Source organism: Amycolatopsis sp. NPDC039088, assembly GCF_055598845.1.
Window position 1 is genome coordinate 57672 of record NZ_JBVKAE010000020.1, and the last position, 113479, is coordinate 171150.

Genomic DNA, 113479 nt, shown 5'->3' on the forward strand with positions numbered 1-113479 from the left:
GGCTTGGGCTTCGAGTCGCCTTCTCGAGTATTCGCTCCTGCTCACGTACGGTCCGTTCCTTTGGTGATGGTCAAGGTGCGGGGAATTCGACGGCGATCTCGACGGCCGTCTCCAGCGTCGCTTCGCTCGGCCGCCCGGCGACGCGAGCCGACTCGGCGATCACGACCAGTTTCCGGTCGAGGCGCGAGTCGTAGTCTTCGCCGGTGAAGCGCTCTCCGTGCTGTCCCTCGCCGAGGAGGGCGACATTGCCGGTGCCGTCCTTGTCGACGAGCCGTTTCAGATCGGCTGCTTCGTTCGCCTTGGGCATCTTCACCCACGCGACGGACACGGCGATCTTGTTGCCGGACCCGTCATCGACGGTGACGACCAGGCGGTCGAGATCGACGCAGGGGTGGCGCAGGAAGAAACGCTGGACTTCGCCGAAGGAATGCGGGCCGCATTTCAGCTCGCGTTTCGCGATCTTCTTGAGCTGACGCCAGCCGAGGCGCTGCCATGCTTCGGAATGGCGACCCTTCTGCGCGGATTTCTTGCTGGCGGTTTTGCCTTTGACGGCTTGGCTCGCGGCGGAATCGAGGGAGGCGGCGGTGCCGCCGCTCAAGCCGCTCCCGGCGGCCACGGCGACTCCGACCGCCGCCGCGCCGACGCCGTACTTGTATTTGATCCAGCGGCCATCCGGGCCACGTGGCTGATTCACCATGAGGCGTTCCGTCCCCTCCCAAGTCCGGAACGGACGATCCTGCACCGGGCACCGACACGACGTGGAGATCTTCGTGTCGAATACGCCCGAATAGCCCAGCCGATCTCCGGGCTACCGCCGCTACCGAACAGTTCTTAAGCCTGTGGGCATGCCGAAGGGCCCGTCGCCGGTGTGGCTGGCGGGCTCTGCGGCTCATACAGGGGTCAAGCGGCGCGGTGGAGGGTGTTGCGCCGGGGTCTTCGTAGCGGATCCAGATACTGCGGCGGAATGAACTCCGGTATCCCGTCGCCCGCCATGCGGACCTGCCAGTCGCCGTGGTGGATCAGGCGGTGATGGAAACCGCAGAGCAGGGTGAGGTTGCGGAGGTCGGTGGGGCCACCGTCTGCCCAGTGATGAATATGGTGGGCGTGGCAGTTCTTGGGCCTGCGATGGCAGCCGGGGAACGCGCATCCGCCGTCCCGGATGTTCAGTGCGCGTCGTTGGCCTGGGGTGACGAACCGCCTTAGCCGTCCCACATCCAGGGGCTCGCCCGCGGCGTTCATCACGACCGGAAGCATGAGGCAGTCGCAGGCCGCGAGGCGGGCTTCGCGAGCGGTCATGGTCCCGACGAAGTCCAAGCACGCGGTGCCGAGACCCGACTTCAACTCTTCAAGGCCGATGGTGACGTGCACCAGGGTGCGATATCCGCTGGTGCCGGGCTGATCCGGGCACGCGATCGCGAGATCGAGTAGCTCGACCCACGCGTCACCTTGACGTTCGGCTTTGGTCCGCGGATCCGCTTGGCCGAATTCGTCGATCGGGCGAGGCCGGGCGTAGGCCTCGAGAGCGGCCGCCGTACGAGCCCCCGACTCGTCATCGAGCAGGCCATTGAGTTTCCAGAACCCGTCCTTGCGACGTTCCAGGGTGATTTCCCCGCGGGGTTCGGCCGGTTCGGGGTCCTTCGGTTCATTTCCGTCCGGGTCCAGCCATGCCAGCAGGTTCCCCTCGGCTTCGGCGAGCTGCCGCGGGCCGGCGTGCCGGGCGAGCTCGGCGAGGATCTTTTCCGCACTGTCGCGGTCTTCGGCGGATGTGTCGGCGGGAATCTTCTTCAGAATCCCCAAGATCTGCTCGATCCGTTCGTCCGCGACCAGACCCTCGGCGGCCACGGCGGCCGTCGCGGAGGCGACAGGGGGAACTTCCGTGCCGTCCAGGGCGCGGGTCGGGTTCAACGCGATCGCCCGGTTCACCACCGGACGCGCCTCGCCGAAGGAAAGCCCCGCCACGTCGGCGAACCACGTCACGGTACTGCCGTAGCCATACAAGTCTTTCGCGCCCCGGGAATCGATCTCGGCGAGATACCGCCCCAGCGCCGCGGAAGCCAGCCGTATCACCTGCAGGAAATGTTGCACGCCATGGGCAAGCTCCAGCTTGCCGGCGCGCCACAGCTCCTGCGGCAACTCGGGAAAAAAGGTCTCGGACACCTCTCGATAATACCAAATTGAGTCGAACATGTGTTCGTAATTTTAAGCGACAATGAACTCCTCGCATTGACCACTGAAGGGTGATATCGCCAGGTGAGGCGGCTACTGTGCGGCGCCGCAATTAGTCGACTAAGTGCGGTCCAGCGGCGGCGTCTGGGGCGACCAAGGCAAAGGAAGCGTAGCGACCGCCCTCGCCTAGCATCGGCACCATGACGACAGTGGAACTGACCCGTTTCAAGGTCCCGGCCGACCGCGCGGACGAACTGCTCCAGGCACGGACCGCGATGCTCGCCGACTTTCGGGCCGACAGGGAGGGCTTCCTCGACGCCCAGCTGATCCGGGTCGACGACGAAACCTGGCTCGACATCGTGTGGTGGCGTTCCTCCGAGGACTTCGCCGCGTCGCGGGAGAAGGGCGCGAACCTTCCGGGCATCAAGGCGTTCTTCGCGCCCATCACCGAATTGATCTCCGCCGAGGAAGGCACCACCGAGGACTACCGCCGCTAGGAACGCCCACATGCCGGGACGGGAAATATCGCCGTCCGCAAGCCGTTGACCTGGAAGAACGAACAAGGTCACGGAAGGGATCGGCGATGAGCACAAGCCTGGACACGTTCACGCGGGACTGGCAGGACTGGAAGACCCAGCGCGAGCGCGATCTCGCCGACCCGCTCGGCTGGCTCGCCCTGGTCTCTCTCGACTGGCTCGAGGACAAGCCGCGCGCGTACGAGGGGCTGCCCGGCTTGTGGTGGCAGGACGCCGACGCGGCCTACCTCGACCCGCAGGGCGCGGAGCTCTCCCACGTGGGCGAGCGGGTCACCGGCGTCCACCGCTTCGAGCTGGTCAACAGTGGCGCGACCACCCGCGTCGTCGCCGGGGACATCGAGATCGAGGTGGCGCGCCGCGGTGGGTACCTGATCCGCGCGCACGACCCGAAAGCCCCTGTGCTGAACGCTTTCCGCGGCGTCCCGGCGTACGAGCCCGACGAGGCGTGGGTGCTTTCCGGCACCTTCGAGGCTTTCGACGAGCCGCGGCCGACCACGGTCGGCGCGGTCGTCGAAGGCCTCAGTCACGTCTACGTCTCGCCGGGCATCGTGCGTTTCGAACACGACGGCGTGGAGCACACGCTCACCGCGTTCAACGGCAAGAAGGACGGCCTGCTCATCCTGTTCACCGACGCCACGAGCGGCGTCACCACCTACGCGGCGAACCGCTCGCTCGCGGTGGCGGCTCCCGCCGAGGACGGGTCCGTCGTCCTCGACTTCACACGCGCGACGAATCTGCCGTGCGCGTTCACCGACTTCGCCACCTGCCCGTTGCCGCCTGCCGGTAACCGGTTGCCGTTCGCGGTGGAAGCGGGGGAGAAGCTGCCCTACGAGCGACAGAGCTGAACCGTCGCCAGTGCCGTCATCGCCTCCTGTTCGCGCTGAGCCAGCTCGGACAGGACGGCGGACGCTCCGGCCAGGTGCCGGACATCGCCGGTTTCGCCCGCCCGCGTGAACGACTGTGCCACTTCTGTCCATAGTGGAGTGATCTCGCGGTATTTCTCGGCGGCGGTACGGAGACCGGCGTCGTCGACGAGGGCCGCGCTTTCTTCGAGGAAGTCGCGGTAGAATCGGCGGAAGAGCGCGCCGCCGGTCCCCGCCTGTTCCATCAGGGTGGCGGCCTGCGGGAGGTCGCGGGCCGGATCGCTGCTACGGTCCAGCCATTTCCGTACCTGGACGGCGGCTTTGCCGATCCCGCGGTATCCGAGGTTGGCGATGGGCGGGTTGAGGAACTCCGCCGCGTTGGCCCGCACGGCGGAGCGGACGGCGTCGGAAATCGGCGTGAGAGGCCCATTCGCGGTGATGGTGAACGAGAGGTTCTTCGCCGTCATGGGCCCCTTCTCGGCCCGGGCGCGTTCCAGGCTCTCCCGTGACGTCGTCACCTCCCCGCCCTGCTGCGCCGTGTCGACCAGGAACGCCTTTTCGTCGTCATAGCCGTACAAAGCGGCGACGTGCCCACCGAAGTGGACTTTCGAGGTGAAGTATTCGAGGTGGTAGGAGTCGAGCTGCAGGCCGACCGGGAGACCGGCGTCGATCCGCTCGGCGACGTTCCGCCACGCCGTGCGCGTCGACGTGGTCTCCTTGACCGTCAAGGAGAGCCCGAGCCGCTCGGTCAGTCTCCGCGTGATCTCGAGGGGTTTGCTGCGTCCGCCGAGGAACGGGAACGGCAGGTTCTTCCCGTCCCAGTAGATGAAGCCCAGGCCCTCTCCGAGCCCGAACAGCATCGGCTCGGTCAGCTCGATCCCGGCGTGCCGCAGGAGGACGTCGAGGGTGCTGGTCTCGCAGTGCTCGCCACCCGTGGTCTTGATGCCGTCGAGGATCACGGGCGCACCGGCCAGGCGATTTCGGTGCGATAGGCCTCGGGCGTGACCGACGGGCCGGGAGCCACGAGGTACAACTCCTCCGCGGGTCCGGCCGGGACGCGATCGCGTTCGGCGATCCAGCGGCCCAGTGACCGGTAAGCGGTTTCGACGTCGTCGTAGTCACCCTCGTGGATCGTCGCGACCAGCAAGCCACCGGGAAGCTCGCCGGAGCCGATCCCGTCCTCGTCTCGCACCGGCCCGTCCACCGGGACGAACACCTCGACGGTCAACTCATCGGGATCATCGGTGAGATACCGGGCCCCGGACGGCCCGGCCGGTGCGACGCCTTGCGCTCCGAGTGCGGCGAACAGGCGGGCGTACGCCGGCCCGATCAGCTCGGCCAAACCGCCCAGCGGGGTCCGGATCGTCAGGCGGGCGATCGGTTGCGGCGCGCGCGTGCGCTCGTAGACATGCAGCCACCGCGTCGGCTCGGCGAGTACGGAATCGAGTTCGCCGCTGATCGCCGCGAGTTCCGCGGCCCGCGCGGCCACCCGGTCATGGTGTCGTTTGATCGCGGCCTTCACGTCGTCCGAGGTGCCCGCGTGGAGGATCTCGGCGATCTCCGCGAGCGGTACCTCCAGTTCCCGCAGCCGCCGGATCAGGCTCGCGCGGGCGAACTGTTCGAGCGAGTACCGGCGGTACCCGGTATCGGGGTCGATCAGGGCGGGCACCAGCAGCCCGAGCCGGTCGTAGTTCCGCAGCGCGCGGACCGACAGCCGGGTGGCGTGCGCGAACACGCCGATCGGCATCAAGGTCGTCATGGGACAAGCCTGAACCCTCTCCCCGGGAGAGGGTCAAGCCGGTACCTCAGCCCAGTGACAGCCGATCGAGATCCGGGGCGGAAGCGTGGTCGTTGTGGAGTTTGATCGTGTTCGCCCCCGCCCGCAGCTCGACCGGCACCGAGGTCGTGTACTGGGTGTTGTTCCCCGAGCCGTCGACCTTCACCTCCACCGGAGCCCCGCCGTTGACCGTGACGAAGTACGAGCGCGGCCCGTTGACGGTGAAGTCGATGTAGAGGGTGTACCGCCTGGCCTCGGTCACCGTGACGTTCTCGAACAGCACGAACGAGTCCGGATCACCGCCGATGTTGCGGACCTTCTGACCGCCGGAGCACACCCCGCAGCCCGTGACACCCGCGGCGCCGACGTCGTTCGCCGAGTCTTCGGCCTCACGCATGAAGATCCGGTCGGCGGGCCGGGGGCTCACCCGCACCGGCTTGCTCACCGATTTCGCCCGCCCGAGCAGATCGAACGACGCGGTGACCGGGATGTCGGCCGAGGTGACGCCTTCGGGGGAGTCCAGGGTCCAGGAGGCTTCGAGCTCTTGCCCGACGCGCATCGACGCCGCCGTCGCCGGGGCTCCCCGCAGTGCCCAGCCCTCCGGCACGACCGGTGCGAGGGAGACCTTGCCGATGGTGTCGTCGGCGTCGAGCCGCAGCTTCGCGGTCACCTTCATGGACTGCCGTCCGGGGGAAAGCCATTGGAGGCCACCGGGTTCGACGGTCAGAGTCGTTTTCGGTGTGTAGGTCGAGGGTGGCAGGGGAGCGACCGCGATCCGGTCCAGGCCCGGGCCCGCGGCGGCATCGCTGAACACCTTGACGGTGTTGGCACCGGCGTTCAGCGTGACCGGGATAGCCGTCGAGGCCACGACTCCGGGCGGGCCGGCGTCGATCGTGGTCTCCACGGGCGCGGCGCCGTTGACGCTCACCGCCACCGACGTCGCGGGCCCACCCGTGGTGTCGAGCTGGAGCCGGTAGGTCCCGGCCTCCGCGACCGTCGCCCCGGGAAAGCCGACCGCGTTGCGAGCGCCGCGGCCGAGCCCGGTGACCTGGAACGATCCGGAGCAGGACGCGCACCGGTCGAGGCGGGCGCGGCCGTCGAGGTCGTTACGGAAGGACTCGGCCTCCAGCGGAACCGGTGTGCCGGCGAACGAACTCGGATAACCGTACGCCACCTTGACCTCATCGATCGCCAACTGCTTGTAGAACGGCTTCGCCTGCGGACCGGCCCAGGTGTCGAGCACTTCGAGTTTGACGAACCGGGTCCGCTGTTCGCCGAGATCGATGAACTGGACACCGCGAGCACTCGGCATCGCCCCGGTGCGGATCGGTTTACCCCAGTTCCTGCCGTCGTCGCTGACATAGACGCGGTAGTCCTTGATCCTGGACGAGTCCTCGGGCCTGCCGAACGATTCCCGTGCGTGCGTCGGCGACATTTCACGCTGATTCACCGCGAGGTAGGTCGCCGTCCGCCGCTTGCCGAGATCCAAGGTCAGCGAGACCGGCTGCTTGCCGTCGGCGTCCCAGTAGTTCTCGAAGTTCCCATCGACGAGATTCGACGCCGGATGTCCCGCAGGCGAAGACGAAGCGGTGGCCTTGATCGTGCGAGAGTCGTGGAAGTACCGCTGCCCGGCCGTTTCCACCTTGAACACCGTGTCGTAGGTGTCCCAGTCCTTGATATCCACAATGGTCAGATACCCGGCGGACTGGCTGAACCGCAGGGGTTTGCCCGAGCGCAGGTCGGATACCTTGGTGACCTGGTAGCCGTTGTCACGCAGCCGCAGCAGATCGGTTCGCGGCCGGGTGACCACGTGGACGTACTGCGTTCCGGCACCGGGCTCGACGGTGACGACACCGTGCGCGCCGTCGTTCCAGAACCCGGGCTGCATCCCGCCGTACATGTATCCGCCACCCTCTTTGCCCTGAAGCGAGGACTTGATCGGTGGCACCCAGCTCGCCATGAAGTTGTTGTACGCCTCCTGCTGTGGCGGGAACTTGCCGTTCACCATCGGGGTTTCGGCCATCAGCGACTTCATCGACGAACCGGCGTTGGTGATGTAGCGCCCGGTGGACAGCCGGAAGTCGACGGCCTGATCGGTGCCGTCGTACCACCAGCCGCCGTTGGTGGGCAGTTTGTAGTCGGCTTCGGTGAGCCGCGGCATCGGGGTGAACGCGGCCTGCGGGTAGTCGTAGGCCGGTGTGATGCCGGTCTTCTGCTCGTTGCTGACGGTGTCCATGATCGGCGTGTCCTCGTTGTTGTTGCTCAGCAACCAGGAGGGCCGTTTCTCGCGGATCTGTTCGTAGAGCTTGTTCTTTTCCCAGTACTCGTTGTCGTTGTCGATCCAGAACCCGGCGAGATCGGCGTAGCGGTCCATGACCTCGTGGAAGAGGTCGTAGCTGTACTCGCCGAATCCGGGCCGCGTGGTCAGGTCCACCTGCTTGCCCTTGTAGGCGGAGTACGCCGCGGAATCCAGCGACTCGACGCCGGTTTCCTTGTGCCACTGGGGGTCGTCGGTCATGTAAAGGATCGTCCGGACGCCCTTGGCGTTGCCGGCTTTGACCAGTTCGCCGAGCAGATCACGCTGCGTCGCGCAGCTTCCCGGGATCTTCGACGGCCACGGCCGCGCGTAACCCAGCCTGCTGTGGAAGGTCGCGAGCACGATGTAGGAGGCGCCGAGTTTGCGTGCTTCGTCCACCCAGTAGTCGGCGCTCCAGCCGCCGTCGGTGACGGCGCGTTCCCAGGCTGCGCAGTCGGTGTGGCGCGGTGCGGTGAACATGCCCCAGTGCAGGAAAAGTCCCGCGGTCGCCTCGCGCAGCCACTTCTGGCGGGGGTGGTGCACCTCCGCACTCGCGGTTGTCGTGGTGAACAGGCCCGCCAGCAGGGCGAGGACGACGGCGAGCCAGGCGGTGCGGTGCGCTCGAACTCTCATGACCATCCGCTCTCATTCAGGGCGTGGTTGCCGAGAGATCCGATGATTGCGGCTGATATCTGCGTGGTCAAGCCCCGTTGAGCGGGACACTCCCTTAGTCATCGGAGGTATAAGCGCGACGAAGCCCCCTCGCGGTGGGCGAGAGGGCCTTGTCGGTCCTGCTTCAGATGTTGAAGCCCGGGTGGGTCGCGAAAGCGTTGTCGATCACGAGGTTGCCGCGCTGGCGGGCCCGCTCACGCAGCGCCGACGTCGTGCGTGCGCCCTGGGCGTAGAACCACCACAGGTACAGCGCGCCGTACATCCACGCGCCTTCGTAGCCCCACGTCGAGTCGGCCCCGCTCTTGCCGGCGCCGAACACCGAACCGGCCGGGAAATTCGCGTTGTGGGGCTTCCCGCCTTGGTGCCGGGACTCGTGGATCAGCGTCTCGGCACGGCCTGGCACGTCCTTGGAATACCAGAAACCCAGGTACACCTCGATCCGGTCGTCGACGAACACACCGCTGAAGGACCGGGCGATGGCGCTGCCGTCGCCGCACAGCGAACGCAGGTCGTCACAGTTGTCCCGGACGTAGCGGCGTGCCCAGTTCAGCATCGCCCCGGAATAGGCGTCGTTCTCGTAGTCCTGTGCCGAATAGGTCAGCAGGTAGCACGCGTTGAACGTCCTGGCGAGCGGCTTGTCGGTATTGCACGGCTCTTCCCAGCCGAAGCCGTCGTCCCAGTAGTCCTTGTTGCCCGAGAAGCCGTAGGTGTTCCAGAAATAGTCGATGTAGGTCTGATTGCAGATCGAGGCACCGTAGAAATTGTCCCCGGTCACGTTCTTGTCCGGCACGGTGTAGCTGCAAGTGGCCATCGGAGATCACCTGTCTGTAGAAGGAATTCGTTCGATTCAGGAGCGCGGGGGCTCCGGCGGTGGCACGTCGTCGGTCCGCGTGTCCTTCACGTGGCGGCCGCCGACGGCCTGCGGGACACCGCGGACGTCGACCCGCCGGATGTTCAGCAGCCGTTCGTCCTCGGTGCCGCTGAGTGCCTCGCGCACCTGGGCGGTGAGGTCGGTGTCGCCGGTCTCAGCGATGGCCTGGACGGCCGCGCGCCGCACCGTGAACACCTCGTGCCGCACCTGTCGCAGCAGGAGGTCCTTGGCCGCGCGGTCCCCGGCGGATGCCAGTCGACCCAACGCTTCCACGGCGGTGGTGCGGATGATCACCTCTTCGCCGACGGTACTGATCCCGTGCGCCGGGTCGTCGGACCGCTCCGGCGGGATCGGCTGGCGCAGCACGTTCTCGAGCACGGAAACGGCCGCCGTATGCCGCAAGTCGGTGAGCAGTTGGACCACGCCCCAGCGTTCGAGGTACTGGTCCTCGGACAGGGCGCCGTACTGCTCGCCGAGCGCCGGGACGACTTCATCCGCACGCTCGCGAAGCCGGTCGAGGCTCCGCTGGTAATTGCGTTCGGCGTCCTCGCCGGACGCGGCCATCGTTTCGGCGGCCTGGGTGACCAGCTCGCCGATTTCGCTGTCCGAGAAGCTTCCGAGACCCGAACTGCTCGGGCCAGCTTCGAGGTTGTCGCCACCCGGGCCCAAAGACGGGGTGTCGGGATTGCGTGGGGTCGGCATGAGGTTCTCCTTCGCAGCGGCATTGATGCTGACGGAAGGAAGGAACGCCACGCCGGACGGCAGATACCTGTTTTCCCGAAAAATCGCCCCATGGGGTGCGCCGGGATTTTCACCGCGGGAATCCGAAAAGGATTTTTATCACCGAAAACCGGATGGTCGGGAAAAAAGCCTTCACGGATTCCCGGTCGTGATCAATGACCGACGTCGATGACCACGCGGTTCGGAGCGGTCAGCGTGAACACGGTGACCGGGGTCCTTGACCGGACGCCGAGACCGATGGACAAGGTGCCTTCGTAGTCCCCGGTGACCGCGACGGCCATGACGTTCCGCAGATCGCGGGTCCGGAACTTCTGCGGCCCGGGGTAGGTGGGAGTCCCGGCCTCGTTGTGCGCGGCGGCCGGAGTCGCGGTGATCGCGATGAAATACTCACCGGTCAGCCAAACGATTTCGCCCGATCCGTCGGCGATCAGTTCGTCGACGAGGTCGTATCGGACCGCCGGGGCCGGGCCCGCGGTCAGGTCGAGCACGATCCGATCGAAGCCGGGGTTCTGGCCAGTGCGGATCCCCGTCATCGCGGGGATCTGTTGCGTCGCTGCGGAAACCGGTGCGACCGCGGCGAGTGCGCCGGTCAACATCAGTGCGGTGGCGGCGAGTGCGCGTCGTAGGTTGATGGTCATTGCGATGACCTCCTGCCGGAGAGTTGATGCCGGAAAGACGCACCACTCACAGGAGAGGTTGTACTCTTCGTCCTATTCGTTACTGATCGCCGAAGAGACGTTGAACGATTTCGAAGTCGGCCGGGAAATGGTTTCTCACTCGCTCCGCGAGCCACCGCATGTAGCGGAGATCGCTTTTCGCCGACGCGATGAGATGCGTGAATCGCTGAGCGACGGCGATCTCTTCACTGAAGGTGTCGTGCTGCGAGCCGAAAACACATTGCACGTCAACGGTGCCGCCGCCCCAGCACACCGCGCCGAGTAGATACTGCTCGACGACCAGGTTGAAGTCCTCGAGCGGGGCGAGCCGCCGCCACGCCGCTTGATTGCCTGCCGACTCGACCAGCCGGATGGCGAGATCCGCGTAGTGGCGAAGCAGCGGAACGGCCGTGCCGCCCACGATCCCGGTGCAGAGCGCGGCCTCTCCGGTGTAGTCGCGGAGTTCCTTCGGCAGGAACCCGCCGGTATCCCGGAGCGCAGTGATGGCGGCTTCCGTCCGGTAGTAGCCCGCGTCGGAAGCCGGTGCGTGCTCCGGATTCTGCGCGACGATCTCGCCGTCGAGGCCCGCCGCCGGGAAGCCGGGCCAGAGGAACACGTCGTTGTCGATGTGCAGGAACGGTTCGGTCTGCGCGCGGTAGGCGTGCAGCTTCCCGAGCGCCCACCAGGACGGATCCTGTTCCGTGAGTTCGTTCAGCGAGAGCGATACGTCGTCGAAAGGCAGACGCAGTCGCTTCACGAGCAGTTCGTAACCCCAGTCGTCGGTCACCAGCGCGGTCGTCGCGAACAGGCGTGACGCGAGGCGGAACGACAGGATCCAGGAGAGCGCGTGGAAGAAGTCGCTGGGCCAGTGCCTTCCGTGCCGGTGACGAGACGGTTTGCTCCAGAAGGACCAGACCGCGCGCCGGATCGGCTGCCCGGCCGTGTCGCCGGAGCGGACGACCCTGACCCGCGGCGGAACCCAGTCCGGCTCGCCGGTCGCGCCGTACTCGCCGGGCGCCGGCGTTTCGGGTGCCAGGAGATGGCCGCCGATGGCGACCGCGAGGCAGGAGCCATATCCGTAGTACGGCATCGCCGTGATGTTCGGGTCGCGGAGCGGGAACGTTACGCCGGACCGGAGCTACGGAATCCGCTCAGGTAGAGCACGACGACCGCGGTCGTCGTGCCGAGTGCCGTCACCACAAGGGATCCGGTGAGCAGATAGAGGCCTCCGACGCCGGCCAAGGAGGTCTTGATCAATTTCACGATTCCGTCGTGCTGTCCGCCGGACACTTCTTTGGCCATTGTCGAACCCCTCGTGAGTGGTGTACTAGTACACCGTAGGAGGAAGTGGCCGGTGAGCGGGTTCGCCGGTTCTGATCTTTCGCGGTCAGGAGGAGTTTCTTGTCGTCGAGGGCGGGTTCTCCGGTTGCCGGCTGTTGTCGTCTCGCGCCGCGAATTGTCGATCATCACCGCGAATCGGATCGAGGTGGAGGGCATCGTGACAATTCAGCTGGAGAGGGAGCGCCTTGACGGTGTGTATTCCATCGCCGCGGTCGAGGCCGCGCTGCGCTGGCTCGCGGTCCGCAAGGACGGCGAGCCGCTCAGGTTCCTGCGCTACGCGCTCGAAGACCCGGCGAGCGAATCGGCCGCGGTGCTCGCTTGCCTGGTCCGGCCGACGGCGTCGATGACCACGGCGACTCCCGAGGTGCGGGCGCTCGCGGTCTGGGGGGTGATCCTCGACGAGATCGGGAAGATCGGCTCGACGACCGAATCCCGGCGCCGGAATGCCTTGAACGCCGCGTTCCGGCTGGGCAGGGTGAAGTGGAGATCGACTCTCGACGAACGCTTCTGGCAGCTGAAGAGCCTGCCTCGCGTATTCGGCGACCCGCCGCCGAGTACGACCACGCCGATGCACAAGGCTTGGCGGCGGGCGGTCAGAGACAAACTTTCCCCTTGTCTGGCAAGGAACCTGCGGCTGCTGGCACACGATGGCGAGGCGTGGCGGCGTTACGTGGAGATCGCCAGGGCCTCGGCCGAAGCCGAAGAGCCGACTCGGCTGCCCTGTCGTCGTGCGCCGTCGTCCGGGGCTCAGCCGGTGTACCTGGAACGCCTGCTGGTGGCCGTGGAAATGCGGCGTAGAACGGTTTATCGCCGCCTGACGGTACGCGATGTCGTCGCCTGTGAGGACGGCGTCGACCGGTACAGGGCGCACGCCTTGACCGGCTGGACGGGGGAGCTGGCGCCGATCCCCGTCAAAGCGATCTTCGGGTGCCGTGTCGGGACTTCGCCCGGAGCGCAACCGGGGGACCCGCTCGTCGTGAACCTGCTGTTCCCGAAACCACTGGGCGAGGGAGAACGTCACGAGTTCATTTCCCTTGCCTGCGACGACGATCTCGAAGAGGTGCGGCAGTGGATCAACGTCGACGTCGACCATCACGGGATCGCGCCGGGCGTGGTCGACGGCGAGGGCAGGGTGACCGGGGGTTTGAGCATCAGCGTCACGTTCGACGACTGTGTCCCCGAGGCTTGCTGGTGGTATGCGGAGCAGACCGAGTATGAGCGCTTGGTGCGGCCGCCTGCCGGTGACCGGCATCTGCTGGAGATCCGGAGTGGCATCGTGGAGCACACCTTCCTGGCGCCCTGTCAGCCGAGGGAGGGGTACGGCATCGCCTTCCGGTGGCCGCGATCTTGACGAAGCGAAGCCACATCCGAGTTTTCGATGTGGCTTCGCTTCGGTGGTTTCGCCGGCTAGTTGCCGGTGTTGCCGCCGCCCTTGCCGTCGTCGCCGTGAACCATCAAAACCTCCCTGGTGTCGTGTTCGGTCGCGCCGAAACTACACAGGGTAAGAATTACTCTTGGTGACGGGGTCTGTCTGTCCGTAGTTCTCGGCCGCTAGCGGAGCGTCCAGAACACCGCGTGCGTCTTTCCGGTGGAGGTGTCGGCGGTGCCGACGACCCGGCCACTGTCGGTGATCCGATAGGCCTGGCCGCGGCTGCCGCCGGGCAGCTGGCCGAGTTTCATGCGTTGCCCGTCCCGATACCAGACGGTCGCGTGCCGCTGGAAACTGCCCGCCGCGGTGCCATAAGCGTCGACCGCTTCGACTTCGGCGCCGAGGTTGTCGTCGGCGAGGACGGTCAGCTCGCCGTCGGGATTCCAGAGCGCCGCCGATCGGCGAGGAGCGTTGAGGTAGCCGGTTCCGACGACGTAGCCGGTGGAGCCGATGTGGTAGAGCCAGACCGAATGAGGGCTGGGCCAATCCAGGCGATGGATCGTGCCGTCCCGGTCCCAGGTGGCCGGGATCGGTGGCCCGCTCTTGGTCTCGACCATCGAGCCGGTGGCCACCCCGGCTTTGTTGATTCTGCCTGCGCCGCTGCTCCAGCTCTGTGGCGCCAGCTCGGTGATCGGCCCGCCGTTCACCCACCGCACGGCGTGGTTCGCCCCGGCGCGCATGGCACTGCCCGCGATGATCTCGCCGTCACCGGAGATTCCCTCGGCCATGCTCCAGGTCTCCCCGGGCAGCACGCCCAGGTCGGTGGCCTGACCGTCCGGGTCCCAGCGGAAGCCGTGGAACTGGTTGGCCGGTGTCAGCCAGTTTCCGATGGTCACACCGGTGTCGCTGATCGCCGACGCGGTGGCGTTGTGATAGCCGGGCGGGACCTGCAGCGTGGTGGCCAGTCCGTCGGCGTCCCAGCGGGCAGGCACGGCGTCGGTCGCTGTCAGCACGTAACCCACGGAAACCCCGTGATTGTTGATGTCACGAACCTGGCCCTCGGTACCGCCTGGCGTGGGCAGTGCCATGATCTGGCCGTCGGCGTCCCAGCGGACCGGGCGTTTGCGCTGCGGAGTGGGGCCAGACATCGACAACCCCACCATCACCCCCGCCTCGTTGACCGCGAGGACCGTACTGCTGTCGTCGCCGGGCAACGTGCCGAGATCGACCGGCCCGACCGGCGTGGCCTGCGCGGTCCCGGTCAGCGCGCCGGTGACAACGACGAACGCCGCCGCCAGCGACCAAGCCTGTCTTCGGCCGCTGCCCACACGATTCCTCATCATGATGCCTCCCCAATCATGCTCGGGCGGAGTTCCGCCCTCCTCGTCGAACAGTAATGGAACCGCTTCGCTAATTGCTCCCGCGATGATGGCGGTCCACACGAATAGCCGACTGATTCCAGCTGTGCCATTAGTCCTTGTGGCTTAAATGGAAATGCCGAAATCGGCAAGCGGCCTAGTCATGGGTGGTTGGCCATTTTCTTCCTTGGTTTTCAAGGAAGTCGGGCCGGTCGCAGAACCGGTCCGCTGGAACAGGGTGGCAAATACAAGAAAAGACCAGGCGGTGGAGAGTTCGAGGCAATCGAAGACCCGCTGTCAGTGCTGGATCGACCACGGCCTTTCGGTGCCGAAGCAAACGGCGCTGTCTGCTGGCTAGAGGCGGCCCCGTTCGGAAACGCTGTCAATTCACCAGTCGCGTTCGCGCCACCCAGCCAGGTGTAGCTCGGCGAGCTGCACCTGGCTACGCTCGTTCTCATGAAGGTGATCACCCAGCGCGAGTTTCGTAACAACTCTGCTGCCGTCATGGACGCCGTCGAGGTCGGCGAGATCTACCACGTCACTCGCAACGGTGTCGAAGTGGCTGAGCTGCGGTCGATACCACGTAGGCGGCGTCTGAGCGCCGAGGAGCTGGTCGAGAGGCATCGAGGATTGCCGAGGGGCGAGGCGTCCCAGATGCGGTAACAAGTGACGAGTTGATTCTGACGATGTGTGGGAGAAGAGGCGTCGCTGAGAGTCACGAGACCGGTGTGCTCGACACATGCACCTACATCGACCTCGGTCTGCTTGACCCTGCGACGCTCCCGGAACTCGCCGCTGTCACACCATGGCTGAGCTCCATCAACGGGTGGCGATGGCGAAGGATCCTGCGGTCCGCGAGGCGCGCACCGAGAAGCTCGGTGGTGCGATCGTCGACTTCGCGCCGCTTTCATTCGACGGTGATGTCGCTGCCCGGTATGGGACGCGACGCCAAGTCCGGACCACCACGAGCGGCGCTGACCAGCTATGCGGCTTTGACGGAACCCGCTGTCAGCCTCTTGGTGAAGCCCCGTCCGTTCCAGGGCAAACGAACGGGGCTGCCTACTGGGTAGAGGCAGCCCCGTCCTGAAACGCTGTCAGCTCACCAGCCGCGTTCGCGCCACTCCGCCAGATGCGGCCGCTGCTCGCCCAGCGTCGAGTCGTCCCCATGCCCGGGGTAGAACCACGTCTCGTCCGGCAGCTCGTCGAAGATCCGCGACTCCACATCGTCCACCAAGGACTTGAAGTCCTCCGGCGAGTTCGTCTTCCCGACACCGCCCGGGAACAGCGAGTCGCCGGTGAACAGGTGCGGGTGCCCGGCCGGGTCGCGGTACAGGAGCGCGATCGAGCCGGGGGTGTGGCCGCGCAGGTGGATCACTTCGAGGGTGATCTGCCCGACCTTGACCGTGTCGCCGTGCTCCACCAGGAAGTCCGGCGGGATCGGCAGCGGTTCGGCGTCCAGCGGGTGGGCGGCGGTGTTCGAGCCGTTCGCGCCGGCGACGGCGCCGAGGGCCTGCCAGTGGTCCTGGTGCTGGTGGGTGGTCACGACGGTCTTCAGCGCGGGCCGGTCGGGCCCGTGGCCGATGAGGTCGGAGATCCGTTCCGGGTCGTTCGCGGCGTCGATCAGCAGCGCCTCGTTCTCGGCGCGGCAGACCAGCAGATACGCGTTGTTGTCCATCGGACCGACCGACAGCTTCGTGATGGTGAGCGCGTCCAGGGTGCGACGGGCGGCGTCACCGCCGGGCTCGACGTGCCCGGTGTAGGTCTCGACGATGTTCACAGCGCACACGGTAGTCGTTCGCCTGCAATCGGTTCCACCCGCACAGGCGACGCACAGGTGTGGGCCGTAGGCTCGCGTCGCCCCGCCAGCCGAACCATCAGGACACCCGTGCCCGACCCTTCGCCGCCGACCGGAACGCGTACTCCGCGCCGGATCAGTTGGGACCTGCTTCGCGTGGTCGCCGTCTTCGCGGTCATGCTCGGGCATGTGACCCACCAGGGTGCGCTCCTGCATCCCGAACTGGTGGGGTACCCCTTTCGGGTTACCGCGCAGTTCGGCGCGGCCATCCTTCTGGTGATCTCCGCCTTCTTCGTGTGCGCGAGCCTTCGAAAGGGTGAACCTCGGCGGTGGCTGTGGAACCGGGTCGCGCGGCTGGTGCCCGCCTACCTGGTCGTCGTGACCGTCACCTACGTCGTCGCCCGGTACGCGACGATCCGGTTCAGCGGCCTGCCGTTCCCGCCCGGCCTGTCCGGATTCCTGTTCGGCGTCCCGGAGGGCCCGCCGGCCGATCCGTCGCCGTGGTACATCCCCACCGGCTCCGATCTGCTCGCCAACCTGGGCATGGTCCAGGAATGGGGCTGGCGCTACGAGCTCTTCTACTACCTCGACGGCGCCTACTGGACGCTGCCGGTCCAGCTCATCGCGTTCACCGCCGCCGCTGTGCTGTGGCCGCGCCGGTGGCGCACTCACCGGCTCACCGTCGGGCTGCTCTGGGCGCTGATCCTGGTCCCGCTGTTCCTCCGGTTCGTCGTGTTCGACCCGGCTTCCACGCCGAAGCTCGTCGAAACCTTCTTTTACGGCCTGGGCCTGCACCGCGTGCACGTCTTCGCCATCGGGATCGCGATCTGGCTGTGGGCGAAACGGCGGCTGGCGTTCTGGCACCTCGCGCTCTTCCTGCTCGCCGCCTGCGCCGCGCAGGACCTGCAGGTCTTCCCGTTCCACCAGGCCCTGCCCAACGATCCTGAGCGCTGGCCTTCGCTGATCGGCTTCGCGATCATGCTGGTGGCCATCTGCTTCGCGGCGCGGGGGCCGGACTGGCGGTTCCCCGGCCTCGCCCGGATCGCCCCGGCTGTCACCTGGCTCGCGGGCATCTCGTATGGTCTTTATCTGGTGCACCAGGAACTGGGTTACATCCTGGCCCGTGCCCTGCTGAACGTCGGCGTCCCCGGCTGGTTGCGTCTCCCCATCGTGCTGGCCGCCGCCGTACTGGCGGGCTGGGCGGTCACCGCGGGCGTGGAACGACCGGTCCACCGGTGGCTCACCGCTCGCCGAGATCGACGCGAAAAGCCCGGAAAACCGCAGGTCAAGGACTCGGAACCGGTTTCTGTCGGTGGTGCCTCGTAGCATGGAGGCGGCCGCCCGTGCAGTTATCGACCGGGCCGGCGACCGCAGCTGAGAATGAAACCTGAAGGGACCCTGGCGTGGCTGATCGCCTCGTTGTTCGCGGCGCCCGCGAGCACAACCTCCGCGGCGTGGATCTCGACCTGCCCCGCGACAGCCTGATCGTGTTCACCGGCCTGTCCGGGTCTGGAAAGTCGAGCCTCGCCTTCGACACCATCTTCGCCGAGGGGCAGCGACGCTACGTCGAGTCGCTGTCGGCTTACGCGCGCCAGTTCCTCGGCCAGATGGACAAGCCGGACGTCGACTTCATCGAGGGCCTGTCGCCCGCGGTGTCGATCGACCAGAAATCCACCTCGCGCAACCCGCGTTCGACCGTCGGCACCATCACCGAGGTGTACGACTACCTGCGCCTGCTCTACGCCCGCGCGGGCAAGGCGCACTGCCCGAAGTGCGGGGAGGCGATCAGCAAGCAGACCCCGCAGCAGATCGTCGACCAGGTGCTCGCCATGGAGGAGGGCACCCGCTTCCAGGTGCTCGCGCCGGTCGTGCGCGGGCGCAAGGGGGAGTACCTCGACCTCTTCGAGAACCTGCAGCAGCAGGGCTACGCGCGGGTCGTGGTCGACGGGACGGTCCACCCGCTCATCGACCCGCCGAAACTGAAGAAGCAGGAAAAGCACCAGATCGCCGTCATCATCGACAGGCTCTCGGTGAAGACGAGCTCACGGCAGCGGCTCACCGACTCGGTCGAGACGGCGCTCCGGCTCGCCGACGGCCTGATCGAGCTCGAATTCGTCGACCTGCCGGAGAACGACCCGCATCGCGTGCGCGGCTTCTCCGAGAACCTGGCCTGCCCCAACGGCCACCCGCTGGCGATCGAGGACCTCGAGCCGCGGTCGTTCTCCTTCAACGCGCCCTACGGCGCCTGCCCCGAATGCACCGGTATCGGCGTCCGCAAGGAGGTCGACCCGGAACTGGTGGTCCCGGATGACGAGTTGTCCCTCGGCGAGGGCGCCATCGCGCCGTGGGCCGGCGGTCAGAGCGCGGACTACTTCATCCGGCTGCTCGAGTCGCTTTCGGAGACCATCGGCTTCCGGATGGACACCCCGTGGCGCAAGCTGCCGGCGAAGGTGCAGAAGGCCGTCCTGCACGGCGTCGACGAGCAGGTCCACGTCCGCTACAAGAACCGCTACGGCCGCCAGCGTTCGTACTACGCGGCCTTCGAGGGCGTCATCCCGTTCCTCGAGCGGCGCCAGGAGCAGACGGAGTCCGAGTACATGCGCGAGCGGTACGAGGGCTACATGCGCGAGGTCCCGTGCCCGGCCTGTCAGGGCACCCGGCTCAAGTCGGAGATCCTCGCCGTCACCTTGGAGCACAAGACAAAGGGTGAGCGGTCGATCGCCGAGGTCTGCGCGCTCTCGATCGCGGAGGCGTCGCAGTTCCTCGACGAACTGGAACTCGGCAAGCGGGAGACGGTGATCGCCGGCGCGGTCCTCAAGGAGATCCAGGCGCGGCTGCGGTTCCTGCTCGACGTCGGGCTCAACTACCTCTCGCTCGACCGCGCTTCCGGAACGCTGTCCGGCGGCGAGGCCCAGCGCATCCGGCTCGCCACGCAGATCGGCTCCGGTCTGGTCGGCGTGCTGTACGTGCTGGACGAACCGTCGATCGGGCTGCACCAGCGGGACAACCACCGGCTGATCGAGACGCTGGTCCGGCTGCGTGATCTCGGCAACACGCTGATCGTCGTCGAGCACGACGAGGACACCATCCGCTCCAGCGACTGGGTGGTCGACATCGGCCCCGGCGCGGGCGAGCACGGCGGTCACATCGTCCACAGTGGACCGTACAAGAAGATCCTGCGGAACAAGGACTCGATCACCGGCGCGTACCTGTCGGGCCGCCGCAAGATCGAGGTCCCGGCGATCCGGCGCCCGATCGACAAGAAGCGGCAGCTGACCGTCGTCGGCGCGCGGGAGCACAACCTGCGCGGTCTCGACGTGTCGTTCCCGCTCGGTTGCCTGGTGTCGGTCACCGGTGTCTCGGGTTCCGGGAAGTCCACGCTGGTCAACGACATCCTCGCGACCGTGCTGGCGAACAAGCTCAACGGCGCGCGTCAGGTCCCGGGCAGGCACACCCGCGTCAACGGCCTCGCCGGCGTCGACAAGCTGGTCCGCGTCGACCAGTCGCCGATCGGCCGCACCCCGCGGTCCAACCCGGCGACCTACACCGGCGTCTGGGATCACGTGCGCAAGCTGTTCGCCGCGACCACCGAGGCGAAGGTGCGCGGTTACCAGCAGGGCCGGTTCTCCTTCAACGTCAAGGGCGGCCGGTGCGAGGCCTGCGCCGGTGACGGCACGATCAAGATCGAGATGAACTTCCTGCCGGACGTCTACGTCCCGTGTGAGGTGTGCAAGGGCGACCGGTACAACCGGGAGACCCTGGAAGTCCACTACAAGGGCAAGACCGTCTCCGACGTGCTGAACATGCCGATCGAGGAGGCGGCCGAGTTCTTCGAGCCGATCAAGGCGATCCACCGGCACCTGGCCACCCTCGTCGACGTCGGCCTCGGCTACGTCCGGCTCGGGCAGCCCGCGCCGACGCTGTCCGGTGGCGAGGCCCAGCGCGTGAAGCTCGCCAGTGAACTGCAGAAGCGGTCCACCGGCAAGACGGTCTACATCCTCGACGAGCCGACCACCGGTCTGCACTTCGAGGACATCAGCAAGCTGATCGGCGTGATCAACGGGCTGGTGGACAAGGGCAACACGGTGATCGTCATCGAGCACAACCTCGACGTCATCAAGACCTCGGACTGGATCATCGACATGGGCCCCGAGGGCGGTTCCGGCGGTGGCACCGTGATCGCCGAGGGCACCCCGGAGTACGTCGCTTCGGTTCCCGAGAGCTACACCGGCGAGTTCCTCAAGACCGTTCTCGGCTGAGTCACCAACGCTATGAAAGGTCCTTTCCTGGCAAAATTTGCCAGGAAAGGACCTTTCACAGCATTTGGAAGCGGGAACTAGCCCTTCCCCGTGGTCCGGTCCAGCACCGCCGAAGCGGCCCCGTAGTAGAAGGCCCGCAGCCGGTACGAAGAACCCTCCTCGCCCGGCATCGAAGCGAGCCCGGCCGACGTCGTCCCCGGATTCGACATCTCGACAGGGACGAAGTCGGCGGCCCCGGGTTTCTTGATCTCCACGAGGAAACCGTCCTCGTCGCTGGAGCGATCGGCCCAGCTGAACCGCACCATCTCCTCCGCGGCCGGCTCCGCCCGGAACGCCGCGGGAGCGGCCGACTGGCCACCCGTGCGCAGTGAGACCGGCGGCCCGGCCGAGCCGGAACCAGAGGGCCCGGAGACGGTGACAGCCTCGGACACGGCACCGTAGAACGGCCGGATCCGGTAGTAGAACCGCGTTTCCGGGATCAGGTCCGGGTGCCGGTAGGACGTCTGCCGCGGCGGCAAGAACCGCAGGATCGTGTAGTCCCCGTGCGGATCGGTGGTGTACTCGATGATCCGGCCCGCGGCGGCCGGATCGTCGTCCGGCCAGCTCAGCTCGACGTTCACCGGATCCGTCAGTGTCGCGCGGAAACCGGGTTCTTCGCCGCAGCCCGACACGAACGCCACCAGCAGCAGAACGGCCGCGAGTTTCCTTGGCACGCCTCGACCCTCCCGGGTATCAGGCGGCGGCGGAGTCCGGAGGCGTCAGCATACGAGCGCGCCCGGTGATCGACAAGACCCGGTTGAACCGCTCCGGCGCCCCGCCCGTGTAGGAGGCAAGAGGAGGCGGCCATGGAGAACCGAGGAGAGGCCGGTGCCGATGCACAGTTCGATCGCGGCGCGCGCCGAACGATCCACCTTGCCCGTGCGGGTTGCAGTACTGTCCTCGCCGACCCAGAAGACCGTCGGGAGGACACGAGTGGCGATCGGTGGCTGGCGGCCGAAAAAGGCCAAGGGCGAGGACCTGGTCCGGCACCTGTACGCCGAACATGGGAGAAGCCTGCTGGCGTACGCGACGAGGCTGACCGGGGACCGCGCGGCCGCGGAGGACGTGGTGCAGGAGACCTTGGTCCGGGCCTGGAAACATGCCGAAGACCTGGAGAACGACGCGAAGGGTTCGGTGCGGGGCTGGCTGCTCACGGTCGCCCGCAACATCATCACCGACCGCGCCCGGGCCAGGGCGGCCCGGCCGCCGGAAGTGCCGGAGCCCGCGGAAGGCGCGCCGACCCCGGCGGTGGAGCGGGACCACGCGCAGAGCGTCGTGGACTCGATGGCCGTGCTCGGGGCGATGGACGGCCTGTCCACGGAACATCGTGAGGTTCTGGTGGAGATCTACTACCGGGGCCGGACGGTGGCCGAAGCGGCGAGATCCTTGGGCGTCGCCCCGGGTACCGTTAAGTCGAGATCTTATTACGCGTTACGGGCGCTCAGAGCCGTGATGTCCGGAACCGGGAAGGAGGTAGCGCGATGAGTCCGGTGGGACACGACCAGGGCCAGCTCGCCGCCTACGTCCTCGGTGGGCTCACCCAGCTGGAAGCCGCCACGTTCGAGACACACCTGGCGAACTGCCCGGCGTGCCGCCGTGAGGTGCGCGAGCTGGCGGAGCTGCGATATCACCTCGACGAGGTGCCGCCGGAGGCGTTCCTCGAAGGACCGCCCGAGGGAGGCGACCTGCTTCTGCAGCGCACGCTGCGTCAGGTCCGTGAAGAAGAGGACACCCAGGCACGCAAGCCGCGCCGGTTCCTCGCCGTGGCGGGCGCGGCCGTGCTGGTCGTCGTGGCGCTGGGAGCGGGTGTGCTGGTCGGGCGGCAGACGTCGCCGGAACCCTCGACGGTGGCCTTGCCGGTGCCGACGGCGACCGCGCCGGTACCGGGCACCCGCGATCTCGCGGCCACCGACCGGAGCACGGGGGCGCAGCTGGCGGTCCGGGTCATCCCGGCGGCGGGCTGGGTCCGGCTTCACGCGAAGGCCGAAGGTGTCCACGAAGGCGAGAAGTGCCAGCTCGTCGTGGTGACCAAGAGCGGTGAACGGGTCAACGCGGGCAGCTGGCTGGTTTCGGCGAAGGGCGAACGCGAGGGCACGGGGATCGACGGTTCGGCCTTGGTCGCCCCCGACGACGTGGCCTCGGTCGACGTCGTGACCTTGGACGGCCGGAACCTGGTGTCGGCTCAGGTATGACGGACTCGCGCACGGGTCACGGAAGCGGTCGATACCGCTTCCGTGACACGTGGGTGCTTCCCGCCTCGCCGAAGGCGGTTTTCGACGCCGTCGTCGACCTCGCCGCGTACCCGTTGTGGTGGCGTGACGTCCGTTCGGTCAGCCAAGTCGACGAAGACACGGCCGAACTCGTCTGCCGGTCGAGACTGCCGTACGCGCTGACCGTGCGGATGCACCGCGACCGGCAGGACGAGCGGGAGGGCCGGGTACGGGTGCTGCTCAGCGGCGACCTGGAAGGAACGCTGGCCGGTGCTCTGATCCCGGAGGAAAGCGGTACCCGGCTGGAGATCACGCAGGAGGTCGAGGCCAGGAAACCGTTGCTGCGCAAGCTCGACCGGGTCGCCAGGCCGGTGTTCCGGATCAATCACGCGCTGATGATGCGCCGCGGGCATCGCGGATTGCGGGGGTATCTGCTCGCGCCCGCGGGTTAGGGTTCCGCGTATGCCGTTGCGTATCGCCACCGTGCAGCCGTTCACCGTCCCCGCCGACCTCTCCGCGAATCTCGCCGAACACGCGAGGCTGCTGCGGATCGCGGACGCGGATCTCTGCGTCTTCCCCGAACTCTCCCTGACCGGACTGGAATTCGAGGCGCTCGCCGCCGACGAGGGGCTCTGGCTGACGCGGGACGATCCGCGCCTCGAACCGCTCCGGGAAGCTTGCCGGGCCAGTGGGGTGCACGCCGTCGTCGGGCTCCCGCTTCTGGAGGACGGCCGACGGTACATCGGTTCGCTCGTCCTCGGGCCGGACGGGGAAACCGTTGCCACGTATGCGAAACGAAACCTGCACAACAGCGAAGAAGAGCTGTTCGACGCCGGTGAGCGACAGGTGATCATCGAGGTCGGCGGCAGGCGGCTCGGCCTCGCGATCTGCCTCGACGCCGCCAATCCGGAGCACCCCAGGGAACTCGCCGAAGCCGGCGCCGAGGTCTATGTCCTCAGCGCGCTTTTCAGTGAGGGCCAGGAAGACCGGCTGCTCGACCAGGTCGGCGCGGCGGCGGGCCACGGGATGTGGGTGGTGCTTTCCCAGTATTCCGGCAAGACCGGCGGGATGGCCGCGTTCGGCGGCAGCGGGGTCTGGAAACCCGGAGGCGCCGCCGAGGTACGTCTCGGCGGCGAACTCTCCGAATGGGCCTACGCGACCATCGCCGGGGAGGCTTCCTGAGGCACGCGGCCACGCAGGACCACGGCCGCGACGAAGACGGCGAGCGCGAGCAGCCCGGCGCTCAGCGCGTACGCGGTCCGGTAGCCGCTGGTCAGCGCTTCGGGCATGGTCGCGCCTTCAGTCAGCAGTGATCCCGTACGGGACGCGGCGGCGGTCGCGAGGACCGCGGTACCGACCGCGGCGCCGATCTGCTGCGTGGTGTTGATCAGCCCCGAAGCGACCCCGGCGTCGGCGGGCGCGGTGCCGGACATCGCCTGCCCCATCAGCGCGGGCATCGCCGCGCCGAAGCCGATGCCCATCAGGACGAGGGCCGGCAGGACGTCGGTCGCGTAGTTCCCGTCCGCTTCGACCGTGGCGAGGAAGCCGAGTGCCAGTGCGACCAGCGAAAGCCCGGTGACGAGCACCGCACGCGCCCCGAAGCGGTGGTTCAGCTTCTCGGCGAAGACCAGCGACATCACCGCGATCGAGACCGGGGCGGGCAGGAAGGCGAACCCGGTGCTCAGCGCGTCGAGTTCCAGGACCCGCTGGAGGTAGAGCGCGGTGACGAACTGGAAACCGAACAGCCCGGCGACCATCAGTACCATCACCGTGTTCGCCCCGGACACCGCCCGGACGCGGAAGATCCGCAGCGGCAGCAGCGGTTCGCGGGCCTTCGCCTGCCGGAGCACGAACCCGGCGAGCAGCAGCAGTGACACGGCGAGCAGGCCGAGCGTGCGGGCGTCTCCCCAGGTGTACTCCTCGGCCTTGACGATCGTGTAGATCAGCAGCATCAGCCCGCCGGTGACCAGCCCGGCGCCGGTGACGTCGGTGCCGTCGCGCAGGCCGGGTCCTCGGTCGTCCGCGAGCAGCCGGACGGCCAGCACCAGCGCGACCACGCCGATCGGCAGGTTGACGAAGAAGGTCCAGTGCCAGTCGAGCAGCTGGGTGAGCGAGCCGCCCGCGATGAGCCCGATCGACGATCCCGCGGCCTGGGTGAAGCTGTAGACGCCGATGGCCTTCGCCCGTGCTCGCGGCTCCGGGTAGAGCGTGGTGATCATGCCGAGCACGACGGCCGAAGCGAGTGCGCCGCCCGCGCCCTGCAGGAAGCGGAACACGATGAGCTGGGTCTGGTCCTGTGCGATACCGGAAAGCAGCGAGGCGAGGGTGAAGACGCTGAGCCCGGCGAGGAACACCCGTTTTCGGCCGATCAGATCGCCCAGTCTGCCGGAGAGCAGCAGGAGCCCGGCGAAGGCGATCAAGTAGGCGTTGACCACCCAGGCGAGCGAGGACGAGGAGAAACCGAGGTCGTTCTGGATCGCGGGCAGTGCGACGGCGACGATCGAACCGTCGAGGACGACCATCAGCGAAACGGCGGTGAGCACGGCGAGTGCGAGAGCGCGTTGAGGCATGGAGGTACCCCTCTGTGAATTCCGTGGAGACTTTCCCCAGGTGATGCCTTGGTGCATCACTTGTTACAGCGCTCATCTTGTGTGACTCTGTTCCCTGCCGGAAGGAGGCACTTTGATGTCCCAGGGGAACACTGATGTGACCGCGCAGGCCAGGGTGGTCGACCCGGAAAAACTCGAGGTGTGCACGGTGCTCGAGGTGATCAACCGGATCAGCGGGAAGTGGGCGATCGGCATCCTGCTGGAGGCCACCCGCGGCCCCGTGCGGTTCACCGAGCTGGAGCGGTCGGTGGAGGGGATCAGCAGGCGGATGCTCACGCTGACGTTGCGGAACCTCGAACGCGACGGCCTGCTCGTCCGCACCGTGTACCCGACCGTGCCGCCGAAGGTGGAGTACGAGGCGACTGCGATGGCGAAGGAGCTGTACGCGTCGCTGAGCGGCCTGCTGCACTGGGCGGAACGTCACCGGGACTCGATCGCGGCCTCCCGCGTCGTCTACGACGAGAAGGTCAGCGCCTGACGCCTGTCGCGTGCACGGCACGCTGGACGTGCGAGCACAGCAGGTCGAAATGCCACTTCTGGAACGTCAGGTCCGTGCTGTTCTTCGCCGACCAGCTTTCCCACAGGCCGCCCGGTCGCAGGTAGCGGGACGTGTACGCCGTGGTGAGGTCGGCGTCGATGTGGTGCAGGGCGGCGAGCGCCCACGCCTGGTCGTAGCGCAGCTCCGGCCGCGCGAGGTAGTGGTCCAGATAGGACACGAGGATCTCGGCGTCGGCGAAGGTGCCGAACCGGGCGAGCGCGAAACAGTAGCCCTGGCCGGCGAAGACCATGTCGCTTTCCAGGAACAGTTCCCGGATCCGTCCGCGCCAGGCGGTGCGCCGATCGGCGCCGATCAGCCACGCCGCGGTGATCCGTTCCCGCCAGCCGTGGTCGAACAGGAACGCCAGTTCCTCGTCGGTGATCCGCGCGGCGTCCTCGGCCAGGTCGCGCAGGAAGACCGCGCGTTCGGGGCCGCGCATCATCCCGTCGAAGTTGCCGTGCAGCAGCTTCGAGTACCGCGAGGTCACGTAGCGGTCGATGGCGTCCGGCATGCCGGTGAGTTTCCCAGAAAACGAAGAACCGCGGTGCGAGGACGGGGGACCCTCGCACCGCGGTTTCATTCTCGCCGTGGGCTAAACGCGCGCCACGGCTTTCTCCCTGTCGTCGTCACGATCCTCGTGGGGGGACGGGTCGTGCTCGTCGAGCAGGGTGGCTTCGTCGAACGGGGCGTGTCCGCTGAAGACCTGGTTGGCCCGTTCGCGGTCGAACTCCTTGGTCCACGTTCCGACCAGGACGGTCGCGACGGCGTTGCCCGCGAAGTTGGTGAGCGCGCGGGCCTCGGACATGAACCGGTCGATGCCGAGGATGAAGCCGACGCCGTCGACCAGTTCCGGCCGGTGCGACTGGAGCCCGCCGGCGAGGGTGGCGATACCGGCGCCGCTGACGCCCGCCGCGCCCTTCGAGGCGATGATCATGAACAGCAGCAAGGAGATCTGCTCGCCGAGCGACAGCGGCTGGTCCTGCGCGGTCGCGATGAACAGCGTCGCCATGGTCAGGTAGATGGCCGTGCCGTCGAGGTTGAACGAGTACCCGGTGGGCACGGTGATGCCGACGACGGGCTTGGAGACGCCGAGGTGCTCCATCTTCGCGATCAGGCGCGGCAGGGCCGACTCGGACGACGAAGTGGACACGATCAGCAGGAATTCGCGGCCGAGGTAGCGGAACAGCGTGAAGATGTTGATCCGCGCGCCGATCCACAGGACCGAGCCGAGCACGCCGAACACGAACACCACGCAGGTCAGGTAGAAGCCGATCATGATGACGGCGAGGCTGCGCAGCGCGCCCCAGCCGGTTTCGCCGACGACGGCGGCGATGGCGCCGAACGCGCCGATCGGGGCGGCCCACATGATCATGGCGAGGATCCGGAAGACGAGCCGCTGGATGTGCTCGATACCGCGCCGGATCGGTTCGCCCTTCCGGCCCAGCTTCTGTACGGCGAATCCGGCGAGCAGCGCGACCAGCAGCGTCTGCAGCACCTGGCCTTCGGTGAACGCCGAAACCATCGTCTTCGGGATGATGCCGAGCAGGAAGTCGACGGTGCCTTCGCCACCCTCGGCCTGAGTGTGGGCCTTCGCGGCGGCCGCCGGGTCGAGGTGCAGGCCCTCGCCCGGGTGCAGGAGGTTGCCGACGACGAGACCGATCGCGAGCGCGAACGTCGACATCATCAGGAAGTAGCCGAGCGAGAGCAACCCGACCTTGCCGACCTTCGCGGCCTTCGCCACCGATCCGATGCCGAGCACGATGGTGCAGAAGATGATGGGGGAGATCATCATCTTGATCAGGTTGACGAAGCCGGTGCCGAGGGGCTTGAGCTCCTTGGCCAGACCTGGCGCGGCGAACCCGACGATGACGCCGAGGACCACGGCGGCGATCACGGCCAGGTACAGGTAATGCATCTTGTCTCGGCGACGCGGCGCCGCTTCGGGCGTTGTAGGCACCTTTGCCTCCAGCTCAGGGATGTCCGGGATTGCCGGTCACTATCACCCGGCCAGGTGAGCTGGGTCACGGTTGTGTTCATTGAGTTCGCGCGAACGGTTTCCGGGGAATTCCGGCCGGGCGGGCTGAGCGGCGGTCCGGCCGGTGTGCTGGTATGAGCGGGTGCCCTCGACGACGCGGATCCGGACCAGGCGCGGCAGTCTCGCCCGCCAGCTGCTGATTCTCCAGCTCGTGGTGCTTTTCGTGCTCGTCGCGGCGGGGCTGACCTTCGCCTATCTCGATTCCGTCCGCGCCACCGAGGATCGCGCGCGCGATCAGGTGACCGCGGTCGCCGAAGCGGTGGCGGACGCGCCCGGCGTACTGGCCGCACTGTCCACATCGGAACCCAGCCGGACACTGCAGCCGTTCGCGCAGAGTGTCCGCGCGGACACGGGCGTGGACTTCGTGACCATCATGGACCCGGACGGGATCCGCTTCACCCATCCGAATCCGGAGCTGATCGGGCAGCCGTTCCTCGGGAACATCGGCGTGGCGCAGCGCGGCGGCAAGGTCATCGAGACCTACGCCGGTTCGCTGGGGCCGTCCGAACGCGTCGTGGTCCCGGTGCTCGGCACCGCGGGACAGGTCGTCGCCCTGGTGTCGGTGGGCATCACGGTCGAAGCGATCGACGCCGAACTGCGGGAACGCCTGTGGCCGCTGATCGGTGTCGCGGTGGCCGTGCTGGTGGTCGGCGGGATCGGCAGCTACCTGGTCAGCGCGCGGCTCCGGCGGCAGACCAGGGGGATCGCCCCCGAGGAACTGAGCAACCTGTTCGAGTACCACGAAGCCGTCCTGCATTCGATGCGCGAGGGACTGCTGCTCGTCGGCGGAGACGGCCGCGTGGTGCTGTGCAACGACGGCGCGCGTGCGCTGCTGGGCATCGACGGCGACCCGGTCGGCCGTGAACTGTCCGCATTGGACATTCCAGAAGACCTCGTCGAGGCGTTCACCTCGGGGGAGGAGCGCACCGACGAACTCCACCTCACCGAGGCCAGGGTGCTCGTCGTCAGTACCGCGCCGGTGCGGTCACGGGGTGAGGCGATGGGCACCGTGGTGATCCTGCGCGATCACACGGAACTCCAGGCGCTCACCGGCGAACTGACCACGGTGCGCGGACTGGCGGAAGCGTTGCGTTCGCAGGCGCACGAGGCGGCGAACCGGCTCCACACGGTCGTTTCGCTGGTCGAGATCGGTCGCCCCGAACAGGCCATCGAGTTCGCGACCGAGGAACTCGCGCTGGCACAGGAACTCACCGACCGGGTGGTCGGCGCGGTCGCCGAGCCGGTGCTCGCGGCGCTGCTGCTGGGCAAGGCGGCGGAGGCGAGCGAACGCGGCGTCGAGTTCACGATCACGCCCGACACCGTCATGGAGGACGCGGACACCGGGGTCCCGCCGCGGGATCTGGTGACCATCCTCGGCAACCTGATCGACAACGGCATCGACGCGGCGGCGGGCAACGCCGGCGGCGGCGGACGACCCGGCGTCGAGGTGACCGTGCGCTCGGACGCCGAGGAGCTGCTGCTGCGGGTCGCCGACACCGGACCCGGCGTGGACGACGTCGAGGACGTGTTCCGGCGAGGCTGGTCCACCAAACCCGAGGACGGGCACGGACTCGGGTTGGCGCTGGTGGGTCAGGCGGTGCGACGGCACAGTGGGACCATCGACGTCGGCCGCGACGAGGGCGCGGTGTTCACCGTGCGCTTGCCGCTGAAGGCATCGCGGACGCCCCAGTCGCCGAAGGAGCCGACACGATGATCAAGGTGCTGGTCGTCGAGGACGAACCGGTGGCCGCCGACGCGCACCGGGTCTACGTCGAGAGAATGCCCGGTTTCACCGTGGCCGGCGTCGTCCACTCCGGCGGCGACGCGCTGCGGTTCTGTGAACGCGAGCCGGTCGATCTCGTACTGCTGGACTTCTACCTCCCCGACACGCACGGACTCGCGGTCTGCCGGTCGCTGCGCGCGGCCGGTCTCCCGATCGACGTCATCGCGGTGACCTCGGCGCGCGATCTGGCGCTGGTCAAGGCCGCGGTGTCCGTCGGCGTGGTCCAGTACCTGCTGAAACCGTTCACGTTCGCGTCTCTGCGGGAAAAACTGGAGCGCTACGCCGAGTTCCACGGCGCTTCGGGCGAGGTCACCGGGCAGGCCGAGATCGACCGGGCCCTCGGCACCCTGCGCACCACCGAACGGCAGGCGCTGCCGAAGGGGATGAGTGCGCAGACCCTGGAGTCGATCACCGACGTCCTCGCCTCGGCCGCCGACGGCCTGTCCGCCGGGGCGGCGGCGACCGCGATCGGTGCCTCCCGGGTCACCGCGCGGCGCTACCTCGAATACCTCGCCGACAACGGCCTCGCCCAGCGCGAGCCCCGCTACGGCCAGGTCGGCCGCCCCGAGGTCTGGTACAAACCGAAGACCGTATAACGACCTATACCGCGGCGCGGGCGCTACCTTGGACTCGTGAAGATCGGCGAACTCGCGCGGAAGACCGGGGTCAGCGTCCGCGCGCTGCGCTATTACGAGGAAGAGGGCTTGATCAGCCCGGGCCGCGAGGACAACGGCTACCGCGACTTCTGCGAAGGCTCGGTCGAGGCGGTTCTGCAGATCCGGGGGATGCTCGACGCCGGTCTGCCGGTCAGGCTGATCCGCGAAGTCCTCCCGTACCTCGACGGGCCGGGGGAAGTCCGGCCGAAGTCGCCGTGCGAGTACATGATCGGCGAGGTCGCGCGGCAGCGGGAAGTGCTCGACCGCCGGATCGCGCTCATGACCCGCAATCGCGACGCCCTCGACGCGTACCTGCGCGACTTGACCCTCACACAAACGTGAGGGTTTTAGCGTGCGGACATGACTTCGATGCGCGCGCTGCGACAGGACTCCGCGAACGGTCCTGAAGATCTCCACCTGATCACCGACGCGTCCGTTCCGGTGCCGGGACCAGGCGAAATCCTGCTGAAGGTCACCGCGGCGGGCGTCAACTTCGCCGACGTCATGCAGACCCGGGGCACCTACGAAGGCGGTCCGAAGGCGCCGTACGTCGCGGGTTTCGAGGCCGCGGGGGAGATCGTCGGCCTGGGGGAGGGGGTGACCGAAGTCGCGCTCGGCGACCACGTCGTCGGAACCGGTGGCGGGGCCTTCGCCGAGTACATGGTCATGCCCGCGGCCGGTGCGGTCGCGGTGCCGGAGGACTGGTCGGACGAGCAGGCGCCCGGGTTGCTGCTGAACTGGGCCACCGCGCTCGCCGCGCTCAAACCGCTGGGGCGGCTGGCCGCCGGCGAGACCGTGCTGGTGCAGGCGGCGGCGGGCGGGGTCGGCCAGGCCGCGGTCCGGCTGGCCAAGCACTACGGGGCCACCGTCATCGGCACCGCTTCGCCGGGCAAGCACGACCTGGTCCGGACGCTGGGCGCCGATCGTGTCCTCGGCTACGGAGAGGATCCCGGCGCCGTGGATCTCGTTCTCGAGTCCGTCGGCGGGGCGACGTTCGCCGCGAGCCTCGCCGCCGCCAAACGCGTCACCGGGCGAGTCGTGGTCTATGGCGTCGCCGGGGGAGAGGCCGCGATCACCAACCGCGAACTGAACTTCCGGCACCAGATCCACTTGATCGGACTGCATCTCGGTGTCCTGATCGAACACGCGCCGGGGATCTTCGCGGAGCTGATGGACGAGCTGCGCGCGCTCATCGCCGTCGGTGTCTGCGCGCCGGGGACGCCGACGGTCCATGACCTCGCGGACGGGCCCCGGGTACTCGCGGAACTGGAGGCGCGGACCACCGCGGGCAAGCTGGTGCTGCGGCCCTGAACGCGGCGGGCCGAATATCGTCGTATGCGAACGTGCGCATGTCAATAGGACGAAAGTGTTGGTAAATCACCAGCTGACAGAGGCGACGAAAGTCGGTGCCAGGAGCGCGGATCCGCTTCTAGATTCACGAACCATTCCGTTGTCCTTCCAAGGAGTGGGTACATGGCAAGGAAGTTCTTCGTCTCCGCCTCCGTGAGCTTGGCGCTGCTCGCCGTCCCGGTGACCGCGGGGCAGGCCACGGCCGCGGTCCAGCCTGCTCAGCAGACCGCGGCGGTGACCACGGTCTACTACGACGCCTCGGGAGCGCCCAGCTTCCGTGCCGCCATCCAGGCGGGTGCGGCGAACTGGAACAACTCGGTGTCCAACGTGAAGCTGCAGGAGAGCTCGTCGGGGGCAACCCTGCGTTACACCGAGGGCAACGACCCCTCCGGCTCGTACGCCGAGACCGACGGCCACGGCCGCGGCACCATCTTCATCGACTACACGCAGGCGAAGCAGTACAACCAGACCCGGATCGCCGCGCACGAGACCGGCCACGCGCTCGGCCTGCCGGACCACTACGAAGGTCCGTGCTCCGAGCTGATGTCCGGTGGCGGCCCCGGCCCGTCCTGCACCAACGCGAAGCCGAACGCGCAGGAGATCTCGCGGGTGAACTCGCTGTGGGCCAACGGCCTGCTGGCGGCGGCGGGCACCATGCAGCGCATCTACAACTGATTCCTCGTGAGTGGTAAGTGACGTTCTGGCCAAGGGTGTTTGAGGTACCTACGGCGGATGCGGTCCGGTAGCGGCCGAGCCGTGAAGGACTCCTTGAGGGACTCAGAGTCCCTCAAGGTTCCCCTCACCCGCCGCCGGGCGGCCGTCACGAGCCTCACCAGCACCACCAGTCACAACGGCTGCGCGTGAAGGCCCCCTTCCCTCGGCTCAGCCGAGGGAAGGGGGCCTTCACGTACTTCACCGCAGGCCAAGAGCAGGCACCTAAGAGAGGGTTCGCTCTAACCGTCATTACCACTCACGAGCCCAGCAGGTGCTAGCCCTGGAACTCGTAGGCGCCCGCATCGACCCGGACGCCGGCGAAGACGGGGTTGCCGTCGACGTCCCGGTCGTCGTACTTCGTCGTGCCGAGGTCGATCGCCGGACTTCCCGCCAGCAGGATCAGGTTCGTGGCCGAGGTGAACTTCGGGTCGGCCACCTTGTCCGTCGCGCCCGCCGTGAACTGCCGGAGCCCGCCGAAATAGACGTTGTGGTCGGTCGCGGTGAAGGTCGTGTCCGCGTAACCGACCTTGTACGCCGCCTGGACGACGTTCTGCGTCATCTTCAGCATCTGGTTCGTGCAGCCGCCGTAGCAGACGAAACCCTCCGATTCGGCGTTGGAGAGCCGCAGCGAGTTGTTGCGGAACACCGTGCCGAGCACCGGGCCGTTGCCGTCCGCGGCCCCGCGCGTGATGATCCCGCCGCGTGTCTTGGCGCCGAAGACCGCGTTGTACTCGAAGATGTTGCCAGTCGAGACGCCGTCGGGATCCTTGGCGTCGGTGCCGAGTTCGGTGAAGGTCTCGTTGTCCTCGGAGATGTTGTGGTGGATGACGTTGCGCGATCCGTAGAAGATCTCGACAGCGGCGCCGTCGAGGCCGCCGAAGTCGTCGGCCTTCGCGATCGATCCGCTGATCCGGTTCCAGCCGATGTCGGAGTCGTTGCCCTGCACGAGAACGGCGAAGGCGCCGGAGTCGTCGTTGCCGCCAGGGGTCACGACGGTCATGTGGTTGTTGTCGACCAGGTCGTTCTGCGTGACCTCGGTGTGGTCCGCCGACGGCGCGAGGTACACGCCCGCCCCGGCGCCGGTGATCAGGTTGGACAGCACTTTGTTGCGGTCTCCGGTCACCTTCACCCCGGCCCACGAGCAGCGACCGGCGTCGGCGGCGACCCCGATCTGCAGATCTTGGACGACGTTGTCGTTGCCGGGCAAATCCACGCAGGCTTCGGCGTTACCCTTGACGATCGGACGGGCGCCGGTGCCGTACGCGCCGATCGTGACGCTCGAGCCCTTGACGGTGAGGCCGCCGGACCAGGCCCCGCCGCGTCGCAGCAGAACGGTGTCACCCGCCGCGAAGGTGGTCGCGGAGACCTTCGCGAGGGATTTCCACGGCGTCTGCTGCGAGGTGCCGCTGGCGGTGTCGCTGCCGGCGACCTGATCGACGTAGTAAGTCTTCGAAGCGGCTTCGGCCGTCGTGAACCCGGTGCACGCGAGGGCGGCGAGCACGGTCACGGAAAGCAGTTTCCAGGACATTCCACGGAAGCTAACCGGCGTCCGCACAAGGCTCGTACAAAGACATCCGCCGCTCTAGCATGATCCGATGCGCCGGGCGTCGAGGATCCTTGTGCCGGTCGCGTTGCTGCTCAGTGCGCTGATGGCGAGCAGCGGGGTCGCGCCCGTGCCGCGGCCGGTGATTCCCGAGACCGGGCTGAACGAGCTTTGGAACACTTACGGCGATCAGAGCGGCCACTGGACCGGCGGCGATCGCACCGTGTCGGTCCCGCTGCCGGACGGACGCACCGCGTGGCTCTTCTCGGACACTTTCCTGGGCCAGGTGAACCCGGACCACAGCCGCCCGCCGGACAGCCCGATCGCCCGCAACACCCTGGTCGTCCAGGAACGCGACGGCACCCTCGGGGAGACACTGCACGGCGGCACCGCCGAGGAGCCGAAGGCACTGATCGGGCCCGTGGGCTCGCCCGAGCATTACTGGGTCGGCGACGGCGTGGTCGAAGGCGACGTCCTGCGAGTGCTCTACAACCGGTACCGGACGACCGGATCCGGCGGCCTCGACTTCAAGAGCGCCGGGACGTCGCTGGCCACCTTCCGGTTGCCCGCGTTGACGCCGTCCGAGCTGCAGGTCATCCCGGTCAGCGAGCACGTCGCCTGGGGTTCGGAACTGCTCGAAGACAGTGGGTACACCTATATCTACGGCGCCGAACAGGGCCGGCTCCGGCTCGCCAGGGTGCCCGCCGGTGGCCTTCGCGGGCCGTGGCGGTTCTGGACCGGCTCGGGCTGGTCGTCGCACGAAGAGGATTCCGCCCGGATGTTGTCCGGGATCGGGACGGCGTTCTCCGTGACCCGGATCGGTGGGGAGTACGTGCTGATCACCATGGACACCAGTCCCGGCTTCAGCCCGGTGATGCTCGCCTACACCGCGAGTTCGCCGACCGGACCGTTCCGGGACCCTCGGGTGCTCTACCGGGCACCCGAGGCGAGCGACCGGCTCATCGTCTACGACGCGACGACGCATCCGCAGCTGAGCCGTCCGGGGAGGCTTGTGGTGTCGTACAACGTGAACTCCCTCGACCACGGTGACAACTTCGAGGACGTGCGGATCTACCGGCCGCGGTTCGTCGAGGTCGGCTGGCCGCCGTCAACGCCGGCCGAACCATGGGCGCAGATCGTAGGCCCGTTCGCAGTAGGAGTCGGCCGGTAGCTCGTGGTCGACGAGATGCGGAGGAACTTCCTGCCGGAAGAGGGCTGACAGCTCCACCATCGTGTAAGCGCCGTTGATAGGACCGTTGGTCGCGTCGGCTTCCGGAAGCGGCAAGTCAAGCCCGAGGATGATGTTTTCGCGGTGATACTGCAGGTAGGGCCGGAGCGTGCCGGTCTGGTGATGGGAGAACCCGGCCAGACCGAACACCTCCCCGTCCAGCGTGAGGGATCCGGAGCCGACCGATCGCAGGTTCGCGTAGAGCGCGTCCTCGACCGGCTTGGCCCTTCCGCCGAACTCGGCAGCACGATCACCATGGACGACGGGAGCGTCGTGGAACCGGTAGCCCGACGGCTCGTCGGCCAGGTACTCGGAACGATTCAGGTGAACCACACGAATCGCGTCGAGCGCCCGGCCCCAGTCGAGGATGGTGCCGTCAGTCAGGAACAGCGGTAGCTCGATCCCGTAGCGACGATGTGGATCCTGGTCCGACATCAGGCCGGTCAAGAACCGCCTGGAGGACCGGCGCACCACCGCGCAGACGGTGGGAGCCTCCGGCCCGCCCAGCGTGGTGGTGAATTCCCGAAGCCGTAGCAGTATCGCCTGATAGGCCCAGTCTGCTTGCGCCGAGTCGCCTTCCGCCCCACCGTCGCGTCCATCAGTTGATGAAGTCGGGGCACCGGTCCATGCGCTCGCAGTATGCGGTGATCGTTCCGATCGGTGTTCCATCCGGAGTACGATAGCGTCGGTCCGCCGTGATGTTGGCCTGTTCCTGTATCGCCCGAACGGTTAGTTGAATATGTGGACCGTTGGTGACGAATTCGGGCGATTCTTTTCGTATGCTGGAAGGTAGCCGAAACTGGCTTCGCCGAGTCGTGTATATCAGCAGATCCTTCTTGTCGGTGCCAGGTGGGTCGACGAGACGTTCAGGGTCGGTGAAATACCAACGAACCTGCGAAAAGACGGTTCCTTGCCGTATAGAGCCGAGTATTGTGCTTCTGGCAGGTCATCGCGGCTACGGCGACCGACAGTGCAAATCTTATTCGGTGCATTCAAGGTAACGCGGGTCGAATTCGATCAACAAGGTCCCGGACGGGTGACTTGCTATTCAAGGGCGCGGTCTCGCGGCGATTCGATGGTGAGGGGAGCTGACGAGTCGCCGGTAAGCTGCCGCAGCTGAGTCATGGTCCGGTCCAACTGCTCCGCCAGCCGCGGGATCGTGCTGGATGGGATATAGGCCTCGGCCCCGGCGTCGAGGAGACGGCGGACCGGGCCTTCGTACTTGACCCCGAGTTCGGCGTCCTCGATTTCCGTGATCACGATCCGGGCCTTCGGGTACAGCGCCCGGAAGTGGCCGATCAACTGCGGACTGGCGGGCGGGACCAGCAGGACGTCGACGGTCGGGGGAGCCGAGTGCAGGTCCAGCACGAGGTAGCCGGGGCCGAGCCGCTCGGACAGCGAATCGCGTGCCGAAGCCGAAAGCTTCATGGCGGTGGCCACGACCGTGATGTCCTCGGAAGCGGGCGCCGCGAACCCCCTGACCTCGGGATACGCGCCGGATATCGTCGCGATCGTCTCGCCGTCGCGAGTGATGAGCACGTCCTCGCCGGGGCGGAGAGCGTCGATAAGCGCTACGAGTTCTTCAGGGAGCTGGGTGGCGTCGACCCACCGTGCGGACTGATCACTCATCACTCCATGATGGCCCCCTTTCGGTACCCAGGTGCAAGGACGGCGTGTCCGTGAAGGCCTCCTTCCCTACTTTGAGGGTAGGGAAGGAGGCCTTCACGGACTTTCCTTACTTCTACCGAGGCCGTCCCGGAACGCCCGGCCGCGTCTGCCAGGGAAGCGGCCCGTCCAGCGGCCGGTACTCGACGCCCAACGCGTTCAGCCGCGGCAGGTGGTGATCCCGCAGCCGCGGCAGGAACTCCGCGTAGTCCCGCCCCTCCGGGTCGCTCCACGCCACCTCGGCGAAAGCGCACAGGCGCGGGAAGGCGGCGTAGTCCACCCGTCGCACGGTGTCGAGGTGCTCCGACCACACCTGCGCCTGAGTGCCCAGAATCGTCTTGCCCGCGGGGAAATCAGCGGGCACCGGCTCGTAGCCGTAGAAGCTCTCCAACGTCCTCAGGTAGCCGACAGGGATCGGCTCGTCGGGGTGGTCGGACTGCCTGTGGTCCAGATACACGTGGTCCTCGGGACACATGACGACGTCGTGCCCGGCGGCCGCCGCACGCGCCCCGGCCGCCTCGCTCTGCCACGAGCCGATGACCATCGGCGGCAGGTCTCCCGCTTCGAGCACCTCGTCCCAGCCCAGCGGACGACGTCCTCGGTCGACCAGGTGCCGCGCGATCTCGCGGACGAACCGGCCGTGGTCCTCGGTCGCGCCGGGCACCTCGTCGCCGCCGAGCGCGATGACCTCCGAGGGGAAGATCTCCAGCACGTGGTCGAAGACACCCTTGAAGAAGGCATGAGTGGACTTCTCCGTGTTCAGCAGTGACGTGCTGATGCCCCAGCTCGTCCAGACCTCCCACGGTTCGCCGGTCTCCGGCCCGAGTTCGGGGTACGCGGCGATCGCGGCCCGCGCGTGGCCGGGGATGTCGACCTCCGGGACCACCGTCACCGAACGCGCGGCGGCGTACGCGACGATCTCGCGGAGATCGTCGGTCGTGTAGAACCCGCCGTGCGGTCGCCCGTCGCGTTCCGGGCCGTCGTGCCGTCCGACCATGGACGACTTCCGCCAGCCGCCGACCTCGGTCAGCCTGGGGAACTCGGGGACCTCGATCCGCCAGCCCTGATCGTCGGTCAGATGCAGGTTGAGCACGTTGAGCTTGTGCGCGGCGAGCAGGTCGACGAACCGCAGCACCTCGGCCTTGGTCCGGAAATGCCTCGCGACATCCAGCAGACAGCCACGCCAGCCGAACCTGGGGTGGTCGGTCACCACTCCGCACGGGATCGTCTGCTGTCCATTGTGGATGGACGCGGCCCGGAAGGCGTCCGGGCCGATGAGCTGCCGGAGCGTCTGGCGGCCGTAGAACTCGCCCGCCGCGTCGGCCACGTGCAGTCGCACGCCGGACGGGTCGATCTCCAGCCGGTAGCCCTCGGCGGGAAGTCCCGAATCCGTGCGCACGTCCACTTCGGACGGTACTGGACACTGTCCCGGCCTGGGTTCCACCGAGACGGGACGGGGGAGCAGGGTTTCGAATCCCGGCATGTCAGCCCTTCACCGCGCCGCCCATGACGGACACGAGTCGTCGTTGGACAAGGATGAAGAACACCAGCACGGGGATGGTCATCAGGGTCGATCCCGCCATCACCGCGCCCCAGTCGGTGTCCTCCGGTTTGAAGAACACGAGAATCGCCAGCGGGAGCGTCTGGTTCTCGGTGTTGGAGATGATGAACGTCTTGGCGAACAGGAAGTCGTTCCAGGCGTGGATGAACGCCAGCACGCTGATCGCCACCAGCCCAGGCGCCACCAGCGGGAAGAGGATCTGCCAGGTGAACCGCATCCGGCTCGCGCCGTCGATTTTCGACGCCTCTTCCAGTTCCTGTGGCACCGCGGCGACGAACCCGCGCAGCATCCAGATCGCGAACGGCAGGCTGAACGCCAGGTGCACCAGGATCAGTGAGCCGAGGTGGTTGGTGCCGAACGCCGGAGCGACGTCGCCGACCGAGCGCATCAGGAAGAACAGCGGGATGGTCAGCGCCTCCACCGGCACCATCTGCGCCACCAGCACCATCACCAGCAGGACGGTCTTGCCCTTGAAGTTGAACCGGGTCAGCGCGACCGCCGAGAGGAACGAAAGCAGCAGCGACAACGCCACCACCACGACGGCCACGATCACGCTGTTCAGGAAGAACATCGCGAAGCCCTCGCCGCTGAGCACCCGTTCAAAATGCTCCAGTGTCGGCGTGAGCGTCCAGGGGCGCGGGTTCTCCGCCTGGATCTGCCCGGTGGGCTTGAACGCCGAAAGCACCATCCAGTACACCGGGAACGCGACCATCCCCGCGATCACCACGCAGATGATCTCGGCGATCAGCCTGCCAGGCCTTTTGACCCGACGTGTCTTCGAAGCTGTCGTCACACCCATCCCGCGCTCCGGCGTTGCGACCGGACGTACAACCCGGTGATGGACAGCAGCAGCAAGGTCATCACGACTCCGAGCGCCGCGCCGAGACCGTATTCCTGTCCGGCGAAGGCCTGTTGGTAGGCGAACACGTTGAGCACGAGGTTGCGCCCGGCCACGCCGCCGCCGTTGGTCATCACGTAGATCTGGGTGAAGATCTTGAAGTCCCAGATGATCGACTGGATCGTGGCGATGGTCAGCAGCGGCCGCACCATCGGCAGGGTGATCGACCAGGTGGTGCGCCAGGTCGACGCGCCGTCGAGGTACGCGGCCTCGATGACCTCCTCCGGTACGCCCTTGAGCCCGGCGTACATCGTCACCATGACGAACGGGAACGAGCACCAGATGACCTCGGCGGCCACCAGGCCGAAGGTGCTGTAGGTGTCGAAGGTCCAGGAGTGGTTCGCCATCCCGGTGAACCCGAGGCCCGACAGCACCTCGTTGACCAGGCCGAAGTCCGCGTCGAACAGGAAGAGCCAGACGTACGAGCCCGCCATCGCCGGTGTCGCCCAGGCGGCCAGCGCCGCCAGGAACAGCGGGACTCGCGCCCACGCGCGGACCCGGGTCGCCAGGACGGCCAGCCCCGTGCCGAGCGCCAGACTGCCGACGACGCAGACCGCGGTGAAGCCGAGGGTCTTGGCCAACACCTCCCAGAACTGGACGTTCTCCAGCAGTTCGACGTAATTGCCGAAGCCGAGGAACACCAGTGGCGCGTTGCCGACGGCCTGCGGCTGGCCGTAGTCGTAGAACGAGATCAGGACGAGCTGGTAGATCGGGTAGACCAGCATGGCCAGCAGCAGGACGCCGCCGGGAGCCAGGTAGAGCAGGGCGGCCCGCCCGTCCCGGCGACTGCGGGGTGACCGCCGTGCCGGGGCGGGCGAGGCCGCGGTGCGAGTGATTTCCTTCGTGACCACTTAACCGAACGCCTTGTTCATCTCGGCGGACGCGGTGGCCAGCGCGGCGGCCGGATCCTTGCCACCGGTCGCGATCTGCTGGATCGCGGTCGGCAGCACGTTCTGCGCGTCGATCTTCGACCACGCCGCGGTGGCGGGGACGAACTTCGTCCCCGCGGTGAGCGTGTCGACGAACGGCTTGACCGACGGGTCGCTCGCGGCGACCTTCTGCTGGACACTGCCGAGCGTCGGCAGGTTGCCCATGGCGACGTACATCTTCTCCTGGTACTTGGCGCCACCGAGCAGTTCGGTGAACTCGACCGCGAGGCTCTTGCGCTTGGTCGCGTTGAACACGCCGAGCAGGTTCCCGCCCGCGAACGCCGGCGCGATCTTGCCCGCCTCGGTACCCGGGATCGGGATGATCGCGTACTTGCCCTTCACCTGACCGGCTTCGACGGCCTTGCGGTTGAAGTCACCACCGATCGACATCCCCGCCTTGCCGCCCGCGAACGCCTGGATGCTCTGCGTCCCGGTGAGGTTGGCGCACTGCTCCGGCGGGCAGATGTCCGCCTTCAGCAGGTTCGCGTACGCCGTCACTCCGGCCTTCGCCTGCTCGGAGTCCATAGTGGACTTCCACTTGCCGCCGTCCTGCTTCGCGATCTCGCCACCGTTCGCCCAGACGAACGGCAGCATCGCGTAGGTGTACTTGCCACCGACGGAGATGCCGTACAGCTCCGGCTTCCTGGCACGGATCGTCTTCGCGGTCTCGGTCAGTTCCGCCAGCGTCGTGGGCGGCTTGAGGCCGAGTTCGGCGAACAGGTCCGTGCGGTAGTACAACGCGCGGATGCCGGTGAACCAGGGCAGCCCGTACGTCTTGCCGCCGGACTTAGCCGTCTCCAGCACCGCGGGCAGGATGTCGGCGCCTTCCTTCCACGACGAGAGATCGCCGGTCAGGTCGGCCAGCGCGCCGGTCGCGGCGTAACTGGAGACGTCGGTGTTGCCGAACTCGGCGACGTCCGGCGCGCTGGCCGGATCGTTGAAGGCGCCGGAGAACTTGTCCGCGCGACCCTCCACCGGGATCCACTGGACGTCGACCTCGACGCCCGAGTGCGCCGCCTTGAACTCGGCGATCGCCTCCTTGACCGCGGCCTCCTTGGGTGCGCGGTTGGCCTCGTCGAACAGCCAGACCCGGACCGTGCCGGACTTCTCGTCACCGCCGCTCGCGGCGGGGGTGTTCTGCGCCGGCGCACAGCCTGAGACGAGGCCGATCGCCGCGAGGCCCGCGATGAGCACGCGAGTTCTCATGGAAGTTTCTCCTTAGGTGAAAAAGACGGAATTGACCTGGGCGAGTGCCAGTTTCCCGGCGACGGCACCAGGAAGACCGGTGTCGGGATCGCGCGGCAGCCAGCTGAGCGTGCCGGACTTGTCGCTCGAGACGTAGAACCAGCGCTCGGTCGGATCGAGGGTGAAGTGACGCGGGTACACGCCACCGACGGGTGAGTTGTTCAGCAGCTTCAAGGACTTCCCGTCCTCACTGACGCCGAACGACGCGATGGTGTCGGAGCCGCGCACCGACGCGTAGACGAACCTGCCGTCCTTGGAAGTGGCGATCTCGCCCGGGTACTGCTCGCCGGGTGTGCCCGCCGGGACAGCCGGAACGACCTGGCCGGCGGTCAGTTTCCCGGTGGCCGGGTTCCAGGCCGCGACGGTCACCTCGGCACGCAACTCGCCGAGGATGTAGGCGTACTTGCCGTTCGGGTGGAACGCGAGGTGCCGAGGTCCGGCGCCCGAGGGGAGCTTGAGCTGCTGGTTCAGCTTCAGCTTCCCGGTCGCGACATCGAGTTTGTAGACGTACACCGAATCCGCGCCGAGGTCGACCGCGAGTACCCACTTGCCAGTGGGATCGTTGACCACCTGGTGCGCGTGCGCCTGACGCTCGGCGCCCTTGTGCTGCGCCAGATCGACGACGTCGCCGAGTTTCCCGCCCGCGAGGATCGGGAGTACGACGACGCTGCCGCTGCTGTAGTTCGCGGCCAGCACGTACTTCTGGCTCGAGTGGACGCTCAGATGCGTCGGGTGTTGACCTTTGGCCGACTTCTTGTTGAGCAGCTTGGGTTTCGCGGGATCGGCGAGGTTCAACGCGGAGATCTGGCCGTTCTCGTCCTCATTGGTCACATACAGCGTCTTGCGGTCGGCGCTGAGGTCGAACCAGGACGCGTTGCTGATCCCCGGAATGGTCCGGTCGACGACCAGCGCGTTGGTCGCCGCGTCCCGGTGAGCGACATCGAGCCCGTGCCCGGAACTGGTGTAGCTGCTGACGTAGATGGCCCCGGTTCCCTTCGGTCCGCAGGTCTGTTCGGAAGCGTTCGCGAGCTGGGAACCGAGAACGGTGGTGAGTCCAGCCGCTCCGACGGCGCCGAGGAAGGTGCGTCGATCGAGTCCGGTCATCGTGATTTCTCCCAGATGTCGGGTGGTTTAAACCACTGCCATGAGCAATGCTGCCACGCCGAAACCGGAAACGGAAAGGACGGTTTCCAGAACGGTCCAGGTTTTCAGGGTCTGCGGCACGGTCATGTCGAAGTACCGCGAAATGATCCAGAACCCGCCGTCGTTCACGTGCGAGGCGATGATCGACCCGGCGGAGATCGCGACGACCAGCAGGGCGAGCTGGATCTGCGAGTAGCCCAGTGTCGCCACCGTCGGCGCGACGATGCCGCTCGTGGTCACGATCGCGACGGTAGCCGAGCCCTGCGCGATCCGCATCCCACAGCTGATCACGTACGCCGCGAGGATGACCGGGAGACCGGCGTTGTCCAGCGATCCCGCGACAGCTTTGCCGATCCCCGTCGCGGCCAGCACGGCACCGAAGAACGCGCCCGCGCCGACCACCAGCAGGATCATCGCGACCGGCCGGAGCGACTTCGCCGAAAGCTCGCTCAAGTCCTTGCCCGTCAAACCACGGCGAAGACCCAGCAACCAGGAAGCGAGCAGCACCGAGATCGTCAGCGCGACCGCCGGGGTACCGATGAACGCGGCCACCCCGGCCGGCGCGGAATTCTTCGGAAGCCAGATGCTGCCGAAGGTTCCGGCGAGGATCAGCACCAGCGGTACCGCGATGATCGCCGACACGAGGACGAGAGACGGCGGGTTCTCTTCCTTTTCGCCTTCGTCCTCGGCCACCAGGAATTCCGCGGGGACCGCGACGTCGATGCGCTTTCCGATCCAGGTCGAATACGCCACGCCGCCGACGAGGAACGCCGGGATACCGCAGACCAGCCCCATCAGGATGATCCAGCCGAGTTCCACGTGCAGCAGGCCGGCCGCCGCCACCGGACCGGGGTGCGGCGGAAGGAACGCGTGCGTGATGGAAAGGCCGGCGAGCAGCGGCAACGCGTACAGCACCAGTGAACGACCGCCCTGTTTGGCGGCGACGTAGACCAGCGGCGCCAGCACGAAGATGCCGATGTCGAAGAAGACCGGGATACCGAAGACGAACCCCGCGAGGCCCATCGCGAGCGGAGCCCGCTTCTCACCGATGGCCCGGAGCAGCGCACCGGTGAGCACCTTCGCTCCACCGGAACGCTCCAAAATGGACCCGAGGATCGTGCCGAGACCGATGATCGCGGCGATATGCCCGAGGATCCCGCCGAACCCCTTTTCCAGCAGGGAGTCCGACGCCTTCTGCGCGGAGCCGACGATCTGGCCGACCGGCAGGCCCGCGGCCAGCGCGGTGAGCAGGCCGACCACGATCAGGGCGATGAAGGGCTCGAGTTTGACCTTGATGATGAGCAGCAGCAAGACCGCGATCGAGACGGCGGCGAGAGTCAGGAGACCACCCGTCGAATGTTGGAGCCAGTCGATCATCGAGCACTCCTGGAGTTGCGCAGTGAATGGCCGGCGAGCGCGCCGGTCGGTTGACCATCGTCGATGGCGGCGACACCGTTGACGAAGACATGGGGGATACCGGCGGCCTGCTGCCGCGGCTGGTCGAACGTGGCGGTGTCGGCGACGGTTTCCGGGTCGAACAGCACGAGGTCCGCCGCGTATCCGGCGCGGACGAGGCCGCGGTCGGTCAGCCGCAGGCGTTTCGCGGCGCGGCCGGTGAGATGGGCGACGCATTCGGCGAGGTCGAGGACACCGAGTTCGCGGACGTAGCGCGCGAGGTAACGCGGGAACGTGCCCCAGGCACGGGGATGCGGTCGCGCCCCGACGAGAAGTCCGTCGCTGCCACCGGTGTGCGTGCGGTGGCGCATGATCGCCTGGACGTTCTCCTCGTGCCCGACGTGCATCAGACAGGACGTACCGAGCTTTTCCGAGAGCAGGACGTCGAAGTACAGGTCCGCGGCCGGTTTCCCGGCCCGCTGAGCCGAAGCGGCGACGGAGTGCCCGACGAGGTGGGAGTTCTCGTCCCGCCGGACGCCGTTGATCTCGATGGCGTCCCAGTCGATCGGTACGCCGTGAGCGCCGTCGGAACCGGTCTCCTCGATCTCGGCGCGGATCCGTTCGCGGGTGTCCACATCGGACAGACGTGCCAGGGTGGCGTCGAGCCCGCCCTCGGTCGACCAGCTCGGCAGCAGCGCGGAAAGGTAGGTGGCGCCGGGGAGGTAGGGATAGGTGTCCAGCGAGATGTCGCAGCCGTCGTCGAGCGCCTGGTCGAGCAGCTCCAGCAGCTGGGGCGCCTTGCCCTTGTTCACCGAGAAGTTCATCGTGGCGTGCGCGAGGTGGAGCGGGCAGCCGGACCGGCGGGAGACGTCGACCATCTCGCCGAACGCCTCGAGCGCGCCCTTGCCGTAGCTGCGGTGATGCGGGCTGTAGAACCCGCCGTTCTCGCCGACCACCCGGCACAGCTCGACGAGTTCCTCGGTGGTCGCGTACATGCCCGGTGTGTAGGTGAGCCCGGACGACATGCCCATGGCACCCTCGGCCAGCCCGGTCGCGACGAGTTCCTTCATCGCGTTCATCTCGGCCTCGGTCGCGGGCCGGTCTTCCCAGCCGACGGTGAGCATCCGGACGGTGCCCTGCGGCACCAGGTAGGCGGCGTTGACCGCGACCCCGGCGTCGAGCCGGTCGAGGTATTCCCCGACCGAGCGCCAGTTCCAGTCGAATCCGGCCGGATCCTCGTTCCACCCGGCGAGCTGCTGGCGCAGCGACGCGAGGACGTCGTCGTTCACGGGCGCGTACGAAAGCCCGTCCTGTCCGAGTACCTCGGTGGTGACGCCCTGCGAAAGCTTCGCGAGGTGGTCCGGATTCGCGAGCAGCTGGAGATCGGAATGCGAATGCATGTCGATGAACCCGGGCGCGAGCACGAGTCCGTCGGCGTCGATGGTGCGGCGGCCCGCGAGCGAGCCGGGTTCGGCGACACTGGCGATCCGGCCTTCCGAGATGCCCACGTCGTGCCTGGTGAGCGGATCCCCGGTGCCATCGGCGACCAATGCGGAGCGGACAACGATGTCCATGGTGATTCTTCCTCTGCGGCGGTGGAGGACGGATCAGAAATGGGTGCGGACGAAATCGAGCACGGTCTCGCCGTCGGGGCCGACGACCGGGATGAGGGGCCACTTGTCGAAAACGGTGCACGGATGCGACAGGCCGAGTGCGATCCAGTCGCCGACCTCGACCGGTGAGGACGCGGGCAACGTGAGGAAGGCGTGCTGGTCGTTCATCTTCTGGATGGAGTGACCTTCGAGCGCGGACGGCGGCCCGTCGCCCTTGCGGATCAGGCGGGGCTCCGGCATGCCTTCGTCGAAGGACGCGTCGCGTTTGCCGATGGTGAGCAGTGCGAGTTCGTCCGTCGGCTTCGACGTCACCTGCGCCCACGCGCGCAGCGCGGGACGGAACGAGGCGACGCCGCCGATGCGCGGATGCTCGCCGAGCGGCGAGATCACGCGGTAGAAGCCGTCGTCGTGGGTCACGTAGGCGCCGCTGCGCAGGATCGGCAGGACGTCCAGATCGCCCCAGTCCTTGGTGAGTTCGTCGGCGACGCGGTCGAAATACGCGCTGCCGCCGCCGGTGACGATGATCTGGCCCGCGTCGTCGAGCAGGCCCTTCGCGGCGAAGGCGAAGACGAGTTCGCGCAGACCGTCCACATAGGAGCTGATCAGCTGGAGCGACTTTTCGTCGGTGTGGTGGGAAAGCGCGCCTTCGTAGCCGCCGGAACCGCGCAACCGCAGTGCCGGGCTCGCGTGCGCGGCTTCGGCGACGGCGAGCGCTGTCTCGGTGTCGCGGACACCGGTGCGGCCGCCTTCCGCGCCGAGTTCGACCAGGACGTCCACCTTGCGGCGAGCTCCGCGCAGAGCCACGGTCATCAGCTCGACGCCGCGGACCGAGTCGACCCAGCAGACGAACTCGAAGTCGTCGTCGGCGTCCAGTTCCGCGGCGAGCCACTTCAGGCCCGACGGGTCGAGCAGCTGGTTCGCCAGCAGGATCCGGGAAACGCCGAACGCGCGATAGATCCGCAGGTGTCCGGCGTTCGCGCAGGTGATGCCCCACGAGCCGTGCTTCAGCTGCCGCTCGAACAGCTGTGGCGCCATCGTCGTCTTGCCATGCGGGGCCAGCGCGACCCCGCGTTCGGCGCACCAGCCCGCCATCGTGCGGAGGTTGTGTTCGAGAGCTTCCTCGTCGAGCACCACGAAGGGGCCGAGGAAGCCGTCGTCGAACAGCTTGGCCCCGCGGGCGGCGGCTTCGCCGATCGTGAGTCCGGACAGCGAGGGCGCCACCGAGCGGAAGCGCCAGTCGACGCGCTCCTCCCGGATGGCCGCGACCGCGGCGGAATCGATGGTGCCGGCTTGGAACATGAGGTTCACCTCGGTTGCGTATGTTGCAACGGACGTTGCGCATATTGCGTGGGATAGGTGTAGCATCCGGTCCGCTGGAGGTCAACGGCGTGACGATGAGGAGACGCGGAAGTGACAAGCGCGCCCGACGTTATTTGCATCGGGGAGTCGATGGCCTTGTTCGTACCGGCCGAATCCGGGCCGCCCGACCAGGTACGGAAGTGGGTGCGGACCATCGGCGGAGCCGAATCGAACGTCGCCTGCCATCTCCCGGCGCTGGGTTTCACCAGTGCGTGGGTGAGCGCCGTCGGTGACGATCCGTTCGGCCGGGCGCTGGTACGCGAGATCGGCGAAGCGGGGGTGGACGTCAGCGGGGTCGTGGTCGATCCGACCCGGCCGACCGGGCTCTACATCAAGGAAAGCGGCGCGGACGGCAGCCCCGTGCGCTACTACCGCAAGGGTTCGGCCGCGTCCGGAATGGACGCCGGCCTGCTGGGGAAACTCGATCTCGACCAGGTGCGGGTGCTCCACCTGTCCGGGATCACGCCCGCGCTGTCGGACGGCTGTCTCGACCTGGTGCGGGCCCTGATGGAACGACCACGTGGCGAAACGCTGGTGTCGTTCGACGTGAACTACAGGCCAGCGCTGTGGACCGGGCGCGACCCGTCGGTGCTGGCCGGGCTCGCCGCTCGCGCCGACATCCTGCTGGCGGGCGAGGACGAGGCCGAGCGGGTGTGGGGGACCGGTGACCCGGAGCGGCTGCGCTCGGCGGTGCCGGGACCGAAAACGCTGGTCGTCAAGCACGGCGCACGCGGGGTGACGCTCGTCGACGGTGACGAGGCACCGCTGTTCTCGCCCGCGCTCCAGGTCGACGTCGTGGAGCCGGTCGGTGCCGGTGACGCGTTCGCCGCCGGTTTCCTCGCCGCCACCCTGCGCGGCGACGACCCGGCGACCCGGTTGCGGCGCGGCCATCTGCAGGCCGCGGCCACCCTGCTGACCCACGACGACGTGGGCACGCCGCTGCCCGGTTCGGTCGTCGAAGCGCTCATCGGGGCGGATGAGGCAGCATGGGCGGCGGCGAAGCTGACGGACAAGGGATTGGTGCGCGCATGAGCCAGAGCCTGGACCGGGCGCTCACGTTGCTGAGCGGGCTCGCCCGCGAGCCGAAGACGCTGGATCAGCTCGCCGAAGAGATCGGCGTGCACAAGTCGACCGTGCTGCGGCTGCTGCGCACCCTGGAGACGCATCACTTCGTGCGCCGGGAAGGGCAGCGGTACTACCGGCTCGGCAGCGCGCTGTTCGACCTCGCGCAGCAGGCGCTGGAAGACCGCGACGTCCGCCGCACCGCCCAATCCGCGCTCGCCGGGCTCAACGCGCGGACCGGGCACACCGTGCACCTCGCGTCCTATGAGGACGGCGAGGTGGTCTACATCGACAAGTTCGAGGGCAGGCATTCGGTGCGGATGTACTCGCGCATCGGCAAACGCGCCCCGTTGCACTGCACCGCCGTCGGCAAGGTGCTCGTCGCGGCGATGCCGCCGGAGAAACGGGCCGACGTCGTTTCGCGGATCGACTTCTTCGTGCGCACCCCGAACACGATCACCACGCCGTCGGCCTACGAGACCGAACTGGATCTCGTCGCCGACCGCGGCTACGCGGTGGACAACGCCGAACACGAGGACTTCATCCACTGCGTCGCGGCGCCGGTGCGCGGCCCGGGCGGCGTGGTACTCGCCGCCGCGTCGGTGTCGGTGCCGAAGGTGCTGCTCGACTACGACGGCCTGATGGCGCTCGTGCCGGAACTGATCGCCGCCGCCGAAGAAGCTTCCGTCCACAGTGGATGGACGGGGAACCGAAAGGGGAAGTTGGAATGAGCAAGACCGCGATCAGCACGGAGAACGCGCCGAAGCCGGTGGCCGCGTTCTCGCAGGCGGTCCGCAAGGGCAACATCCTGCAGGTGGCCGGCCAGGTCGCCTTCGACCCGGCCACCGGCGCCATCGTCGGCGAGACCGTCGGTGAGCAGACGGAGCAGACGTTCAAGAACATCGAAGCGGTGCTCGAGGCCGCCGGTTCGAGCCTGAGTGACGCGATGATGGTGCGCGTGTACCTGACCGACGTCGACCACTTCGGCGCGTTCAACGAGGTCTACAACAAGCTGATCGGCGAAGCGCCGCACCCGGCCCGCACCACCGTGTACGTCGGCCTGCCCGCCGGCCTGCTGGTGGAGATCGACGTCCTGGCCGTGACGGACTAGTTCCACCCGTGCCATGAAAGGTCCTTTCCTTGCGAATTTCGCAAGGAAAGGACCTTTCATGGCAGCCGTCAGAGCACGCTCGTGTACCCGTTAAGCGCGGGCTGCCCGCCCAGGTGCGCGAAGAGCACATTCGAGTGCCGCGAGATTTCGCCACGGGAGACGAGGTCGATCAGACCGGCCATCGACTTGCCCTCGTACACCGGATCGGTGAGCACGCCTTCCAGTCGCGCCAGCGTCCTGATCGCGTCCAAAGTGGACTCGTCAGGGATGCCGTAGATCCCGGCGTGGTAGCGCTCGTCCAGTTCGACCTCGTCGATCTCGCCCGCACCGATCAGCTCCGCGGTCGCGCGGGCGATGCGGGTGATCTGGTCGCGGGTCTCGGCCGGTTTCGCCGAGCCGTCGATACCGAGGATCCGCCTGGGTTTCCCCGAAAGCGCGGCCCCGGCGACCATCCCGGCCTGCGTGCTGCCGGTGACCGAGCAGACGACCACCGTGTCGAAGAAGACGCCGAGTTCGGCCTCCTGTGCCTCGAGTTCGACGATCCAGTTCGCGAAACCGAGTCCGCCGAGGCGATGGTCCGATCCGCCGGCCGGGATCGCGTACGGTTTGCCGCCGTCGGCCTCGATCTCCTTGACCGCGTTCTCCCAGCTCTCCTTGAAGCCGACGCCGAAGCCGGCCTCGACCATCCGGATGTCGGCGCCGAGGATGCGCGAGAGCTGGATGTTGCCGACCTTGTCGTAGAGTGGGTCGTTCCAGTCCACCCAGCTCTCCTGCACCAGCACGGCCTTCAGCCCGGCCCGCGCGGCCGCCGCGGCGACCTGGCGGGTGTGGTTCGACTGCACGCCGCCGATCGAGAGCAGCGTGTCCGCTCCCGAGGCGAGCGCGTCGGCGACCAGGTATTCGAGCTTCCTGGTCTTGTTGCCGCCGAACGCGATACCGGAGTTGACGTCCTCGCGTTTCGCCCAGACCTTCGCGCCGCCGAGGTGGGCGGTGAGCCGGTCGAGCGGGTGCACGGGGGAGGGGCCGAACAGCAGCGGGTAGCGCGGGAAGTCGGCGAGGGTCATGGCGTCTCCAGGAGGGCTTCGAGTTCGGTCCAGATCGTGGCGGTGATCGAGCAGGCCGCGTCGACGTCGCCCGCTTCGATGGCGTCGGCCAGTTCCGCGTGGCGCTGGACCGACCGGTGCGCGGGCAGGGAGCCGAAACGGGCGTATTCAAGACGCCGGAGCAGCGGCGTGTAGCGGTCCAGCGTCGCGGCGATCGCCCGGTTGCGCGCGGCGGCCACCGGGATGTCGTGGAGTTCGTCGTCGGCGGCGATCGCGGCCGCGATGTCCCCGGCGGCGATCGCTTCGGCGAACCGGACGTTGGCCGCGCGCATCGCTCCGACCTCGGCCGCGCCCATCCGCGGCGCGCCCACCCGGACGGCGAGCTCGTGCAGGGTGCGGACCAGCTGCAGAGCGTCACGGACGTCGTCGGGGACGAACCCCGCCACCCGCGTGTAGCTCTGGGGCTTCGACTCGACGAGGCCGTCCTCGATGAGGCGCAGCAGCGCCTGGCGCACCGGCGCCCTGGAAAGACCCAGCTGATCGGCCAGATCGCCGTCGCGCAGGTTCGTCCCCGGCGGCAGCGTCCCGTCGATGATCGCCCGGCGGATGTTCTCGTAGGCCTCGTCCCGGAGGAGGGACCGCGGCACCTTGGCTAACCCACTCACATCTGAAATGTTAGCTGTCAGCTAGCTCTCCGGGTAGTCGGACGCGCAATGAAGGGGCCTTTCATTGCAAATTTTGCGATGAAAGGCCCCTTCATTGCACTGGCTGGAGGGGAAAGGCGGCCTAGTAGACGGGGCCCGTGTACTTCTCGCCCGGCCCCTGCCCAGGCGCGTCCGGCACGGCCGAGGCCTCGCGGAACGCCTTCTGCAGCGACTGCAGGCCGTCGCGTAACGGGCCCGCGTGCAGGCCGAGGTACTCTGCCGACGCGGTGACCAGCCCGGCGAGGGCGGTGATCAGGCGGCGGGCCTCGTCGAGGTCGCGGTGCGGTGAGCTGGCCGGGTCCTCGTCGGCGAGGCCGAGCCGTTCGGCGCCCGCGGAGAGCAGCATGACGGCCGCCCTGCTGATCACCTCGACGCTCGGGATGTCCTCCAGGTCGCGGATGTCCGGGGAATACGGGGGCTGCTGAACCGGTTCTTCTGACACGTCTGGTACCCTTCCACGAGCGACCAGCCCCCGAGTGATCGGGGGCGGCAAGTGGAGCCCCGCTCCCACCCGTGTCACCGCCGCAACATCAGGTGTCCGGGTCCGGTCTCGCCAAGACGATTTCGGGCGTCGAGGCGGTGTGTTCGGTTCTGGAGATCGAACACGATCGGAAAGAGTGGGCCTCGCGTACCGCACGGTACCGAGGCCTTCGGTATGTGGGCACCAGGTCGAAACGGTAGAAGAATTTACCTCGAACCAGGGAGGCCCCATCAGCTCCGAGACACGCATCAACGACCGTATCCGGGTACCGGAAGTCCGCCTCGTCGGACCCGCCGGTGAACAGGTCGGCATCGTCCGGATCGAAGATGCACTGCGGCTGGCACAGGAGAACGATCTCGATCTCGTCGAGGTCGCCCCTCAGGCACGCCCGCCCGTATGCAAGCTCATGGACTTCGGCAAGTTCAAGTACGAGAGCGCGCAGAAGGCCCGCGAGTCCCGCCGCAACCAGCAGCTCACCGTCATCAAAGAGCAGAAGCTGCGGCCGAAGATCGACCAGCACGACTACGAGACCAAAAAGGGTCACGTGTCGCGCTTCCTTGCGGCAGGCAACAAGGTCAAGGTCACGATCATGTTCCGCGGTCGCGAGCAGTCCCGGCCGGAACTCGGCTTCCGGCTGCTGCAGAAGCTCGCCGACGAGGTGACGGAACTCGGTTTCGTCGAGTCGTCGCCGAAGCAGGACGGTCGCAACATGATCATGGTGCTGGCTCCGCACAAGAACGTGAAGCCGACCAAGGCCACGAAGGCCACCAAGGACGAGTCGCCCGAGCCGCCCGCCGACGCTTAGCGCCGACCAGCCATGTCAGCGGCACACCGGAGAACACCGGTGTGCCGCCGCACGAAAGAGGACAACGTAATGCCGAAGATGAAGACGCACAGCGGGACGTCGAAGCGAGTTCGCGTCACGGGTTCGGGCAAGCTGCGCCGCCAGAAGGCCGGCCGCCGCCACCTGATGGAGAAGAAGTCCAACAGGCTCACCCGTCGCCTTGAGGGCACGACCGAGATCGCCAAGAACGACGTCGGCCGCGTCAAGCGCCTTCTCGGCCGCTGACACTCCCGCACTTTGTAAACGCCGGGCGCGCCAGCGCGCCCCCAGATCGACAGGATGGACCCAGTGGCACGCGTCAAGAGGGCTGTCAACGCCCAGAAGAAGCGTCGCGCGACTCTCGAGCTCGCCAGCGGCTACCGCGGCCAGCGTTCGCGGCTGTACCGCAAGGCGAAGGAGCAGACGCTTCACTCGCTGAACTACGCCTACCGGGACCGCCGTGCCCGCAAGGGTGACTTCCGCCAGCTGTGGATCACCCGGATCAACGCGGCCGCTCGCGCCAACGGCGTCACCTACAACCGCTTCATCCAGGGTCTCAAGACCGCGGGTGTCGAGGTCGACCGCAAGATCCTCGCGGACCTCGCGGTCAACGACGCCGCCGCGTTCGCCGCGCTGGCCGAGCTGGCCAAGGCCAACGTGAACACCGAAGAGAAGAAGTCGGCCTGACCGGCGACAGCGCTCTTCCGCAACCCGGGGCGGCTCCGTTCACCGAACGGACGCCCCGGGTTGTTGCTGCGCGCAAGCTGACCCGCCGGTCCGAGCGAGAGAAGGCCGGGCGGTTCCTCGCCGAGGGTGCGAACGCGGTCGAAGCCGCGCTCACCCACGCCCTCGAAGACGGCGGCAAGGTGTACGAGCTGTTCGTGACCGAACGCGCCGCCGGACAGCACGAGCGTCTGCTCGTCGCCGCGCGCGAGGCGGGCGTCCCCGTCTCGCCGATCTCCGACCGCGCCGCCGACGGGCTGTCCGAGACCGTGACGCCGCAAGGCATCGTCGCGGTGTGCGCGCTCGTCGACCGTCCACAAGAGACTGTCCTGAAGCCGGGCGCGAAGCTCGTCGTCGTCCTCGTCGATGTCGCGGACCCCGGGAACGCGGGCACGGTGATCCGGGTCGCGGACGCCGCCGGCGCCGACGCGGTCGTCCTCGCGGGAGACAGTGTCGACCCGCACAACGGCAAATGCGTCCGTGCGGCCGCCGGCAGCCTGTTCCACCCAGCCATCACGCGGATCCGTGACGTCGACGCGGCCTTGAAGGCCTGCTCCGCCGCGGGTCTCCGCACCTTCGGCGCACACGGCTACGCCGAAACCGAGCTCGATCAGGTGACCTTCGACCAGCCCGTCGCATGGGTGTTCGGCAACGAGGCGCACGGCCTGCCCGCGCGTGTACTCGACACCGTCGATCTCGCGGTCAAGATCCCGATGTACGGCCGGGCCGAAAGCCTGAACCTCGCGACGGCCGCCGCGATCTGCGTGTACACCACCGCGATGGCGCCGCGGCAGGCTCGCTAAACTCCGGATTCCGTTGGGTTCTGGGGAGGAATCATGGGGCGTATCGCCCGTTCTTTCGCTTTGTTCGGTGCTTCCTGGCGTGTTCTGCGATCCCGCAAGGAACTCGCGGTCTTCCCGGTCCTCGCCGCGATCGCCGGGCTGGTGGTGGCCGCGGTGTTCCTCGGCTCGGGTTACTGGATCTCCCACACCGAGATCGCCGAGCACTCGAAGCTGACCCCGGGCTCGTACGTGATGATCGGGCTGTTCTACCTGACGGCCGCGTTCGTCACGGTGTTCTTCAACGCCGCGCTCATCTCCCAGGCCGACGTCGCACTGCGCGGTGACGATCCCCGAGTGGCCGCCGGGCTGGCCGAGGCCGGAAGCCGATGGCTGCCCTTGCTGGGTTGGGCCGCGGTGACGGCGACGGTTTCCCTGATCCTCCGGGAGATCGAGCAGCGCTTCGCGTTCGTCGGCTACTTTGTCAGCCGGTTGGTCGGGGCCGCCTGGAACCTCATCACCTATCTGGTGCTGCCCGTGATGATGATCGAGGACGCCGGTGTCCGGCACGGCGCCAAGCGTTCGGCGGAGCTGCTCAAGCGGACCTGGGGGGAGCAGGCGGCCGGAAGGTTCGGCATCGGAGTGGTCGGTGTCCTCGCGACGCTGGCCGGGTTCGCGGTCTTCATGGGCGCCGGATTCCTGCTCGGCGGCACCATCACGATCTTCGTCACCATCGGGTTGTCACTCGTGTGGGCGTTCTTGGTCTCCATCGTCTGCACGACGCTGGCCGGGATCTACCAGACGGCCTTGTACCGCTACGCCGCCGACGGCATCGTCCCGGAAGCGTTCGGCAAGGTGGACTTCGAAGGCGCGTTCGCCGGGCGCTGAGCCGGAATTCGATGGCTTCCCCGGACGTGACCACCTAGAGTCGCGGGTAGCACGCCGTCCGCATCACGACACAGGGGAGCTCTCATGGAACGCGATGTTCGTTCCAGCACCTTGTTTACGGCGTAGAGCGCGTCTTTCGCACTCCCGAGTGACGGTGTGCCCAGCCCTAGGGTGATCGGGGGCCGCCGTTCGCTGTCCCATAGAATTCAGCTGCTGCTAAACCCATGCGTGCGCTCGCGTGCACCGGACCAGTCCCAGCGGACGCCGAGGAGTTATGTCCGAAGCCAACGACAAGCAGGGCCCCCAGGCGGGAACGCTCGCGCCGGAAACGTTGACGGCCGCCGTCAAGCAGGCCGAGACCGATTTCGCGGCCGCGGCGGATCTCGACGCGCTGGCCGCGGTCAAACCCGCCCACCTCGGGGACCAGTCTCCGCTGCTGCTCGCTCGCCGCGAGATCGGTGCCCTGCCGAAGCAGGAGAAGGCCGAGGCGGGGAAGCGGGTCAACGAAGCGCGCCAAGCCATCCAGGCCGCTTTCGACGCGCGCCGCGTCGTACTCCAGGCCGAACGTGACGAAAAGGTGCTCCGCGAGGAGACCGTCGACGTCACGCTGCCGTGGGACCGCGTGCCCCGCGGCGCCCGGCACCCGATCTCGACCCTGTCGGAGCGGATCGCCGACGCGTTCGTCGCGATGGGCTACGAGGTCGCCGACGGTCCGGAACTCGAGGCCGAGTGGTTCAACTTCGACGCGCTGAACTTCGGCAAAGACCACCCCGCGCGCCAGCTGCAGGACACGTTCTACCTCGGTGAGGAGGACTCCGGGCTGGTGCTGCGGACGCACACCTCGCCGGTACAGGCCCGCACGCTGCTGCACCGCGACCTGCCCGTGTACGTCGTCTGCCCCGGCCGCACCTACCGGACCGACGAGCTCGACGCCACGCACACCCCGGTGTTCTCGCAGGTCGAAGGGCTCGCGGTGGACAAGGGCCTGACGATGGGGCATCTCAAAGGCACCCTCGACGCCTTCGCCCGCGCGATGTTCGGCGAAAGCTCGAAGACCCGTCTTCGCCCGCACTTCTTCCCGTTCACCGAGCCGTCGGCCGAGGTCGACGTCTGGTTCGAGGAGAAGAAGGGCGGCGCCGGCTGGGTCGAATGGGGCGGCTGCGGCATGGTCAACCCCAACGTCCTGCGTGCCTGCGGCGTCGATCCCGAGGTCTACTCGGGCTTCGCCTTCGGCATGGGTATCGAGCGCACCCTGCAGTTCCGCAACGGAATTCCGGACATGCGCGACATGGTGGAGGGCGACATCAGGTTCACCCTGCCCTTCGGAACGGAGGCCTGAGTGAAGGTCCCAGCCAGCTGGCTGACCGAACATCTCGACGTCGACGAGGAGGTCACGGCCCAGGATCTGGCCGACGCCTTCGTGCGCATCGGCATCGAGGTCGACGACGTCCGCCCGCTCGAACCGGTCACCGGCCCGCTCGTGGTGGGCCGCGTGGCCGAGATCGAGGAGCTGACCGAGTTCAAGAAGCCGGTCCGTTTCTGCCGGGTCGACGTCGGCGAGTCCGACGATGACAGTGACAAGCCGGACGAGTCCGTCGACGCGGATGACGACGACGATGACGAAGGCCCCTTCGAAGACGACGGCCCGACGGGGATCAAGACCCGCGGGATCATCTGCGGTGCCACGAACTTCGCCGAGGGTGACCTGGTCATCGTCGCGCTGCCCGGCACGGTGCTGCCCGGCGGTTTCGAGATCGGCTCGCGCAAGACCTACGGCCGCCTCAGCGATGGCATGATCTGCTCCGCGAGCGAACTCGGCATCGGAGACGACCACTCCGGCATCCTCGTGCTGCCGCCGAGTACCGCCAGCCCGGGTGAGGACGCGAACAAGCTGCTCGGCCTCGACGACACCGTCCTCGAGGTGACGCCGACCCCGGACCGCGGGTACACGCTGTCGGTCCGCGGCCTGGCCCGCGAGCTGTCGAACGCGCTCGACGTCCCGTTCGGCGACCCGGCGTCCATCGAGGTCCCGGAGGCCGAGACCGACGCGTGGCCGGTGCACCTCGAAGACACCGAGGGGTGCAAGCGGTTCGTGCTGCGCCGGATCAAGGATCTCGACGCGACCGCGCCGACGCCGTGGTGGATGCGCCGCCGCCTGATGCTGGCGGGGATCCGTTCGATCTCGCTCGCGGTCGACGTGACCAACTACGTGATGATCGAACTCGGCCATCCGCTGCACGCTTTCGCGACCAGCTCGGTCAAGGGCGATCTCGTGGTGCGCAAGGCGAAGCCGGGCGAGAAACTGACCACTTTGGACGATGTCGAGCGCACCCTCGACGCGGACGACGTGATCATCGCCGACGACAGCGGGGTCATCTCGCTGGCGGGCACGATGGGCGGAGCGTCCACCGAGATCACCCCCGAGAGCACCGATGTGCTGCTCGAGGCCGCGCACTGGGATCCGTCGTCGATCAGCCGGACGGCCCGCCGTCACAAGCTGTTCTCCGAGGCGGCCAAGCGGTTCGAGCGCTACACCGACCCGCAGCTGTGCGCGGTGGCCGTCGAGTTCGCCGCCCGTCTGCTGCGCCAGTACGGCGACGGCTCGATCCTGCCCGGCCGCACCGACGAGGGCGGCGTCGAGCCGAACCCGCCGGTGACCATGCCGATCAGCCTGCCCGACCAGGTGGCCGGGGTGCGCTACGAGCGCGGTGTCACGGTCCGGCGGCTCTCGCAGATCGGCTGCAAGGTCAACGTGGGCACGGCCGGGGACGGCACCGCGCTGGTGACCGCGATCCCGCCGAGCTGGCGTGGTGACCTGGTGCAGCCCGCCGATCTGGTCGAGGAGGTGCTCCGGCTGGAGGGTTACGACAGCATCCCGTCGGTGCTGCCCGACGCCCCGGCGGGCCGTGGCCTCACCGACACCCAGCTCCGTCGCCGTTCGGTCGCGCGCGCGCTGGCCGAGGCGGGCTACGTCGAGGTGCTGCCCTTCCCGTTCATCTCGGATTCGGTCTGGGATGCGTTCGGGCTGCCCGAAGACGACGTCCGCCGTCGTACCGTCCAGGTCCGCAACCCGCTGGAGGCGGACAAGGACCGGATGGCGAGCACGCTGCTTCCGGGGCTGCTGGAAACCTTGCAGCGCAACATCTCCCGTGGCTTCAAGGATGTTTCGCTGTTCCACATCGGACAGGTCGTGCTGCCCGGGGCGAACCCGGTCCCGATGCCTTCCCTCGGAGTGGACCGGCGGCCGAGCGACGAGGAACTCGCGGTACTGGAGGCGGCCGTCCCACCGCAGCCGGTGCACGTCGCCGTCGTCCTCGCGGGCCAGCGTGCCCGCGCCGGCTGGTGGGGCGCGGGCGAGCAGGCGAACTGGGCCGACGCGGTGCAGGCCGCCCGGCTGGTGGCGCAGGCCGCCGGTGTCGAGCTGACCACGACCGCGGCGGATCACCTGCCGTGGCACCCCGGCCGCTGCGCGCAGCTGCGGGTGGGGCAGTGGCCCGTCGGCTACGCCGGTGAGCTGCACCCGAAGGTCGTCGAGGCACTCGGGCTGCCGCCGCGCACCGTCGCGATGGAACTCGACCTGGACGCGATCCCGATCCCGGACGGCCGTCCGGCGCCGAGGATCTCGGCCTACCCGCCGGTGCTGCTCGACGTCGCCCTCGTCGCCGCGTCGGACGTGCCGTCGGCCGACCTGGCCGAGGCGCTGCGCGAAGGCGCGGGCGAGCTGCTCGAGGACATCATGCTGTTCGACTCCTACCAGGGTGAGCAGGTGGGCGAGGGCAAGCGTTCGGTGGCGTACAAGCTGCGGTTCCGCGCCGCGGACCGCACGCTGACCGTCGACGAGGCCACGAAGGCTCGCGACGCCGCGGTCGCGGTCGCCAGTGAGCGCTTCGGCGCGAGCCTGCGAGCCTGACCCGTTCTTAGCGCGTGAAGGCCCCTTCTCTCGGCTCAGCCGAGGAAACTTTCCTTATACGGCAACCCCTGAGAGAGGGTCCGTAAGAGCCGCACCGGCACTTCATTGGGCTGACCGAGCGAACGAGCCCCCGGCTTCGTTGACCGCCGGTCGAGGGCGTCCGTACGGTTCAGGGGTGGGCACCTCGGCCTCGGCAGGCCGGCCGGGCAACATCCCCGCCGGGACCACGAGTTTCGTGGGCCGAAAGCAGGATGTCGCCGAAGTCAAAAGGCTCCTGTCGAAAGCCAGGCTGGTGACATTGACCGGTGTCGGCGGAGTCGGCAAGACGAGGCTGGCCCTCCATACCGCCACCGAACTGCGCCGGGCGTTTCCCGACGGCGCCTGGCTCGTCGAACTCGCGGATCTGTCCGACCCTGCCTTGCTGGTCCATACCGTGCTGGAGGCGCTGGGCGTCCGCGACGACACGGGCCGAAACCAGGCGGACGTGCTCGCGGATCACCTGCGGGGGCGCCGGATCCTGGTGATCCTGGACAACTGCGAGCACCTGATCGACGCCTGCGCCGCCTCGGTGGACCGGCTGCTGAGGGTGGCACCGGGGCTCCGCGTCCTGGCTACCAGCAGAGAACGGCTCGGGATCCCTGGCGAGCACCTGTGGCAGGTCGCGCCGTTGCCGCTGCCCGATCCGCTGGTCCCGCTTCCGCCGGACGGTTGGCGTGGTTACGCGGCGATGGCGTTGCTCGCCGAACGGGCGGCCGCCGTCGAGCCGGGTTTCGCCGTCACCGACGAAAATCAGGAGCTGATCGCGAGGATGTGCCGCATGCTGGCGGGGATTCCGCTGGCGATCGAGCTGGCCGCGGTCCGTGTCCGCGCGTTGTCGCTCGATGAGCTGGCGACGCGGCTGGAGGACAGCTTTCACTTGCTGGCCAAGGGAGAACGCGGCGGATTGCCTCGGCATCAGACCTTGCTGGCCGCGGTCGAATGGAGCCACGACCTGTGCGGAGCGGCCGAGCGGCTCCTCTGGGCGCGGGCGTCGGTGTTCGGGGGTGGCTTCAGTCTGCCCGCGGCGGAATCCGTTTGCGCGGGGGACTGGCTGCCCGCCGGATCGGTGCTCGGACAGCTGACCGGGCTGGTGGACAAGTCGGTCCTGCTCGTCGAACGCGACGGTGATCGGACGAGGTATCGGCTGCTGGAGCCGCTTCGCCAGTTCGGCAGGTCGAAGCTCCACGCCATGGGCGACGAGGACGTGGTCCTGCGCCGTCATCGGGATTACTACCTGACGCAGGCCGAGCGGAGCGAGCGGGAATGGTTCGGGCCGAAGCAGGCGGAGATCTTCGTGCGGACCAAACTTGAGCACGCGAATCTGCGTGGCGCGCTCGACTATTGCCTTGCCACGCCGTCCGAGTTCGGCGCCGGCCTGAAACTGGCTGCCACGTTGTGGTTCTACTGGGCGGGTTGCGGCGTGCTGGGGGAGGGGCGGCACTGGCTCGATCGCGCGCTCGAAGCCGTCCCCGGCGGCGGCGAAGATCGCTTGAAAGCGCTGTGGGTCAACGGATACGTCTCGACCCTGCAGGGTGACGTCGCGCGCGCGGTGACGTTGCTGGGGGAGTGCCGGACGGAAGCGGGCCGGGTGGGGGACGAGACGGCGCTCGCCTACGCGATCCACCGCCTGGGGTGCAACGCACTGGTCGGCGACGACGTCGGCTATGCGAAAGACCTGTTCGAAGACGCCAGGGTCCGTTATCGGCGGCTGGGCGAGATGAACGGCAACGTGATGCTGGCCGGGATCGAGATGGCGATCGCGTCGATCTTCCTCGGTGAACTGGAAGAAGCCGCGGCGCTGTGCGAAGAGGCTCGCGCGATCGGCGCGGCGAATGGCGAGGAATGGGCCTACGCGTACGCGATCTACGTACTCGCGCTCGTGGCTTTGAACCGGGGCGAGTTCGACCTGGCGACCGGTTACGCGCGCAACTGCCTGCGGCTCAAGTGCACGTTCAACGACCTGCTCGGCATGGTGCTGTCGATCGAGGTGCTCGCGTGGATCGAGGCGTCCCTCCGGCAGTGGGAGCGAGCGGCGACTCTGCTCGGCTGCGCGGGAAGGATCTGGCAGTCCGTCGGTTACCCGATGTTCGGCTCGAAGTACTTCGGCGCCCCGCACGGCGACTGCGAAGCGCGGACGCGTGAGGCGCTCGGTGACAGCCGGTACTCGGTGCTGTCGCGGCAAGGCAGCGAGTTCACCTTGGAAGAGGCCGTCGCCTTCGCGCTCGACGAGGTCGAGAGAGCGGAAAGCGGTCCCGTCGCCGAGGTCGAGACGGTCCTCACCGACCGGGAGCACGAGGTCGCGGTCCTGATCACCGACGGCCTGTCCAACCGGGAGATCGCCGATCGGCTGGTGATCTCCCGCCGGACCGCCGAGGGGCACGTCCAGCGCATCCTGCGGAAGCTGAACTTCGATTCCCGGGCTCAGATCGCGGCCTGGGTGACCCAGACGGCGCTGCGCGGAGAGCGGAACGGCGGCGTCCGGTAGGTCCGTCCGGAGCAGCCCGGCGGTTTGGACCATTGCTGTTACCGAAGCGTGATCTGGGCAGATCGCGCGGCCAGCTACTTTGTTGTGGCGCGCAACGAATTGCTTCGCCCGTGGATTTCCAACGCCGGAGGTGTCACGACGTGAATCGGATCCTTGTGCAGCCCAAACGGCGGAAAGGGGCGAGGGGCATGTTCGCCCTCGGCCTATCCGCACTCCTGATCGCCGCCGGTCTCGGTGGCGCCACCGCCTCCGCGGCCGAGGACTACAGCCAGAGCGCGGCGTCCGTGAACGCGACGCAGGCGCAGTTCTCCTTCACCCCGGCGACCACCGCGCGCTACGTCGACATCCACTACACCGGCGTGCCCGGAGTGGGTCAGCAGAACGTCCGCATGACCGACAGCGGTGGAACCTGGCGGCACACCGTCGGCTCGCTCACCGCCGGCACGGTCCTCGATTACTGGTTCACCTACGAGAAGAACGGGCCGCAGTACGACACCCCGCACTTCGGCTACACCCACGGTGGCAGTGGCACCACGGTCGCCGCGCCCACGTTCGACCCGCCCGGTGGGAGTTACCCGAGCGCTCGCACGGTGACGTTGTCGACCGCGACCGCCGGTGCGACCATCCGGTACACAGTGGACGGATCGACGCCGACCGCGTCGTCCACTGTGTACTCCGGCCCGATCACGGTCTCGGCGTCCTCGACGGTTTCCGCGATGGCGCTGAAGTCCGGCTCGGCGAACTCGCCGGTGGCGTCCGCGAGCTACGCGATCGGATCGACGCAGGCGACCTGTCCGGTGCAGTCCGAGGTCCCGGATTTCGGCCCCAACGTGCGGATCTTCGACCCCGGTATGTCGGCGCAGTCGATCCAGACCCGGCTGGACGCGGACTTCAACGCCCAGAAGGACACCCTGACCGCGCAGTTCACCGAACGCCGGTACGCGCACCTGTTCAAGCCCGGTGTGTACAGCGGGATCCATGACGACGTCGGCTACTACACCTCCGTCGCCGGTCTCGGGCAGAACCCTGGCGACGTGGTGATCAACGGTGACGTGACTGTCGACGCGTTCAACGAGTCGGACAAGGGCGTGGCGCTGCAGAACTTCTGGCGCTCGGCGGAGAACCTCGCCGTCGTCCCGAGCGGCGGCGCGACCCGCTGGGCCGTCGCGCAGGCCGCTCCGTTCCGCCGGATGGACATCCGCGGCGGGCTGAACCTCTTCCCGGCCAGCTACGGCTTCGCGAGCGGTGGTTACACGGCCGACACGAAGGTCTCCGGTAAGACCGCGTCGATCTCGCAGCAGCAGTGGTACACCCGCGACAGCAACTACGGCAGCTGGGAAGGCGGCGTCTGGAACATGGTCTTCTCCGGGACGAACGGTGCCCCGGCGAACACGTTCCCGAATCCGCCGGAGACGACGCTCGGCACCACGCCGGTGTCACGCGACGTGCCGTACCTGTACTTCGACGGCTCCGGCAAGTACCGGGTGTTCCTGCCTTCCCTGCGTACCAACGCTTCCGGCCCGAGCTGGGCCAACGGCGGCACCCCTGGCAGCTCGCTGCCGATGAGTCAGTTCTACGTCGTGAAGGCGGGGGACACCGCGTCGTCGATCAACAACGCGCTCTCCCAGGGCTGCAACCTGTTCTTCACCCCCGGCGTCTACCACCTCAACCAGACGCTGAACGTAAGCAAGGCAGGGACCGTCGTCCTCGGCATCGGTTACCCGACGCTGGTACCGGACAACGGCGTCGACGCGATGCGGGTCGCCGACGTGGACGGCGTCCGGCTCAAGGGCCTGCTGTTCGATGCCGGCACGACCAACTCGCAGTCGTTGCTCACGGTCGGCCCGGCGGGCTCGACGGCGAACCACTCGGCCAACCCGACGACGCTGCAGGACGTGTTCTTCCGGATCGGCGGCCAGATCGCGGGAAAGGCGACGAACAGCCTGGTCGTCAACAGCCGTGACACGATCATCGACCACATCTGGGCGTGGCGGGCCGACCACGGCAACGCGGGCACCTACGGCTGGACGGTCAACACCGCGGACACCGGGCTGGTGGTCAACGGCGACAACGTGCTCGCGACCGGCCTGTTCGTCGAGCATTACCAGAAGTACCAGGTGATCTGGAACGGCCAGAACGGCAGGACGATCTTCTTCCAGAACGAGATCCCCTACGACGTCCCGGATCAGGCGGGATGGAAGAGTCCGAACGGGCTCAACGGGTACGCCGCCTACAAGGTGGGGGATAACGTGACCACGCACGAGGCGTGGGGCCTTGGCAGCTACTGCTTCTTCAACGACAACCCGTCGGTGAACCTGTATCACGCGTTCGAGGTGCCGAATCGTTCCGGCGTCCGATTCCACAACCTGGTGACGGTTTCGCTGAACTACAAGGGGACCATCACCCACGTGATCAACGACGCCGGCGCGGTGACGCCGCCGGGGACGACGCCGAGCAACCTGGTCAGTTACCCGTAACGCGGATAAGGCTCGTGAGTGATTTGGGTCGTTCTAACGACCCAAATCACTCACGACCACTTACAGCCGAGCTCAGTCGTTCTGCCGCGTGCGAGCCTCGGTGACCTCTTCCGTCTCCTCATCGTCCATCGCCCGGGTGTCGCGAGGAGGAAGGAAGGGTTCCTCCGCAGCGGGACGGCCGTCCGCACGTTCCTTCCCTCGGGTGAGTTCGGCGTCGAGTTCGGCGCCGAACAGGACGGCGATGTTCGAGATCCACAGCCAGATCAGAAACACGATCACCCCGGCCAGCGAGCCGTAGATCTTGTTGTACGAGCCGAAGTTGCTCACATAGAAGGCGAACCCGGCCGTCGCCGCCGCCCAGAGCAGTACCGCGACGAAACCGCCCGGCGTCATCCAGCGGAAGCGCGGCTGTCTGACGTTGGGACTCGCCCAGTAGAGCACCGCGAACGCCAGACCGGCCAGCAAGGCGATCACCGGCCACTTCGCGATGTCCCAGACGAGGACGCCGGTCGAGCCCAGTCCCACCAGGTCGCCGAGGTAGCGGGCCACGTCGCCGGTCGTGACGATCCCGATGGCGCAGAGCGCGAGGATGACGAGCAGCGCGACGGTGAGGCCGAGCCGCAACGGCCAGAGTTTCCAGACGGGACGGCCCTCCGGCATCGAATAGATGACGTTGGAAGCCCGGATGAACGCGCCGAGATAGCCGGACGCCGACCAGACCGCGCCCAGCAGACCCATTATCGCGGCCGGACCGGCGAGACCACTCGACCCGGACAGCTCCTGGATCGCGCCGAGCAGGAGGTCACGGCCCGGCCCGGGAGTGAGCTCACCCGCACTGTCGATCAGGGTCTGTTTGGCGGAAGGCCCCATCAGTCCCAGTAGCGCGGTGAGCACCAGCAGCCCGGGAAAGAGCGAGAGCACCCCGTAATAGGTGAGCGCGCCCGCACGGTCAAGGAGTTCATCCCGGTTGAACTGGGCGAATGTCCGTTTGAGCACGCCCCACCACGACCGCTTCGGCAGATCGGTGGGGCCTTCCGGTCCTTTGTTCTTCTTGCCGGCCAAGGGGACCTCCTGGTGGGGATCCCTTGGCATACCCCGGTTCGCCGGGGTGAAACGAGCTCAGGTGGCGTAGATGTAGTACAACGTCCAGGCGCCGTTCTCCGCCCAGCACTCGTAACCGTCGGCGTCCCAAGGCCGGTGCTGCGGCGCTTCGGCTTCGCAGATCGCCTCGGTCGGGTAGACGGCGTACTTCTGCCAGGAGTCCAGAACGGTCGCTTGGGCGGGTGCGGCGGCGAGCAACCCGAACAGGGCGGCCGCGAGCCCGACGGCAAAGGTCTTCATCGAATGATCCCTCCAGTTCGTCGGACCGACATTACGAGCAGGCCGCGATGACCGGAAGGGTTTCTCCGATGGCCGGGAACCCGCGCTCCGTTCAGCGAGACCGCGCCGGTGGTGGCGGGACGGTCTTCGCCAGGACGATGTCCGCCAGCCGGATCGTCGCGAGACCGCGTTTGGTCTCGACGGTGCATTCGGTGTCGTCACGGGACCGCAGATAGCCGAGCGCGTCGGTGAAGCCGCCTTCGATCCGGTATCGCACGACGACCCTCGTGCCGACCGGGACGTCCGGGAGGGTCATCGGTTCAGGTGCGCGGTGAGCTCGTCGTCGCTCGGTTCGACCAGATGGGTTCCGTCCGGCCAGACGATGGTCGGGATCCGCCGCTCACCGTTCTGCAGTGCCCGCACGGTCTCCTCGGCACCGGCGTCCGCTTCGACGTCGATGTAGTCGTACTCGACACCCTTGGCGTCCAGCAGGGCACGGCTGCGTTTCACGTCGGGGCACCAGCCGGCGCCGTACACGGTGAGGTCGCTCATGGCTCACAGCATGCCAGGTCGCCGTTCGGCGGCATGTTCGGCGAGGGCGGAACGGTCGGCGAGGCCGGTCTTGGCCAGCAGGCTCGCGACGTGTTTCTCGACCGTCCTGGGCGAGATGTGCAGGCGGGCGCCGATGTCCTTGTTGCCCATCCGCTCGGCGAGCAGCACCAGTACCTCGTACTCGCGCACGGTGATACCGGCGGCGCGCAGGTCGGCTGGGACGCGGTCGACACCGGCGCGGCGCTGCCGGACGGGTGCGCCGATCTTGCGGAGCAGGCTTCGGCAGGCACCCGCGACCGCCTGGATGTCCCTGCCGTGGAAGTACTCTTCGGCCTCCTTGAGCCAGCCCGCCGGATCTCCCCAGCCGTCGGCGGCGGCCGGTTCGGCGATCAGGCGGAGCCCGAGGTGCCGGGCCAGGGGATAGGGCGCCGAGGTCTCCATCGCGACGGCCACCGCCCGGGCCGCTTCCGCCGCGTCGCCTCGTCTGCCGTGCTCGACGGCGTGCGCGAGTTCCACGAACTGCCGGTTCCATCGCATCCCGCTCACCGCGGAGCCCGCCTCGGGGCAGGCGGCACCGCCGAGGGTGTCGATGAGCGTCCTGAGCCCGTGCTGGCCCGCGAGGTGGAACCGGCTCGGCCGCCGTTCCTCCAGCTTGATCACCTGCCCGAGTTCCCGGCGCGCCCGTTCGAGGTCCTCTTCGAGCAGTGAGCAGAAGACGCGTGCCAGGCCGATGCTCAGCACCATCTCCTGCGCGTTCTCGCCGCCGCTTTCCCGGAAGTCCTCGAGTGCCCGTTCCATCTCCGGGCGGTCGGCCCGATGCCCAGCCGACATCGCCCTGGTCATATGCGCGTACTGCAGCAACGCGGTCAGGCGGAGCCTGCCGAGGACGGCCAGGTTGTCCTCCAGCAGTGCGTGCGCGGTCTCGAAGTCGCACCGCAGGATCGCGTGCATGGTGCGCACGGAATCGACCGCGCAGTGCAGGGTGATCGCCCCGGTCCGCTGGGCGTCGGCGCGGGCGAGCAACAGGGTCTGCTCGTCGCCGTTCATCAGTACGCGATGGCCGCCGAGCCGGACCAGCGCCTGGGTCCGGAGATGATGCAGCTGGTTGTCCTCGGCGGTGCGCCGCGCGAGTTGCATGTAGTGCTCGGACTCGCTGAGGTCCCTCGGAAGCGCCAGCATCCCGAGCACCTGCAGCGCTTGGCAGACGACGAAGGGCTGCTCGGTCTCCTCGGCCACTCTCCATGCCTGACGTGCGAGTCGTTCCGCCTTGCCGCTCCGGCCGGGGACGTCGAGCCAAAGGTTCGCTTCGACGGCGTCGAGCGCGGCCTGCTGCGCCGGTGAGATCGCCGAACCGAGCGGGGCGCGGGCGCGTTCGATCTGGCCGAGACACTCGTCGTGCCGTCCGGCGATGTAGGCGGCCCAGGCCAGCTGGGTGTGCAGTTTTGCCGCGCGTTCGAGCGTGCCGATCTCGCCGAAGCCGGCGGAGAGCTCGACGGCACGGTCGAACTGGCCGGTCTGCCCGAGCGCGTACAGCAGGGTCTCCAGAACCTCGGCCCGGTCACCGGGGTCGGCCCCGGCGAGCAGGTCGACGGCTTTGGTGAGCATCGTGACCGCGGAGTCCGCGGCCCCGGCGTCGAGGGCACGGCGACCGGTTTCGGCGAACTGCCGTCCCGCCGCCCGCTCGTCGTGCGCGGTCAGCCGGAGGGAAGCGACGAGCGCGCACAGGTCGCCGGGCAGGTCGGGATAGAGCTTCTCGACGGCGTCGGCGGCTTGGCGCGCGAGTGTCGCCTTCCGTGCCGGGGACTGGCGCTCCAGCAAGGCTTCCGCGGTCAGCGGATGGCGGAAGGCGTACCAGCCGGGCGTCGTCTCGTCGGTGGTGACCAGGTTCGCCGAGACGGCGGCGCTCAGATGGTTGTGCAGGGTCCGGTCGTTCATCCCGGTGACCGTCTGCACCACCGGCAACGGGAAGCGGCGGCCGATGACGGCGGCGACCGACAGCAGTTCCCCCGCCTGCGCGCCGAGTTGCTCCATCCGGACGCCGATGCTCGTGACCAGCGCCGCGGGTACGCGGGCGCGGAGTTCGCCGATCACGCGCCAGCCGTCGCGGTTCTCGACCAGCAGGCCGTCGTTCACCATGCCGTGGAGCAGTTCCTCGACGATGAACGGCAGGCCCGCACTGTTGCGCCACAACAACTCCGCCGCTGCCGACGGCAGGTGGTCCGGTTCTGTCTCCAGGCAGGCCGCGGCGAGCGCGTGGGTATCGCGGAGGCCGAGCCTGCCGAGTTCGAGGACGGAACAGCTCATCCGCTGGGCCCCGGACGTCGCCAGACGGAGCACGTCGGAGGGCTCGTTGCGGAGCGTGCCGACGAACAGGGTCTTCGCCGCGGACAGGTTGTCGACGAGGTATTCGAGGATGAACAGTGTTTCGGCGTCGGCGTCCTGGAGGTCGTCGAGGACCAGGAGCGCGCCGCGATCGCGGCCGGTGACCGCCAGCAGCCGGTATACCGCTTCGGCGAGCACCATCAGGGAACCCGACTCCCGCGGGCGGTCGCCTTGGCTCCAGTCGGGGATGAGCTGGGCGAGGACGGGGACGAACGGGTCGAGTTCGGCCGCTTCCGGCGGGCCACCGCCGCGGAAGTGCGACAACAGCGCCTGGGACAGCGGCCGGAACGGGACGAGCGGGCCGATCGAACTCGCCCTGCCCTGCAGGACCGGGATGTCCGCGGCGACCGCTCGCGACGCGGCTTCGATGGCGAGCCGGGACTTTCCGATTCCGCCTTCTCCGACGAGAAAGATCGCGCCACCGCGGCCGGCGATGGCGCGATCGAGAGCTCCGGAGAGCTCGGCCAGTTCGGCGTCACGGCCGATCACCCGCGACGAACGGATCCCCACCGCCGTGACTATAGCGAGCGGATTCCCCTGCTACGGCGAAGAGTTGATCACGAAGGCGGGCGTCGGCGCCCGCCTTCGCGAACCTGTCTCAGATCCAGCCGCCCGCGAAGACGCTGACGACGGACGGCGAGCCGGGGTCGCCGGACAGGGTGGCGAGCGGGTTCGCGCTCAACCGCGGCTTGCTGCCCGCCAGCGCGTGGTTGCGCGAGCCGACCTCGAGCGCGCGCGGCAGGTTCACGGCGCCGAGGGCGTCTTCGGTGGCAGGCAGATCTCTTTCGTACATCGGTATTTCTCCTCATACTCGGTTTACCGGCGGGACGATGGTGGCCGCCGGATGCGGCCGGTCGGGCCGGAGCAGCAGCGCGGACGGGACCCGATCGCCGAATCCCAGCCGCAACAGGCCGTAGCCGATACCCGCCAGGCCGCTCAGCAGCCCTGGCGAGGGGACCGCGCCAGGCGTCCCGCAGCGCGCACCGCGCTGGTCGATCGCGGCGAGCAGATGACCGGTCCGGCGACGTACCGCGGCGGCGGCGCCAGTGTGCCCGTTCTCCGCCAGCACGCACAACACCTCGGTCACCCCGGTTTCGCCGTGGCACAGGCTGAGATCCTTCAACGGCGCCCCGTCGGACAGGCGTTTGACGGTCCGGTCCAGTTCCAGGGCGTCGGCGGGATCGGGCAGGTGAGCGGCCAGGCCGAGGGCGGCGCCGGCGAGGCCGTCGCACCAGCCGCCGGTGCTTTCCGCCCGATCGTCGTCCCGTTCGGGCGGTTGTTCGCCGGTCCGGTCGTGCGCCCGCAGCACCCAGTCGACCCCGGCGGAACCGCGCGCGAAACCCGTCCCTTGTGGACGGTCGCGGACGAGCAGCTGTTCGGTGTAGCGGTCCGCCCGGGTCAGCGCCGTCTCCAGTCCTGTTTGGACATACACCGAGCGCATCGAAGCGACGCCGCCCGCCAGTCCGGTGGTGAACCCGGACGGCGTCTCGGCGGTGGCGTCGGGCATCAGGTCGACGGCCTGCTCGATGAGGTCCCCAGCGGGCAGCCCGACCAGCGTGCTGAGCCGGGCGATCGTGTACGCGACGCCGCCGAGTCCGAGCAGACCGCCGCAGCCGGCGGTGGCGGCCAGCTCACGATCGGCCCGGAGGGTGGCGAAAAGGCCCGGCAGCGGGGTGATCGCGTACGCGGCCAGGTCACGGTAGCGCGCGATCCCGGTCAGTTCGGCGAGCTGGGCGAGGAACAGCGCTACACCGCAGTAGCCCTCGCCGAGGCCCGCCCCCATCGGGAGGACGGTCCAGTAGCGGTCGTCGACGAGTTCGATCCCGAGCCAGTTGGAGCGGTGCTCGTCGGAGAAGGCGTTGGCGACGATGTGGTCGGCGATCCCGCAGGCGGTGACCAGGAGCCGTTCCGCGTCGGGCGCCTGGTTCGGCACCGCGGTCTCCGCGGTCTCGCCACCGCCGTGGTGGCCGACGGTCGCCGTGCTGATGGCGAGGGTGGCCGAGATCAGCCATTCCTGGTCGCGCTGGTCGAGCGGATCCATCTCCGCGACCTTCGCCAGCACGGTGTCCAGCGACGGCCGCGCCACCACTCCTTCGACGCCGTCACCGCGCGAGTCCAGCAGCGACGTCGAACCGGGGCTCGAGGTGAACATCGGGACATCGCCCGCCCACAGATCGGCCCGCTCGTGCGGCACGAGCCGGAGCAGCTTCTCCTCGCCCGCCGAGTCCTCTTCGAGCAGGTCGAACGCGCGATCGCGGTCGGCGGCGTCGCGCAGGAGATCCGGATGGGTGGTCTCGTCCAGCAGGCGGAAGTAGAAGTTCGTCGGCCGGATGAGTACCCGGATGGGGTCCTCGGCGCAGCGCTTGAGGTGCTCGGCGAGTTCGTCCCGTGCGGTGGAGACCGCGTCGTAGCCGAGGCGGAAACCGGCGAGCAGTGCCGCGCTGTGCTCGGCGGGGGTGACGTCGCGGCCGTCGAGCCGCGGGAGATTGTTCCCGCCGGCGAGTTCACCGGGTACGCGGACGAGTCGCATCCGGTCGGTGCCGGGATCGGCCCACTCGACCCGGTCGGTGGGCAGCCTGCCGCCGCGGCCGGCGAGCCCGGAGATGTCGACGGCGCCGTGTTCCCCGGCGAAGAGCTGGGGGAGCAGCAGCGTGCGCTGGACGGATCGTGCCAGCATCGCGGCCGCGGGGTCGCCGTCCGGCGCGTCGGCGGGCGACGGCTGGAACAGCGTCTCGATGTCGATCAGCACCGGCTGGTCGCCGCTGGCGATGATGTTCTCGTAGTGGACGTCGGTGGCGTCGAGCGCGTGCAGCAGCGCCAGCAGGATGCCCTGGCGGCGGTAGAAGCGGTCGACGTCGGCGATGTCGGCGCAGGGCCGGTGCTCGACGAACCGGAGCCAGCCGTACCCGTCGCGCGGCAACGCGTCGGCGGTCCGCAGTTCAAGGCCGGGCAGCCGTTTGTTGAGCTGCTCGACGACCTCGGTGAAGCGTTCGTGCAGGATCAGCGGGCGGGGTTTGTAGATCACCTTGGTACCGCTGGAGAACCGCAGCAGTTTGACCGACCGTCCCCGCGCGTGTGAGTCGCCGATCCCACCGGCCACCGCCACCAGCGTGCCGAGTGCGCCGTCCGCGACCGAGCCGGGCAGAGCGTCGGTGTCAGCGGAGAAGCGGGTCAGCATCTCGGCGTGGGCCTCGGCGGCGTGGAGGCAGGCTTGGGCGAGAAGCCGGGCCAGCACCGGGTACTCGCTGAACAACCGGACGAGTCCGGGAGCAGTGGACTGCTGCCGCACGAAGTCCGCGAAACGCTCTTCAGGCGTCTCGCCCAGCAGAGTCCCGGCCTTGCGGGCTCGATGGAGTTCGAGGACCAGCGTGCGAACCGAGAGCTTGAACAGATGCTGGTCGAGTTGAGCGGCGAAGTCGGTGCGGAGTGCGTCGACGTCGGCGCCGGTGAGGTCACCGGGGACCGCTTCGCGGGACGCGGCGTCGACGAACGACCTGAAGACCCCGGCGAAGGCGACACGCCAGTCACCGACTGGGGGGCGCCTCGGCAGTGGCGCGGTGACGGCGCGTTCGGCGAAGTCGGCCCATGGGGGCTTGTCCGTTTTCCGTTCGCGCGGGGTCTGGCCGTGCACCCACCACCGTGGCGGCAGGGACGTCGCCGGTAGCTGGGGCGTCACGTCGTTCATGCTGTCAGCCGGGCCGCCTACGCACATGGGGGCGGAACCCCCACATTCAGCGCACGCACGAAGATGCCCGGAGAGTGACGACGTCGCGGTGGGCAGCTACGTTGTGCTCACGGCGCGAGAATCGGCCAAGGGAGAGTGGATGGCTCTGACGGACGCGGTCGTGGAAACGCGGCTGCCCGCGAAAGACCTCGACCGGGCACGGCGCTGGTACGCGGAGAAGCTCGGCCTCGAACCCGTCGACGAACGCCCCGGCGGTCTGCGTTATCGCTGCGGATCGACGGTGTTCTGCCTGTTCGCTTCGCGCGGTGCCTCGGATGGTTCCTTCACCCAGGTGAGTTTCGTGGTCGGCGACATCGAAGCCGAGGTCGCGGACCTGCGCGCCCGTGGTGTCGTATTCGAGGATTACGACTTCCCTGGCTTCCGCACGGTGAACGGGATCGTCGACATCGACAACAACTATCCGAGTCGCGGGACAGGGGAACGCGGGGCGTTCTTCCGTGACAGCGAGGGCAACATGATCTCGCTCGGCCAGCCTGTCGGGGCACCGGAACCGGCGCGTCCGTAGCCGGGAAATGGCGGTGTTCCGCTCGTCCCGGCCGGGACCTGGGAACGGCATGATGGGCGGGTGACCACGCCGCTGCCCGCTCCCGACCCGCTCGCCCCGGCCCATCCGCCGACGTCGCCGCCGATGTCGGTGCTGGTGTACCGGCCGCAGGCGGAACCGCCGGGCGAACTGCCGGTGCTGTCGAACCGGGCGATCGTATGGGCAGCCGTGACGTTGATCGTGCTCGGTGTCGGAGTCGCTGTCGGGCTGCTGGTGGCCTTCGGCGACGGTGGGCACGCCGGTCGGCTGGACGCCATCAAGACGGCGGGCACGATCGTGCTCGGTACCGGTGGTGCGGCGGCGTTGTGGCTGACCGCGCGCAGGCAGCGTACTTCGGAACTGAGCCTGAACCAGGTTCGTGCGGCGCACGCCGCGACCGTCGCGGACGCCGAGGCCCGCCGGATCACCGACTTGTACGGCAAGGCTGCCGACCAGCTCGGATCGGCACAGGCACCGGTCCGGCTGGCCGGGCTGTACGCGCTGGAACGGCTCGCACAGGACAACCCCGCGCAGCGGCAGACCATCGTCGATCTGCTGTGCGCGTACCTGCGGATGCCTTACGAGCCACCATCCGGCGAACCGGCGCGACGACCGGTGGCGCGAAGCTCCGGAGTGCCGCGACCGCTGTTGGGCAGCTCGGCCCGGCAGCGGGCCTCGGTGCGGTTGGCGCCGCCCTCTCCGCGCGCCGACGTCCCGAGCAGCACGGCGATGGAGGCGGAGCAGGAGGGGCAGGTCCGGCGGACCGCGCAGGCCATCCTGTTCCGCCATCTGAAGATCGGTAACGAGGAGAAGCCGGTCGACACCTTCTGGTCCGCCATCAGCCTCGACCTCACCGGCGCTCTGCTCGGACCGGCCAATCTGATCGGTTGCCGGGTGGACGCGGCCGACTTCACCGGCGCCAGCTTCACCGGTGACGTTTGGTTCCGTAGCACGAAGTTCGGGTTGAGCGCCGTATTCACCGGGGTGCGGTTCGCGGGCGAAGTCAGCTTCGCTGAAGCGCGCTTCGACTACGACGCCCGTTTCGAAGGGGCGACGTTCGACAAATCCGCCCGGTTCGACGGCGCCGAGTTCGGGGGACGCACGACCTTCACGCGGGCGCACTTTCGCTCGCCCACGGTCTTCACCGGCGCGAAGTTCGACGGCGACGCCTATTTCGCCGTGGCGCGTTTCAGTGACCGGGCCGAGTTCGGCAAGACGCGGTTCGCCGCCCGAGGAGTGTTCGCTGACGCGAGCTTCACCGGCGACACCTACTTCAACGCGGCTGAGTTCACCCTCAAAGCCAACTTCCATGATGCTCGGTTCGAAGGAGCCTGCACCCGGTTCGGCCACGCGGCGCTCGCCGATGCCGATTTCCGCGCGGCCGAATTCGGCAGGAATACCGACTTCACCGACACCCGGTTCACCGGTGGAGCGGCGTTCGGCATGGCGAAGTTCAACGACGGCGTGGAGTTCGTCCGCGCCGGGTTCGACGGTGACATCAACTTCGGCGGCACACGGTTCACCGGGTTCGCCGTGTTCGACGAGGCTGTGTTCGCCGGTGACACCAGATTCTACGACTGCCACTTCGGGCAGTCGGCCGAGTTCCGGCGGACCCGATTCGCTTCGGACGTGTGGTTCGAGAGCACGGAGTTCGCCGATGGTGCGGGTTTCACCGAGGCGGCGTTCCACGGGCGGGCTCAGCTTCTCGGGACGAGGTTCGACGACGTCACAGGTTTCCTCCGCGCACGCTTCGAGGGGGACGTCATCTTCAAATACGTACGCTTCGGTGGCCCGGTTTCGTTCACTGGCGCGCACTTCGCGCAACCACCTCGTATCGAGACGGTGTGGGTCAGGGTGGACGGGCGGAAGCTCGGCGTGGACAGCACCTGGCCGCCCGGAACCGAAGTCCGGGACGCCTGGGAACGGCCCTATGTGGCCTCAGAGGGCCAGTGGGGGCTGCTCCTGCCGGTGCCGCCCGACGATGCGGCGGGACAAGAGGAACAGGATCTCAGGGAGTCCGGTCCAGGTAGTCCTTGAACTGCACGGTGACGGTGTGCCCGTCCGATGGCCAGTTGGCGATGGGCACCGTGCGCGCTTGCCCGCCCGCACCCCGGACCACTTCGGTGACGCGGATGGTCCCCGCCGGTCGCGTGGCGAGGTAGGCATCGACCCCGGTCAGGAAGGGCAGGGTGGCGAACGGGGGCAGCGCCTTGCCCGGCGTGGAGGTCAGGTCGCAGTTGTCGTCGAAGGCGAACGCGGCGATGATCTGGCGCGCGCGGGGTGCGACGGCCGGGGCCAGCACGTCGACCCCGTCGAACTCCAGGCGGTCACTGTCGGCTTGGTCGGCCCACCACTCGCGGCCGCGCAGCACGGTGACGGCGGTGTGGGTGGGGCATCTGTCGACGTGGTCGCCGATACCGCCCGGCTGGGAGACCTGCAACCGCAGGAACCGATCGCTGCGCTCGAACGGTTCGAAATAGTAGTGGTAGGTCTGCTCGCCTTCGCGCAAGAGGACCGCTTCGTAGTGCTTGTGCCCGTTGACCTTCAACGGTCCGAACGAGCCGTCCGACGCGGTACGCAGATCGTGGAGGGGTGTGCCGCGGCGCAGGCCGGTGCGGTCGTCCACCTCCCACACCTGCAGGCGCCCGGCGATCCCGGTGTTCTGCGGGAAGTACACCGCGCGGCCCGCGATCTCGACCCGGCCGGGCGGTTCGGGCGTCACGTCGGTGGTGATCGGCGGCCGGTCACGCAGGAACTGGTGCATGTGCACGAAGCTCTCGGCCGACGTGGTGGTCTCGGTATGCCCGAGATGTGGCAGCCGGACGTTGACCGCGCCACCGATGTCGCCTTGGGGTTGCAGGCTGCCCCACAGCGCGAGCGTCGGCACACCGCCGGGCAAGGTGGCGCTGGACCGGCCGTCGACGTTGACGTATCTCCGGACCAGCGCCGCCCGTTCCGGGGTGGCGAGGAACGCGTGCATCACCGTCGTGCCGCGGGAATGCGCGATCACGTCCACTGTGGACGCGCCGGTGCGCCTCCGGACGTCCTTGATGAACGCGTCGAGCCCGGCGATGGCGTGATCGTTGGTGAGGATGTTCGTGTCGTACTCGTAGGAGTGGAGCAGCCTGTCCGCGTAACCGTTGGCGGAGAACCGTTTCGCGTTGGACTGCCACTGGTGCGCCGAGCCCTGGTGGCCGTGGACGAAGATCACCGGCGTACTGCCGCCGACGGCGTCTTCGTGGTTCTGTTTCGCATCGGCGGCCAGGAGATACCCGGCTCGGACGTTCCGCGCGTCCGCGATGGCGACGCGGTCGGTGTAGTGGCCGACGCTGGGGTAGAGCTTCGCGAGCGTTCGCTGGTCGAACGGAACGTGGGTGCCGAAGAGACGGCAGAAGGTCTCGCCGCTGTTGTCCCCGGTGTTCAGCGCGGTCGGCGCCACGACCTGCGAAAGGCGGATGCCGCCGAGGGCCAGACCGAGGTCGTCACGCTTCTTGGTCACGCCGTCCGCCTCGAACTCCAGCGGCGGCGCGGTCGGCGGTGGCGTGCCGCGCTCGGCCCAGCGGCGCAAGTGCTCGTACGCGGCGGCGGTGACGTGGTGCATCGGCACGCGGCTGAACGGTGGTTTGTCGCAGGCGTACCGGGGCGCCGCACCGAGATCGCGTTCGGAGATCGGGGCGCGGTACACCTGTCCCTGCTGCCCCGAATGCGCGCCGCCCGCGACCTCCCACCGCCGAAACCGCGCGGTGTCAGGCGCACGGTTCGAATTCCGCACATCGGTCTCGGACAGGATCTGGAACACCGGTTCCTTGCCCGCCCGGGTCGGCGCGGTGCCGACCACGAAGGCGTAGCCGTCGAAGACCGGTGTCAGCCGCGGGAGGACCTTGTCGTAGAGCACGGTCATCCGGCCGGCCGACTGGGAAGCGCCGATGGCCAGCAGCGTGCGCGGCTTCAACCCACCCATGACCGCGCCCGTTTCCACGGCGCGACCGGCCTGCGTGAAGATCTCGTAGGACAGCTCGTCGGCGACATGGCTGCCCGCGCCGGTCACGTCGAGACCGCCGTAGCGGGCCGGGCTCCACGCGCGGAGCTGGTCGACGCCGACCCGCTGGGCCGAGACGCCGATCCAGGCGTGCCCCGCGCGGATGACCGATTCCGCGTTCCACAACGCGTCGAGGTCGTATCCGGCGGTGACGTTCTGCCATTCGACCAGTGCCGTCCCGCTGAAGTTCTTTGCCTGCGCGGGCCGCCGCACCACCACGCGCGTGGTGTACGGGACGTCGGTGCCCACCCGTGTGCCGTCGGCCGCCCAGCCGTCGGCCAGACCGGAGATGTGGAACTCCTGCTCCACGTAACCTCGCGAGGCCAGATCGTCCGGCGTGGAAAAGAAGGGGTAGGTGTCTTCGACGCGCTCGGCCTTCGGGTCACCTGGGACCTCACCGGGCAGCGGGCCGGTGACGTGGGGCGCCCGAGGCGCGGGCGCGGCGGCGGCGGGAAGGGAAGTCGGGAGCAGCAGCAAAGCGGCCACTGCGAGCGATCCGGCACGACCCCATCCGGAGATCGACATGAGGACTCCTACACGGCGATGAGCAGGACCCAGCGAACGTAACGGGGCAGCCACACCGCGTGCCAGCACGTGGCGCAAGCGTGAGACCGCCGTCTCAGCCGGGCCGGAGCACCGCCCGCGCCGCTCGTTCCACCAGTTCGGGATCGGGGGCCGGAGCACCGAGCAGTTCCGCGTAGATGGCGGATTCGATGATGCGCACGTAGAGATAGGCCGCCTGGTCGAGCGCGGTCGTCGACCACGGCCGGTCACCGTGTGCCTCTCGCAGGATCTCCCGCTGTACCGAAACCACCCGCCGGTGCACCACGCCAGAGGTGGTGAACAGCACTCGTGCGGCGGTTTCCGGTTCAGTGCGAAGGAAAGCCCGGAAAGGCACGGCGGCGTGCAGCTGGCCGACGAACCACCGCGTGACCTCCAGGACGCCCTCGTCGCCCGCGTGTCTGCGCCGTCGTCTGGCCCGTGCCAGCAGGCGCTCGGTGAACCGCCACAGGACCTCGCCCAGCAGGCCGTCCCGGCTGTGCGCCACCCGGTAGAGCGTGGCGCGGCTGACCGCCAGGCTCGCCGCCAGCCGGTCCATGTCGACCCCGCCGTGCTCCAGGAAGAACCGGCACCCGCCGCGCACCACCTGCTCGTGGCTGATCACCCGGCTCGTCATCGCCGCCGCCCTCCCGATTCCGCCGCCCCATGAATCATCGCGCACGACGTCTTTGGTGAGGCCATGTTGGCCACCCGGCTGCTTCACCGCGTCCGCGAACGCTTCCGGACTGAGGATCGGCCTGTTTTGAGGACGACAGGCACACCCGGCGCAACGATCCTTCTGGCCGTCGACGATTACAAGCGCCCACCCAGTAGTTTCGCCACCTCGGTGTAGCCGTCTTTCTTCCGGAGCTGGGGGAGATGGAGATTCAGCATCCTGGTCTCTCCGTGGACGCGTTTGGCGACGGCGAGCGTGGTCCAGTAATCGTCCAGGTCGCAGTACATCGCGGCGTCGGCGACTCCGGGAAGCGACGTACTCGGGCCCTGGCAGTTCTCGGCTGTGGTGGACACCGGCCTGGTGGGGTTGGCGTCGGGGAAGGCCAAGAAGTAGAGCCTCGGCGCCGTTTCGAGCCGCTGATCGCCCGTTATGTAAGCGCAGGTGTACTCGGGCGCCGTCTTGGTCGCTCCGGGTGGTTCTTCGTTGGCGACGGTACCTGAGGTGCCGATGACCCGGGCGAGTTCGTCGGCCCCGAGGAACGGGCAGGCGGCGGTCACCTTCGCCGGGGAAACCGCGGGGGTGAAGGTGGGTGGAGCACTGCTGGTGGCCGGTGTGCTCGGCGACGGCTTGCTCTTCGACGACGGAGGTGATGGTGGCGCGGGGCTTTCGTCCGGGCCTCCGCAGGCCGAGGTCGCCAGCAGCAGGCTGAAAGCGGCGAGAATCCCCCAGGATCTGTTCATCCGGGAAACCTAGCCCGGACACGCAGGAATGTGGCAGTCACGCGCCACCACCTCAACGCGCCCCTGCCCCGAAATTCGACTCTCCGCGCCACTTTTCGAGGAGGTATCGATACGGCCGTTCGCCGTAACGGCCGGTCGGGAGCGGACGACAACCCAGGCACGACGAGCCGTTCGGTGAGTGCGACCGCGGTGGAGGACACTGATGCTTACGGATGATCTGAGCGGGGTGACCGGCACCGGCGGAGGCATGCCGATGGGCATGACGCGCGTGCCCGGTCGCTCGGTGCTCGAGGGTGCGTTCGCGTTGCTGGAGGTACTCGCCGCTGCCGACGCCGGCGTGGGTCTCGGCCTCACAGAGGTGGCTCAGCGGGCGGGCCTGCCGAAATCGACGGCCCACCGGCTGCTCGAGTAGATGTGCGGGATCGGCGCGGTCGAGCGGCTGTTCCGCGGCTACGTCGTCGGCCCTTTGGCGGGCAGGCTGGTCCAGGGGCGTGGACGGTTGCACGCGAGGATCCGCGCCGCGGTGGGGAGACCGGCGATCCGGCTGGCGAAACTGACCAGGGCCGACGTCGTCGTCTGCGTGCTGGCGGGGTCCGAGGTCGTGGTCGTCGCGGCGGTCTCGGGGCATTCCGCGGGAGTGCCCGCCGTCTCGCCGGGCACGATGCTGCCGTCTTCGGCCGCGGTGGCCGTGGTCCTTCTCGGCGGGGTCGCCCGTGGTGCGGCCGCGCCGATCCGGTGCCCGGAAGGCCGGGCCGTGGCCGCGATCGGTTTGCTGACCATCCCGGCGAGTGATCTCCAGCTGATGCGGCAACTGGTCGACGCCGCCGCGCTGGAAGCCGGCCACGAGTTGGCCGAATCCGCCCGCTGATGGCCGGGAAATCACCAGTCCACTGAGTGGACCGACCTCTTCACGTGGATTTCACAACTGGTCAGCCTTCTCCGAGTGAACGGCGCGTCGTCGCGCGCCCGTGAACGGGGAGGTGCCCGATGGGCTCACGTGCCGGCTCCAGGTGGCTCGCGCTGACGACGGCGTTCGCCGTCTCGCTCGGGATGGGGGTGGTGGTCACCCCGCCACCGGCGCGGGCGGCGAGCCCGGGCGTCGGCACGCTGGTCAACGCGTTGGCCGGGCCCTCGAACAGCTTCGCCACCTGGAGCAAGGGGCTCAGCGCGATCGGGCAGCTGGCCAAGGCCTTGCCCGCCGTGCAGACCAGCCCCGGCGCCGCTCTCGGGTTCGACACCCTGGCTCAGGAGGCGTTCAACGCGGGCACCAAGAAGCTGTCCGCCGCGGTCGACGACGCCGACCTGGACATCGAGCAGCCGATCACGCTGTCGGCCGACCGGGCGGGGACGCTCAAGACCACCCTGAGCACCGTCGGGGAGGACAAGAAACTCGACCTCACGCTGACCGTGTCCCGGGTACTGCAAAACCAGGCGCTGAACATCCCGGTCCCGCTCGGGGAGGGCAGCAACGCCCCGCAATCCGCGTTCTCCTCCACCGGCGGCGTGCGGCTCACCGTCGGCACCACGGTGAAGCTGACCCTGATCTGGGACAAGGCGCACGACAAGGCCTACATCCTCAACGACGGTACGACGCCGTCGCTGACCGTCGACGCTTCGGCGGACTTCCCCGACGCGAACGCCATCAAGGCCGTCAACGCGGCCATCGGTGTCCTCGGGGTGAAACTCGTCGAGACGGACACCTCGCTGGATCTCAAGGCGCATTTCGCCGCCACGATCAACGACCCGGACAACGACGGGCGGCTGGCGTTCCTCAACAACGACGGCACCGCGGGGGAACTGGCCCAGAACGGTTCGCTGGCCGGTCTCCTCAGCTTCGGCTTCGCCAGCCCGGCGGGGTCGCTGAACGGTTCCCTGCACCTCGCGGCAGCGCCGGCCGCCTCCTTCTCGCTGGCGCTGCCCGCGGTCGACGCCAAGATCGGCATCGGCTGGCCGGACATCGCCACCGGATCCCCGCAGATCACGCCGGAGGGCATCGGCACCGTCGGCCCGTTCCTCAACATGACCCCGCGCGACCTGGCCACCGGCCTCGCGCAGCTGGCGACGACGCTGACCTCGATGCAGCGCGCGAAATGGGGTGACGCGGCGAATCCGATCGGCAACCTCGACCTGCCGTTCCTCAAGGGCACCCTCGCCGACGCGATCCAGCTCAACGAGTCGATCAAGAAGTTCCTGCAGGACAACACGAAGACCGCGGCGGACCCGACACAGGCCGGTGAACCGCTGTTCGCGTCGCTGCAGCAGATGCTCGACAAACTCAACACCGCGGCGAACCTGCCCGGTGGCGGCAAGATCGGCATCTCCGACGTCCACTTCCCGCCGGGTTCGACCAAACTCGACTTCAAGATCACGTTGTCCCGCAAGGCACCGGCGACGGCCGTGGACCTCAACGCGGCCGCGGCGGCGGCATCCGGACCGGCGGGCGACCCGGCCAAGACGAGCTACACGCAGACCACCCTGAAGGACGAGAACCAGACCTGGAAGCCAGGGGAGTTCGCGGGGCGGCGCGTCGTCGCCGGCGCGGCGGGAGCGACCGTCGAGAACAACGACGGGAACACGCTCTTCCTGCAGGCACCGGGCTGGACGCCGGTGATCCCGGCCGCCAACGCGCCGTACACGATCTCCGGGATGCAGGGCGACGTCGGTGTCGTCCAGCTCGGCAACGACCTGAAGACCGGCGGCCGCGGTGTCGGCGAGGCCAACGCCGTCAACGCCACCGCGAAGGTCAAGCCCAGCTACGACGCCGCGGTCACGCTCGTGCTCGACCTGCGGAACCCGACCGTGCACAACCCGCCGATCGAGCAGAAGAACCCGGACGGCAGCACGACACTGGTCGGCGCGACACCGACCGGCCCGGACCGGGTGCTGCTGCGCACCTCCGGCGCTCCCTCGCTGTTCACCGCCGACTTCCCGATGGACGCGGGCATCGACCTCTTCGCCAACGCCGGATTCCTCCAGGTGCAAATGAAGGGCGCGGTACACGTCTGCCATCCGAACGCGGGCGCGGACTGCGCCGGCACACCGGGCGCGGACGACCACATGGTGCAGGTGAAACTCAAGGACCTGGGCGACCTGACCTTCGGCGCGGTCGTCGACAAACTGCTGCACGATCCGGGAGCGCTGCTCGACTTCCAGGTGCGGGTCCGCGGCGCGGGTGGCGTCGACGCCGGCGCGCCGGGTACGGGCGACTTCCTGAAGGGCGCCACCGCGCACGCGGGATTCACCTGGAACGACCTGACCAAGCCGACCGGTCCCGACGGGCCGCAGTTCAGCACGAGCGACCTGTCCGAACTGGCGAACTTCGACTTCGATCCGGCCAACCCGAAGGCGCTCTTCTCGATCATCCTCAAGACATTGCAGACGCTCAACGCGTCGATCGGCGACGCCTCGCCGTCGGGGGCCGCGGTGTTCGGCACGAAGATCCCCCTCGTCGGCCGTTCGCTGAAGGACCTGTTGAAGGCCGACCAATCCGGCTCCGGCCCGACCGTGAGCTACGGTCCGAATTCCCTGAAGGACATCGCTCGCACCGTCGAGAAGGGCAACGCGTTCCCGCCCTCGCTCGTCGGCCGCACGGTCGTCGCAGGCACCCAGGTGGGCGTCGTCGGCAGCGTCACGCCGGACACGCTCGTGCTGGCCGGGCCCTGGGCCAGTCAGCCTTCACCGGCCACGTCCTATGTGGTCCGGTCCGAATTGGACGACGTGATCTCGATGCTGGAGGCGGCACCGTCCGACAATCTGCAGCGCCTCGTCCAGACCATCAACACGCGCTTCAAGGACAGCGTCCCGGTCACCTTCGAATACGCCGAACCCGGCGGGACACCGTCGCTGATCATCCGACTGGACTGGAAACGCGCCTATCACACCAGTACGCCGGTGCAGTTCGACTTCAGCCTGCCGACCGGCGGTCAGCGGGTCGCCGGGGTGCAGGGCGACGGCTCGATCTCGCTCGGCGTCGGCGGTCAGGTCAAGATGGGCCTGGTCGTGCCGCTGCAGCCCGGTGCGGGCCCGGCCGACGCGAACGCGCTGCGCGTGCTCGACGATTCGAAGATCGGCGTGAAACTCGACGCCACCGTGGAGAACGCCACCATCGCGACCACCTTGGGCCCGTTGAGCGTTTCGCTCGGCGACCCCAAGTCGGCGGACAAGGCGACCGCGAAGGCGTCCTATTCGATCGACCTCGCCAAGGGCGGTGGCACCGCCGCGCCGGTCAGCTTCACCGACTTCCTCGGCGCCGTCGGGCCGACGATCAACGCCGGGAGCACCGCGGTCAGCTGCGGCCTCGACGGCGGCACGCCGCTGGCCCTGTGTGCCAAGTTGCCGCTGTACATCAGCGAGGACGGCGGCGCGACCTACAGCAAGGTGATCACCGACCCCGCCAAGTCGAACAACTTCGCCTTGCGGCTGCCCAAATCGACCGCTGTCGACGACTACTTCACCCTCGGCGGGGCGCCCATCGACGGGCATCCGCGGTTGGAGACACCGGATCCGGCCTTGCTGGCGGACGCGCTCGCGGCCAAGCTGATCGACTTCGGCAGGCTCGACGGCCTCGACAGCTACCTCAACCTCGTGGAGCAGGCCCTCAACACCGCCAGCTTCGGCGGCAAGCTGCCGTTGCTCGGTGACGACCTCCAGCAGGGGGCGGACTTCATCGGGAAACTGCGCACGGCGATCCACACCGCGCTGGACCAGTTGCCCGCGAACGGTCATTTCACCGACATGGCCGCGGTGCGCGGCTGGGTCAACGACCAGCTCGGCGGCAAGCTCGCGGGAGCGGGCCTCAATCCGGACACCGTCACCGTGGACACCCTCTGCAAGACACCGCTGGGCACCGTCGGCACGCCGACGGTCAAACTGCACGAAGGCGCCACGGCGGCGGACAAGACCTACCGCTACGTCGTCGCGTCCTATGTGACCGTCAACGGTGAGAAGAAGCAGGCCAAAGCCAGCGATCCCGGCCAGCTCACCACCGGTCCGGCCGCGCTGTCCACAACGGACTCGCTCGACATCGCCTGGGAACCGGTCACCAGCGCGGCCGGGTACCTGGTGTTCCGCGAAGAGGGCGGCGCCTTCAAGCTGATCGCGGACGTCACCGACGCCAAGCTCACCGACGTCGGTACCGCCTCGATCGGCGGGGCACCGGAGAACCCACCCGAGAACCCGCGGCCGCACGATTGCTCGTACAACGACCTCGACGCGGTCACGATCAGCCTGAACGTCAGCCAAGGCGACTTCAGCGGCGACCTGCTGAACTGCGCCGGGCTGCCGTCCGGCCACGAATGCCTCAAGAAGACCGTGCCACTGGACCTGGGCATCCCCGGCTTCTCGCTGAAGGCCGACGGCGGCGCGGGCCCGGAAGTCCAGCTCGGCTGGCGGCTGCACCTGGCCATGGGCATCAGCCGTAGCGAGGGATTCTTCGTCGACACCAAGGATTCCGCGCAACCCGAGTTCGCGGTCGGGCTGAACGTCACGCTGCCGAAGAAGATCAACGCTCAGCTCGCGTTCATCAACATCACCGCGGAGAACTGCACGAAGCAGAAGAGCGTGGACGACTGCGACCACCTGAACGCCCCGGCGAACGAGGCGGGCGTCCTGCCGTTGTTCGGCGGCGCGTTCAAGATCGACCTGGTGGCGCCGGACGATCCGACCAACGGCAGGCTGCATCTGACGGATCTGCAGAACGCCGGACTGGACCGGCTCGCCGACGTCAAACTGAACGCGAGCGCCGACATCAACTGGTTGCTCAAGGCTCGACCAGGGGAGGACGCCGGTTTCCCGGGCATCCAGGCCGACTTCCGGCTGCACTGGGTGTGGAAGGACGTCAAACCGGGGACCAACAGCGACGACGGCGACAACTCCCCGCTGACGCTGGCCTTCGACAAGGTGGCCATCGACAGCGGCGAGATCTTCGGCAAGATCCTCGGCCCGATCGTGAACAAGATCAAGCAGGTGACCGGACCGCTCGACCCGGTGATCAAGACGCTGTACGCGCCGATCCCGGTCCTCTCGGACCTGTCCCATCTGGCAGGCGGCGGAGACGTCACGATGGTGTCCATCGGCAAGGCCTTCAGTACGATCGCCGGTGGTCCGGACCTGAAGTTCGTCGACACCATCGCGGGGGTCGTCGACTTCATCAACCACTTCCCGACTTGCACTACCTCGTGTCTCATTCCGCTCGGCTCGTTCGAACTCGGGGGCCAGAAGGCGCTCGACACCACGGTCACACCGGACAACACCGAGAGCCTGATCAGCGCGAAGAAGGACGCCGGTGGTGGCAACGCCTTCACCCCGATCCTGGGGGCGATCAACGGCAAGAACCAGAACAACGACCCGAAGTCGGTCGACCCGATGACCACCAAGGCGTCGACGGCCGGGTTCAGCTTCCCCGTGTTCGAGAAGCCCGCGTCACTGTTCAACGTCCTGCTCGGCGGTGACGTGGACCTGGTCAAGTTCGACTCCGGACCGCTGCGCCTCGGCTTCGACTGGCGTCAGCAGTTCGGGCCGGTGTACGCGCCGCCGCCGGTGGTCATCACGTTGCACGGTTCCGCGTCGGTGACGCTGCGCATCGTGGCGGGCTTCGACACCTTCGGTATCCGTAAGGCGTTCGAAGCGGCTCGCGCGGGCGAACTCGACCTCGCGACCGTGGGGCAGGCGTTCCTGCAAAGCCTCTTCTTCTACACCACGGAAAACGGCAAACCGATCCCGGTGGTCTCGTTCACGGGTGAACTCGCCGCCGGGGCGGCGGTCACGGCGGTGATCATCACCGTCGGCATCGAAGGCGGCGTCGGCCTCACGGTCTCGTTCCTGTGGAACGATCCCAACCACGACGGGAAGTTCCGGATAACGGAGTTCCTGCAAACGGCACTGAACAATCCGATATGCCTGTTCACCGTTTCAGGGCGCCTCTATGTCTTCCTCAAGCTCTACGTGACGGTCGGCTTCGGCCCGTTCTCGGTGTCCTTCAGCTTCACGATCGTCGACGTCACGCTGCTCGACTTCACCGCGACACCGAACTGCACGCCACCACCGCCGAAACTCGGTGGGCTCAGCGGTGACGGGAAGACGCTCGTGGTGTACGCGGCCGCGCTCGGCCACACCGCCCAGCGCGGTGGTGGCGCCGGAGACCCGTACGAATCGAACAAGCAGGAGAAGGACACCGTCAAGATCACGTCGCTGCACGACTACGCCAACCCGGCGAGCCCGGCGTTCACCGGTGTGGCCGTGGACATGCTCGGGATCCGGCGTGAGTTCCGGAACGCGAACATCGAGCGCGTGGTCGTGGACGGCCGCGGCTACGCCAAGCCGATGAGCGTGACGTTCATCGGGGACGCCAAGCTCGACACCGCGAAGGACGGCCCACCGCCGCCGACCGCGCAGTTCGACCGCGACGCGATCGTGTTCGGCGGCGACAAGAACGACCAGATCAAGACCGGTATCGGCAACTCGTGGGTCGATGGCAGCAAGGGTGACGACACCATCGTCACCGGCGACCGCACCGTGCTCGCCGCGGACAGGAAGAGCTATGTCCAAAATGGAGCGAAGGCGCGCGTCGCGGGCGGCCCCGGCGTCGACAGCATCACCGTCGGCAACGGCGAGGACGTCGTCGCGGGCGACTCGAGCCTCGGCGCGCCTCCGGTGACTTCGGTCGGGTTGAAGGAACTGAAGAACGACGGCCGCGACGGTGGCGACCCGATCGCGGACGGCGCGGGCGGTCCGACCGTCTCCGTACCGAACTGGGCGATCCTGCCCGATCCGGCCGGCGGGACCGGGACCGGCGACGACAAGGACACGATCAAGGTCGGCCTCGCCAAGTCGACCGCGTTCGGCAACGGCGGCGACGACACCCTCGGTGTCGCGGCCGACGATCCGCTGAAGGACGTGCCGACGCTTCCGCAGGCGCTCTTCGTTTCCCCGGGCGCGATCCTCATCGGCGGTGACGGTAGCGACCGCTTCGCCGGCGGCACCGGGCCGGACGAGATCTACACCGCGGGCAAGGTCGACCCCGGCGTCGACGGCTACGGCTCTGACGACGCCAACACCACGGGCGGCCCGGCAGGCGGGCCGATCAACACCGTCGACACCGGCTCGGGTGACGACAAGGTGTTCGGCGGCAAGGGACAGGACCGGGTCACCGGCCACTCGACGAAGACGCAGAAGGACGACTTCCGCGGTGGTGGCGGCAACGACATCCTGTTCGGCGGGTATGGGGCGGACACCCTCTACGGCGGGCCGGACGACGACTACGTCATCGCCGAGCCGTCTACTTTGGACTTCCCGGCTCCGGTGAAGACCGACGACTACGGGCCGCTCTACTTCGTCACGCACACCCCGCTTCCGCAGGGGGTGAGCCCGTCGCACAAGACGCTGGTCGGCGGCCTCGGCCGGGACCACATCATCGGCGGTGACGGCGGTGCGGACGTGTACGGCGACAAGCAGACGACACCGTGCAAGGCCGGTGCGCCGCTCCCGTCGACCCCGGTCGACGAGACGGTGAACGACGCGCTCGACGGCAACGACCGTGTGATCGGCGGCGCCGGTGTGGAGAACGTGCGCGCAGGCGGCGGTGACGACAATGTCGACGCCGAGGCGAACGAAGACCTCGTGTGCGGTGAGAAGGGCAAGGACGTCCTGCACGGCGGCCGCGACGCGGACCAGGTCTGGGGCGGCTCGGACGACGACGCCGTCTACGGCGACACCGGAGCGGACACCTTGTACGGCAACGACGGCGCCGACACGATGTTCGGCGGCGACGACCCGGACACCATCGAGGGCAACAACGGCAAGGACTGGATCTCCGGTGGCCTGTCCGGTGACGTGATCGTCGGCGGCACCCGGGCGGCCGGGCAGCCCGACGACGCCGACAAACTGTTCGGCGACGGCGGGACCGACACGATCATCGGCGACAACGGCGATCCGGCGGCGCCCGGGGGGCCGGTGTTCGACCTGGCCAGTAGCGCGGACGCCACGCTGGGCGGCGACGACACCATCGGTGGCGGCATGGACACCGACGCGCTCTACGGCGGGTTGGAGAACGACACCGTCTCCGGCGGGAAGGATCCGGACCGGATCGAAGGAAACCCCGGTGCCGACACGCTGAACGGTGAGACCGAGGCCGACGACATCATCGGCGGCAGCCACCAGACGCCCGGCGACCCCTCGGTGAAGAACGCGGCCGGTTACCCGGACGGGGGTGACACGATCTCCGGCGGCGACGCCGACGACGTGATCACCGGTGACAACGCCACGATCACCGTCACTGGTGGTGCCGACACCGGCGATCCGGTCACCCGGGGCCGCGGGCTGTCGGCGGGCAGACACGTGGTGCTGTTCGACCTCGGCTTCACCGCGAACGCGGCGAACTCCGGCGGTGACATCATTTCCGGTGGCAACGCCACGGACGTCGTCTACGCGCAGGCCGGAACGGACACCGTGCACGGCGACGCCGGCGACGACTACGTCGAGGGTGACCAGGATGCCGACAAACTCTTCGGCGACTCCGGGCAGGACGATCTCATCGGTGGTTCGTCTGCCGTGGAGATGGGCAGTGGCCAGGGCACCGTCGGTCAGCTCGACACCGGGGACATCATCTCCGGTGGCGAGGACGCGGACGTGATCACCGGCGACAACGCGCTGGTGACCAGGGACGCGGGCATGCCGAAGAGCCCGATCACTCAAGGCCGCTTCGACACGGACCTGCCCGGCGCGCTCCCGATGACGCACCGCAGCATCCAGCTGTACGACCTCGGTGACACGCCGGTGCCGAACACCTCCGGCGGTGACGACATCACCGGTGACAACGGCTGCGACGCGATCCTCGGCCAGTCCGGCAACGACCGGATCAAGGGCGGCAACGACGGCGACCACGCCGAAGGCGGCCCCGGCCGGGACTGGATCGAAGGAAACAACGGCGACGACGACCTTGTCGGTGGTAGCTCGACGATCCACGGTGGCGACACCGCGCTGACCACCCAGGGGCAGCCGGACACCGCGGACGTGGTCTTCGGTGGCATGGGCGACGACGTGGTACTCGGCGACAACGCGATCACCGACCGGATCGCACCGCCGTCGCCGTACCTGCTCCGCGTGGGCAGCAACGGGACGTTCGAGACACAACGTTCCCTGCGGCTGCTGGATCTCTCGTGGACCAACGGATTCCTCGGCGCGCCGACCCGTCCCGTGGCGGGCGGGGACCAGCTCTCCGGCGGTGGCGGCGTCGACGTGATGTTCGGCCAGGACGGCGACGACCAGATGTCCGGTGGCGCGCACGACGACTACGCCGAGGGCAACGGCGGGCACGACACGATGTTCGGCGACCGCACCCTCGCGGAGGCCGGGATCGCGATCAGCTCACCCGCGCCGGCGTGGCCGGGTGCGGCGTCGGACGACCTCGGCGACGTCTCCGCCCCGAACGGTCAGGACGACCTGATCGGCGGCAGCTCGCTGGCGGTCTTCCGCGACACGGCCGACGACGTGCACGGTGACGGGGCCGCCGACTTCATCCTCGGTGACAACGGCACCGCGATGCGGGACATCGTGGACCAGACCGGCAAGCCGGTAGCGCTCGGCGACGATCTCACCAAGGTCTCGCTGCCGCTGACGAACCGGATCTACACGAAACGTTATGACCCGCAGAACCTCCCGCAGGGCGCGGCGTTCGTGCGCCACGGCGTCAACGGCGCCCCGACCCGCTTCTGCACCACCACGCAGGCCACATGCGAGGCGCTCGGCGCCTCCGGCGGCGACAACCTGTGGGGTGACGCGGGGGAGGACACCCAGTACGGCCAGGACGGCGACGACCTGATGTACGGCGACACCGGCACGACGACGGCTCCGGGTGACGGCGCCGACGACATGTACGGCGAGCTGGGCGGAGACCGGATGTGGGGCACCGGCGGCGAAGACGCCATGGTCGGTGACCGCGGCGGCGTCGTGGACGTCTACCAGAACGGGTCGAACAAGTTCGTGATCGACAATCCCCAGGTGCCCGCGATCCACTACGAGGGCTTCCTGGCAGGCTCGGTCACCCGGCAGGTCGACCTGCAGCACGACGTCAACGGCGACACCTTCGCCGCACCCGGCAACGCTCCGGCCATGCCGCACCGCGGTGACCTCGAAGGCGGCGACGACCGCATCCGCGGCGGCGACGACCACGACTCGATCCACGCCGGCTTCGGCGACGATCTGGCCAACGGGGATTCGGGCGGGGACATCGTCTTCGGTGACGACGGCGCGGACGTGCTGTGGGGCGGCAAGGGCGGTACCGACCCGGCCAACCCGAACGACCGGGGTGTCAACGACTCGCTCGTGGACCACCTCGACGGCGGCAAGGGCGCGACGTCCGGTCCGTCGGTCGACCCGAACACCGGCGCGCTGGGTTCGGACATCCTCGACTGGCGGCCGCGTGGCGCCTACGGCCCGCCGGGGCAGGCCACCTGCACCGCGAACCCGTGGCCGCAGACGTTCGGCAACGGCAAGAACGCGGTCACGGTCGACCCGTGCTCGTGGTTCGAGATGACGAACCTCGACAACGCCGACGTCGCGGACAACCAGCACCACCAGGGCATCGACTGGATGTACGGCGGCTGGGACCGTGACGTGCTGCAGGCCGACGTCGCCGACAACGGGCCGAACCAGGGCGACCGGCTGCTCGACTGGGGCGGTGCGTACAACCTCTACACGCACTGCAACGCGGCCTATGGCGGCTACAACGACGTCCGGCAGCACAGCCCGACGCATCAGGACTTCCTGCAGCGGTGGGCGCACTCGCTGGGCGCCGGGCAAGTCGCCGGGGACGTGACCACGGCGGGCACGTCGGCCTACGACGAACTCGCCCTGGTATATCAACCGGACATGAACGACCATGGTACGGGCCCGGCGTTCCCGACCACTCCTGGTCACTTCGACAACCCGAACGCGTGCGCGCCATGAGAACGGGTGATCGTTTCGGCGGTCTAACGATCCGATCGCCGGTATTTGCCCGGCGGGGTGCCGTAGTGGCGTTTGAAGGCGGTGGCGAACGCGAACTCGGAGTGGTAGCCGACCTTGCCGGCGATGGTGTTCAGTGGTGCGTCGGTGGTGCGGAGCAGGCGGGCGGCGGTGGTCATGCGCCACCAGGTGAGGTAGCGCAGCGGTGGTCCGCCGGTGAGCTCGGTGAACCGCTTGGCGAACGGTGCTCTGGAGAGTCCCGCCAGTGCGGCCAGCGATGCGACGGTCCACGGGTGTGCGGGCTCCCGGTGCATCGCCGCCAGCGCCGCGGCGACCGCCGGGTCGGTGAACGCCGTCGCCCAGCCGGTCTCGTTGGTTTCCAGCCAGGCACGGAGGGCGTAGTGCAGGAGCGTGTCGAGAAGTGCCGGAATGACGCCGTCGGTGCCCAGTCCCGGTCGGGTCAGCTCGCCGGTGAGCAGATCCACCGCGGCCTTCAGCTCAGGGCAGTCGTGGGTGGTGAGGTGGACGATCTCGGGTAGGTCCCGCAGCAACGGGTGCATGACGGAGGGGGACAGCTCGTAGGCGCCGCAGAGCGTCACGGTGACCGCGCCTGTGCCGCCGGGATCGGCGGCGGTGAGGGCACACGGACGCGCGTCCGTCGCACTGGCGGGACTGTCGGCCAGCACGTGACCTTCTCCGTGGGGCAGGAGCACGACGTCGCCCGGTTCGAGCCGGACCGGTGCGCTCCGGTAGGGGAGGACGACGCAGTTGCCTCGCACCACCACCCGGAATCCGACCGCGCCCGGCACGGCCGGGAACCGCAGGGCCCACGGCGCGTGCCAGGTCTCCACGAAGGACCTTGGTCTGCCGGTGCGCATGACGGAGAGCACTTCGCTGAGTACGTCCACGACTGTCAGCATAAGACGATCGCGAAGGAATCGGGGACGTTCGCATATGGATCGTCTTGATCAACGCCCTTATGGTCACGGACATGAGAGCAGCACGGATCCACCAGTACGGCGATGCGAGCATGATCCGGATCGACGACCTCGCCCGTCCGGCACCCGGACCGGGAGAGGTGCTCATCCAGGTCGCCGCGACTTCGCTCAACCCGACCGAGGCGGCACTGCGCTCCGGAATGCTGCGCGACCTGACGCCGGTGGATCTGCCGCTGACCCTGGGCTGGGACGTGGCGGGCACGATCGCCCGACTCGGTGACGGGGTGCACGCGCACGCGGTCGGTGACCGGGTCATCGGCATGATCGGCGCCGCGGCCGCGGAGTTCGCGGTCGCCGACGCCAACGCGGTGGTCGCCGCGCCCACCACCATTCCGCTCGCCGACGCGGCCGCTCTGCCGCTCGCCGGACTGACCGCGTGGCAGGTGATCGAACGCGCTGGGCTCACCGAGGGTGAGCGTGTCCTGGTCAACGGCGCGGGTGGCGGTATCGGCGGGTTCGTCGTGCAACTCGCCAAGCGGGCCGGAGCGTGGGTGATCGCCACGGCCGGCCCACGCAGCAACCGGGTGGTCCGGCGACAGGGCGCCGATCACGTCATCGACTACACCGCCACCCCGCTTGCCGATGCCGTCGACGGCCGGGTCGATGTCGTGCTCAACCTCGTCCCCCTGAACCAGGCGCAGGCGACCGCGGTGGCCGCGCTGGCCCGGCCAGGCGGCCGCGTCGTCTCGGCGACCAACGTGATCGAGGCGCCACTCGGGGTCACCGCGACGCACGTCGTCGCCGACAACGACCCCGGACAGCTGGCCGCGTTGGTGGGCCTTGTCGACCGCGGCGTAGTCACCGTCGACATCTCCGAACGCCGCACACTCGACGACCTCGCCACCCTCCACCGCAGAAGCGAAGCAGGCGACATCCGCGGCAAGGTCATCATCCGCCCGTGAGCAGGCTCCGGGTGCGGGCGCGGACGTGGATCCGCTCACCCTGCTTGCCGAAGAGGCTGAGCACCTCGACACCTTCGGGGCCGGCCGCGCCGAACCAATGCGGCGTCCGGCAGTCGAACTCGGCCGCCTCACCGGGCCCCATGACGACGTCCTGGTCGCCGAGCACGAGCCGAAGCCTGCCCCGGAGCACGTAAAGCCACTCGTAGCCGGTGTGCGTGCGCGGACGGGGTGCCTCGTCGTCGGGTGGGATCGTCATCTTGTAGGCGCGAGGCTCGCCCTGGTGCCGGGTGAGCGGGATGAGGACTCGCCCGTCCGGGGGCAGCGGTGGCTCCAGCACCCTCGGGGAGGAGACGATCTCGTCGACGCGCAGGCCCAGCGCGGCGATGACCGGCAGGACGAGTTCGAGGCTGGGCTTGCGTTGCCCGGATTCGAGGCGGGACAGGGTGCTGGTGGAGATGCCGGTGGCGCGGCTGAGCTCCACCAGCGTCGTCACCTTCTTCTCCCGGGCGCGACGCAGCCGAGGAGCGATCAGCTCGATCGCCGCGGTGACGGCGGGTTGTGTCTCCATGAGGCCAGGTCACCAGCTCGTCCCGGTTTCGGCAACTTTCTTTGCTGAAACCGCCAAACCCGGCCGATGCTGGCGCCATGATCGAAACCCACCGGCTCCCCACCGGGGTCTATCTCCTCGCTTTCAGCCTCTTCGCGATGGGGAGCGCCGAGTTCCTGATGGCCGGGGTCCTGCCCTCGGTCGCCACGGACCTCGGCGTCTCCCTCTCCTCGGCAGGCGCGCTCATCACCGCGTTCGCCCTCGGTGTCGTCCTCGGCGGCCCGCCGTTCGCCGTGCTCAGCTCGAAGTGGCCACGACGCACCGCGCTGATGACCACACAGGCCGTTTTCGCCGCCGCCATCGCGGCAGGCCTGCTCGCCGACGACTACTGGACCTTGCTGGTCACCAGGTTCGTCGCCGGTCTCGCCTACGCAGGCTTCTTCGCCGTCGCCGCCGTGACCGCGATCAGCCTGGTGACCCCCGACCGCAACGCCCGCGCCTCCGGCGTCGTCGTCGCGGGCCTCAGTGTCGCCATGGTCGCCGGGAGCCCCGCCGGCACCTTGCTCAGCAACCTCACGGACTGGACCGGCGGCTTCTGGGGCGTCGTCGCGCTCACCCTGCTGGGCACCGTCGCGTGCGCCCTCGGCCTGCCCGCCACCTCTTCCGGCGCTTCGAGCGTTTCCGGGGAACTTCGCGTGATGCGGACGCCACGCCTCTGGGGCGTTTACGCGATCACGATCCTGAGCACCGCCGCGTACATGGTGTCCTTCAACTACCTGGCCGCGGTTCTCGCCGACTCCACCCACCTTCCCGCCGTCTGGATCCCCGCGGTACTCGCGCTTTTCGGCATCGGCGCCTTCTTCGGTCTCTCCCTCGGCGGCCGGATCTCCGACCGGCGGCCCCACCACGCGCTGCTCGGCGGGGCACTCGGCATCGGCCTGTTCTCGGCCCTGCTCGCCGTCTTCGCCGGGTCAGCTTGGCTCGTCGTGCCGTTGGTGTTCCTGCTGGGCGTCGCGGCTTTCGTACTGAACCCGGCGCTGTACGGACGGGTCTTCGCGATCGCCGCTTCCGCGCCGACGCTGGCCGGCGCCACCACGGTGTCGGCTTTCCAACTGGGCATCAGCCTCACTCCCGCCTTCGCCGCGGGGGTGCTGAACGTCGGCGCCTCGGTCACCGCGGTGTTCTGGATCGGCGCGGCACTGGCACTGGTCACGATCCCGCTGGTGATCCTCGACCGCTCAGCGCCTTCCGCATACTGGGTCAGGACGCGGCCGACGGAAGGTCCATGATGCCGGTGGCTTGAGACCAGACACAGCGCCACGTGCCGCCGGCGTTGGTGTAGACGTCGGTGTGCCAGGCATCGTGTCGCGGGATGTCCGCGCCGTCGACGGTGAGTTCGATGGCGCACCGGTAGCGGACGACGACGACGTCGGTGCCGACGATCGCGTCCATGTCGCCGGTCAGCTCCAGTTCCCGGTAGGCGACCCGGCCGGTGGTGAGGAGATCGAGGTATTCGGCCTTCGTCCACACGGTGCCGGTCGGGTTGCACAACCGGTACTCCGCGGCGTGCAAGCGGTCGTAGGTGCCGCGATCCACCTCGAGGAGACATCGGATCCGGTCCTGCTCGGCCTTGATCACTTGGTCGGCCACATCGTCGGTCATGCCCGCTCCTGTCCACTTCTTCGGTTCTGGTCGGCGACAGATGCGCCCGTCGGCGAGACGGTATCGGGGGAGGGGAGAGTACGTCACGGCTCGCTGCTCGCCGAAGAGTTGTTGGTTGGCGGTACCAAGTTCGGAGTGCCAAGAGTGGTGCCGATCAGCTCGCCGGCGTCTCCGGCTCAGTGGCGACGAGGTGGCGCGATCGAGCCCAGCGCCGATCGTGATCAAAAGGGCAGGTCGGCGCACAGAAAGAAAAGATCATTTCAAAGGAGTGCGAAATAAACCACGCGCATTGCCCACTGTTTCGTTGAAGTTTCGCGGTTGTGCAGATAGTCTGGGAGCGCTCCCATAATGATCATCGCCGATCATCCCGAGAATGGAGTCACATCCATGCGTATGCGCAGCACCTCGAGGTCCGTTACCAGACGGCGGAGCATCATCGCACTGGTCATCGCCACACTCGCCGGCATGTTCGTCATGGTCCCGACGGCTTCGGCACACGGCACCATCGTCGGTCCCGCCACCCGCGCCTACCAGTGCTGGAAAGCCTGGGGCAGTCAGCACACGAATCCCGCCATGCAGCAGCAAGATCCCATGTGCTGGCAGGCATTCCAGGCCAACGCCGACACCATGTGGAACTGGATGAGCGCGCTGAGGGACGGCCTCCACGGAAACTTCGAGGGGTCCACTCCCAACGGACAGCTCTGCAGCAACGGCCTCGCACGCAACAACTCCCTCAACACACCCGGCCCGTGGAAAACCACCAGTGTCGGCAGCAACTTCTCGATGCACTTGTACGACCAGGCCAGCCATGGTGCTGATTACTTCCGGGTTTACGTCAGCAAGAACGGGTACGACCCCACCACCCAGAGTCTCGGCTGGGGCAACCTCGACTTCATCACGCAGACCGGCAGGTACGCCCCGGCCAAGGACATCACGTTCAACGTCCAGACCTCCGGCGCCTACCGGGGACACCACATCGTGTTCACGATCTGGCAGGCCTCACACCTGGACCAGACCTACATGTGGTGCAGCGACGTGAACTTCGGCTAGGAATCCGGCAGGCCGACCGGAATCCGGAGGGCCGCCCCGGTGTCAGTGCCGACACCGGGGCGGCCTTGTGCCGCCGGAGGTCGGCTGTATCGCGGGCATAGCGAAAACCGCGTATGCCGTCGCAACAGTCCCGCCTCTTCGGTGAAGGCATGGACCTCAGCGGTAGCGTCGTCATGCAGGAACGCGCTTACTTCTGTTGGGGTATAGGGAGATCGTGGTCCGGATTGTCACGTGGTGTGACCGTGGCCCCGTTCACTGGCGGGAATTGCCTTGCGCGGCATCGACTGCCGCATAGTCCAGATACGCCGCGTCGAGGTTCGTCTTCGTTAGTGGTTCCAGGCCGATCACCGTGCGCCGTGTGTTGACTTCGGCCGGGTCGGCAAGCGGATACAGCCGGCATCCACTGCCCGGGAAGCACAGGATTGAGTGCCCCAGTGTTGAGGATGTCGTCTGTCGGTGGCTACCCGGTCGGCCAGGTATGCGTGATCACGTTCCGCGATGACGTCCCCGGCGTCGACGGCGGCGGCGAGCAGCGGAAGACAACGGGCACGAAACTCGGCTGGAGCGTGCTGGACGATCAACCACGCCGCATGCGCGGCCGCCGAGCCCACCAAGCCTGTGCCCGGCCAGCCGAGACGGTCGACGACGGCAACCAGATATCCGGTGTTGTCCGCGTCAACCTCGTTCACCCACTTCCACTGCTGCGGCGTGGGGGACCGGGGATCCAGCTTTTGACGGGCGGCCCGGTCGATCTCGGCGCGACGCAGCAGTTCCTGACGTAGCACCGCCAGCTCAGCCATGTCGATGTTCTCAGCCATCGGCGACGACTCTCGCCGAATCTGGTCGCGACTCGGCTTCCACGATGAGAGTTCCCAGTTTGGCTGGTTCCGGTGCGGCATTCCTTGAATTCCGTAGGCGCCGGGGACTGGGGGATCGTGGGAGAACACCAGCTTTCCGCCCGGTGCCAAGCAGTCACGGATAAGCGGCAGCAGCACCGCGGGGTCGAGAAACCAGAGCGCGCCCCAGATCGAGTAGACCGCGTCCCATCGCCGGTCCGCCGCTGCGAGGAACTCCAGCACATCGGCATGCTCGAAGTGGGCGCCCGCAACGTCGCCGAAGAACTTCCGCGCCTGCTCGTACTGCACGGGCGAGACGTCAACACCGGTCGCGTCGACCTCCTGCGCGGCCAGTGCCGCGACCGCGTCCCCGCACCCCAGCTCAAGAGCGGAGCGCGGGTCGCCAAGCAGCTCGGCCCCGGGGCCGTGGCCCGGATACTGCGTCCACCCCAAAGCTGGTGCGGCCGGATCGTCACGTTCAGTGTTGGTGGTGCACAGGGCGTAGCGGTTCCAGTAAGCCGCGGTCATCGGTTGAGGTCACCGAGTTCGGCGAGACGGGCAGTGCACCTCTCGCTGCGAGAGCATCGGATCAGCGCTAGCGAAGGAAGGTCCGTGCCCTGGGGAGGCCTGCATGGGGTAGTGACTGTTGCTGATGCCCACGATCCGCTTTAACCTGATTGGTTGTTCGTTCGTTCCGCGGAGGAGGCTGTTCTCGTCGGCGGGGAGACATGTGCTCATGCGCGAAGCGAGCGATGACAGCCCTCCTCGTGGCGTCGGCACAGCTGATGTGGCGTCGCGTGAGTGGAGGATCATCCGGTGGCTCGGAAGGAACTCGGCTCGTCGGACGTGCGGCCAGATGCCGGGCGATGGGCAGCACCTCGTCCAGTCGCCCGACACCGGCTTCGCGGCATGTGCGGAATTACCCTCGAGTCTCAATACTCAGGCTGTGTGCAGTATGGTCGACTCCCAGGTCGCGACAGTCGAAATAGGCCAGCTGGCCTGGTCGCTTCCAATCCGTCGTGGCGTAGGGGTCCGGTGCCAACGGAATATCGCACCGGCCTTTGAGTCGAAATTCTCCGGTGCCACTCGAGCATGTTCCGTTTCCGAAACGATTCTTGGTTCCGTCCGTCCATGTCTTGCAGCCGTATGGGGCCGCTGACGCAACGCCGTGTGTGCCGACGAGCAGTGTGGCGACGGCTGCTGTCACGGATGCCAAAATTGCCATTCGACGCATTGTTCTGTGTTCCTCCGGGTTCTTCTCGGTCAAATGCCTACGCCTGCTGGGTGAACGTCATTCCTGTAGTTATGTTCCACAGGCGAAGGTACGTGTCGGGCCGTTCGTGCTGAAGCTGTCTCCGTCGATTTCGCCCTCGATTGTCACGCGGTAGGATGTCGAGTTCTCGTTTGCGCATTCTGTCCCGCCCCCGACGAACGGGGCGCTGGATACGCCGGCCTTGAAGTATCGGTCGACCCTGGTCCAGCCGGAGCTCGTCTTCCGGTAGAGAATTATCGCCATCGAATACGCGACGGGTGCCGAGCAGTTGGCCTTCGCGTAATAGGTCAGGTAGTGACCCGACTGGTCACGCTCGTGGTCTGGACCGTAGGCCTTTTTGCTGCAGGTCGCCGCGATTGAGCCGGCTTTCGTCTCGGTGCTCGCTGACGCCGACGGTGTCGTGGTCAAGGCCAACGCGGCGGTCAGTGCGGTGAGAACGGCGCCCTTGCCGACCTTGCTCATCGTATTTCGTGCGGACAACATGATTTCCCCCTCCTGTCCCGACTGTGACAGTAAGGACTCAACTGTCACACTCAAGCGAGGGTACCGTCTGCGTCATCTGGCACGCAACCGGTATCTACCTGGTCGACCGGGCCCGCTGTCGTTGCTTCGCCGAACACTCGCTCGTCCCAACTGTCAAGGTGGAGCGGTGTGTCCGCGAGGATGAAGCCGCCGTCGAGGCGGGAGAGCGCCGGTAGTACGGGCGAGCCCTTGCCCGCGATGGAGCCCTGAGGTATCGCCACCGCGTGCGTCGAGGTAGGGCGCCGGGATCGGAGTCCGGTCGTTTGTTTATTTTACTTGACTTAAACAGGTCATCGCTGGCGAGCGGGACGAGTGAAGCGCGAATGGGGTGTTGAGCTGGTTGACCCTGATGATACGGCGAGCTCGAAAAACGATCAGGTTGACCTCAATTCGTTCACAGGTGAGGGGGTGGCCCACATTGCCGACTGCGTCTTGAGCGTGTTGAGATATATGACAGCACAATGAAGCCATGGATAATGTGGCCTGACCGTGGTCGGCAGGTAAAGCTGCTGAACGTCGCGCGGTCGATCCGGTTCATCACCGCGGCCTATCGTCGGTAATGTCATTCCTGGTTGTCAGCGATCGTTCCGTATCTGGCCACCTCCTGAAATTCGATGCGACGAAAGAGTCGTCGCATTCTGAGTCGGATACTTGCGTTCTTTAGCCAGTCGACGTTCGCAGGGAAGTCGGCCCGCTGTGGTGGCTGGGCGGAGCCCGGGGTTGTGGCTCGCCGTTCGGTCAAGGGCGGACTACTGGGTCTCGGCGGACAGCAGCTCGATTTGTCCGTTTCGGATCGGTGCTGTCATAAGGCCCAGGCTCCAGGAGCCTGGGCCTATGGCTCCGTCGCTGTGCAGTGACGGAGGCGGTCGAGCGCGGGGGGCTCGAGTGGCTGCCCGCCTCACGGCGCGCGCCGGGGGGAGTGGGTCTTCCCACGCCGTCCACCAGACGGTGGCAACAGGTCGGCGGGCTCCACCAATGGTAGGAATGCCTGGTGACCGAACCGAATTTGATCGAAGCAGCCGCCGAAGAGGCAGTCACGCTCACCAGTGAACTGATCCGCATCGACACCACCAACACGGGTGATCCCGACACGCTCGTCGGCGAACGCGCCGCGGCGGAGTACGTCGCGGAGAAGCTGACGGACGCGGGCTACGAGATCACCTATGTGGAGTCCGGCGGCAAGGACCGCCACAACGTGATCGTGCGGCTGCCGGGCGCCGACCCGTCGCGTGGTGGGCTGCTGATCCACGGTCATCTCGACGCCGTCCCCGCTGACGCGTCGGAGTGGTCGGTCCACCCGTTCTCCGGCGCGATCCAGGACGACTACGTCTGGGGCCGCGGCGCTGTTGATATGAAAGACATGTGTGGAATGGCGCTCGCGCTGGCCCGCCACTACAAGATCAACGGCATCGTGCCGCCGCGCGACCTCGTCTTCGCCTTCCTCGCCGATGAAGAGGCGGGCGGCAAGTACGGGGCGCAGTGGCTGGTCGAGAACCGCCCTGAGCTGTTCGAGGGCGTCACCGAGGCGATCAGCGAGGTCGGCGGCTTCTCGATCACGCTGAAGGACAACGTCCGCGCGTACCTCATCGAGACGGCGGAAAAGGGCATCCGCTGGATGAAGCTGCGGGTGCGCGGCACCGCCGGGCACGGCTCGATGATCCACCGCGACAACGCCGTCACCAAGCTGTCCGAGGCCGTCGCCCGGCTCGGCAACCACCGCTTCCCGCTGGTCATGACCGACTCCGTCCGCGAGTTCCTGGACGGCGTCACCGAGATCACCGGCTGGGACTTCCCCGAGGACGACATCGAGGGCTCCGTCGCCAAGCTCGGCAACATCTCCCGGATGATCGGCGCGACCCTGCGTGACACGGCGAATCCGACGATGCTCACCGCCGGGTACAAGTCGAACGTCATCCCGTCGGTCGCGGAAGCCTCGGTCGACTGCCGGATCCTTCCCGGCCGTCTCGAAGCGTTCAACGCCGAGCTGGAGGAGATCCTCGGCCCGGACATCGAGAAGGAGTGGATGGAGCTGCCGCCGGTCGAGACGACCTTCGACGGCGCGCTCGTCGACGCGATGACCGCCGCGGTCCTCGCCGAGGATCCGGGCGCCCGCACGCTTCCGTACATGCTCTCCGGCGGCACGGACGCGAAGTCGTTCCAGTCGCTCGGGATCCGGAACTTCGGGTTCGCCCCGCTGCAGCTGCCCGCCGACCTCGACTTCTCGGCCCTGTTCCACGGGGTCGACGAGCGTGTCCCGGTCGACGCGCTGAAGTTCGGGGTGCGCGTGCTCGACCGCTTCCTGCGCTCGTCCTGATGCCCGGTCTGCTGGCCGCCGACGGAACACCCCTGCACTTCGAGCGCTGGGGTGATTCGTCGGCGCCGGTGACCGTGGTGCTCCTTCACGGGTACGCCCTCGACAGGCGGAGCTGGCGCGCCATCGCGCCGGTACTGGCCGAAGCGGGGGAGGAACCGATCGCGGTGCTGGCTTACGACCAGCGCGGACACGGGGAATCCGGGGACGTCCGGCCCGCGTCGGCGACCATGGGACACCTCGCCGACGACCTGGCGGAGATCCTGGACAAGGTGCTCCCCGAAGGCCGGGTGGTCCTCGTCGGTCACGACATGGGCGGTCTCGCGATCCTGTCGCTCGCCCAGCGCCACCCGGAGGTCTTCGCGGCCAGGGTGGCGGGTATCGGCCTGCTCGCCATGTCGGCGGGCGGCGTCACCCCGGACGCGATCTGGCCGAACGCGCTCGGGAAACTCGGCCGTGACCTGGAAATGGTCTTCGGGACGAAGCTGATCGGGCTGGTGCGGGAGCATACGAGCAAGGCGGTGACCGCCGGGCTGCGGTGGTGGCTCTTCGGCGACGACCCGGTACCCGGCGACGTCGAGCTGACGGTGCGGATGATCCGCGGCAACTGGCCGCAGACGGTGTCGGCCTTCCGCCCGGCGCTGGACGCCTACACGCGGGAATCGGCGTTGTCGCAGGTCGGCCCGGTTCCGGTGACCGCGATCGTCGGCGAGCGCGACAAACTGGTACCGACGGCCGACGTCGAGGAGCTGGCAGGCGCGGTGGAGAACGGGACGGCCGTGGTGCTGCCCGGCGTCGGGCACGTCGTCCCGCTGGAGGCGGCCCCGCAGGTGGTGCCTCGATTGCTGGCGCTCGCCAACCAGGCTCGCCGACAAGCCTGACTTCCTTGACAACTTCTCTTTTCGGTGGCACCTTCTTGCCATGTTCTCCGTTGCGGTGATCGAGGACGCGGAAGCGGCCGAAGTGTCGTTGGATCCCGTCCGGGCCCGGCTGCTCGCCGAACTCGCCGAACCGGCGTCGGCCACGATGCTGGCCGGCCGGATCGACCTGCCGAGACAGAAGGTGAACTACCACCTGCGCGCGCTGGAGAAGCACGGGCTGGTCGAGCTCGTCGAGGAGCGGCGCAAGGGCAACGTCACCGAACGGATGATGCGTGCGACGGCGTCGTCCTACGTGATCTCGCCGACCGCGTTGGCCGCGGTGCAGCCCGATCCGGCCCAGTCGCGGGACCGGCTGTCCGCACGCTGGCTGCTCGCGGTCGCGGGCAGGCTGGTCCGCGACGTCGGGCTGCTGATCACCGGTTCGGCCAAGGCGCGCAAACGGGTCGCGACCTTCGCGATCGACGGCGAGGTGCGGTTCTCCTCCGCGGCCGATCGGGCCGCGTTCGCCGAGGAACTCACCATCGCGGTCACGAACCTGGTGAGCAAGTACCACGACGAAGGCGCCGAGCAGGGCCGCGACCACCGGATCGTGGTCGCCGTCCACCCGAGTGTCAAAACCGAGCCCGAGGAGCGCTGAGTGGGGCACGAATTCGAGATCACCGAACGCGCCGAGGTCGACGCGACACCGGAACAGATCTGGGACGCCATCGCCACCGGGCCGGGGATCACGTCGTGGTTCATGGGGCGCAACGAAGTCGATGGCGGCGTCGGCGGCACGGTGAAGACCGCGTTCGGCGGCTACGAACCCGCTTCCGCGATCACCTCGTGGGATCCGCTGGAGCGGCTCGTCTATGGCACGGAGCCGGCGTCCGACGGGCGATTCGTGGCCTACGAGTTCCTGATCGAAGGCCGCGCCGGTGGCAGCACGGTGTTGCGGACCGTCACCAGCGGCTTCCTTCCCGGCGACGACTGGGAAGACGAGTTCGAGGCGATGACCGCCGGTGGCGAGCTCTTCTTCCGCACCCTGGTCGAATACCTCACCCACTTCGCCGGGCGGAGGGCTGTGCCGGTGACGGTCTTCGGGCCGATGATCGAGGACTGGGACAGCGCGTGGCTGACCCTCGGCCGGGAACTCGGCCTGGCGGGCCGCCCGGAGACGGGGGACCGGGTCCGGCTGTCGACCGGGTCGATGTCCACTGTGGACGGCGAGGTCTACCTGGCGAACGCGCAGACCGTCGGGATCCGGACCGCGGACGCGTTCCTGCGGTTCGTGCGCGGCTTCGGAGGGGCGATGGTCGCGATGCATCACCTGTTCGGCGACGTCGACCCCGCGAAACAGGACAAGCTCTGGGCGGACTGGCTCGCCCGCGTGTTCAGGTGATCAGACCGGGCAGCGGATTGGCGGTGCGCTTGCGGCGCAACCACACCCTTCGCGTCCCATCGGAGTAGAGCCGGACGGTCGAGAGTTCCCAGCCGGCGAACTCGGCATGGATCGACAGCTGCGTCGCCGCCGCCCGCCGGGAAACACCGGGCGGCAACTGCAGCCGCCGGTACTCCCAATCCCCTTCGACCACCGCCTCGTCCACAACTGTCATGGCGTGATCACCTGGATCCCTTCTCCGATGGCCGAGCCGACGACCACGCGGCCGCCCTGCTCGTCGACGGTGACCGAATCTGGCTGCCGCAAGGTCGGGAACCGGTGCTTCTCGATCGGTTCGCCGCCTCGGACGTCGAAGCCGACGACCTCGTTGCGTTCGGTGAGGGTCACCCAGACGAGGCCTCGGGCGCGGTCGTAGGCGATGCCGTACACCCCGCCGGGGACGGGGTAGCGCTGGCGCAACAGCAACGGCGTCGTGGAGAACGCCAGCAACGCCCCCGCTCGCGCGTCGGTGACGAAGACGCGCCCGAAATCGTCGGTGACCGCGTTGGCCGCGCCGTCGCCCGCGCGCAGCCCCTCGCCGATCTTGCCCTCGGTGAGGTCCACGGAGAACAAGGCGGTGCGCAGCTTGTCCAGCACGACCACGCCGTCACCGGTGTTCAGCACGTCGTCGGCGCTGTAGATCTGGCCGGTGATGGTCTTCGGGCCCGCGTTCTTGGACAGCACCTCGAGGACCTTGCGATCACGGACCGCGACCAGCGTCGCTTCACCGTCGGCGAGACCGGCGGACGGCTGACCCGCGACGGGGACCGTCTCGAGCGCGCCACCGGGAAGGGAGACCTTCGCCAGCACGCTCTTGTCCGGAACGCTGGCGATCATCCGCGTGTCCGACACGGTGAGCCGCTCGGCCGGTCCGGGCAGGGCGACGGTCGTCTTCGGGGCGTCCAGGGCCGCGAGGTCGTAGATACGCAGCGACGGCGGATCCGAGACGGCGACGACCAGCGTCTTGCTCGTCTCGTCGGTGACCAGCGCCTTCACCCCGGGTGCGGCGAACACCGAGCCTGACGGCTTGGTCGTCACGGCGGGGGAGACGGCCGCGGTCGCCGCGACCGGGTTCTGCACGATCTGCAGGGTGTCGTTCGGAGTGTCGTCCGTACCGCACGACGAGAGCACCAGGGCACCGACGAGCGGGATCGCGATCCGGGAAACGGCGGACTGCCGACCCACGTTGGTGCCTCCACCTGCTACTTGTCGAACTGACCTGTCCAGCATCCTCCACCGAACCCGCCGCGTCACGTCTGCGTCACTCAACAGTCACCTAAACCACTCACTGAGACGGCTCACAGGCCGCGTTCCGGGTATCCGACCTCGATCGCGCTGACGTCGTCGAGCGCGGAGCGGATGGCGGGCGGGAGCGTGATCTCCTCGGCCGTGAGCGACCCGGTCAGCTGACCGGTGTCACGGGCCCCGACCACGGGTGCGACCACTCCCGGCCGGTCACGGACCCAGGCCAGCGCGACGGACAGCGGCGAGGTGCCGAGGCCGTCGGCGGCGGTCGCGACCGCCTGCACGATCCTGGCCGCGCGATCGGTCCGGTGATGTTCGACATAGCCCGCGTAAACACTCGAAGCGCCGCGCGAATCGGCGGGTGTGCCGGTGCGGTACTTGCCGGTCAGCACACCGCGGCCGAGCGGCGCCCAAGGCAGGATCCCGATGCCGTGGTGCTCGGCCGCCGGGACCACCTCGCGGTCGACGCCGCGCTCCAGCAGCGAGTACTCGACCTGTGTCGAGACCAGCGGGGCGACGGCGGAACTGCGGGCCGCGGCGGTCGCCAGCTGCCAGCCGCAGTAGTTGGAGACGCCGACGTAGCGGACCTTGCCGCTGGAAACGGCGTACTCGAGGGCAGCGAGGGTCTCGTCGACCGGCACGGTGGTGTCCCAGGCGTGCAGCTGCCAGAGATCGATGTGGTCGGTGCCGAGGCGGCGCAGCGAGCCTTCGAGCGCGCTCAGCAGCGCACCGCGCGACGCGCCGCCGCCGAACGGGCCGTCGGTGCGGCGGGCGACGGCCTTGGTGGCGAGCACGATGTCGTCCCGCGGCACGAGGTCGCCGAGCAGCGCGCCGAGGACGCGTTCGCTCTCGCCCTCGGTGTAGATGTCGGCGGTGTCGACCAGGGTGCCCCCGGCGTCGACGAACGCGACCAGCTGGCTGGCCGCCTCCTCGGAGTCGGTGTCGCCACCCCACGTCATGGTCCCGAGGGCCATCCGCGAGACCCGCAGTCCCGACCGGCCGAGCTGTCGCTTTTCCACGACGGGCGAGCCTAGCCGGAAGGCAAGTGCGGGACACGGAGCAGGTGAGCGTGTCGTGATCGAGTACCACCGGCCGGGTCACCGCGGTGTCAACACCCTGAACGGAGGAGTGACACCCAGCTGGATACATTCACGCCGTGCGACTCGGACTGAATTTGGGCTATTGGGGCGCGGGCAACGACGCGGCCAACCTGGCATTGGCGAAGAAGGCGGACGAACTGGACTACGCGGTCGTGTGGGCCGCGGAGGCCTACGGTTCGGACGCGCCGACGGTGCTGGCGTGGGTGGCGGCGCAGACCTCACGGATCGACGTGGGCAGCGCGGTGCTGCAGATCCCGGCGCGGACACCGGCGATGACCGCGATGACCGCCGCGACCCTGGACACGCTGTCGGGCGGCCGGTTCCGCCTCGGCCTCGGTGTTTCCGGCCCGCAGGTCTCCGAAGGCTGGCACGGCGTGAAGTTCGCCTCGCCGCTCGGCCGCACGCGTGAATACGTCGAGATCGTCCGCAAGGCGCTGGCCCGGGAGCGGGTCAAATACGACGGCGACCACTTCCAGCTGCCGCTGCCCGGCGGGCCCGGCAAGGCGCTGACGCTGACCGTGCACCCGGTGCGCGAAGAGATCCCCCTGTACCTGGCCGCCATCGGCCCGAAGAACCTCGAACTGACCGGCGAGATCGCGAACGGCTGGCTGCCGGTGTTCTTCTCGCCCGAGCACGCCGGCGAGCAGCTCAAGCAGATCCAGGCCGGCGCGGACAAGGCCGGACGCTCCCTCGACGGCTTCGACGTCGTCCCCACCGTCCCGCTCGTGGTCGGCGACGACTGGAAGGCCTGCGCCGACGCGGTCCGCGGGTACGCGGCCCTGTACATCGGCGGGATGGGCAGCCGGGAGAAGAACTTCTACAACCAGCTCGCCTGCCGGATGGGCTTCGAGCGCGAAGCGGCCGACGTCCAGCAGAAGTACCTCGGCAAGGACTACGCGGGCGCCATGGCCGCCGTCCCGCTCGAGTTCATCGACGCGACGTCGCTGCTGGGACCGAAGGACCGGATCGCGGAACGGATGCGGGCCTTCGCCGGGGCGGGGGTCACGACGCTGACCGTCGCGCCCTCCATGCCGGACCCCGAGAGCTCCGCACGCGCTCTCGAGACCGCGGCCGAGGCGATCGAACTGGCCGGTGTCGCCTGATGGGATGGTTCGAAGCACTGGTCCTCGGTCTCGTCCAGGGCCTGACGGAGTTCCTGCCGATCTCCTCCAGCGCGCACCTGCGGATCACCGCGGCGCTCGCGGGCTGGAACGATCCGGGCGCGGCGTTCACCGCGGTGACCCAGATCGGCACCGAACTCGCGGTCATCCTGTACTTCTCGGCCAAGATCGGGAAGATCCTCCGGGCCTGGTTCTTCTCGATCTACAAGAAGGACTGGCGGCAGGACCCCGACGCGAGGCTGGGCTGGCTGATCATCGTCGGCTCGCTGCCGATCGTCGTACTGGGCCTGCTGCTGCAGGACGCGATCGACGAGACCTTCCGTGACCTGCGGATCACCGCGACCACGCTGATCGTGTTCGGCCTGATCCTCCTGGTGGCCGACCGCATCGGAAAGCAGGAGCGGACGCTCGACCACCTGACCGTGCCGCACGGTCTCGGGTTCGGTTTCGCGCAGGCGCTGGCGCTGATCCCGGGTGTCTCCCGCTCCGGTGGCACCACCAGCGCCGGGCTGCTGCTCGGGTACACCCGCGCGGAGGCCGCGGAGTACTCATTCCTGCTGGCACTGCCGGCGGTGTTCGGCTCGGGGCTGTACAAGCTGACCGACATCGGCAAGGACGGCGCCCCGGCGCAATGGGGCCCGACGATCCTGGCGACGCTGGTCGCGTTCGGCGTCGGCTACGCCGTCATCGCGTGGCTGATGTCCTACATCAAGACCAAGAGCTTCGTGCCGTTCGTGATCTACCGGCTGGTGCTCGGTGTCCTGCTGTTCGTGCTGATCTTCACCGGCGTTCTGGATCCGCAGGAGGGTCCGCACCTGTAGCTCCCTCGCGTTTCGTCCTCTCAATGCGGTAGTTGCACGCGCAAGGACCGCATCCAGAGGACGAAACGCAGGGGCGGGCAAAGCACGACACGTAGGGTGGGCCACGTGAGTACTGTGATCCTTCTGCGCCACGGCAAGTCCACGGCGAACGGTTCGGGCGTCCTCGCCGGACGCACGCCCAAGGTCGGCCTGGACGACACCGGCCGGGCGCAGGCGGCCGCGCTGGTCGAGCGGCTGGCGCCGGTACCGCTGGCCGAACTGGTGGTCTCGCCGATGCTCCGCTGCCGCCAGACGGTCGCGAAGCTGGCCGAGGCCCGCGGTCTGGACAAGGTCAAAGAGCCGGGTTTGTCCGAAGTGGACTACGGCGAATGGACCGGCCGCGCCCTCAAGGATCTGTTCAAAGAACCCCTGTGGAAGGTCGTGCAGGCGCATCCCTCGGCCGCGGTCTTCCCCGGCGGCGAAGGACTGGCCGAGATGCAGGCCCGCGCGGTCGCGGCCGTCCGCGCGCACGACGCCCGGATCACCGCGAAGTACGGCGAGAACGCGGTGTGGCTCTTATGCAGCCATGGCGATGTGATCAAGTCGATCCTCGCCGACGCGCTCGGCCAGCATCTCGATTCGTTCCAGCGGATCGTGGTCGACCCAGCCTCGGTTTCGGTCGTCCGCTACACCGAGACTCGGCCGTTCGTGTTGCGCGTCAACGACAACGGCGGCGACCTGGCCGGGATCGTCCCACCGGCACCCCAGGCCAAAACCAAACGCGGCAAGGCGAAGCAGAGTTCGGACGCGGTGGTGGGCGGTACCACCGGAGCGTGACCATCGCCGACGTCGGCGTCACCGCCACGGACGGCATCCACCGGCCCCTCGCTGCCCGTAAGGTGGCCAGACCAGCAGATTCGACGACCCGGGAGCAACACCGATGATTTCGCAGGACAACCCGTTCGCCGCGCCGAGTGAGCTGCCCTACGCCCTTCCTCCGTTCGACCGGATCGCCGACGAGCACTTCCTGCCCGCCTTCGAAGCCGGACTCGCCGAGCACACGGCGGAGATCGACGAAATCGCCGGTTCGCCCGAGCCGCCGACCTTCGAGAACACCATCGTCGCGCTGGAGAAGTCCGGCAGGCTGCTTTCCCGCGTCTCCAGCGTGTTCTTCAACCTCGCCGGGTCCAACGCGAACGACGAGATCCAGCGCGTGCAGGCCGAGATGGCGCCGCGGCTGGCCGCGCACGCCGACGCCATCAACCTGAACCCGGCGCTGTTCGCCCGGATCAACACTTTGTTCGAGCGCAAGGACGAACTCGGTCTTGACCCCGAGTCGTTGCGGCTGCTGGAGCGTCACCACACCGACGTTCGCCGCGCCGGTGCCGGGCTTCCCGAGGCCGACCAGAAGCGGCTGCGCGAGCTGAACGAGCAGATCTCGACGCTGTCGACCCGGTTCCAGCAGAACCTGCTGAAGGACACCAACGAACTCGCCGTGGTCGTCGACGACGTCAAGGAACTCGCCGGGCTCACCGACGACGCCATCGCCACGGCCGCCGAAACCGCCGGCGAGGAGGGAAAGTACGTCCTCAAACTGACTCTGCCGACCGCGCAGGCGGCGCTGGCGTCGCTGGAGGACCGCGCGCTGCGTGAGCGGATCTTCACCGCGTCTGTGTCCCGCGGCAACCGGGGCAACGAGTTCGACAACAACCGGATCGTGGCCGAACTGGTCCGGCTGCGCGCCGAGCGGGCCGCCGTGCTCGGTTTCCCCGACCACGCCTCGTACGTCATCGAGGACGAGACGGCGAAGACCGCGGAAGCCGCCGTCGGCCTGCTGGAACGGCTCGCGCCGGTCGCGGTCGCCAACGCCAAGGCGGAGGCCGAAGAACTGCAGCGCTACCTCGAAGCCGACATCCCCGGCGCCATCCTGCGGCCCTGGGACTGGGCCTTCTACGCCGAGCGCGTTCGCAAGGACCGGTTCGAGGTCGACACCGCCGCGCTGCGCCCGTACTTCGAACTCAACCGGGTGCTGACCGACGGCGTCTTCTTCGCCGCCTCCAAGCTCTACGGCCTGAGCTTCACCGAGCGCGAAGACCTGCCGAAATATCACCCCGAGGTCCGGATCTTCGAGGTGTTCGATGCCGACGGTGCCGAACTCGGTCTGTTCCTGATGGACTACTACACCCGCGACTCGAAGCGCGGCGGCGCCTGGATGAACAACTTCGTCGACCAGACGAAGCTGCTGGGCACCAAGACGGTCGTGGTGAACGTTCTCAACGTCGCCAAGCCGCCGGCGGGGGAGCCGACCCTGCTGACCTTCGACGAGGTCGTCACCGCCTTCCACGAGTTCGGGCACGCCCTGCACTCGCTGCTTTCCGACGTCGAGTACCCGACGTTCTCCGGCACCAACGTCCCACGTGACTTCGTCGAGTACCCCTCGCAGGTCAACGAGATGTGGATGCTGTGGCCCGAGGTGCTGGCCAACTACGCCAAGCACCACGTGACCGGTGAACCGCTGCCGCAGGAGCAGATCGACAAGCTCCTGGCGTCGCAGCAGTACGGCGAAGGGTTCTCCACGACCGAGTACCTCGCCGCGTCCCTTTTGGACCAGGCGTGGCACGCGCTCGGCACCGAGGACACCATCGACGACGTCCAGCGCTTCGAGGCCGAGGCGCTGACGAAGGCCGGGGTCGCGCTGGAGGCCGTGCCGCCGCGCTACCGCACCACCTACTTCGCGCACGTCTTCAGCGGTGGCTACAGCGCCGGGTACTACTCCTACATCTGGAGCGAGGTCCTCGACGCGGACACCGTCCAGTGGTTCCGCGAGAACGGCGGGCTCACCAGGGAGAACGGCGACCACTTCCGCCGTGAACTGCTCGGACGGGGCGGGAGCGTCGACCCGATGGCCGCGTTCCGCGCGTTCCGTGGCCGTGACCCGGAGATCGAGCCGCTGCTGAAGCGCCGCGGTCTCGCCGGGGCCTGACCCGCTGACGGTTTCCCTGCCCGGACCCCAATGTCCAGGCAGGGAAACCGCGAAGAGCGGGGAGTCGTGGTCGGGGTAGGGGAGCGGTTCTGCGCCGCGAACGACTCGGCGAACTCGCCAAAAGTGTATAACGACCTATACGTCCGGGTTGAGTCAAAATTCTAGAATTGATTAAGAACAGAACCCCAGCTCAGAAGCGGGTAGGAGCGTCGTCGGACGACTCAACCGCGCCGTCCCACTCGGGAGAGGATGTCCGCGGCTGCCGGATCAGTCAGGACGGCTTCGTCGAAGGTTTCCTTGGGCAGCACAGTGTTCCCGGCGACCGTGACTGTCTTGGGCGGAGCGTCGTAGCCGCCGGGCAGGACGTCCCAGAAGTTGCCGACGAAGGCGACGTTCTCCATCGGTGGCCCTACCTGGAGCACGATCGGTGTATCGGCGCGATGGACGAGGTTGCCGATCACGGTGATCCACGCGGCCCCGTAATCGGCGTAGAGCCCGAAGTTGTACGACGTGAGCACGTCGCGGATGACGTTGCCGCGGACCACCGCGCCACTGGCGAACGAAGAACCTTGTGGCGCGGACAGGTAGATCCCGCCGCCGTCCATCAGCTTTCCCATGCTGCGTTCGACGAGGTTCCCGATCACCTGGGTGTCCCTGGCCCGTTCGCCGCCGGTGATCACGATGCCGTTGTGGGGAACGTCGTGGATTTCGTTGTGTGCCAGGATCGTCTCCTCGGATTCGACCACGAGGACGGCGGGTGAGCCGCGGTACTCGGTGCCGATGTGGTGGACGAGGTTGTCCACGGCCGACACCCGGACGCCCCCGTGCACGGCGATCCCGCTACCGGAGATCTCGTCGAAGACGTTCCCTCTGACAGCGACGTCGACACTGTCCTCGATCAACAGACCGCCCGCGCCGAGGCGGGTGAAGTGGTTGTTCTCCAGCGTGATCCGGCTGGCCGAAGAGAAGCTGACGTTGGCGGGCAGCTGGACCGGGGTGGCCGGGACGTGGACGTAGCCGACCTCCGCACCCAGATCGATCTTCTGGAATTCGCCGTGCTCGTAGCGAGCGTTGCCGTGATAGTGCAGATAGCCGCCGGTGCGGGTGGGGGCCGACCAGCCCGCGTCGGCGAAGGTGAAGCCGCGTAACACGAGGTCGTGTACACCCTGCCCGCTGACGAGTGTTTCGAGCACGGGCGCGACGACGGTCGTCTTGCCGATCTCTTCGCCGGGGCGTGGACGGTAACGCAGCAGATGGTTGCCCGGCTCGGTGCGATCGACGGCGAAGGTGCCCGGCTCGGTCAGGAAGGCCACGTTGTTCTCGAGGATGGAAGGGGCGGCGAGGCCGTCCCAGGTGCCGTCTCCGCCGGCGCCGTACCACTTCGAGTCGTAGAGAGACGCGGCGTTGCCGAAAGCGGGCTGGGCCATCGTGATGGTGGTCGAGGTGCCGTCGCCGGTGATCGAAGCGACCGCGAGGCGGGCCTCGGACCACGGGTAGACGCCGGGGTAGACGAACTCCAGGCCGGAGGGATCCGGCCAGGACTGTGGCTCCGGGCTGTCCGTGACGTAACCAGTGCCTGTTTTCGTCACGCTACCTGGAAGTCCTGCTCGTGCGGCCCGTGCCGCCGGGAGGCCGCCAACGGAAAGCCGTCGTGGCTCGAGGTCTCCGATCGGCGCGGTCCAGGTGCCGTCGTCACACGCTGACCAGCCGGAGATGATGCGGCCGCCGTTCAGTTCGACCTTTGCCTGACCCGGTGTTCCGTAGCCGTGGGCTTGGTACACCACGCGGAAGCCGTTCCTGCCGGAGTCGGACCTCGCGTCGTCAAAAGCAAGCGGTTCTTCGAGGTGGTGGACACCGGCTGCGAAGGTGACGATGATGTCCCCCGTCATCCCGGCGGTGACAGAACGGACGGCGTCTCGGGCTGCTTTCGGGGTGGCGAAGGGTCGGTCGACGGTGCCGGGCCAGTCGTCCCGGCCGTCAGGGGACACGTGGAACCTGATTTCAGGCATGCTGAAGCGCTCCAAAGTGGTGTTTATGGGATATACTGAGGTTTATCAGCTAAACACGCATGAGCGACGAGCGTCAAGGGGGCGAGGGTGGCGAAAGAGGACGCGCAGGCGGACCCGGAGCGCGCGATCGAGCTGCTCTGGGGTGCGCCTGAGCCGGATCGGCCGGGACTGAGCCTCGGCAAGGTCGTCGCCGCGGCGATCGAGGTCGCCGACGAGGAAGGACTCGCCGCGCTGTCGATGCGCAAGGTCGCGGAACGGTTCGGCACCACCACCATGTCGCTCTACCGGTACGTTCCCGGCAAGGCGGAACTGGTGGAACTCATGCGTGACGCCGTGTACGGCGAAGTCCCGCCGAAATCCGCGGCCGGACTCGGCTGGCGGGCCGGCCTCGAACGCTGGGCGCGGCAGGCATGGGACCTGCATCGGCGGCATCCCTGGCTGGTCCACAGCGCCGGAACCCGCCGCTTGCCGGGACCGAACATCATGGCCCGCTACGACCACGCCCTCGAGGTTGCCTCCCGCAGCGGTCTGGCGCCCGCGCAGGTGATCGCCGTGGTGAACCTCGTCGGCGGATTCGTCGAGTCCGTCGCGCGTCAAGCGGGGGAGACCGCGGAACTCCAGCGGCGCACGGGTGTCTCCCATGAGCGCTGGTGGAGCGAACGTGAGTCCCTGTTCGAACGCCTCGATGCGTACCCGGCCTTGGGGAAGCTGTGGCGGAGCGGGGGCATGGACACGCCGCTCGATCCCTTCGAGTTCGGCCTGCAACGCACGCTGGATGGCGTGCAGATGCTCGTCGACAGTCAGGGGAGTGAGGTAATGCGTGACGAAATCGGGGGAGGGGAGTGCGTCATCTGCGGCAAACCTCTCGACGGGGGAGGGCGGGGCAGACCGCGGGATTACTGCTCGAGGGCGTGCCAGCAGCGTGCCTACCGGCGGCGTCAAGCCGGGCAGTCTTGATCCTGTTAAGTGTATAACGACCTATACTGCCCGGGAAAAGTAGAAAATCAATTTTAAAGCGATCTCCAAAACCAGCAACGATGGCAGAGGCAAGCCACCCTGTGTGAGCTGGTTCCCTTGCCGAGAGCAGTCGGGCCCGAACCCAGGGTGTCCACAGAGGGCACCCTGCGCAACGTGAGTGGCCGACTTGGGCGGTATGCGCGGTTCCGGGAGGGGGTCGTGAGTGCGAAGGAGGGTTCTAACCCTAATTGCCACTCACGACTCTATTCGAACCGTACATATAGGCTTAATCGGGCGCAGAGTCGGTTGACAGTGTCCCTTGTGGACAGCCAAGGACGCGCCAAGCCTCGGCGAGGAGTCCCTTGACTGGGGCCAGGTAGCGAAGGCCCCCTTTGCTACCTTCAGGGCAGGACCCCGGCGAAGTCGCGTAATCGCTGGTCAGGTGGGTTGAAGGTGGTGATTCCGGCACTCGTCGATCTTCGTGCGGGTGACCGCGGCAGGTAGGCGCGCACCGATCGGGTTCTGAGTGTCCACAGGGACGCTTCCTGGCGGCCGAGTGTCCGATTGATGTCGATATGTACAGGTCTGCGTGGGGGTCGTGAGTGTTTTGTGTCGTTCTGGCCAACGGTGTTTTGGTTACCTACGGCGGGTGAGCTGGGTAGCGCTG

95 protein-coding genes are annotated in these 113479 nt (G+C 68.0%); 46 read left to right on the plus strand and 49 right to left on the minus strand.

What is annotated here, in order from left to right; translation table 11 throughout:
- Positions 1–70 precede the first annotated feature (70 nt).
- Both ACZ7KI_RS24800 and ACZ7KI_RS24805 read right to left on the minus strand, forming a co-directional pair.
- Positions 71–697, minus strand: coding sequence for a hypothetical protein (locus tag ACZ7KI_RS24800; RefSeq protein ID WP_470275474.1), 627 nt, complete (start codon positions 695–697; stop codon positions 71–73).
- A gap of 203 nt (positions 698–900) precedes the next feature.
- Complete coding sequence (locus ACZ7KI_RS24805; RefSeq protein ID WP_470275475.1) at positions 901–2157, minus strand: HNH endonuclease signature motif containing protein; 1257 nt, start codon at positions 2155–2157, stop codon at positions 901–903.
- A 209-nt stretch (positions 2158–2366) separates the two neighbouring features.
- Here ACZ7KI_RS24805 and ACZ7KI_RS24810 point away from each other — a divergent pair, with 209 nt between their 5' ends.
- Together ACZ7KI_RS24810 and ACZ7KI_RS24815 are read left to right on the plus strand one after the other, a co-directional pair.
- Complete coding sequence (locus ACZ7KI_RS24810) at positions 2367–2663, plus strand: antibiotic biosynthesis monooxygenase family protein (protein WP_470275476.1); 297 nt, start codon at positions 2367–2369, stop codon at positions 2661–2663.
- Between the two features lie 86 nt (positions 2664–2749).
- Entirely contained in the window at positions 2750–3547 is a 798-nt protein-coding gene (locus ACZ7KI_RS24815; RefSeq protein ID WP_470275477.1) for a DUF1684 domain-containing protein, read from the plus strand.
- On the opposite strand, the gene ACZ7KI_RS24820 is transcribed toward ACZ7KI_RS24815, so the two are convergent.
- From ACZ7KI_RS24820 to ACZ7KI_RS24855, 8 genes are all read right to left on the minus strand, one after another.
- Entirely contained in the window at positions 3529–4524 is a 996-nt protein-coding gene (locus ACZ7KI_RS24820) for a BtrH N-terminal domain-containing protein (RefSeq protein WP_470275478.1), read from the minus strand. The two genes, ACZ7KI_RS24815 and ACZ7KI_RS24820, sit on opposite strands and share 19 nt — an antisense overlap.
- Positions 4521–5324, minus strand: coding sequence for a MerR family transcriptional regulator (locus ACZ7KI_RS24825; protein WP_470275479.1), 804 nt, complete (start codon positions 5322–5324; stop codon positions 4521–4523). Before ACZ7KI_RS24825 ends, ACZ7KI_RS24820 begins: the two co-directional genes overlap by 4 nt.
- A 46-nt stretch (positions 5325–5370) precedes the next feature.
- Complete coding sequence (locus ACZ7KI_RS24830; RefSeq protein WP_470275480.1) at positions 5371–8277, minus strand: alpha-L-fucosidase; 2907 nt, start codon at positions 8275–8277, stop codon at positions 5371–5373.
- Positions 8278–8434: 157 nt separating this feature from the next.
- Positions 8435–9121, minus strand: coding sequence for a hypothetical protein (locus ACZ7KI_RS24835; RefSeq protein WP_470275481.1), 687 nt, complete (start codon positions 9119–9121; stop codon positions 8435–8437).
- A 36-nt stretch (positions 9122–9157) separates the two neighbouring features.
- Complete coding sequence (locus ACZ7KI_RS24840; RefSeq protein WP_470275482.1) at positions 9158–9883, minus strand: HEAT repeat domain-containing protein; 726 nt, start codon at positions 9881–9883, stop codon at positions 9158–9160.
- Between the two features lie 191 nt (positions 9884–10074).
- Positions 10075–10560, minus strand: coding sequence for an AMIN-like domain-containing (lipo)protein (locus ACZ7KI_RS24845; RefSeq protein ID WP_470275483.1), 486 nt, complete (start codon positions 10558–10560; stop codon positions 10075–10077).
- 79 nt (positions 10561–10639) lie between these two features.
- Complete coding sequence (locus ACZ7KI_RS24850) at positions 10640–11668, minus strand: DUF6734 family protein (protein WP_470275484.1); 1029 nt, start codon at positions 11666–11668, stop codon at positions 10640–10642.
- 32 nt (positions 11669–11700) lie between these two features.
- The gene (locus ACZ7KI_RS24855; protein ID WP_470275485.1) at positions 11701–11880 is read right to left on the minus strand and encodes a hypothetical protein; all 180 of its coding nucleotides are present in this window, start codon (positions 11878–11880) and stop codon (positions 11701–11703) included.
- A gap of 196 nt (positions 11881–12076) precedes the next feature.
- Between ACZ7KI_RS24855 and ACZ7KI_RS24860 the strand changes: the two genes are divergently transcribed.
- Positions 12077–13270 (plus strand): hypothetical protein, encoded by a 1194-nt coding sequence (locus tag ACZ7KI_RS24860; protein WP_470275486.1) that lies wholly within the window; start codon positions 12077–12079, stop codon positions 13268–13270.
- 200 nt (positions 13271–13470) lie between these two features.
- Here ACZ7KI_RS24860 and ACZ7KI_RS24865 read toward each other — a convergent pair whose 3' ends face one another.
- Positions 13471–14628, minus strand: a complete 1158-nt coding sequence (locus tag ACZ7KI_RS24865) for an HAF repeat-containing protein (protein ID WP_470275557.1) — start codon at positions 14626–14628, stop codon at positions 13471–13473.
- Between the two features lie 474 nt (positions 14629–15102).
- Between ACZ7KI_RS24865 and ACZ7KI_RS24870 the strand changes: the two genes are divergently transcribed.
- Positions 15103–15309 (plus strand): type II toxin-antitoxin system Phd/YefM family antitoxin, encoded by a 207-nt coding sequence (locus tag ACZ7KI_RS24870; protein ID WP_470275487.1) that lies wholly within the window; start codon positions 15103–15105, stop codon positions 15307–15309.
- A 436-nt stretch (positions 15310–15745) separates the two neighbouring features.
- Here the strand turns inward: ACZ7KI_RS24870 and ACZ7KI_RS24875 are convergent, their stop codons facing one another.
- Complete coding sequence (locus ACZ7KI_RS24875; protein WP_470275488.1) at positions 15746–16423, minus strand: MBL fold metallo-hydrolase; 678 nt, start codon at positions 16421–16423, stop codon at positions 15746–15748.
- A 108-nt stretch (positions 16424–16531) separates the two neighbouring features.
- On the opposite strand from ACZ7KI_RS24875, the gene ACZ7KI_RS24880 reads away from it, so the two are divergent.
- Positions 16532–17767: an acyltransferase family protein gene (locus ACZ7KI_RS24880; protein WP_470275489.1), complete on the plus strand. Its 1236-nt coding sequence runs from the start codon at positions 16532–16534 to the stop codon at positions 17765–17767.
- A gap of 77 nt (positions 17768–17844) precedes the next feature.
- On the plus strand, positions 17845–20700 hold the full coding sequence (gene uvrA / locus ACZ7KI_RS24885) for an excinuclease ABC subunit UvrA (RefSeq protein ID WP_470275490.1): 2856 nt from the start codon (positions 17845–17847) through the stop codon (positions 20698–20700).
- Between the two features lie 77 nt (positions 20701–20777).
- On the opposite strand, the gene ACZ7KI_RS24890 is transcribed toward uvrA, so the two are convergent.
- Entirely contained in the window at positions 20778–21413 is a 636-nt protein-coding gene (locus tag ACZ7KI_RS24890; RefSeq protein ID WP_470275491.1) for a fibronectin type III domain-containing protein, read from the minus strand.
- A gap of 259 nt (positions 21414–21672) precedes the next feature.
- Here ACZ7KI_RS24890 and ACZ7KI_RS24895 point away from each other — a divergent pair, with 259 nt between their 5' ends.
- The 4 genes from ACZ7KI_RS24895 to ACZ7KI_RS24910 are packed head-to-tail and all read left to right on the plus strand — an operon-like array spanning position 21673 to position 24131.
- Entirely contained in the window at positions 21673–22224 is a 552-nt protein-coding gene (locus tag ACZ7KI_RS24895) for a sigma-70 family RNA polymerase sigma factor (RefSeq protein WP_470275558.1), read from the plus strand.
- Positions 22221–22931, plus strand: a complete 711-nt coding sequence (locus ACZ7KI_RS24900; RefSeq protein WP_470275492.1) for an anti-sigma factor family protein — start codon at positions 22221–22223, stop codon at positions 22929–22931. The genes ACZ7KI_RS24895 and ACZ7KI_RS24900 overlap by 4 nt, the downstream gene beginning before the upstream one ends.
- Positions 22928–23401 carry an SRPBCC family protein gene (locus tag ACZ7KI_RS24905; RefSeq protein WP_470275493.1) on the plus strand — a complete coding sequence of 158 codons (474 nt, stop codon included), beginning with the start codon at positions 22928–22930 and terminating at the stop codon, positions 23399–23401. The genes ACZ7KI_RS24900 and ACZ7KI_RS24905 overlap by 4 nt, the downstream gene beginning before the upstream one ends.
- A gap of 10 nt (positions 23402–23411) precedes the next feature.
- Entirely contained in the window at positions 23412–24131 is a 720-nt protein-coding gene (locus ACZ7KI_RS24910; protein ID WP_470275494.1) for a carbon-nitrogen hydrolase family protein, read from the plus strand.
- Here ACZ7KI_RS24910 and ACZ7KI_RS24915 read toward each other — a convergent pair.
- On the minus strand, positions 24101–25519 hold the full coding sequence (locus ACZ7KI_RS24915) for an MFS transporter (RefSeq protein ID WP_470275495.1): 1419 nt from the start codon (positions 25517–25519) through the stop codon (positions 24101–24103). The genes ACZ7KI_RS24910 and ACZ7KI_RS24915 overlap by 31 nt on opposite strands.
- A 115-nt stretch (positions 25520–25634) precedes the next feature.
- Between ACZ7KI_RS24915 and ACZ7KI_RS24920 the strand changes: the two genes are divergently transcribed.
- Complete coding sequence (locus ACZ7KI_RS24920; RefSeq protein WP_037313195.1) at positions 25635–26036, plus strand: winged helix-turn-helix transcriptional regulator; 402 nt, start codon at positions 25635–25637, stop codon at positions 26034–26036.
- Here the strand turns inward: ACZ7KI_RS24920 and ACZ7KI_RS24925 are convergent.
- On the minus strand, positions 26026–26607 hold the full coding sequence (locus ACZ7KI_RS24925) for a DUF6000 family protein (RefSeq protein ID WP_470275496.1): 582 nt from the start codon (positions 26605–26607) through the stop codon (positions 26026–26028). The two genes, ACZ7KI_RS24920 and ACZ7KI_RS24925, sit on opposite strands and share 11 nt — an antisense overlap.
- Before the next feature lie 81 nt (positions 26608–26688).
- A complete protein-coding gene (locus tag ACZ7KI_RS24930; RefSeq protein WP_470275559.1) occupies positions 26689–28011 on the minus strand; it encodes a cation:dicarboxylate symporter family transporter in 1323 nt (440 codons plus the stop codon).
- Between the two features lie 202 nt (positions 28012–28213).
- Between ACZ7KI_RS24930 and ACZ7KI_RS24935 the strand changes: the two genes are divergently transcribed.
- The 5 genes from ACZ7KI_RS24935 to ACZ7KI_RS24955 all read left to right on the plus strand — a co-directional run bounded on the left by ACZ7KI_RS24935 (position 28214) and on the right by ACZ7KI_RS24955 (position 32595).
- Entirely contained in the window at positions 28214–29845 is a 1632-nt protein-coding gene (locus ACZ7KI_RS24935) for an ATP-binding protein (RefSeq protein ID WP_470275497.1), read from the plus strand.
- Entirely contained in the window at positions 29842–30510 is a 669-nt protein-coding gene (locus ACZ7KI_RS24940) for a response regulator (protein WP_470275498.1), read from the plus strand. Before ACZ7KI_RS24935 ends, ACZ7KI_RS24940 begins: the two co-directional genes overlap by 4 nt.
- 36 nt (positions 30511–30546) lie before the next feature.
- Positions 30547–30912 (plus strand): MerR family transcriptional regulator, encoded by a 366-nt coding sequence (locus ACZ7KI_RS24945; RefSeq protein ID WP_470275499.1) that lies wholly within the window; start codon positions 30547–30549, stop codon positions 30910–30912.
- Positions 30913–30930: 18 nt separating this feature from the next.
- Positions 30931–31881 carry an alcohol dehydrogenase catalytic domain-containing protein gene (locus ACZ7KI_RS24950; protein WP_470275500.1) on the plus strand — a complete coding sequence of 317 codons (951 nt, stop codon included), beginning with the start codon at positions 30931–30933 and terminating at the stop codon, positions 31879–31881.
- Positions 31882–32043: 162 nt separating this feature from the next.
- On the plus strand, positions 32044–32595 hold the full coding sequence (locus tag ACZ7KI_RS24955) for a snapalysin family zinc-dependent metalloprotease (protein ID WP_470275501.1): 552 nt from the start codon (positions 32044–32046) through the stop codon (positions 32593–32595).
- A gap of 313 nt (positions 32596–32908) precedes the next feature.
- Here ACZ7KI_RS24955 and ACZ7KI_RS24960 read toward each other — a convergent pair whose 3' ends face one another.
- A complete protein-coding gene (locus ACZ7KI_RS24960) occupies positions 32909–34162 on the minus strand; it encodes a choice-of-anchor Q domain-containing protein (protein WP_470275502.1) in 1254 nt (417 codons plus the stop codon).
- A gap of 67 nt (positions 34163–34229) precedes the next feature.
- Between ACZ7KI_RS24960 and ACZ7KI_RS24965 the strand changes: the two genes are divergently transcribed.
- Positions 34230–35348: a DUF5005 domain-containing protein gene (locus ACZ7KI_RS24965; protein WP_470275503.1), complete on the plus strand. Its 1119-nt coding sequence runs from the start codon at positions 34230–34232 to the stop codon at positions 35346–35348.
- Here ACZ7KI_RS24965 and ACZ7KI_RS24970 read toward each other — a convergent pair.
- The 10 genes from ACZ7KI_RS24970 to ACZ7KI_RS25015 all read right to left on the minus strand — a co-directional run bounded on the left by ACZ7KI_RS24970 (position 35286) and on the right by ACZ7KI_RS25015 (position 47153).
- Positions 35286–36074 carry a hypothetical protein gene (locus ACZ7KI_RS24970; protein WP_470275504.1) on the minus strand — a complete coding sequence of 263 codons (789 nt, stop codon included), beginning with the start codon at positions 36072–36074 and terminating at the stop codon, positions 35286–35288. The genes ACZ7KI_RS24965 and ACZ7KI_RS24970 overlap by 63 nt on opposite strands.
- Before the next feature lie 375 nt (positions 36075–36449).
- Positions 36450–37034, minus strand: coding sequence for a hypothetical protein (locus tag ACZ7KI_RS24975; RefSeq protein ID WP_470275505.1), 585 nt, complete (start codon positions 37032–37034; stop codon positions 36450–36452).
- A 112-nt stretch (positions 37035–37146) separates the two neighbouring features.
- Positions 37147–38553 carry a beta-N-acetylhexosaminidase gene (locus ACZ7KI_RS24980; protein WP_470275506.1) on the minus strand — a complete coding sequence of 469 codons (1407 nt, stop codon included), beginning with the start codon at positions 38551–38553 and terminating at the stop codon, positions 37147–37149.
- A gap of 1 nt (position 38554) precedes the next feature.
- Entirely contained in the window at positions 38555–39430 is an 876-nt protein-coding gene (locus ACZ7KI_RS24985; RefSeq protein ID WP_470275507.1) for a carbohydrate ABC transporter permease, read from the minus strand.
- Positions 39421–40380: a carbohydrate ABC transporter permease gene (locus ACZ7KI_RS24990; protein WP_470275508.1), complete on the minus strand. Its 960-nt coding sequence runs from the start codon at positions 40378–40380 to the stop codon at positions 39421–39423. The genes ACZ7KI_RS24985 and ACZ7KI_RS24990 overlap by 10 nt, the downstream gene beginning before the upstream one ends.
- Positions 40381–41664, minus strand: a complete 1284-nt coding sequence (locus ACZ7KI_RS24995) for an extracellular solute-binding protein (RefSeq protein WP_470275509.1) — start codon at positions 41662–41664, stop codon at positions 40381–40383. It lies immediately after the preceding gene.
- Positions 41665–41676: 12 nt separating this feature from the next.
- Positions 41677–42807 (minus strand): lactonase family protein, encoded by a 1131-nt coding sequence (locus tag ACZ7KI_RS25000; RefSeq protein WP_470275510.1) that lies wholly within the window; start codon positions 42805–42807, stop codon positions 41677–41679.
- Positions 42808–42834: 27 nt separating this feature from the next.
- Entirely contained in the window at positions 42835–44223 is a 1389-nt protein-coding gene (locus ACZ7KI_RS25005) for a GntP family permease (protein WP_470275511.1), read from the minus strand.
- Entirely contained in the window at positions 44220–45815 is a 1596-nt protein-coding gene (locus ACZ7KI_RS25010) for an N-acyl-D-amino-acid deacylase family protein (protein WP_470275512.1), read from the minus strand. Before ACZ7KI_RS25010 ends, ACZ7KI_RS25005 begins: the two co-directional genes overlap by 4 nt.
- A gap of 33 nt (positions 45816–45848) precedes the next feature.
- Positions 45849–47153, minus strand: a complete 1305-nt coding sequence (locus tag ACZ7KI_RS25015) for an amino acid deaminase (protein ID WP_470275513.1) — start codon at positions 47151–47153, stop codon at positions 45849–45851.
- A gap of 150 nt (positions 47154–47303) precedes the next feature.
- Between ACZ7KI_RS25015 and ACZ7KI_RS25020 the strand changes: the two genes are divergently transcribed.
- Genes ACZ7KI_RS25020 through ACZ7KI_RS25030 form a run of 3 tightly spaced genes read left to right on the plus strand, consistent with a single transcriptional unit; the run spans position 47304 to position 49386 of the window.
- A complete protein-coding gene (locus tag ACZ7KI_RS25020; protein WP_470275514.1) occupies positions 47304–48245 on the plus strand; it encodes a sugar kinase in 942 nt (313 codons plus the stop codon).
- Positions 48242–49006, plus strand: coding sequence for an IclR family transcriptional regulator (locus ACZ7KI_RS25025; RefSeq protein WP_470275515.1), 765 nt, complete (start codon positions 48242–48244; stop codon positions 49004–49006). Before ACZ7KI_RS25020 ends, ACZ7KI_RS25025 begins: the two co-directional genes overlap by 4 nt.
- Positions 49003–49386, plus strand: a complete 384-nt coding sequence (locus ACZ7KI_RS25030) for a RidA family protein (RefSeq protein ID WP_061987068.1) — start codon at positions 49003–49005, stop codon at positions 49384–49386. Before ACZ7KI_RS25025 ends, ACZ7KI_RS25030 begins: the two co-directional genes overlap by 4 nt.
- 68 nt (positions 49387–49454) lie before the next feature.
- On the opposite strand, the gene ACZ7KI_RS25035 is transcribed toward ACZ7KI_RS25030, so the two are convergent.
- The 3 genes from ACZ7KI_RS25035 to ACZ7KI_RS25045 form a co-directional block, all read right to left on the minus strand.
- Positions 49455–50450, minus strand: coding sequence for a 1-aminocyclopropane-1-carboxylate deaminase (locus tag ACZ7KI_RS25035; protein WP_470275516.1), 996 nt, complete (start codon positions 50448–50450; stop codon positions 49455–49457).
- A complete protein-coding gene (locus ACZ7KI_RS25040) occupies positions 50447–51094 on the minus strand; it encodes a GntR family transcriptional regulator (RefSeq protein ID WP_470275517.1) in 648 nt (215 codons plus the stop codon). Before ACZ7KI_RS25040 ends, ACZ7KI_RS25035 begins: the two co-directional genes overlap by 4 nt.
- A gap of 121 nt (positions 51095–51215) precedes the next feature.
- Entirely contained in the window at positions 51216–51575 is a 360-nt protein-coding gene (locus ACZ7KI_RS25045) for a DUF1844 domain-containing protein (RefSeq protein WP_470275518.1), read from the minus strand.
- A gap of 268 nt (positions 51576–51843) precedes the next feature.
- Here ACZ7KI_RS25045 and infC point away from each other — a divergent pair, with 268 nt between their 5' ends.
- The 9 genes from infC (at position 51844) to ACZ7KI_RS25090 (ending at position 63738) form a co-directional block, all read left to right on the plus strand.
- Positions 51844–52419: a translation initiation factor IF-3 gene (gene infC / locus ACZ7KI_RS25050; protein WP_061987075.1), complete on the plus strand. Its 576-nt coding sequence runs from the start codon at positions 51844–51846 to the stop codon at positions 52417–52419.
- A 69-nt stretch (positions 52420–52488) separates the two neighbouring features.
- Positions 52489–52683 (plus strand): 50S ribosomal protein L35, encoded by a 195-nt coding sequence (gene rpmI / locus ACZ7KI_RS25055; protein WP_007028043.1) that lies wholly within the window; start codon positions 52489–52491, stop codon positions 52681–52683.
- Between the two features lie 63 nt (positions 52684–52746).
- Positions 52747–53124: a 50S ribosomal protein L20 gene (gene rplT / locus ACZ7KI_RS25060; RefSeq protein WP_037313135.1), complete on the plus strand. Its 378-nt coding sequence runs from the start codon at positions 52747–52749 to the stop codon at positions 53122–53124.
- Complete coding sequence (locus ACZ7KI_RS25065) at positions 53121–53963, plus strand: TrmH family RNA methyltransferase (RefSeq protein WP_470275560.1); 843 nt, start codon at positions 53121–53123, stop codon at positions 53961–53963. Before rplT ends, ACZ7KI_RS25065 begins: the two co-directional genes overlap by 4 nt.
- Before the next feature lie 33 nt (positions 53964–53996).
- Positions 53997–54827 (plus strand): DUF6159 family protein, encoded by an 831-nt coding sequence (locus ACZ7KI_RS25070; protein WP_470275519.1) that lies wholly within the window; start codon positions 53997–53999, stop codon positions 54825–54827.
- Between the two features lie 274 nt (positions 54828–55101).
- Positions 55102–56166 carry a phenylalanine--tRNA ligase subunit alpha gene (pheS, locus tag ACZ7KI_RS25075; protein ID WP_470275520.1) on the plus strand — a complete coding sequence of 355 codons (1065 nt, stop codon included), beginning with the start codon at positions 55102–55104 and terminating at the stop codon, positions 56164–56166.
- Positions 56167–58737: a phenylalanine--tRNA ligase subunit beta gene (gene pheT, locus ACZ7KI_RS25080; protein WP_470275521.1), complete on the plus strand. Its 2571-nt coding sequence runs from the start codon at positions 56167–56169 to the stop codon at positions 58735–58737.
- 175 nt (positions 58738–58912) lie between these two features.
- The gene (locus tag ACZ7KI_RS25085; protein ID WP_470275522.1) at positions 58913–61261 is read left to right on the plus strand and encodes an ATP-binding protein; all 2349 of its coding nucleotides are present in this window, start codon (positions 58913–58915) and stop codon (positions 61259–61261) included.
- Positions 61262–61401: 140 nt separating this feature from the next.
- Positions 61402–63738, plus strand: a complete 2337-nt coding sequence (locus ACZ7KI_RS25090) for a chitobiase/beta-hexosaminidase C-terminal domain-containing protein (RefSeq protein WP_470275523.1) — start codon at positions 61402–61404, stop codon at positions 63736–63738.
- A 72-nt stretch (positions 63739–63810) separates the two neighbouring features.
- On the opposite strand, the gene ACZ7KI_RS25095 is transcribed toward ACZ7KI_RS25090, so the two are convergent.
- The 7 genes from ACZ7KI_RS25095 to ACZ7KI_RS25125 all read right to left on the minus strand — a co-directional run bounded on the left by ACZ7KI_RS25095 (position 63811) and on the right by ACZ7KI_RS25125 (position 71677).
- Entirely contained in the window at positions 63811–64830 is a 1020-nt protein-coding gene (locus tag ACZ7KI_RS25095) for a YihY/virulence factor BrkB family protein (RefSeq protein WP_470275524.1), read from the minus strand.
- 27 nt (positions 64831–64857) lie between these two features.
- Positions 64858–65079 (minus strand): hypothetical protein, encoded by a 222-nt coding sequence (locus ACZ7KI_RS25100; protein ID WP_470275525.1) that lies wholly within the window; start codon positions 65077–65079, stop codon positions 64858–64860.
- Between the two features lie 91 nt (positions 65080–65170).
- On the minus strand, positions 65171–65374 hold the full coding sequence (locus ACZ7KI_RS25105; protein ID WP_465506903.1) for a putative acetyltransferase: 204 nt from the start codon (positions 65372–65374) through the stop codon (positions 65171–65173).
- On the minus strand, positions 65371–65610 hold the full coding sequence (locus ACZ7KI_RS25110) for a glutaredoxin family protein (protein ID WP_465461899.1): 240 nt from the start codon (positions 65608–65610) through the stop codon (positions 65371–65373). Before ACZ7KI_RS25110 ends, ACZ7KI_RS25105 begins: the two co-directional genes overlap by 4 nt.
- A 3-nt stretch (positions 65611–65613) precedes the next feature.
- On the minus strand, positions 65614–68502 hold the full coding sequence (locus ACZ7KI_RS25115; protein ID WP_470275526.1) for a helix-turn-helix transcriptional regulator: 2889 nt from the start codon (positions 68500–68502) through the stop codon (positions 65614–65616).
- Between the two features lie 88 nt (positions 68503–68590).
- Positions 68591–68785 (minus strand): hypothetical protein, encoded by a 195-nt coding sequence (locus ACZ7KI_RS25120; RefSeq protein ID WP_061982621.1) that lies wholly within the window; start codon positions 68783–68785, stop codon positions 68591–68593.
- Positions 68786–68797: 12 nt separating this feature from the next.
- On the minus strand, positions 68798–71677 hold the full coding sequence (locus ACZ7KI_RS25125) for a type 2 lanthipeptide synthetase LanM family protein (protein ID WP_470275527.1): 2880 nt from the start codon (positions 71675–71677) through the stop codon (positions 68798–68800).
- 139 nt (positions 71678–71816) lie between these two features.
- Here ACZ7KI_RS25125 and ACZ7KI_RS25130 point away from each other — a divergent pair, with 139 nt between their 5' ends.
- Both ACZ7KI_RS25130 and ACZ7KI_RS25135 read left to right on the plus strand, forming a co-directional pair.
- Positions 71817–72242, plus strand: a complete 426-nt coding sequence (locus ACZ7KI_RS25130; RefSeq protein ID WP_470275528.1) for a VOC family protein — start codon at positions 71817–71819, stop codon at positions 72240–72242.
- 60 nt (positions 72243–72302) lie between these two features.
- Complete coding sequence (locus ACZ7KI_RS25135; RefSeq protein ID WP_470275529.1) at positions 72303–74297, plus strand: pentapeptide repeat-containing protein; 1995 nt, start codon at positions 72303–72305, stop codon at positions 74295–74297.
- Here the strand turns inward: ACZ7KI_RS25135 and ACZ7KI_RS25140 are convergent.
- The 3 genes from ACZ7KI_RS25140 to ACZ7KI_RS25150 form a co-directional block, all read right to left on the minus strand.
- Positions 74269–76824: an alpha/beta hydrolase domain-containing protein gene (locus ACZ7KI_RS25140; protein ID WP_470275530.1), complete on the minus strand. Its 2556-nt coding sequence runs from the start codon at positions 76822–76824 to the stop codon at positions 74269–74271. The two genes, ACZ7KI_RS25135 and ACZ7KI_RS25140, sit on opposite strands and share 29 nt — an antisense overlap.
- Positions 76825–76918: 94 nt before the next feature.
- Positions 76919–77521, minus strand: a complete 603-nt coding sequence (locus ACZ7KI_RS25145) for a QsdR family transcriptional regulator (RefSeq protein WP_470275531.1) — start codon at positions 77519–77521, stop codon at positions 76919–76921.
- Between the two features lie 131 nt (positions 77522–77652).
- A complete protein-coding gene (locus ACZ7KI_RS25150) occupies positions 77653–78255 on the minus strand; it encodes a hypothetical protein (RefSeq protein WP_470275532.1) in 603 nt (200 codons plus the stop codon).
- A 202-nt stretch (positions 78256–78457) separates the two neighbouring features.
- Here ACZ7KI_RS25150 and ACZ7KI_RS25155 point away from each other — a divergent pair, with 202 nt between their 5' ends.
- The 3 genes from ACZ7KI_RS25155 to ACZ7KI_RS25165 all read left to right on the plus strand — a co-directional run bounded on the left by ACZ7KI_RS25155 (position 78458) and on the right by ACZ7KI_RS25165 (position 90198).
- Entirely contained in the window at positions 78458–78667 is a 210-nt protein-coding gene (locus ACZ7KI_RS25155; protein ID WP_470275533.1) for a helix-turn-helix domain-containing protein, read from the plus strand.
- On the plus strand, positions 78668–79123 hold the full coding sequence (locus ACZ7KI_RS25160; RefSeq protein WP_470275534.1) for a hypothetical protein: 456 nt from the start codon (positions 78668–78670) through the stop codon (positions 79121–79123).
- Positions 79124–79242: 119 nt separating this feature from the next.
- The gene (locus tag ACZ7KI_RS25165; protein ID WP_470275535.1) at positions 79243–90198 is read left to right on the plus strand and encodes a hypothetical protein; all 10956 of its coding nucleotides are present in this window, start codon (positions 79243–79245) and stop codon (positions 90196–90198) included.
- 23 nt (positions 90199–90221) lie between these two features.
- Here ACZ7KI_RS25165 and ACZ7KI_RS25170 read toward each other — a convergent pair whose 3' ends face one another.
- Positions 90222–91103: an AraC family transcriptional regulator gene (locus tag ACZ7KI_RS25170; protein ID WP_470275536.1), complete on the minus strand. Its 882-nt coding sequence runs from the start codon at positions 91101–91103 to the stop codon at positions 90222–90224.
- An 83-nt stretch (positions 91104–91186) separates the two neighbouring features.
- Between ACZ7KI_RS25170 and ACZ7KI_RS25175 the strand changes: the two genes are divergently transcribed.
- On the plus strand, positions 91187–92095 hold the full coding sequence (locus tag ACZ7KI_RS25175; protein ID WP_470275537.1) for an NADP-dependent oxidoreductase: 909 nt from the start codon (positions 91187–91189) through the stop codon (positions 92093–92095).
- Here the strand turns inward: ACZ7KI_RS25175 and ACZ7KI_RS25180 are convergent.
- Complete coding sequence (locus ACZ7KI_RS25180; RefSeq protein ID WP_470275538.1) at positions 92082–92663, minus strand: helix-turn-helix domain-containing protein; 582 nt, start codon at positions 92661–92663, stop codon at positions 92082–92084. The genes ACZ7KI_RS25175 and ACZ7KI_RS25180 overlap by 14 nt on opposite strands.
- Before the next feature lie 77 nt (positions 92664–92740).
- Between ACZ7KI_RS25180 and ACZ7KI_RS25185 the strand changes: the two genes are divergently transcribed.
- Positions 92741–93931 (plus strand): MFS transporter, encoded by a 1191-nt coding sequence (locus ACZ7KI_RS25185; protein WP_470275539.1) that lies wholly within the window; start codon positions 92741–92743, stop codon positions 93929–93931.
- Here ACZ7KI_RS25185 and ACZ7KI_RS25190 read toward each other — a convergent pair.
- On the minus strand, positions 93903–94304 hold the full coding sequence (locus ACZ7KI_RS25190) for a nuclear transport factor 2 family protein (RefSeq protein ID WP_470275540.1): 402 nt from the start codon (positions 94302–94304) through the stop codon (positions 93903–93905). The genes ACZ7KI_RS25185 and ACZ7KI_RS25190 overlap by 29 nt on opposite strands.
- A 387-nt stretch (positions 94305–94691) precedes the next feature.
- Here ACZ7KI_RS25190 and ACZ7KI_RS25195 point away from each other — a divergent pair, with 387 nt between their 5' ends.
- Complete coding sequence (locus tag ACZ7KI_RS25195) at positions 94692–95354, plus strand: lytic polysaccharide monooxygenase auxiliary activity family 9 protein (RefSeq protein ID WP_470275541.1); 663 nt, start codon at positions 94692–94694, stop codon at positions 95352–95354.
- 344 nt (positions 95355–95698) lie between these two features.
- On the opposite strand, the gene ACZ7KI_RS25200 is transcribed toward ACZ7KI_RS25195, so the two are convergent.
- Positions 95699–96718 (minus strand): DUF6624 domain-containing protein, encoded by a 1020-nt coding sequence (locus ACZ7KI_RS25200; protein ID WP_470275542.1) that lies wholly within the window; start codon positions 96716–96718, stop codon positions 95699–95701.
- A 775-nt stretch (positions 96719–97493) separates the two neighbouring features.
- Entirely contained in the window at positions 97494–97925 is a 432-nt protein-coding gene (locus ACZ7KI_RS25205; protein WP_470275543.1) for a hypothetical protein, read from the minus strand.
- A gap of 1051 nt (positions 97926–98976) precedes the next feature.
- Here ACZ7KI_RS25205 and ACZ7KI_RS25210 point away from each other — a divergent pair.
- The 4 genes from ACZ7KI_RS25210 to ACZ7KI_RS25225 are packed head-to-tail and all read left to right on the plus strand — an operon-like array spanning position 98977 to position 102558.
- Positions 98977–100299, plus strand: coding sequence for a M20/M25/M40 family metallo-hydrolase (locus ACZ7KI_RS25210; protein WP_465506884.1), 1323 nt, complete (start codon positions 98977–98979; stop codon positions 100297–100299).
- Positions 100299–101177, plus strand: a complete 879-nt coding sequence (locus ACZ7KI_RS25215; protein WP_470275544.1) for an alpha/beta fold hydrolase — start codon at positions 100299–100301, stop codon at positions 101175–101177. Before ACZ7KI_RS25210 ends, ACZ7KI_RS25215 begins: the two co-directional genes overlap by 1 nt.
- 40 nt (positions 101178–101217) lie before the next feature.
- Positions 101218–101814: a winged helix-turn-helix domain-containing protein gene (locus tag ACZ7KI_RS25220; protein WP_470275545.1), complete on the plus strand. Its 597-nt coding sequence runs from the start codon at positions 101218–101220 to the stop codon at positions 101812–101814.
- Positions 101815–102558, plus strand: a complete 744-nt coding sequence (locus ACZ7KI_RS25225) for an SRPBCC family protein (RefSeq protein WP_470275546.1) — start codon at positions 101815–101817, stop codon at positions 102556–102558.
- Here the strand turns inward: ACZ7KI_RS25225 and ACZ7KI_RS25230 are convergent.
- From ACZ7KI_RS25230 to ACZ7KI_RS25240, 3 genes are all read right to left on the minus strand, one after another.
- Positions 102551–102772, minus strand: coding sequence for a DUF5703 family protein (locus tag ACZ7KI_RS25230; protein ID WP_037311913.1), 222 nt, complete (start codon positions 102770–102772; stop codon positions 102551–102553). The two genes, ACZ7KI_RS25225 and ACZ7KI_RS25230, sit on opposite strands and share 8 nt — an antisense overlap.
- Positions 102769–103782, minus strand: coding sequence for a YncE family protein (locus ACZ7KI_RS25235; RefSeq protein WP_470275547.1), 1014 nt, complete (start codon positions 103780–103782; stop codon positions 102769–102771). Before ACZ7KI_RS25235 ends, ACZ7KI_RS25230 begins: the two co-directional genes overlap by 4 nt.
- Before the next feature lie 113 nt (positions 103783–103895).
- The gene (locus ACZ7KI_RS25240; protein ID WP_470275548.1) at positions 103896–104861 is read right to left on the minus strand and encodes an aldo/keto reductase; all 966 of its coding nucleotides are present in this window, start codon (positions 104859–104861) and stop codon (positions 103896–103898) included.
- 137 nt (positions 104862–104998) lie between these two features.
- Between ACZ7KI_RS25240 and ACZ7KI_RS25245 the strand changes: the two genes are divergently transcribed.
- The 4 genes from ACZ7KI_RS25245 (at position 104999) to ACZ7KI_RS25260 (ending at position 109846) form a co-directional block, all read left to right on the plus strand.
- Positions 104999–106045 carry an LLM class F420-dependent oxidoreductase gene (locus ACZ7KI_RS25245; RefSeq protein ID WP_470275549.1) on the plus strand — a complete coding sequence of 349 codons (1047 nt, stop codon included), beginning with the start codon at positions 104999–105001 and terminating at the stop codon, positions 106043–106045.
- Complete coding sequence (locus tag ACZ7KI_RS25250; protein WP_465506876.1) at positions 106045–106884, plus strand: undecaprenyl-diphosphate phosphatase; 840 nt, start codon at positions 106045–106047, stop codon at positions 106882–106884. The genes ACZ7KI_RS25245 and ACZ7KI_RS25250 overlap by 1 nt, the downstream gene beginning before the upstream one ends.
- 105 nt (positions 106885–106989) lie before the next feature.
- A complete protein-coding gene (locus ACZ7KI_RS25255) occupies positions 106990–107700 on the plus strand; it encodes a histidine phosphatase family protein (RefSeq protein WP_470275550.1) in 711 nt (236 codons plus the stop codon).
- 103 nt (positions 107701–107803) lie between these two features.
- On the plus strand, positions 107804–109846 hold the full coding sequence (locus ACZ7KI_RS25260) for a M3 family metallopeptidase (RefSeq protein ID WP_470275551.1): 2043 nt from the start codon (positions 107804–107806) through the stop codon (positions 109844–109846).
- 221 nt (positions 109847–110067) lie between these two features.
- Here the strand turns inward: ACZ7KI_RS25260 and ACZ7KI_RS25265 are convergent, their stop codons facing one another.
- The gene (locus tag ACZ7KI_RS25265) at positions 110068–111855 is read right to left on the minus strand and encodes a right-handed parallel beta-helix repeat-containing protein (protein ID WP_470275552.1); all 1788 of its coding nucleotides are present in this window, start codon (positions 111853–111855) and stop codon (positions 110068–110070) included.
- Positions 111856–111942: 87 nt separating this feature from the next.
- On the opposite strand from ACZ7KI_RS25265, the gene ACZ7KI_RS25270 reads away from it, so the two are divergent.
- Positions 111943–112812: a TetR/AcrR family transcriptional regulator gene (locus tag ACZ7KI_RS25270; RefSeq protein ID WP_470275553.1), complete on the plus strand. Its 870-nt coding sequence runs from the start codon at positions 111943–111945 to the stop codon at positions 112810–112812.
- The last annotated feature ends 667 nt before the right edge of the window (positions 112813–113479 follow it).

Bases quoted from the DNA above. Each gene is read 5' to 3' on its own strand.
- ACZ7KI_RS24855 (WP_470275485.1), bottom strand. From the start codon at position 11,880: ATGGCCAAAGAAGTGTCCGGCGGACAGCACGACGGAATCGTGAAATTG.
- ACZ7KI_RS24865 (WP_470275557.1), bottom strand. From the start codon at position 14,628: ATGAGGAATCGTGTGGGCAGCGGCCGAAGACAGGCTTGGTCGCTGGCG.
- ACZ7KI_RS24900 (WP_470275492.1), top strand. From the start codon at position 22,221: ATGAGTCCGGTGGGACACGACCAGGGCCAGCTCGCCGCCTACGTCCTC.
- ACZ7KI_RS25120 (WP_061982621.1), bottom strand. From the start codon at position 68,785: ATGTACGAAAGAGATCTGCCTGCCACCGAAGACGCCCTCGGCGCCGTG.
- ACZ7KI_RS25250 (WP_465506876.1), top strand. From the start codon at position 106,045: ATGGGATGGTTCGAAGCACTGGTCCTCGGTCTCGTCCAGGGCCTGACG.
- ACZ7KI_RS25215 (WP_470275544.1), top strand. From the start codon at position 100,299: ATGCCCGGTCTGCTGGCCGCCGACGGAACACCCCTGCACTTCGAGCGC.
- ACZ7KI_RS25125 (WP_470275527.1), bottom strand. From the start codon at position 71,677: ATGAACGACGTGACGCCCCAGCTACCGGCGACGTCCCTGCCGCCACGG.
- ACZ7KI_RS24825 (WP_470275479.1), bottom strand. From the start codon at position 5,324: ATGACGACCTTGATGCCGATCGGCGTGTTCGCGCACGCCACCCGGCTG.
- ACZ7KI_RS25175 (WP_470275537.1), top strand. From the start codon at position 91,187: ATGAGAGCAGCACGGATCCACCAGTACGGCGATGCGAGCATGATCCGG.
- ACZ7KI_RS24995 (WP_470275509.1), bottom strand. From the start codon at position 41,664: ATGAGAACTCGCGTGCTCATCGCGGGCCTCGCGGCGATCGGCCTCGTC.
- ACZ7KI_RS25180 (WP_470275538.1), bottom strand. From the start codon at position 92,663: ATGGAGACACAACCCGCCGTCACCGCGGCGATCGAGCTGATCGCTCCT.
- ACZ7KI_RS24840 (WP_470275482.1), bottom strand. From the start codon at position 9,883: ATGCCGACCCCACGCAATCCCGACACCCCGTCTTTGGGCCCGGGTGGC.
- ACZ7KI_RS24810 (WP_470275476.1), top strand. From the start codon at position 2,367: ATGACGACAGTGGAACTGACCCGTTTCAAGGTCCCGGCCGACCGCGCG.
- ACZ7KI_RS24960 (WP_470275502.1), bottom strand. From the start codon at position 34,162: ATGTCCTGGAAACTGCTTTCCGTGACCGTGCTCGCCGCCCTCGCGTGC.
- ACZ7KI_RS24985 (WP_470275507.1), bottom strand. From the start codon at position 39,430: ATGGGTGTGACGACAGCTTCGAAGACACGTCGGGTCAAAAGGCCTGGC.
- ACZ7KI_RS25155 (WP_470275533.1), top strand. From the start codon at position 78,458: ATGCTTACGGATGATCTGAGCGGGGTGACCGGCACCGGCGGAGGCATG.
- ACZ7KI_RS25150 (WP_470275532.1), bottom strand. From the start codon at position 78,255: ATGAACAGATCCTGGGGGATTCTCGCCGCTTTCAGCCTGCTGCTGGCG.
- ACZ7KI_RS24965 (WP_470275503.1), top strand. From the start codon at position 34,230: ATGCGCCGGGCGTCGAGGATCCTTGTGCCGGTCGCGTTGCTGCTCAGT.
- ACZ7KI_RS25165 (WP_470275535.1), top strand. From the start codon at position 79,243: ATGGGCTCACGTGCCGGCTCCAGGTGGCTCGCGCTGACGACGGCGTTC.
- ACZ7KI_RS24905 (WP_470275493.1), top strand. From the start codon at position 22,928: ATGACGGACTCGCGCACGGGTCACGGAAGCGGTCGATACCGCTTCCGT.
- ACZ7KI_RS25110 (WP_465461899.1), bottom strand. From the start codon at position 65,610: ATGAGCGACCTCACCGTGTACGGCGCCGGCTGGTGCCCCGACGTGAAA.
- ACZ7KI_RS24970 (WP_470275504.1), bottom strand. From the start codon at position 36,074: ATGGAACACCGATCGGAACGATCACCGCATACTGCGAGCGCATGGACC.
- ACZ7KI_RS25265 (WP_470275552.1), bottom strand. From the start codon at position 111,855: ATGCCTGAAATCAGGTTCCACGTGTCCCCTGACGGCCGGGACGACTGG.
- ACZ7KI_RS25025 (WP_470275515.1), top strand. From the start codon at position 48,242: ATGAGCCAGAGCCTGGACCGGGCGCTCACGTTGCTGAGCGGGCTCGCC.
- pheS (WP_470275520.1), top strand. From the start codon at position 55,102: ATGTCCGAAGCCAACGACAAGCAGGGCCCCCAGGCGGGAACGCTCGCG.
- ACZ7KI_RS24850 (WP_470275484.1), bottom strand. From the start codon at position 11,668: ATGCCGTACTACGGATATGGCTCCTGCCTCGCGGTCGCCATCGGCGGC.
- ACZ7KI_RS25200 (WP_470275542.1), bottom strand. From the start codon at position 96,718: ATGACCGCGGCTTACTGGAACCGCTACGCCCTGTGCACCACCAACACT.
- ACZ7KI_RS25105 (WP_465506903.1), bottom strand. From the start codon at position 65,374: ATGACCCTCCCGGACGTCCCGGTCGGCACGAGGGTCGTCGTGCGATAC.
- ACZ7KI_RS25220 (WP_470275545.1), top strand. From the start codon at position 101,218: ATGTTCTCCGTTGCGGTGATCGAGGACGCGGAAGCGGCCGAAGTGTCG.
- rpmI (WP_007028043.1), top strand. From the start codon at position 52,489: ATGCCGAAGATGAAGACGCACAGCGGGACGTCGAAGCGAGTTCGCGTC.
- ACZ7KI_RS24845 (WP_470275483.1), bottom strand. From the start codon at position 10,560: ATGACCATCAACCTACGACGCGCACTCGCCGCCACCGCACTGATGTTG.
- ACZ7KI_RS24925 (WP_470275496.1), bottom strand. From the start codon at position 26,607: ATGCCGGACGCCATCGACCGCTACGTGACCTCGCGGTACTCGAAGCTG.
- ACZ7KI_RS24910 (WP_470275494.1), top strand. From the start codon at position 23,412: ATGCCGTTGCGTATCGCCACCGTGCAGCCGTTCACCGTCCCCGCCGAC.
- ACZ7KI_RS24815 (WP_470275477.1), top strand. From the start codon at position 2,750: ATGAGCACAAGCCTGGACACGTTCACGCGGGACTGGCAGGACTGGAAG.
- ACZ7KI_RS25140 (WP_470275530.1), bottom strand. From the start codon at position 76,824: ATGTCGATCTCCGGATGGGGTCGTGCCGGATCGCTCGCAGTGGCCGCT.
- ACZ7KI_RS24930 (WP_470275559.1), bottom strand. From the start codon at position 28,011: ATGCATTACCTGTACCTGGCCGTGATCGCCGCCGTGGTCCTCGGCGTC.
- ACZ7KI_RS24800 (WP_470275474.1), bottom strand. From the start codon at position 697: ATGGTGAATCAGCCACGTGGCCCGGATGGCCGCTGGATCAAATACAAG.
- ACZ7KI_RS25160 (WP_470275534.1), top strand. From the start codon at position 78,668: ATGTGCGGGATCGGCGCGGTCGAGCGGCTGTTCCGCGGCTACGTCGTC.
- ACZ7KI_RS24915 (WP_470275495.1), bottom strand. From the start codon at position 25,519: ATGCCTCAACGCGCTCTCGCACTCGCCGTGCTCACCGCCGTTTCGCTG.
- ACZ7KI_RS25205 (WP_470275543.1), bottom strand. From the start codon at position 97,925: ATGAGCAAGGTCGGCAAGGGCGCCGTTCTCACCGCACTGACCGCCGCG.
- ACZ7KI_RS24980 (WP_470275506.1), bottom strand. From the start codon at position 38,553: ATGCCGGGATTCGAAACCCTGCTCCCCCGTCCCGTCTCGGTGGAACCC.
- ACZ7KI_RS24955 (WP_470275501.1), top strand. From the start codon at position 32,044: ATGGCAAGGAAGTTCTTCGTCTCCGCCTCCGTGAGCTTGGCGCTGCTC.
- ACZ7KI_RS24940 (WP_470275498.1), top strand. From the start codon at position 29,842: ATGATCAAGGTGCTGGTCGTCGAGGACGAACCGGTGGCCGCCGACGCG.
- ACZ7KI_RS24920 (WP_037313195.1), top strand. From the start codon at position 25,635: ATGTCCCAGGGGAACACTGATGTGACCGCGCAGGCCAGGGTGGTCGAC.
- ACZ7KI_RS25005 (WP_470275511.1), bottom strand. From the start codon at position 44,223: ATGATCGACTGGCTCCAACATTCGACGGGTGGTCTCCTGACTCTCGCC.
- ACZ7KI_RS25095 (WP_470275524.1), bottom strand. From the start codon at position 64,830: ATGCCAAGGGATCCCCACCAGGAGGTCCCCTTGGCCGGCAAGAAGAAC.
- ACZ7KI_RS25260 (WP_470275551.1), top strand. From the start codon at position 107,804: ATGATTTCGCAGGACAACCCGTTCGCCGCGCCGAGTGAGCTGCCCTAC.
- ACZ7KI_RS24830 (WP_470275480.1), bottom strand. From the start codon at position 8,277: ATGGTCATGAGAGTTCGAGCGCACCGCACCGCCTGGCTCGCCGTCGTC.
- ACZ7KI_RS25000 (WP_470275510.1), bottom strand. From the start codon at position 42,807: ATGACCGGACTCGATCGACGCACCTTCCTCGGCGCCGTCGGAGCGGCT.
- ACZ7KI_RS25015 (WP_470275513.1), bottom strand. From the start codon at position 47,153: ATGTTCCAAGCCGGCACCATCGATTCCGCCGCGGTCGCGGCCATCCGG.
- ACZ7KI_RS25035 (WP_470275516.1), bottom strand. From the start codon at position 50,450: ATGACCCTCGCCGACTTCCCGCGCTACCCGCTGCTGTTCGGCCCCTCC.
- ACZ7KI_RS25185 (WP_470275539.1), top strand. From the start codon at position 92,741: ATGATCGAAACCCACCGGCTCCCCACCGGGGTCTATCTCCTCGCTTTC.
- ACZ7KI_RS25020 (WP_470275514.1), top strand. From the start codon at position 47,304: ATGGCCTTGTTCGTACCGGCCGAATCCGGGCCGCCCGACCAGGTACGG.
- ACZ7KI_RS25190 (WP_470275540.1), bottom strand. From the start codon at position 94,304: ATGACCGACGATGTGGCCGACCAAGTGATCAAGGCCGAGCAGGACCGG.
- ACZ7KI_RS25195 (WP_470275541.1), top strand. From the start codon at position 94,692: ATGCGTATGCGCAGCACCTCGAGGTCCGTTACCAGACGGCGGAGCATC.
- ACZ7KI_RS25230 (WP_037311913.1), bottom strand. From the start codon at position 102,772: ATGACAGTTGTGGACGAGGCGGTGGTCGAAGGGGATTGGGAGTACCGG.
- ACZ7KI_RS25030 (WP_061987068.1), top strand. From the start codon at position 49,003: ATGAGCAAGACCGCGATCAGCACGGAGAACGCGCCGAAGCCGGTGGCC.
- ACZ7KI_RS25130 (WP_470275528.1), top strand. From the start codon at position 71,817: ATGGCTCTGACGGACGCGGTCGTGGAAACGCGGCTGCCCGCGAAAGAC.
- ACZ7KI_RS24950 (WP_470275500.1), top strand. From the start codon at position 30,931: ATGACTTCGATGCGCGCGCTGCGACAGGACTCCGCGAACGGTCCTGAA.
- ACZ7KI_RS25070 (WP_470275519.1), top strand. From the start codon at position 53,997: ATGGGGCGTATCGCCCGTTCTTTCGCTTTGTTCGGTGCTTCCTGGCGT.
- ACZ7KI_RS24870 (WP_470275487.1), top strand. From the start codon at position 15,103: ATGAAGGTGATCACCCAGCGCGAGTTTCGTAACAACTCTGCTGCCGTC.
- ACZ7KI_RS24975 (WP_470275505.1), bottom strand. From the start codon at position 37,034: ATGAGTGATCAGTCCGCACGGTGGGTCGACGCCACCCAGCTCCCTGAA.
- ACZ7KI_RS25010 (WP_470275512.1), bottom strand. From the start codon at position 45,815: ATGGACATCGTTGTCCGCTCCGCATTGGTCGCCGATGGCACCGGGGAT.
- ACZ7KI_RS24835 (WP_470275481.1), bottom strand. From the start codon at position 9,121: ATGGCCACTTGCAGCTACACCGTGCCGGACAAGAACGTGACCGGGGAC.
- ACZ7KI_RS25100 (WP_470275525.1), bottom strand. From the start codon at position 65,079: ATGAAGACCTTTGCCGTCGGGCTCGCGGCCGCCCTGTTCGGGTTGCTC.